Raw genomic sequence first — 115,343 nt, 5'->3', positions numbered from 1 at the left:
CGATGGACCACAAGCGTGACGCTGTGGCGCGGCAAGGACCGGAAAGACGGCCAGGTCGTGTTCAACCTCCTGGTGTTCGCGACCTTCGCCGAGAGCCTCTGGCACACGATGCGCGATGCGGCCGCTGAATTCGGCGTCGCGATCGCGTATTCTGGAGAGCTCGGCTGACGGCCGGTCAGCCGACTTTCGCACGCCCCTCAACGCAGATCATCCGCCACCGGCTTTCGCCGATGGCGGATGATCCGAGGTTGCCACCTTTTATTCCGCAGCCAGCGCCAGCTGCGGCCTTTCGATGCCTTCGATCTGCTCCGGCTCCGGCGCCTGCTCGTCGGTCTTGGCTTTCTTCGGCTCGCGGCCGAAGAACAGGGCGTAGCCCGCCGGCAGCACCAGGATGGTGAGCACGGTGGCGACGAGGATGCCGCCCATCATGGCGTAGGCCAGCGGTCCCCAGAAGACGGCGCGTGAGATCGGGATCAGCGCCAGCACGGCGGTCAGCGCCGTCAGCATGATCGGGCGGAAGCGGCGGACGGCCGCGCCGACGATCGCCTCCGATCGCTCCATGCCCGCCGCGATGTCCTGGTCGATCTGGTCGACGAGGATGATCGAGTTGCGCATGATGATACCGAGCAGCGCGATGACGCCGAGGATGGCGACGAAGCCGAACGGCGCGCCGCTGATCAGAAGTGCTGCCGCGGCGCCGATGATGCCAAGCGGACCGGTGGCCAGCACCAGCATCGACTTGCCGAAATGCTGCAGCTGGACCATCAGCAATATGACGATGATGGCGAGCATGATCGGCGCTTTGGCCGCGATCGAGGCCTGGCTTTCGGCCGAATCCTCCGCGCCGCCCTGGATCTCGATCTTGTAGCCGGGCGCGAGACCGTCGCGCAGTCCCTTCATGTCGTTGTACATCCTGGTGACGACGTCGTTCGACTGCACGCCGTCCGGCAGCGTGGCGCGCACACTGATGGTCGGCAGGCGGTCGCGCCGCCATTCGACGCCCTGCTCCATGACGGGCACGACCTTGGCCACTTGCGACAGCGGCACCGAGCCGCCGAAGTCCGTCGGGATATAGACAGAGTCGACCGAGGACAGCAGGCGGCGGCTCGCCTCCGGCTCGCGGGCGACGATAGACACCGTCTCCTCGCCATCGCGGAAATCGTCGAGCGGCGCGCCGGACATGGTGGCCTGCAGCATCTGGCGGATGCGCTGCGAGGTGACGCCGAGTGCACGGGCGCGATCCTGGTCGATCACCAGCTTCATTGCCGGCACCGGCTCCAGCCAGTCGTCATGCACGGCGCCGAGCAGCGGGTTCGCCTGGAACCTCGCCTTCACCTCGTCGGCGATGCGGCGCACTTCCTGGCGGTCCGGACCCATGACGCGCATCTGCACCGGCCAGCCGGTCGGCGGTCCGAGGAACAGCCGATCGACCTTGCCGCGGATCGAGGGGAAGTCCTTGGCAAGGATCGAGCGCAGCTTGACGATCAGCCGCTCGCGCGCCGGCTCGTCCTTGGCCATGACCAGGAGCTGGGCAAAGTTCGGATTCCTGAGCTGCTGGTCGAGCGGCAGGAAGAAGCGCGGCGCGCCTTCGCCAATGTAAGTGGCGATGAAGCGCTTGTCCTGGTCGTCCATCATCCTGGCTTCCAGCGCCTTGGCCTGGCTCTCGACCTCCTTGATGCTGGTGCCCTCGGGCAGCCAGAGATCAACGAGGATTTCCGGACGCGACGACTGCGGGAAGAAGTTCTGCGGAATGAACTGGAAGGCCCACAGGCTGGTGCCGAAGGTGACCAGCGTCATCACCAGCACGATGATGCGGTGGCGCACGGCCCAGGTGACCGTCGAGCGCAGCCGCCGGTAGAAGCGCGTATCGAAGACGTCGTGATGGGTGCCGGCGTGCTTGCGCTGCTTCAGGATCATGTAGCCCAGCCACGGCGTGAAATAGACCGCCACGAACCACGACACGACCAGCGCGATGCCGACGACATAGAACAGCGTGCGCACATATTCGCCGGCGGTGGAGGCCGCAAAGCCGACCGGGATGAAGCCGGCGGTGGTGATCAGCGTGCCGGTGAGCATCGGGAAGGCGGTCGAGGAATAGGCAAAGCTTGCCGCCTCGATCTTGACCAGCCCCTCCTCCAGCTTTCGCTCCATCATCTCGACGACGATCATGGCGTCATCGACCAAAAGGCCGAGAGCGATGATCAGCGCGCCGAGCGAGATGCGCTGCAGGTCGATGCCGATTTCGTACATGATGGCGAAGGTGGCGGCCAAAACCAGCGGAATGGCGATCGCGATCACCAGGCCCGAGCGCCAGCCGATCGACAGGAACGAGACGACCAGCACGATCAGCAGCGCTTCGCCGAGCGCCTCCATGAACTCGTTCACCGCGTCCTTGACCACCTCGGGCTGATCGGAGATCTGGTCGACCGCAACGCCGTAAGGCAGCCCTTCCTCGAAGCGCTTGTAGGTCGCCTCGACATCCTTGCCGACGTCCCTGACGTTGAAGCCCTTGGCCATGACGACGCCGACCTGGACGCTCTCGTGGCCGTTGAAGCGGTACTTGCGCTGATACGGATCCTCGAGACCCGAGGTGACGGTGGCGATGTCGCCGAGGCGCGTCACCTGGTTGCCGGCGCGCAGCCTCAGCTCGCGGATGTCGGCGGCCCTGGTGACGTCGCCCTCGACAGAGATGCGCACAGAGCGCAGGCCGGTGTCGACCGAGCCCGCCGGATCGACGGCGTTCTGCCCTTTGACGGCGTTCTGCAGGTCGAGGATGGTCAGGCCGCGCTCGGCGAGCGCCTTGGAGGAGACGTCGATATAGATCTTCTCGGGCTGGTCGCCGATGATGACGGCCTTCTCGACGCCGGGCGTCGTCAACAACATGTCGCGCGCCTGGATGGCGAATTTCTTCAGCTCCGGATAGGTGAAGCCGTCGCCGCTGATCGAATGCAGCGTGATGAAGGTGTCGCCGAACTCGTCGTTGAAATAGGGGCCGAGCAGGCCCTGTGGCAGTTCATTGGCGATATCGCCGACCTTCTTGCGCACCTGGTAGAAGGCGTCTTTCACCTGCTCGGCATTGGTGTCGCCCTTGACCTGCAAGGTGATGATGGCGCTGCCGGCGCGGGTGTAGGAGCGGACGAAATCGAGATGCGGCGTTTCCTGCAGCTTGCGCTCGATCTTGTTGACCACCTGGTCTTCCATGTCCTGGATCGAGGCGCCCGGCCAGACAGCCTGCACCACCATGACGCGGAAAGTGAAGTCGGGGTCTTCCTTCTGGCCCATGCGCATCAGGCCGAGCGCGCCGGCCAGGATGATCAGGCCGAACAGGAAGCGCGCGATGCTCGGATGCCCGATCGCCCAGCGCGAGAGATTGAAAGGCCGCTTTTCAGTGCTGCTGTCCGTGGTCATGGCGCAAGTCCAGTCCAATTGGCCGGCAAGGCACGCTTGCCATTACTCATGAATTGCTCGGTGGCTTCCGGGCGGCGAGCACCTCAAGCGGAGAGAGACTCGCAATCGCGCTGGACGCGGCCGTGGTGCGGGGGATACCAACAGCCGGCGTCTCGTCGATCAGGCGCGTTCGCCGCCCGGAACCCATGCCCTCCCCGGCTCGCGGCTCGCGCAGCGAGGACGGGAAAGGCGTTCTTTCGCCTGGCTTCAAGTCTTAGTTTGATGCATGTCGTTCCCCCAAAACCGCTTCGCACTTTTGGGCGACAAGCATCAGCGCAGGCTGCTAGTGGTAGCGACGTTGTCCTCCGCCGAAGCGGATTGCTGGGCGATGTCGCCGGAAAGCTTGACCTTCAGGTTCTCGGTCATGAATTGCGTGCCGGCGGCAACCACCACGTCGCCCTGCTTCAGGCCATCGGCAACGGCGACACCGTCGGCGGTGAAGTTCGCCACCTTGATCGGGCGCGGATGCACCGTGTCGGAGGAGCGGTCGACCGTCCAGACGATGTGCTTGCCGTCCTTCTCGGTCATAGCGGTCAGCGGGATCGACACCAGTTGCGCCTTGCTGCCGACTGTCGCCTCGACATTGGCGGTCATACCGAGCAACACGCGCGGATCGTTGGGGAGCGAGACCCGGACCGCGAAAGTGCGCGACTGCGGATCGGCGCTGCCGGCGACCTCGCGGACCTTGCCGTCCAGGGTGAGCGCGTCGTCGGACCAGAAGCTCGCCTTGACGTCCTTGCCCGGGCGGAAGCCGGCGATGTCCATTTCGGGCACCGCGATCAGCACTTCCTTCTCGCCGTCGACGGCAACCGTCATCACCGGCGTACCGGCGCCGACCACCTGGCCGATATCGGCCGAGATGGCGGTGACGATGCCGGCCTTGCTGGCCTTGAGATCGGTGTAGTGGACCTGGTTCTGCGCCTGGGCCAGCGTCGAACGGGCGGCATCGCGCGTCGCCACCGCCTGATCATAGCTCAGCGCCGCCTGATCGAGCTGCGACTTCGGCGCGAAGTTCTTGGCATAAAGCTGCTCGGCGCGCTTCCTGGTGAGATCGACGGTCTCGACCTGGCGCTCGGCGGCGTCGAGGCTCGCCTCGGCGCTCTTCACCGACAGCTCGTAGTCGGACGGGTCGACGCGTGCGAGCACGTCGCCCTCGTTCACGTGCTGGCCGATGTCGACAAGACGCTCGGTAACCTTGCCGGCGATGCGGAAGCCGAGATTCATCTCGGTGCGGGCGCGCACCGAGCCGGAATAATCGAGCTGGCGGGTGGTCTGCGCCTCGCCGATCTCGACGACCTTCACCGGCCGAACGACTTCCTGGACGACCGCTGCCTTTTCCTGGCTGCAGCCGGCAAGGCCGAGCGCCGCGACAATGATGCCGACGCCTGGGAGGCCGGCGGCCGGCAGCCTGCGGAGGATGGAACTGGACAAAGACACCTTAGCACTCCCGAACTGGAGATGAATGTCGACCGGCACCCGGCGGGCGGCGGCTATTTCAAGGCTCTGATTGCGTAGTCGATGAGGTCGTCGGGCATCGCCCTGTTGGTTTTGGCAAGGCACTGCGCGACCATCTGCGGATGGCACAGGATGACGGTCGAGGCGCCGAAGCAGCGCGAGGCGATGACCGGATCCTGCTTCCTGAACTCGCCGGCCTCTATGCCCTCGCGGATCACGTCCGCCAGCAGGTCGTGGATGCGGTCGACATGCTTGTCGATGACGCCCCAGTCGCGCTCGAGCGCGACGATGACCATCTCATGCACCTTCTGGTCGTCGAGCATGACCTCCAGCGTCATCTTGTACTGCGCCTGCACGTAGCGGCGCAGCCGCTCCTCGGCGCTGATCGGCAGGCGCGAAATCTCGTAAGCCATCGCGTAGCTGGCGCCGAGCATACGACCGCAGACGGCCTGGTGGATTTCGACCTTGGAGGCAAAGAAGCGGTAGATGTTGGCCGGCGACATGCCGAGCTCACGGGCGATGTCGGCAACGTTGGTTTTGCCGTAGCCGTAGTGCCGGAACAGGCGCTCGGCGCAGTCGAGAATGCGCGTCACATTCTCCTGTCTGGCGGGGTCGGCCACTATGTTGGCGGCTTCTGACATGGCGCTTTCGTTTTACGAGTGACGAATTTCAACTTTCGTCACTCGTAAATCGAAAGGAGCGAAGAGTCAACGCGAAATCGATGTACGCGTACAAAATGGTGACAGATGGTGACATTGAGCAGGTGGTGAAGGAGGCAGGAGGGCAACTTTCCGGCGCTGCGTTCCGTCCACTCCCCTCTGACCTGCCGGCCATCTCCCCGCAGGGGGAGATTGGCAGCTTCGTTGGCGGCGCTTTAACCTGCAACGTTGGGCGATTAGCGAAAGCAGGGGCGACATCCGATCTCCCCCCTTGCGGGGGAGATGTCCGGCAGGACAGAGGGGGTGGCCGGGAACTCGACCTAGCCAACTTGAAAGAGCTACACCCCCTTCGCCATCTCCCGCAGCCGGAACTTCTGGATCTTCCCCGTCGAGGTCTTCGGAATCTCGGCGAAGACCACAGCCTTCGGCACCTTGAAGCGAGCAAGCAACCCGCGGCAATGCTCGATGATCTCCGCCTCTGTCGCGGTCTTGCCCGGCTTCAATTCGACATAGGCGACCGGCACCTCGCCCCATTTCTCGTCGGCACGGGCGACGACGCCGCAGGAGGCGACGGAAGGATGCTTGTAGAGCGCGTCCTCGACCTCGATGGACGAAATGTTCTCGCCGCCCGAGATGATGATGTCCTTGGAACGGTCCTTGAGCTGGATGTAGCCGTCGGGATGCATGACGCCGAGATCGCCGGAGTGGAACCAGCCGCCGGCAAAGGCTTCGTCGGTTGCCTTGCGGTTCTTCAGATAGCCCTTCATGACAATGTTGCCGCGGAACATGACCTCGCCGATCGTCTCGCCGTCGGCCGGCGTTTCCGTCATCGTCTCGGGAATCATCACCGTCAGCCCCTCGAGCGCGGCATAGCGCACGCCCTGGCGCGCCTTCTTCGCCGTCCTCGGACCCTTTTCCAGCGCATCCCACTCATTGTGCCATTCGTTGACGACGGCCGGCCCGTAGGTCTCGGTCAGGCCGTAGAGATGGGTGACGGCGAAGCCGGCATCGGCCATGCCGGAAAGCACCGCCTCCGGCGGCGGCGCGGCGGCCGTGTTGAAGGTGACGGTCTGCGGGAACTGGCGCTTGTCCTCGTCCTTCGCGTTTATCAGCACCGACATGACGATCGGCGCGCCGCAGAGATGGGTGACGCCGTGGTCGGCAATCGCGTCATACATCGGCTTGGCCCGCACCCAGCGCAGGCAGACATGGGTGCCGGCCTGCACGGCGAGCGTCCAGGGGAAGCACCAGCCGTTGCAGTGGAACATCGGCAGCGTCCAGAGATAGACCGCATGCTTGGCCATGCCGGCATGGATGGTGTTGGTGTAGGCCATCAGCGCAGCACCCCGATGGTGGTAGACGACGCCCTTCGGATTGCCGGTGGTGCCTGAGGTGTAGTTGAGCGAGATGGCGTCCCACTCATCATCGGGCATAGACCAGGCAAAGGCCTCGTCGCCGCCGGCGACGAAGTCCTCATAGTCGAGCGTTCCGATCCGCTCGCCCTTCGGATAGGGAGCATCACCCGAGTAGTCCGGATCGTCATAATCGATGACCAATGGCTTGGCCTTGGCCAATGCCAGCGCTTCCCTGACGACACCGGAGAACTCGCGGTCGACGATCAGCACTTTGGTGTCGGCATGGTCGAGCTGGAAGGCGATGACGGCGGCGTCGAGACGGGTATTCAGCGAATGCAGCACCGCTTTGGTCATCGGCACGCCGAAATGCGCTTCCAGCATCGGGGGCGTGTTGGACAGCATCACCGTCACCGTGTCGCCCTTGCCGATGCCGCGCCGCGACAGCGCCGAGGCTAGCTTCAGCGAGCGTCGCCAGAAATCGCGATAGGAGATGCGCTGGCTGCCATGGATGATGGCGACGTGGTCGGGATAGGTCTTGGCCGCACGCTCCAGATAGGTGAGCGGCGTCAACGGCTGGTGGTTGGCGGCGTTCCTGTCGAGGTCCTGTTCGTAGGGATTGGCCATCCCATCCTCCCCAAAAGTCTTTTCGTGCTTTCTAACCACTGGTCAGCCATCATGCCATCCCCCCGAACGATCGGGAAATGCTATGATATGAGCGCCCGGTAGAATGGCTGTCTCGATCCGGCCGCGCCGGAAGGCGATTGCACCCAACCACCCAGATTTGACTTTTGTCGAGAGCCGTGACTAATGTCAGCCGAGGAGGCGGCATGGCGATCAGACCGGCAGAACAGCTCATCCATAAGGCCGCCTGGCTTTACTATGCGCATGGCCTTCGCCAGGACGAAGTGGCGAACCAGCTCAAGATTTCGCGCGCATCGGTCGCCATGTATCTGCGCAAGGCGCGCGAGACCGGCATCGTCAACATCTCGACGTCGACGCAGCTTTTCACCGACGACGTCATGGCGCGCCAGCTGGAGGATGCCTTCAAGCTCGACGCCGTCTGGATCGCGCCGGAAAACGCCTATGTGGCCGACGCCTCGACCGACATCGCGGTGCTGGCGGCAAGCGTCTTTCTGGAACTGGTGAAGAAGGGCGACCGCATCGGCGTCGCCTGGGGCCGCACCGTCTACACCATCGCCGACATCATGTCCTATGCCGACCTGCAGGACGTAACCGTGGTGCAGCTGTGCGGCAATCTCGGCGCGCCCTATTCCTACCGGCCCGACCAGTGCACGATGGAGATCGCCCGGCGGCTGAACGCCAAGGGCCTGAATTTCTACGCGCCCCTGGTGCTGTCGACGGAAGGGCTGGCACAAGGCTTGCGCGCCGAACCGGTGATCCGCGACCAGCTTGCCGGCATCGGGGACTGCGATCTCGCGCTCTATTCCGTCGGCGCGGTCGACGCCGACAGCCATCTGGTGAAATGCGGCGCGCTGTCGCCGGCTGAAATGTCGGCACTGCGTGGGCAAGGTGCGGCCGGCGTGATTGCCGGGCAGGTCATCGACGCCGATGGCGAGGTGCTCGACTGCGACTACAACCGACGCGTCATTTCCGCCGAACTCGCCTCGCTGCGCGCCATCGGGAAGCGGCTGATGGTGGTGCAGGAGGACAGCAAGTTCGAGCCGCTGCTGGCGGCAATCGCCGGCGGGCTGTGCACGCATTTGGTGATCGGCGCGCATATGGCCGGGCGTCTTCTCGATCACGCGGGCGCGGCCAGCAAAAAGGCCTCCTAAAAATTATCCTCGCCGCCTCTGTCATCAAGACGTCGCGGCTTCCTGTTCATGAGCAGCAAAAGACGAAATCGGACGGAACGACATGAAGAACCTTTGGAACGACGCCGACGCGGAAAAGATGGTGGCCGACTACGCGAAGAAGGGCGTCGGCCGCGACCTTGCGCTGCGCGTCTACACGACCCGCCTGCTCGGCAGCGAGCCGCGGCTGGTGCTGCATGGCGGCGGCAACACCTCCTGCAAGGCCAGGGCCACCGATCTGGTCGGCGACGAATGGGACGTGCTCTGCGTCAAGGGCAGCGGCTGGGATATGGCCGTCATCGAGCCGCAAGGCCTGCCGGCGGTGAAAATGGGCGCGCTGCTCAAGGCGCGCGCGCTGGACACGCTCTCGGACGAGGACATGGTGGCGCTGCAGCGCTCCAACCTCATCGACCCCGCCTCCCCCAACCCGTCGGTCGAAACCCTGCTGCATGCCTTCTTGCCGCACAAATTCGTCGACCACACGCATTCGACCGCAATTCTCGCGATCGTCGACCAGGAGGACAGCAAGGCGCTGGTGGCAAAGGTGTTCGGCAGCAAAATGGGCTATGTGCCCTATATCAAGCCCGGCTTCGACCTCGCCAAGGCCGCGGCGGACGTTTTTGACGCCGACCCGAGCTTCGAAGGCCTGATCCTCGACAAGCACGGCATCTTCACCTTCGGCGACGACGCCAGGCAGGCCTATGACCGGATGATCCACTATGTGAACGTCGCCGAGGACTATGTTGCCAGGAACGGCAAGCCGCAGGCGGCCAAGGCAGCGCTGCCGGCGAAGCTCGCCAGGCCGGCGGATATCGCGCCGACGCTGCGCGGCGCCGTCGCGGTGGCGCGCGGCGAAGGCCGCTTCGACCGCATGATCAGCGACTTCCGCACCTCGGACGCGATCGTCGATTTCATCAATTCGGCAAAGATCGCCGACCTGGCCGGCCAAGGCGTCTCGACGCCGGACCTGTCGATCCGCATCAAGACCGGGCCGATGGCTGTGCCGGCGCCCGATGCCGACAAGCTCGGCGACTACAAGGCCGTCATCCGCGGCCATGTCGAAGCCTTCGCCAAGGATTACCGCGCCTATTTCGAGACCAACGACGCGCTGGACAACGTCAAGCGCACCATGCTCGACCCGATGCCGCGGCTGACGCTGGTGCCCGGCCTCGGCATGTTCGGCCATGGCCGCACGCTGAAGGATGCAAAGATCGCTTCCGATGTCGGCGAGATGTGGATCGAGGCGGTGCGCGGCGCGGAAGCCATCGGCAGTTTCCAGCCGCTGTCCAAAGCAGATCTCTTCCCGCTCGAATACTGGTCGCTGGAGCAGGCAAAGCTCGCCTCGAACAAGCCGAAGCCGCTGACCGGCCAGGTGGTGCTGATCACCGGCGGCGCCGGCGCGATCGGCGCCGCGACGGCGAAGCTCTTCGCGGCCAATGGCGCGCATGCGGTCATCGTCGACCTCGACCCGGCCAAAGCCGCCGAGGCGGCGAAGGCAGCCGGCAACAACTCGATCGGCGTCGGCGCCGACATCACCAATCCGGCCGAGATGCGCGCCGCCTTCGACAAGGCAGTCGCCGTCTATGGCGGCGTCGACATCCTGGTCTCGAATGCCGGCGCCGCCTGGGAAGGCCGGATCGGCGAACTCGACGATGCCCTTCTGCGCAAAAGTTTCGAGCTCAACTTCTTCGCACACCAATCGGCGGCGCAGAACGCGGTGCGCATCATGCTCGAGCAGGGCACGGGCGGGGTGCTGCTGTTCAACACCTCCAAGCAGGCGGTCAATCCCGGACCGAAATTCGGCGCCTACGGCCTGCCCAAGGCGGCGACGCTCTTCCTGTCCAGGCAATACGCTCTCGACTACGGCGCGCAGGGCATCCGCTCCAACGCGGTCAACGCCGACCGCATCCGCTCCGGCCTTCTGACCGACGCCATGATCGCCAGCCGTTCCGGGGCGCGCGGCGTCTCGGAAAAGGAATACATGTCCGGCAACCTGCTCGGACAGGAAGTGACGGCCGACGACGTGGCGCAGGCCTTCCTGCACCAGGCGCTCGCCGAACGCACCACGGCGGACGTGACGACGGTGGACGGCGGCAACATCGCTGCGGCGCTGCGCTGACGAAGCAAGGGCATCCCGGAGCGGTTCGTCGTTTGATGAAAACGACGAACCGCTCGATCTCGTCTTGACGCAGTTCCGGACGGTTTCACACTTCTGCTGGAAAACTGCTCTAACTGGTCAAAATCCGCTCAAATCCTTCGCTTATTGCTCGAACAGCTTTAAGGGTGCCTTGCGCCTCGTATGCGAGATGCAAGGCTGGAGCCGGTATGCAATCCAGGGAAGTGCCTTATTTCAGCCAGTGGGAATCGCCCAGCATGACTTTGCCGCTCTTGGCGGAGGGACCATCGGTTCTGCATCGCGATCCGTTATGGCGCAATTCCGGCGCCGAGACGGTCGAGGACTATGCGCGCTGGGCCGTCAATGTCTGCGGCATGGCCTGCCTGAAAATGATCCTTGCCGCGCGTGGTGAAATCCATCCGACGCTCGAACTCGCCCGCGCATGCACCGCTTATGGCGGCTATGTCGTCAATGAAGGAGACGGTTCGATCAAGGGGCTGATCTACGAGCCCTTCGTCAGGTTCGTCCGCGAACGTTTCGGCCTCCCCGCCGAGACGATGACGAATGTCGATATGACGATGGTGCCCGGGCTTCTTTCCGGGTGGCGCTATTTCATCGCCTCCGTGCATCCCGGGATTCGTTGGCCCGAGCGCGAGCCGCCATCGAAGGGCGGGCATCTGGTGCTGGTGACGGCAGCCTCGCCCGGGGAAATCCGCTTCCACAACCCGTCCGGCCACGACCGGCAGAGCCAGGCGGACGTCACGCTGCCGCTGGCCAGTTTCGACCGCTTTTTTGCCCGGCGCGGCATCGCGGTCGGTTTCTAATCCTCCAACTTGACCATTCCGGAGATATCGATGGCCGAGAAAAGACTGCGTATTGGCGTGCTCTTCGGCGGACGCTCCGCCGAGCATGAGGTTTCGTTGCTTTCGGCGACCAATGTCATGCTCGCGCTTGATCCCGCGAAATACGATGCCGTTCCGATCTTCGTCACCCGCCAGGGGCAATGGCTGCTGAGCAGCTTCCAGGACGGCGCTTTGACGACACCTTCAAACGGCATGGAGATCTGTCTGGTGCCCGGCGGGCATGGACGAATGCTCGCAGTTCCGGTCGATGGACCGCCACACGAACTGCCCGGCATCGACATCCTGTTCCCCGTCCTGCACGGGCTGCATGGCGAGGATGGCGCCGCGCAGGGCCTGGCGGAAGTGGCGCGCGTGCCGCTTGCAGGCTGCAGCATCCTCGGTTCGGCCACAGCGCTCGACAAGGATATCGCCAAGCGCCTGCTGAAGGCGGCCGGGCTGCCCGTTGCACGGTCCATCACGATCCTGCCCGAGGCGGTGCCCGCCTTCGCGGAGATCGAGCAGGCGCTAGGGCTTCCGGTCTTCATCAAGCCGGCCCGCCAGGGCTCCTCCGTCGGCGTCAGCAAGGTCTCCGACGAAAAGGGTTACGAGACAGCGCTCGCCGAAGGGTTCAGGCACGACGGCAAGCTTCTGGCGGAGGAATTCATTCGCGGCCGCGAGATCGAATGCAGCGTGCTGGAGGACACGGAAGGAGGCCTCTTCGCGTCCCGCCCCGGCGAGATCGTGCCGGCCGAAAGCCACGGCTTCTACAGCTACGACGCCAAATACATCGACAAGGATGGAGCGGCACTTAAGGTGCCCGCCGAACTGCCCGAGAAGATCGAAGGCGATATCCGCGAGACGGCGGCGAAGGCGTTTCGCGCGCTCGGCTGCGACGGAATGGCCCGCGTCGACTTCTTCGTCAGGCCGGACATGACGTTCCTGATCAACGAGCTCAACACCATTCCAGGCTTCACCGACATCAGCATGTACGCCAAGGCGATGGCGGCGAGCGGCGTCAGCTATCCGGAGGTCATCGACCGGCTGGTGGCGCATGGCCTCGCCCGCGCCGCCCGATCGGCCTGAGCGACCGACGCAACAAAAAGAGCGGCCCGAGAGCCGCTCTTTCCTTTGGCGGATGGCCGAACGCTACTTGGCGTTCGGGTTCGGCATCCAGGCGGGCATGGCGACATCGGCATGGGCGAACTGCGGCAGCTTGGCCGACAGGTCCTCCATGTTCTTGATGTCCTTGTCGACGAGCTCCTTCTGGGTGATCAGCGTCGGCGGCACGATGACGTTGTGGCCGGGATCCTCGCCGGCGAGCAGCTGCGCCAGCGCGCGCACCGATACCTGGCCGACGACGGCCGGATTGGTGGCGGCGGTCGCCGCCCAGGCGCTGTCCGCCTCGCGCATCGCGGCGATGTCGGAGGTCGAGATGTCGGCCGAATAGATCTTGATCCCCTTGTTGAGGCCCGCCTCGTCGACGGCGATCTTCACGCCCTTGGCGAACTCGTCATAGGGCGCGAACATGACCTTGATGTCGGGATGCGCCTGCAGCACCGAGCGCGCCTGGTTGGCGACCGAGTTGGCGATCGGATTGTCGAGCGTGCCGAACTGCGCGACCTCGCTGATGCCCGAAAATTTCTTCTTCACGTCGACCCAGGTCTCGTTGCGGCGGTCGAGCGGCGCGATGCCGGCGACATAGACATAGCCGGCCTTCCAGCTCTCGCCATTGTCCTTGACCGCCTGCTCGAGGGCGAGGCGGGCGAGGTCTCGGTCGGACTGCTCGATCTGCGGGATCTTCGGGTTCTCGACATTGACGTCGAAGGCGACGACCTTGATGCCGGCGTCGACCGCGCGCTGGGCGGCGTCCTTCATCGATTCCGTCAGGCCGTGCTGGATGATGATGCCTTGCACGCCGAGCGCGATGGCCTGGTCGACCATGTCGGCCTGGAGGGCCGCGTCCTGGCGGCTGTCCAGCACCCGCAAATCGACGCCAAGCGCCTTGGCCTGCGCCTCGACGCCGGAGAGATAGGCCTGGAAGAAGTCACCTGTCGAAAGGTACCGAACCAGCGCGATCTTGACGCCCGGCTTGTCGAATGGCGCCGGACGGTCAGCTGCCAATGCCGACCCCTGCATCAGCAGCGCCGCGCCCGCGAGGCCGAGTGCGGCCTTCCCCAAAAGTCTTCTTGTGATGCTCACGTCGTTGTCCTCCGTTGTGTTCTCATCAATGCCCCGGTCGAAACTATCTCTTGCCCCTGCCGGAAAGGGCGAAGGTGAAGACAAGGGCGACGACGAGAACCGCGCCCTTGACGAAATCCTGCGTGTAGTAAGGGGCGTTCATCATCGTCAGGCCTTGCAGCAGGACGCCGACGAACACCGCGCCGACGGCGGTGCCGAAGGCGTTGGGCTTGGCGGCGCCGAGCACCGCGTAGCCGATGAGCGCCGCCGCTACTGCGTCGAGCAAGAGATTATTACCCGAGGCGATGTCGCCGCGTCCAAGCCGGGCGGCGAGCAAAATCCCGCCGATCGAGGCAAAAACTCCTGAAATGACGTAGGCCCAGATTTTGTATGCCTTGACAGGCGCACCGGCGAGTTCTGCGGCGCGTTCGTTGCTGCCGACGGCATACATCATGCGGCCGAAGCGGGTGTATTCGAGGAAGAACCAGATCAGCACGGCGAGCACGACCAGCACCACCACCGAGACCGGGATCAGGCTCGGGATGAAGAAGTCGATGCGGTGGCGGCCGAGCGCCAGGAAGGCCTCGCTGAACTTGCCGTTGGCGACCGAGCCGTCGGGCATGGTCATGCCGGTGGCGATCGAACGGCCCTCGGTCGGGATGCGCTGCAGGCCGAGCAGCAGGAACATCATGCCGAGCGTCGCCAGAAGATCGGGCACGCGCATATAGACGATCAGCCAGCCATTGATCAGGCCGACGACGACGCCGATGACCAGGCAGGCGATGACGGCGACGATGGCGTTCTGCTCCAGCACGACCATGGCATAGGACGCCGCCATCATGGCGCTGGTGGCGACCGAGCCGATCGAAAGGTCGAAGCCGCCGACGACGAGCGTTGCTGTGACGCCGAGCGCCAGCACGCCGGTGATGGCCACCGACTGGAAGATGAAGACCGCGCTTTGCGGCGAGACGAACCCGTCGGCGGCGACCGCGAAATAGGCGATCAGCCCGACCAGAAGGACGATGAAGCCATAGCGGATGGCATGGTCACGCAATGTCATCGAACGCTCCCGCGCTGTCGCCCTCTCCGCCAAACTGGAACTCATGCCTGCACTCCAAGTCTCGTCATCCGTGCGATCTCACGCCGCGCTGTGCAGCGGCCCGCCGGCCACTTCAGCCAGCAGCCGATCGAGATCGATGTCATCGTTCCTGTGCTCGCCGACGATCGTCTGCTCCGACATCACCAGGATGCGGTCGGCGGTCTCCAGCGCCTCGTCGATTTCGGTGACGAAGAGCAGTGTGGCGCGGCCGTCGGCACTTGCCCTCAGCTTGGCTGCGATGTCGCGCCTTGCCGAGATATCGACGCCCTGGAACGGCTCGTCGAGGATGAACAGGCGCGAGGCCTGCGACATCCAGCGCGCCACCATCACCTTCTGCTGGTTGCCGCCTGAGAGCGCCGACAGCTCATCTTTCTCGGAGCGGCAGACGATGCCGAACTCGTCGATCTGGCGGCGCGCGGCAGCGCGCTCGACACGCTTCTTCATGACGCCGAAGCCGGACATGCGCTTGAGGAACGGCAGGCTGATGTTGCGCTCGATGTTGAAGCCGCCAACGATGCCGCTCATCGCGCGGTCCTTGGCAACGAGGAAGACGCCGGCAGCGATCGCCTCGCGCGCCGATCCTGGCGCATAGGGCCGGCCGTCCATATGCATGGTGCCGGCCAGCGGCCTGCGCACGCCGAACAGCGTCTCGGCCAGCGCCGTCTTGCCGACGCCGACAAGACCGGTGACCGCCACCACCTCGCCGGCGCCGAGCGTCATCGAGATCGGCTTGGCGCCCTGCGCCAGTTGCAGGCTTTCGGCGGTGAAGACCACGCGCGCCGAGTTTCTGGCGACGACCCGGTCGAGATGGATCTTGCGGCCGAGCATGGCGTTGACGGCGCCCTCATAGTCGAGCGGCTTCCGGTCGAAGGTGCCGGAAATGATGCCGTCGCGCATGGAGACGATGCGGTCGGCAAGCCGCCTGATGTCGGACATGCGGTGCGAGATATAGAGGATGGCGACGCCCTGCCCGCGCAGCCGGTCGATCAGCGAAAACAGCCGGTCGGCCTCGGCGCTCGACAGCGACGAGGTCGGCTCGTCCAGGATCAGCACTTTCGGCTGGTGCGCCATGGCGCGGGCGATCGCCACCATCTGCCGGTCGGCGAGCGAGAGGTCGGCGACACGCGCCCTGAGGTCGATGGCAAGCCCCATACGATCGGCGACGGCCCAGGCTTCGGCGCGGACGTTGGCAGGCTTGAACAGCAACGATGCGCCCTTGCCGCTCAGCCGGTCCAGCGTCAGGTTGGTGGCGACATCGAGATCGGCCACCACGCCGTCATTGATGTTCTGGTGCACGGTGACGACGCCGGCGCGGATGGCTTCCGCCGGCGTGCTGGGATCGAAAGCCTGGCCGGCTAGCCGCATCGTGCCGGCACCGCGCTCGTAGACACCGCTGACGATCTTGACCAAGGTGGATTTGCCGGCGCCGTTGGCGCCCATCAGCACGGTGACCTCGCCCGCAAACAGATCGAGCGAGATGCCGCCAAGCACCTCGTTCTGGCCGAAGGATTTCCTCAGGCCTTCCACACGGAACACGGCATCTGCGCCCATTCGTTCCTCCCTGGTTCGTGACGCTATGGGCTCACTCGGCAATTGTCAACACGATTGACAATTGCCAGAGCGCTCCCTAGCTTGGCCACGCCGCCGTGGCTCCGCTATCGTTGGAGACCACACGCAGGAGGGTGAGGATGACCGGGAAGTTCGAAGCATTGTCGGTGGAGACGCTGCCGAAGCGCCTTGGCGAGACCACGGCGCTGAGCGAGCGTATCGGCAAGGACGCCAGCCGCTGGAAAGTCCGCGAGGTCGGCGACGGCAATTTGAACCTTGTCTTCATCGTCGAGGGCGACAAGGGCGCCGCGGTCGTCAAGCAGGCACTGCCTTATGTGCGGCTGGTCGGCGACAGCTGGCCGCTGCCGTTGAAGCGCTCGTTCTTCGAATATCACGCGCTGACCAGGCAAGAGCGCCGAGCGCCCGGCTCGGTGCCGGCGATCTATCATTTCGACGAGACCCAAGCGCTTATCGTCATGGAGTATCTGGCGCCGCCGCACATCATCCTGCGGCGCGCGCTGATCGACGGCCGCGAGCTGCCGAAGATCGCGCGCGACATCGGCCTGTTCATGGCCCGCACGCTGTTCCGCGGCTCGGACCTGTCGATGGTGACCAGAGAGCGCAAGGCTGATCTTGCTCTGTTTGCCGACAATGTCGAGCTCTGCGACATCACCGAGAACCTGGTGTTCTCCGACCCCTATTTCGACGCCGAAATGAACCGGCACACCAGCCCGCAGCTCGACGGCCTGGTGGCCGAATTGCGCGCCGACCGCGACCTAAAGGTCGAGGCGCAGCGGCTGAAGCACCTCTTCGCCGCCAATGCCGAGACGCTGCTGCATGGCGACCTGCATTCCGGCTCGATCATGGTGACCGACAGCGAGACCCGGATGATCGATCCGGAGTTCGCCTTCTACGGCCCGATCGCCTTCGACGTCGGAATGCTGCTTGCCAATTTCTGGATGGCCTTCTTCTCGCAGCGCGGCCACGAGGAGAAAGGCAGCCGGGACTCGATGCGTGCCTACCTGCTCAAGGTCACGGCCGAGACCTGGGCCGTCTTCCGCGCCGAGTTCTCGCATCTGTGGCGGACCGAACGCACCGGCATGCTCTACCAGAAGAGCCTGTTCGAGAATCAGGACGATCGGCTCGGCGCCGAACAGGCGCTCGACCACATGCTCTCCGGCATCTGGACCGACCTGCTCGGCTTCGCCGGCATCGAGGTGCACCGGCGCATCCTCGGCCTCGCCCACAATGCCGATTTCGAGACCATTGCCGATGCCGACCTGCGCGCCAGATGTGAGGCCAAGGCGTTGCGCTTCGGCAGGCATATCGCCGTCAACCGGCGTCAGATCCACGGTATCGACGAGGTCAACACCCTGGCCGCGCTGATCGAACAGGAGAATAGAATTTGAACGTCGGCGAACGCCACTACCGCACCATCTGGCTAAGTGACGACAAGCGTTCGGTCGAGATCATCGACCAGCGCTGGCTGCCGCACGAGTTCCGCGTCGAGAGGATCGGAACCGTCGCCGGCATCGCCACCGCGATCCGCGACATGTGGGTGCGCGGCGCGCCGTTGATCGGCGTCACCGCCGCCTATGGCGTCGCCATCCAGATGACCGACGATGCGTCGGACGAAGCGCTCGATGCGGTGTGGGAGACGCTGCACAAGACGCGGCCGACGGCGATCAACCTGCGCTGGGCGCTGGACGAGATGCGGCGGTTTCTTAAGCCACTCGCGCCGGGAGAGCGCGCCGAGGCGGCTTACCGGCGCGCCGCCGAGATTGCCGACGAGGATGTGGGGCTCAACCGCGCCATCGGCGAGAACGGGCTTGCCATCATCAGGCAAATCGCGGCGAAGAAGAAGCCGGGCGAGACCGTCAACATCCTCACCCATTGCAACGCCGGATGGCTGGCGACCGTCGACTACGGCACCGCCACGGCACCGATCTACCTGGCGACCGAGGCGGGCATTCCGGTCCATGTCTATGTCGACGAGACCAGGCCGCGCAACCAGGGCGCCCAGCTGACGGCCTGGGAGATGGCCGGCCACGGCGTGCCGCACACGCTGATCGTCGACAATGCCGGCGGCCACCTGATGCAGCACGGCGACATCGACATGGTGATCGTCGGCACAGACCGCACGACCGCCAATGGCGACGTCTGCAACAAGATCGGCACCTATCTCAAGGCGCTTGCCGCAGCCGACAATGACGTGCCCTTCTACGTCGCGCTCCCCTCGCCCACCATCGACTGGACCGTCGCCGACGGGCTTGCCGAGATCCCGATCGAGGAACGCTCCGGCGACGAGGTCTCACTGGTCTGGGGCAAGACGGCAGACGGCAAGGTCGCCCAGGTGCGCGTCTCGCCCGACGCGACGCCGGCGGCGAACCCGGCCTTCGACGTGACGCCAGCGCGGCTGGTCACCGGCCTGATCACCGAGCGCGGTGTGGCCAGGGCCTCGCGCGAGGGGCTGAAGGCGATGTTTCCCGAGCGGGGCTGACCCATTTCAGGCCGCAAGGCAGATCGGACGGATTATTGTTCCAGAGCCGCAGGCAAGCACGCTTGCTGTTGACAGCGCGCCGCCCGCTTCCCATACCTCCACCGTTAAGTTCTCAGGGCGGGGTGAAAGTCCCCACCGGCGGTAAGGGTCTCGACCCGAGCCCGCGAGCGCCTCCCGGAAACGGGAGGGTCAGCAGATCCGGTGTGATTCCGGAGCCGACGGTTACAGTCCGGATGGAAGAGAACGTACGCAAGGCGGCTCGCTCGCGGGGGCCGGATTTTGCGTCGTGCGTCCTGATTCTGGTTCGAAACGGAAGGAAGGACCCATGAATCAGCATTTCCCCAAAGACAAAGAAACCCGCCGTGTTGCCGTCATCCGGGCGCGTTGGCACGCCGATATCGTCGACCAGTGCGTGACGACCTTCGAGGCGGAACTTGCCGCGCTCGGCGGCTTCGCCGTCGAGACCTTCGATGTGCCGGGCGCCTATGAGATCCCGCTGCATGCCAAGACGCTCGCCGAAACCGGCCGCTATGCCGCCATCCTCGGCACCGCCTTCGTCGTCAATGGCGGCATTTACCGGCACGACTTCGTCGCAAGCGCCGTAATCGACGGCATGATGAATGTGCAGCTCGCGACCGGTGTGCCGGTGCTCTCGGCCGTACTGACGCCGCACAACTACCATGAGAGCGCCGAGCACCACCGCTTCTTCCACGAGCACTTTCGGGTGAAGGGCAAGGAGGCGGCGAAGGCCTGCGTCGAGATCCTTGCCGCGCGCGAGCGGATCGCTGCTTAGGCTCAACAGGGCCGGATTTCAGCCCTGCAACAAGAATTGCGGCCGAAAAGGCTGCAAAAGGTTGCGGTAACTGCGAAATCCGGCCAGAAGCAACGGGCCGCCCGACGCTGGGCGGCCCTTTTTTGAACACGGCTCGAAACCAGATACGGGAGACTATTGGGTGGCTCGCATCACACTGAGACAATTGCTCGACCATGCCGCCGAACACGGCTATGGCGTGCCTGCCTTCAACATGAACAATATGGAACAGGGCCTCGCCATCATGGAGGCGGCCGAGGAGACCAAGTCGCCGGTCATCCTGCAGGCGAGCCGCGGCGCGCGCGCCTATGCCAATGACGTGGTGCTGGCCAAGCTGATCGACGCGCTGGTCGAAATCCACCCCGACATCCCGGTCTGCATGCATCTCGACCACGGCAACAATGAAGCGACTTGCGTCACCGCGATCCAGTACGGCTTCACCTCGGTGATGATGGACGGCTCGCTGAAGGAGGACGGCAAATCGCCGGCAGACTACGCCTATAATTCCGGCATCACCCGGCGCGTCGTCGACATGGCGCATTGGGGCGGCGTCTCGGTGGAGGGCGAGATCGGCGTGCTCGGCTCGCTGGAAAGTGGCGGCGGCGAGCAGGAAGACGGACATGGCGTCGAAGGCGCGATCAGCCACGATCAGTTGCTCACCGACCCGGTGCAGGCCGAGCAGTTCGTGCGCGACACTCATGTCGATGCGCTGGCCGTCGCCATGGGAACCAGCCACGGCGCCTACAAGTTCTCGCGCAAGCCGGACGGCGCAGTGCTGGCGATGAACGTGATCGAGGAGATCCACCGCCGCCTGCCCAACATGCATCTCGTCATGCACGGCTCGTCCTCGGTGCCGGAGGAGTTGCAGGAGATCATCAACAAATATGGCGGCCAGATGAAGCCGACCTGGGGCGTGCCGGTGGAAGAGATCCAGCGCGGCATCAAGCACGGCGTGCGCAAGATCAACATCGACACCGACAACCGCATGGCGCTTACCGGCGCGATCCGCAAGGTGCTGACCGAGAACCCGTCGGAGTTCGATCCGCGCAAATATCTGACGCCGGCGATGGCCGCCATGAAGAAGCTCTGCAAGGAGCGCTTCGAGCAGTTCGGCACCGCCGGCAACGCGCCGAAGATCAAGCCGATCCCCTTGTCGGACATGGCCAAGCGCTACAAGTCGGGCAGCCTCGACCCGAAGTTCGGCTAGTTGTTTTGACGCAATTCGGACGGAAAACCGTTTCACACTTTTCCTGGAATTGCTCTAACCCGCCCTGCCCCGCGGCCGGCTGAAAACCCGGTCGCGGGAGCCTACCCGTCCGCCGGCGCGAATCCGGCGGAACCTTCACGCCGGCAAATCGGTTCCTGTCCTGACACCTCCCGTGCCCACCCGCAGGGAAGGAGCAGATCATGAGCGAGGATCGAGACAAGGAACGACCGGTCTTTTCCGGCCGGGACGCCAGGCAGGGCGAGATCATCCTGCACACGCGCGCTCAGCGCATTATCTTCATTGCCGGGCTGGTTGGCGCTGTCGTGCTGGCGCTGGTGCTCAGTCTCGCCATCCGCTGAACCGGGTACAACTGAGCGACGTCGGCCAGGAACCATCCGCAGCGGAGTTTAGTTGAACGTCCAACGCAATCGAGGACAAGGCACCGACCCTGCCCTGACCGAGGATGTTCGAGCCGCTTTGCTGCGACATGCCGCTTCATCCGACCTGGCCGGATCTCGTCTTGCGGCTGTTGCTGACGTTGCTCGCAGGCTTCCTCATCGGCTTGAACCGCGAAGCGCGCGGCCACTCCGCCGGGCTGCGCACGACGATACTGGTCGGCCTGGCGGCCTGCGTCGCCATGGTCCAGGCCAACATGCTGCTCGATGTATCCGGCAAGGGGCCGGACTCCTTCGTGCGCATGGATGTGATGCGCTTCGCGCTCGGCGTGCTCACCGGCGTCGGCTTCATCGGCGGCGGCGCCATCCTGAGGCGCGGCGATCTCGTCACCGGCGTCACCACCGCCGCCACGATGTGGATCATGACGATGATCGGGCTGGCCTTCGGCGGCGGCCAGTTCAGCCTCGGCGCGATTGCGACGGTGCTGACCCTGGTGACGCTGCAGGCTTTGAAATGGGTCGATCTCAAGATCCGGCGCGACCACCACGCCATCATCTCGGTCTCATGGCCGAACGCCTCTCCGCCCGATCTCCTGCAGATGGTGAGCCCGCTCGGCTACGATGCCCGCTTGATCGGTATGGAACACGACACCGGCCGCGACCGCTTCGTGTTCTCCTTCAAGCTCGGATGGAGACAGCCCGATGCAGTCGAGCCCTCCACGGACGTTCTGGCGCTGGTCGGCCGGCACTGCGAGGTCGAGCGGTTCGAGATGATCGACGAGAAGATGTTCTGAACCGTCCCGAATTTCGGTGCCGTGGCCGAGACGCCTCTGGTGGCATGCTTACACCCCGCGCAAGAACTCGATCACCATGGCCGCCGTCCAGGTGAAACGGCCGCCGCCGAGCGGTTCACCGGTCAGGGGATCGTAGTATTCGGCGAAGCCGCTTTCGGTGATCAGGTCGAGACTGGACTGCGTGATGCGCTTGGCAACCTCCGCATGGCCGGCGGCGAGAAGTCCGTCGGCGATCATATAGTTGACGACCAGCCAGACCGGACCGCGCCAGTACCGCTTGGCGTCGAAGCGCGGGTCGTCGGGATCGTGCGAGGGCACGATGTGCCGGGCCTTGCCGGCGAGGCGCTCGACCCTTGCGGCGATCGCCGCGGCACGAGCCTTCGGGATTGACGCGAAGGCCGGCAGGATGCCGCCGACTGAGGCGCTGTCGACTAGCTCTCCGGTGATGCGGTCAAGGCAGAGATACTGGCCATGCGCCTCGCTCCACAGCCGCTCCATCGCCGCCAGGCCTTTTTTGGCGCGGGCGCGATTAGCTTTGGCGATCCCGGTGTCGCCAAGCGTTTCGGCGAGATCGGCAAGGTCGGCCGAAGCGCGGATCAGGATGGCGTTGAAGCCCGGATCGACGATCTGGAATGGCGAGGCGCCATGCAGCCTGGCATTGTCCCATCCTAGCCCGCGAAAATGCTGCACCAGCCATAGATAGCGGTCATATTGCGCCTTGGTCGGTCGGTGCGCCGGGTCGGCGTGCAGGATGTCTCGGCGTGTGTAGGGCTCGACACCTTCGGTCGGCACGCGCTCGAACGCCTCGTCCCAGTCGATCGAATTGTCGCGGCCGGACTCCCAGGGATGGATGATCGCGACAAGGCCTTCGCCCTTCGGATCGCGGTTTTCGTAGAACCAGCGGTGCCAGGCGTCGATCCTGGGCAGCAGCGCGCGCGCCCGCTCCGTGGCAAGCTTCTTGTCGCTTGCCCGATCGAACAGGCGGCGCACGGCAAAGCCGGCGACGGCCGGCTGGGTGATGCCGGAGGTCGCCGTCGGGCGGCCGGTGCGCCAGACCTCAGGTCCAGGAAAATAACCATCGCTCCAGACGTGGAAGACGATGTGCGGCACCATGCCGTCGGGCCATTGATGTGCGAACAAGGTCTCGATCTCGGTCCAGGCACGCACCTCGTCGTAATGGGCGAGGCCAAGCGCGGTCAGGCAGGAATCCCAGTTCCACTGGAAGGGATAGAGACCCTTGGTCGGGATGGTGTAGGCGCCGTGATCGTTCTCCTTCAGCACCTCGACGGCGCGAGCGATGATGTCTTTTGCGGCGGATGCGGTCATGGCGGCTTCAGGTCTTTCAGATGGCATGCGTCGTTTCAGGATCGAACCAGCGGATGCGCTCGGGCTTGGGGGCAAGCCGCAAGCGGTCGCCCACGGCGACGGTGGCGCTGGACTCCAGCACCGCGCGGAACAGGCCGCCCTCGACATCGCAAGTGACCAGCGTGTGCGGCCCGAGCGGTTCGATAACGCGCACGATGGCAGGCAAGCCGGCCTCGCCGGCCTCGACATCTTCGGGCCGGATGGCGAATTCGATCGCCTGCCTATCCGACTTCGGTCCCGGCAGCGTCAGCCCGGCGACGCTCCAGCTTCCGTTCGCGGCCTTCGCCGCGGGTAGGAAATTCATCGGCGGGTTGCCGATGAAGGAGCCGACGAAGCGGGCGGCCGGGTTGCGGTAGACCTCGACCGGCGAAGCCGCCTGGACGATGCGGCCCTGATGCATGACGGCGATGCGGTCGGCGAGGCTCATCGCCTCGACCTGGTCGTGCGTGACATAGATGGTGGTGGTCTTCGAGGCGGCGAGCACGCCCTTGAGCTCGGCCCGCATCTCCAGCCGCAGCAGCGCGTCGAGGTTGGACAGCGGCTCGTCCATCAGGATGACGTCCGGCTCCATGGCGAGCGCGCGGGCGACAGCGACGCGCTGGCGCTGGCCGCCCGAAAGCTGGCCGGAATAGCGCTTGAGCAACTGCTCGATATGCATCAGCTCGGCGGTGCGGTTGACGCGGCGCTCGACCTCTTGCTGCGGCAGCTTTTTCATGCGCAGGCCGAAGGCGATGTTCTCGAACACGGTCAGATGCGGAAAGACGGCATAGTTCTGGAACACCATGGCGATGCCGCGGTCGCGCGGCGGCAGATGGTCGACGCGGCGGCCGCCGATCCACATTTCGCCCTGACTCGGTGTCTCCAGCCCGGCGACGATCCTGAGCAGCGTGGTCTTGCCGCAGCCGGAGGCGCCGAGCAGCACCATGAATTCCTGGTCGGCGATGGTGAGGTCGACCTGATGCAGCGCAGTGAAGCCGCCGAAGCGCTTGGCCACTCCCTTGATCGCGATTTCAGCCATGAGCGTTCTCCCTGCCCTGCGTCATCGGTTGGCGATCCCCCACATCGCGAACAGGTATTTCCTGACGGCGAAGATGAAGATCAGCGCCGGCACGACCAGAGCCGCGCCGCCAGCGAATTTGAGATAGAGCGGCGACTCGCCAAGGCTCTGCAGCAGGAAGGCGGTCAGCGTGCGGTTCTCGATGGTGAGCACGGCGGCGGCGAACACTTCGTTCCAGGAGATAGTGAAGGCGAAGACGGCGGAGGCGGCGATGCCAGGCAGGGCCAGCGGCAGGATCACCTTGCGAAAGGCCTGCCATCGCGTGCAGCCGAGCGTCCAGGCCGCCTCCTCGAGCTCGACCGGGATGCCGGAGAACAGCGAGAAGGTGATCAGCACGGCAAAGGGCAGCGCGAGCGTGGTGTGGACCAGCGCCAGGCCGATCGCGGTGTCGTCGAGTCCGGTGCGGATGAACATCACAGCCAGCGGCAAAGCCAAAAGCGGAAGCGGGAAGGCGCGCGTCATCAGCACCAGGAATCGGAAGGTTTCCTTGCCCGGGAAATCGAAGCGCGACAGCGCGTAGCCGGCCGGAGCGCCGAAGCCGATTGAAAGGATCATCGTCAGCGTGGCGACGAGGACCGAGTTCCACAACGCTCTGGCGACACCGGCGAAATTGATGAAGAAGGTGAGGCTGCCGATATCGAAGGACGGGAAGAAGCGCTTGGGAAAGGCGGTCACCTCTTGGGGCGACGACAGCGCGTTGACGATCAGGAGATAGATCGGCAGCAGCACCCAGACGCAAAGCAGGATAGCGGTGGCGACGAGCAGCCAGTCGCCGGCCTTGCGTGCATCGGCGGTTGCGGCGGCGGCAGGCGCTTCGGCAATGGCGCTCATATGCGTGCCTGTCATATCCGCGCCTCCCGGGGCACGCGCAGAACCCTGAGGAAGAGCAGCGTGAAGCCGATCGAGATGGCGAGGATAAGCAGCGCCGAGGCGGCGGCGACATTGCGGTCCTGCAATGTGAACTGCCAGTTGAAGGTCTCGCCCATCAGCACCGGCAGATTGGTGCCGCCAAGGGCGGCGACCACCGCGAAGACCTCGAAGGCGAGGATGACGCGCAGGATGATCGCCGTCTGCAGCGAGGGGCGAAGCAGCGGAAGCGTGATGCGGACGAAGCGTTTCCACGGGCTCGCGCCGAAGACCTCCGCCGCCTCGTGATACTCCCTAGGGATGAGCCCCATGCCGGCGACGAGGATGACCATCATGATCGCGGTGGCGCGCCAGATCTCCGCCAGCACCACGGCGATGAAGATGGAGAGCTTGCTCTGATAGCCGAGGAACATGATCGGCCGGTCGACGATGCCGAGGTCTGAAAGCAGCGTGTTGAGGAAACCGGACTGGTCGAAGATCGCAAGCCAGATCAGGCCGGCGGCAAGGTCGGAAATACCGAGCGGAATGGCGAAGATGTAGAGTGCAGCACTGCGCCCGGTCTCCAGCCGCGACACGACGCTCGCCATCAAGAGCGCCATGGCGAGTTGGATCGGCACCACGATTGCCGCAAGCAGCAGCGTGTTGCGCACCGTGGCCGGGAACTTCCAGCTGCCCGCCATGGTGCGAAAATTGTCGAGCGTGAAGGCGCCGTCGCGGGTGAACGCCTCGAAGGCGACGAGAGCGAACGGGTAGAGGAAGAAGACGCACAGGAACAAGGTCGCCGGCATCAGCAGCAGATAGGGCAGAGCCTTGCCGTTCATGGTGCTTGTCCTTTGTGCTGTGCTGCGGTCTGGGCGCCCGGAGCGCAACAAGCTCCGGGCGCCCCCTCGGGAGGATCCTCGTTGACGATCTATTCCACCGGGCAAGCGCCTTCAGACGGCTTGTCGGGAGCCCAGCATGGCGCCTTGGCTTGGTCGATGATCGCCTTGAGCGCAGCCGCCTGCTCTTCGAGCACGCCGTGCACGTCCTCGCCGCCGAGCACGATGCGCTCGAAGCTGTCGCTGTAGATCTGGTTGAACTTGCCGCCGAGATCGCCGAGCCCCATCGGCAGCAGCGCCGGCAGCGCATCGGGCGCGCTTGTCATGGCGGCGATCGCCGGGCTGAAGGCTTTCACCGAGGCCGGCATGTCGTCAGGCAGCTTGACGTCGATCACAGGAAAGAAATTGGTCGCCCTCAACGTCGCGATCTGCGTATCCGGCTTCAGCATATAGGCGACCAGCGCCTTGGCCTTGTCCACATCCGGCGACGTCTTCGGGATGGCGACGCCGGCCACTACCGGCATGAAGCCGCGGCCGGCGGGTCCGGCCGGCGCCGGGAAGGCGACGAAGTCGTCGGGCTTCTGGTTGAAGGCATCGGCGAGCCGCGCGACATGGTCGAAGGCGATCCAGACCTCGCCTGTCAGGAGCGGCTCCTGCATGAAGGCGTAGTTGGTCGAGTTGGGGTTAGTGTACTGCCACAGCTCCTTGAACTTGTTCCAGGCCGTCTCGGCTTCGGGCGAGCGGAACTTCGTCACCATCGAACCGGTATAGGACGGGTAGAGGAAGCCCTCGAAGAAGCGGTGTTTCAGCCCCTTGGGGCCGGCCGGGAAGCCGAGCTTAGGCGAGCCGGTCTTTTCGGCGATGTTCTTCGCCCATTCGATCAGCTGATCATAGGTGATTTTATTGAGGTCGACGCCCGCCGGCAGATATTGCAGCGCCTGCTTGTTGGCCGCCATCAGGAAGGTGGCCTGCATCCAGGGCAGGTATTTCTGCCCGCCGGTGCCGAGCATGCCGAGCTTCTTATAGACCTCGTTGACCTTGACCTGGCCGATATCGACAGCGGACAGATCGACAAGGTTGGCGCCGACGGTGGAGAAGTCGCCGTGCAGGCCGCCAAGCACGCCGATCGTGCCGGAGCCGGCCTGCAATTCGGCCTGCAGGCGGGTGAGCCAGGGGCCGTCCTCGGCGACCTGGTAATCGACCGGGCCGTCGAAGCCCTTCAGCACCTGGTCGCGCATCTTCTGCGTTTCCTCGACCGGGCGCGCCTGTGTCGACCAGAACAAAACCTGCTGGGCGTGCACGCTGCCCGCGGCAAGCGACAGCGCCAGCGCGGCGCCGGCCAGTTTCTTCAACGTATTCATCGTGTTCTTCCTCCCTGGGTGGGGCGCCGTCATCGCGGCGTCAGCTTGTTTTCCTTGGTGCGGGTCCATGGCTTGCCCGCGGCACCAGTGTCGGCCGGATCAGCCGCGTCAGCGGCTCGGCGGGCTTGTCGGCGATGACGGTGAGCAGCATGTCGGCGATCTCGCGCGCGCACTGGCGGATCGAGGCATCGAATGTGGTGAGGCCAGGCGGCGCATAGGCCGAGGCGACGATGTTGTCGAAGCCGATGACGGAGAGGTCGCGCGGCACGGTAAGGCCGGCGCGGGCCGCCTCTTCCATAACCGTCAGCGCCAGCTCGTCGAACAGAGCGACGATGGCCGTCGGCCGGTCCGGCCCCTGCAGCATCCGGTTGACGGCCTGAATGCGGGCGCCGCGGTCGAAGCGCGGCGCAGTCGCCACATCGAGTCGCACAGACGGGTCGCCACGGCGACTGATGGCAGCAGCGAGACCGTCCTGCCTGAGATGCCTGAAGGTCATCGGCTCGGAAATCGTGACCAGGCCGAAATGGCGGTGGCCGAGATCGTAGAGCATGTCGAAGGCTTCGCCGAAGGCGTGCGCACCGTCGGTGTCGAGCCAGTTGTAGGCAAAGTCGCTGTCGAGCAGCCGGCCATGGGCGACGAAGGGAAAGCCGCGCCGGCGCAGGTAGGCGAGGCGCTCGTCGACCTCGGCGATGCGCGTGACGACGACGCCGTCGGCACGCCCGGATTCGACGACATGGCGCAGCACGTCAAGTTCTGCCTGGTCCTGCGCCGCGGTGGCGAGGATCAGGTCGGCGCCATGAGACACCAGCCCCTCGCCGAGCCCGGTGACGAACTCGCCGAGGAAGGAATCGACCAGGTTGGGACCGCGGATCGGCAGCACAAGGCCGACGAAGCCGCTGCGGCCGGAAACCAGCGCGCGCGCCGCGGTGTTGGGAACATAGCCGGCCTGGCGCGCTGCCTTGGCGACACGCTCGCGCGTCTTCGGCGCGATCTGCTGATGGCCGGCAAGCGCCCGCGACACCGTCGTGATAGACAGGCCGAGGCTCGCGGCAAGCTCCTTCAGCGTGGTGACACGAGCCGGCAATCGTTCCTCCCGAGCGCAAAGTTGAAACGTTTGTAATCACCTTTTGCAAAATTGCAAACGTTTTAAATTTTTGCGCAAGCGAGCGACTGCGGCGAGCCTCATCACCCGGCTGCCGCGGCGGCGGCAACCGCCAATTGAGCATCGAAAGCGCGCCTGAACGCCGGCCTCGCTTCGCCGCGGGCGACGTAGGCGGCGAGGTTCGGGAATTCGTCCAGCAGCCCTGACCTGTTCAGCCTGCGCAGCACTGCGACCATGATCAGGTCACCGGCGCTGAACGCGCCGTCGAGCCAGTCGGAATCGCCCAGGCAGCGGGAGAGTTCGGCCAGCCGTTTGCGTATGCGATCCTCGACGAGGGGCAGGCACGCAGCGTGCCACGGCGCGTCGCGCTCGAGGATAACGGCGGTCACGAGTTCCAGGATCGGCGGCTCCATTGTGTTGAGGGCAGCGAACATCCAGGTGATGGCGCGCGACCGGGCGTTTGCGTCCTCAGGCAGCAGCCCGGCGTGGCGCTCCGCGATGTGGAACACGATCGATCCCGACTCGAACAGGCAGAGATCGCCTTCCTCATAAGTCGGAATCTGGCCGAACGGATTAACCGCGAGATGCGCGGGTTGCTTCATCGCGCTGAACGAAACAAGACGAACGTCGTAAGGCTGGCCGACTTCCTCGAGCGCCCAGCGCACGCGCATGTCGCGTGCCTGGCCCCTGCCGCCATCGGGCGACCGTTGAAACGCTGTGATGGTGGGGGTCATTGGCGGGCTCCGAGTGATTGCATGATGCCGGCGAGACTGATGTGCATGATTGCAACGATCTCTTCCAGCTATTCAGTTCTTGCGCTTTGCATCCAGAGGACGAACGACCGGCGCGGCTCCCGACAGCTCAGCTCGTTTTCTTTGACCGCAGGCTTCAAACCGTCACCACGACCTTGCCGAACTGCTCGCCGGATTCGAGGAAGCGGTGCGCCTCGACAATCCTGTCGAACGGAAAGGTTCTGGCGATCACCGGCTTCAGCGCGCCCGATGCGAGGCCGTCGAGAACGAAGGCCTTGGCGGCTTCCAGTCGCACCGGATCGCCGGTGATTTCGTGGACGAGATAGCCGCGCAGCGTCAGCGTCTTGGCCAGCACATCGAGGAGCGGGAACGGCGTCGGCTCGGAGCTGAGGCCGCCATATTCGAGGAGGATGCCGCCGCGTGACATTGCCGCCGCCAGCGGCGTGAAGATCGGGCCGCCGACCGCGTCGAGGACGACGCGCACGCCCTCGGGCGCGATCTCCCTCAGCCGTGCTTCGAGATCCTCCTCCTGCGAGGTCACGACATAAGCGGTGCCGGCATCGAGCAGCGCCGTTGTCTTGGCCGATGTCCGCGTCACGGCAATCGGCACGGCGCCGATCATTTTGGCGATCTGGATAGCGGCGAGGCCGACGCTGCTCGACGCGGCGGTGATGACGACAGGCTCGCCGCGGCCGAGACGGGTAATGTCGACCAGCGCCCCATAGGCGGTGAGATACTGCATCCATGTCGCGGCGGCCGCTTCAAAGCCGAGCGACGGCGGATGCTTGACGACGAGCTCGGCCGGGAAGGTGACGAACTCGCCGTAGGCCGGCCAGCGCGCCATCGAGCGCGGCGGGATGATGCTGACGGCATCGCCCAATGCGACTGCGTCGACGCCGTCGCCGACCGACTCGACGATGCCCGCCGCCTCGAGACCGAGGCCCGATGGCAGCGTCGGCGTCTCGATATAGCCGCCCTTGCGCATCGAGGCTTCGGCGCGGTTCAAGCCCAGCGCTTTGACCCGTATCCGCACCTCGCCCGGACCCGGCGGAGGCACCTCGACATCCTCGATGCGCAGCACCTCCGGAGCGCCGTAAGCGTGAAAGCGAACAACCCTTGCCATCCATGCAACTCCAAATCCAATTGACGGAATGGACTATGCAGACGTGCAACAGAGGGATAAATCCGGCTGCAGGCAGAACAGTCGAAACGATTGGTTTTGAATATGGATCGCCTCGAAAGCATGGAAGTGTTCGTCAAGGCGGTCGATCTCGGCTCGTTCGCGGCCGCTGGGGCGGCGCTCGACCTGTCGGGGCCGATGGTCGGCAAGCATGTCCGCTTCCTCGAGGAGCGCCTGGGGGTGCGCCTTCTCAACCGCACGACGCGCCGGCAGAGCCTGACCGATTTCGGGCGTGCCTATTACGAGCGCTGCAGGATCGTGCTGGCGGAGGCCGAAGCCGCGGATGCGCTGGCGGCTGACCAATTGTCCGAGCCGCGCGGAAAACTGCGCGTGACGATGCCGGCGCATTTCGGCAGGCACTGCGTGACGCCGGTCCTCCTCGATCTTGCCCGGCGCCATCCGACGCTGGAGTTGGACCTGTCGCTCAGCGATCGTTTCGCCGACCTCGTCGAGGACGATTTTGACCTCGCGATCCGCACGGGAGCACTGGATGACAGGGCCGGCGTCATCGCGCGCCGTATCGTGCGCCAGCGCATGATCGTTTGCGCTTCGCCCGCCTATATCGAGAGGTTCGGCCGACCGCTTTGGCTCGAAGATATCGCCAGCCATCAGGCGATCATCTACCGCAGGCTCGGCCTGGCGCTGCAGCCATGGCTGTTCCCGCGCGACGACGGCTCTATCACGGAGATCGCCCCGGCCGGCCGGCTGCGGCTCGACGACCTCGACGCCATCGCCGGCGCGGCGACCGAGGGCATGGGTCTCGCCTGGCTCCCGTATTGGCTGGTTCGTCGGCGCGTCGAGGAAGGCGCGCTAGTCCGCCTGCTGCCAGACCAGCCGGACTATCTCTACGACTGCCACGCGCTCTGGCTGCAGACGCCGCATCTGCCGCTGAAAGTGCGGCTGGCGGTCGATGCGCTTGCGGCGGGACTCCCGAAGATGATGTCCTAGCCACCAAGCGCCGCCGCGCGTCAGCGCAGGTCGGCATAGGGGCTGCCGGCGACGCCGGCGATGAAGACCGGGGCCGGTCAGACGAGCGCACGACGGCCAGAGATCTTTTCGATGTTGATGCGGAAAAAGAGATGAGGCGGACTGGCCACCTTGTCCTCTGAGTGAGGCGTCTCGCCGCCAGGTTCCCACCAATTGGGGCGCGCCTTCTGCAACAGCGACCATGCATGGTCGCGCTCATTCTGCCGGAGGCCCGCCTCGGAGAGTTCTTCGTAGCGACCGAAGGCAATGACACTCCACCGACTGCGAGGGCTGCGAATCTCGTCGACTTCGAAGCAAACCTGAGGATGTCCTCGCATCGCCCAGACCTTCCGACCAATCAGGGAGAAGCTGTAGATGTGGCTGTTCTCGTAAACGAAGCTGATTGGCACGACGTACGGCATCCCGTTTCTTACGCAAGCGAGGTGCCCGACCCTGCTCGCGGCCAGGTGCGTCCTGCATTCTTGGGCATTCATCTCACTGATGATCACGGGACTCCCCTGGTGAAAGAGCGAGCTTCACTCTGTGCATCTCGATGCCCGCGTAAACGGACTTCCTGCACTGAAATTCGCGATCGCTCGCGGGGGCTACTGTTCCATGCGCCACGCCGGCAAGGACGGCCAAGGGGTGGGCCGATGCAAGCTTCGCCGGACTCAGGCACCTCCTTGTTTAGCCGGCCGTCTCAAGAAATCGATCAGTGAAGCTAGCGAGTGCGTTCCAGTCAGTGAATTCGTGATCGCGCTCCAGGCTCGGACCGCCGCTCTTCATGACGACGAATTTGACGAACTGCTCCTGAAAGTAATCGTACTTGGTGAAGCGCAAAGCACCCCCGAGGAGGAGCGTCATGCGTGGTTGCCACCCTGTCACGGAGACGAAGCGATCCACGTATTTTTGAGCCTCTGTCTTTTGGTCTTCCAGCGCCGCCGACAGACTGACGGATATGAGGGCCGAAGGTTTGGTGTTCAGCGGTTCGTGATGGGCAAATACGAAGTTCGTGACGGTTTCCTGATGGTGCTCCTGGTGGACCGACGCGGCAATGACGAACGCGTCGAAGTGTCCGAGCTTCAAATCGGATGCGAGCGCTGCGCTATCCAGCAGCTCGACTTGATGCCCGTTCTCGCGAATATGACAGCAATTGGCTGTATTATAGCGCATGGAACGGTCTCCACGAACCGCTTTTCGCTGCGACCTAAAGCGCGTCGCGCTGAAACGGATTCAGTCGACGCGCTTTAAGTCTTTGTTTGATGCATGTCGTTGCCCCAGAACCGCTGCACACTTCTGGGCGACATGCATTAGGTTAGAGCACGAAGAACCCGATCGTGGCCAAGGCCATGATCAGGACCGCGAGCCATCCGACCACGACCATCCACCGCGGCGCGGTGAGCCTTCCCATGACGCGCGGGCTACTGGCCATCATCACCATGATTGCCATCAGCGGGACCGCAAGTATGCCATTGATGACCGCTGTCCAGTAGAGCGCGCGGATTGGATCGAGAGCGGTAAAACTAACTACAACACTGCCGAGGGTCGCTGCGGTAATCGTTGCATAGAACGCCTTGGCCTCACGGGGCTGCCGATCCAGCCCCTCCGGCCAGCGGAACATCTCCGCCACGGCATAGGCAGCCGAGCCGGCAAGAACCGGAACGGCCAGCATGCCGGTACCGATGATGCCGGCGGCGAAAACAGCGAAGGTAACTTCGCCGGCAATCGGCCGGAGCGCCTCTGCCGCCTGCGCTGAAGTCTCGATCTGCGTCGTGCCGCTGGCGTGGAGCGTGGCTGCGGTGGCGATGATGATGAAGAGAGCGATGAGATGGGAGAATGTCATGCCAAAAAGCGTATCCGTTCGAATGCGTGCAAGCTCGGCACCTGCCGTACGCGGATGGGTGCTGAGCCGTACAAGGTGGCGACGATGCAGTTCCTCCACTTCCTCACCGGCTTGCCAGAAGAAGAGGTAGGGGCTGATCGTCGTGCCGAGAACAGCCACCAGGGCCATGGCATGGTCGCGATCCAAGGCGAATTGCGGAATGAGTGCGCCGTGCAGCGCCACTGCCCACGGCACGTCCACGGCCAAAACCACCGCGACATATGCAAACAGCGAGAGGGTTAGCCACTTCAGAATGGTCACATAGCGCTTGTAGGCCACGAAGATCTCAAGACCGGCGCAGAGCAATCCGAAGGCGGCGGCGTAGAGGAACTGAGAACCACCGACGAGAAGCTGCAACGCCGCCCCCATCGCCGCCAGATCGGCGCCGATGTTGATGAAGTTGGCGACGAGCAACAGGAGAACGGCAAAACGCATCACCCACGGCGGATAGTGTCGCCGCAGGTTCTGCGCGATGCCCTGACCGGTCACGGCGCCGATGCCCGCACTGATCCCCTGGATCACGACCAGGAGGGGATAGCTGAAGGGTATTGTCCAGCAGAGGGTATAGCCGAATTGCGCGCCAACCTGGCTGTAGGTGGCGATTCCACTGGGATCGTCGTCCGCCGCGCCGGTGATGAGGCCGGGTCCCAAAGTGCGCAGGAAGCTGGTGCGCCGACGCGGCGAGTCACCGGGCGACATTGATGATTGATGCTCCATCTCAGCTCGCTTTCCCGCCGTAACGCGTCCCGCTCCGGTGTCGTTTCAGCGCGCATTTGGTTTGACGTAACCGGGTCGTTGATTCCGTCCAAACGATGAAAACACCTGGCCATGCACTGATACATTGGAAGTGGGTTCTTATGCACTCCTCATGTCGAATGGCAGGCCAGCTCGGGGCTGGCCTTGCGTATCAGCCACGGCGCCAGATCGAGATGCCCCATCGCGGCGCCTGCCGTCACGCCTATATCCGTCGGCATCAGCATCCGGAATTCATCGAGCAGCACAGCAGGTAGCGCTGCCGAAACAGCGGCGCGAGCCACCAGGTCGTCGTCGCCTGCCGATGATCGAGAAGCCCGGTCTCCGCCGGCCAGCCTACTCGGATGGCGTCTCCGACCGGATCAGGCTCTCCAGCATGTCGAGCAAGTGCTCGTACTGCTCGGCGCCGTAGCGCTTTTCGATCGCGTCGTAGATGGCGGCGCGCTCAGGTGCCAGTTCCTCGATTAGCGCCACACCGGCGAGGCTGATGGCGAGCAGCGCGCGGCGGCCATCGTCCTTGACCTTGTTGCGGATGATGAACTCCCGCTCCTCCATCGCCCTGATGATGCGAGTGAGGCTGGGTGGCAGGATCGAGGCGCGGTTGGCGAGCTCGGTCGCTTCCAGCGGTCCTGTTTCGGCTAACACGCGGAGCACGCGCCATTGCTGCTCAGTGATGTCGTGGCGGGCAAGCATCGGCCGAAAATGCGCCATGATCATTTCTCGGGCACGCAGAAGAGCCATCGGCAAAGAACGGCGGGTGTTGGGCGGTAGCAATTCAGGTCTCCGAAAATCCAACCAATACAACCTGCGGCAAATTTTAACGCTCGGATCGTAGCTGTATCTGCGGTTTTGCCGAGAGCGGCAATTCCACTACCCCCGGAAGCTGCATCCGCATAGAGAACGACGCCTGACATTCGGTCGCAAAGATGTAACTCATATATTAACCGATCAACGATACCGACGCCGCGCCAGTCCGACCCAGCAGCCCCGCCGATCATCGCGCCGTAATAATTCTGTTCGATGATCGCGTTCCGTCGCGCCCCTCAGTCCTGCCGGATATCTCCCCAGACGCCACCTTCACCGCCGGCGGCAAGACACGCTACGGCGCGATCACGGGTAAGGACGTCGTCCGGACGGAAAACCGTTTCGCACTTTTCCTGGAATTGCTTGGAAAAGAAAAAGGCCGGGCTCGAAAGCGGCCCGGCCAAGAATGAAGGTGATAACCTTCAGAGGGGAACATCGTCCGGCGCAATGGGAGGAAAACACCGGACAACACCCGTTATTTGGGCCTTGGCCGGCCGGTTTGCGACGAATAGAATTCCAAAAACTGGCCAAAACGCGAAAAAATATCGCCCGGGCGGCGGCAAAGCTCAGCCAGCCGCCGCTGCCCTTTCCAACAGGTCGGCATAGTGCCGCCGCGCCACGTCGGGATGGGACCTCAGCCGGCTCTTCAGCACATTGGTTCCGACGTTGCGGAACAGCGGATTGTCGGGATCGCTGGCCGGGCCTCGCGCCTCGGCCGCCAGCTCCTCCGGCAAGTCCAGCAGCGGAATCGTCGCGTCGAGGCGGGCGCTGAAGAAGAAGGGAACCGAAATCCGCCCGACGCCGGCCGGAGGCGTGACGACGCGATGCACCGTTGCTCTCAGATAGCCGTCCGAGGCCAATTCCAGCAGCTCGCCGATATTGACCACCAGCGTTCGCGGGATCGGATCCACATCCACCCAGCTACCGTCATATTCGACCTGCAGCCCCTTGTTCTCGTCCTGCAGCAGCAGGGTCAGGAAACCGCCATCCTTGTGCGCGCCGACGCCCTGGTCGTCGCCGGTTGCGTCACGGCCGGGATAGCGCACGATCTTCATGCGGTGGTTGGGCTCGCCGCGATAGATCGGATCGAAGGCGTCTTCGGGCTGGTCGAGCGACAGGGCGAAAGCCTTGAGCAGGCGGATCGCCACATCGGTCACCTTGGCCTGCCAGGCAAGCAGCGCCGGCTTCAATTCAGGCAGCGCCGCCGGCCATTGGTTCGGTCCCTGCAGCCGCGTCCAGGCCGGCACGCCCGGTCCTTGCGAAATGGTCGCACGCTCGACGCCGATGTCGAGCTGCTCGCGCCAGTCGGCCTTGCCCCTGGTGAGTTCCCCGCCGGCGCGCGTATAGCCGCGGAACTGCGGCGACTTCACCATCTCAATGCCAAGCTTGTCGGATTCCGGCAAGGCAAAGAAGTGTCGCGCGGCATTGAGCACCGCGTCGGTGTCCGGCTGGGTTATGCCGTGGCCGCTGAGATAGAAGAAGCCGACATCGCGGGCGGCCGTTCGCAGATCAAACAGGAAAGTCCGACGTTCCGACGCGCCCTGTTCCAAGCGATCGAGATCGAGCACCGGAATTATTCTGGCCATGGACTGGCTCCTCTTGCGGCAATTGGCGCCCCGTCGCACGATGACATGCGCGGCATTGCGGGTAAAGAAACGCACCAACCAATCTCATTGCGAACGGAGCAAGCCGGCGCTCAATTCACGGGCTTTGCGGCAAATAACGTTCGATGCGACCACCGCTTGCTGCGCGTCGCTCATCCGCGATGATCCAGCCGCGCCACCAGCCGGTCGCCGATCCACTGGATGCCGCAGACCAGCACGATCAGGACAATGACCACGGCGATCATGACGCTGGTCTCAAAACGCTGGTAGCCATAGCGGATGGCGAGATCGCCAAGTCCGCCTGCGCCGATGGCGCCGGCCATCGCGGAGGCGCCGACCAGCGTCACCAGCGTCACCGTGAAGCCGGCGACGATGCCGGGCAGCGCCTCCGGCACCAGCACCTCGCGGACGATCGTCCAACGGTTGCCGCCCATCGCACGCGCCGCTTCGATCAGGCCGTGATCCACCTCGCGCAGCGACACTTCGGCGATGCGGGCATAGTAGGGCGTGGCCGCGATCGACAGCGGCACGATCGCCGCCCAGGTGCCGATCGAGGTGCCGACGATCAGCCGCGTCACCGGGATCAGCGCCACCAACAGGATGATGAAGGGGACCGAACGGAAGCCGTTGATGACAGCGCCGAGGATGCGGTTCACCCAGAGGTTTTCGGCGATGCCGCCGCGATCAGTGGCGACCAGCGCCAGCCCAAGCGGCAAGCCGAAGACCAGCGAGATGAGGCCGGAAGCGCCGGTCATCAGCACGGTCTCCCAGATCGAGCGGAGCAGGAGTTCAAACAGGACGGGCGACATTGCCAAGGACCTCCACCCGCGCGCCGCGGTCTTTCAGTAATGCGATTGTCTGTGCGAGGAGCGCGGCGTCGGCGCCGGAGACGGCGAGGAACAGCGTTCCGATGGGCTGTCCCTGGACATGATCGACACCGCCATGCACGAGGCGGAACGGCGCAGGCACGCCGGCGCTCAGGTCAGAGAGCAGCGGACCGCGCGCCGCCTCACCGGCCACATCGACCTTGAGGATCGTTTCCGCGCCCTCGCCCGCAGCAAGCCGGCTGGCGATCTCGGGGGGCAGTTGCGGCCGGATCGCGCCGAGCAGGCTGCGGGTGATCTCGGATTTCGGATTGGCGAAGACCTGCCAGACGGCGCCCTCCTCGACGATCCGCCCGGCATCAATCACCGCCACGCGGTCGGCGATCGAGCGGATCACCTCCATTTCGTGAGTGATGAGCAGGATGGTGAGGCCGAGCCTGGAATTGATGTCCTTGAGCAGCGCCAGGATCGAGCGCGTCGTCTCCGGATCGAGCGCCGACGTCGCCTCGTCGGAAAGCAGCAGCGCCGGTCGCGCGGCGAGCGCCCTGGCAATGCCGACGCGCTGCTTCTGCCCGCCCGACAGCGATGCCGGATAGGCCTTGGCTTTCTCCGAGAGGCCGACAAGCTGCAGCAGCTCAGCCGCGCGCGCCAGGCGCTCGGCACGCGGCCGGCCTTCGATCTTGAGTGGCAGCGCGACGTTTTCCTCGACGGTCTTCGCCGACAAAAGGTTGAAGTGCTGGAAGACCATGCCGATGCGGCGGCGCAGCGGCTGCAAGTCGCGTTCGCTCAAACCGCTGATTTCACGGCCCTCGATGAAGACCTCGCCGGAATCGGGCCGCTCAAGGCCGTTCAGGCAGCGGATCAGCGTCGACTTGCCGGCCCCGCTGCGGCCGATGATGCCGAGGACCTCGCCCTTCCGCAACGTGAGCGAGACGCCGTCTAGCGCCGCCGTCGCGCCGAAGCGGCGCTTCAGATCGACGAGGCGGACAACATCTTCCAACCCCTTGGGTTGGATGTGGACCGGATCAGCGATATCGGCCGTGACGTGCTGGTTCATCTCTACTTCCGTTTCTGCGTCGCGCAAACGCGACGGCGGTCCGCTCAGGAGCGGACCGCCAGTTCCCGCCAGCCACGCGCCGATCAATAGGCGCTGATCCCGGTGCCCTTGTAGACCTTGTCGAACTCGGCCTTCACCGTCTCGTTCTGGTAGGAGGCGACCAGGGTCTTCACCCAGGGCTCGTTCTCGCTGCCGGCCTTGACGGCGATGAAGTTGCGGTAGGGATTGTCGGCCACCGGCTCCTGCGCGATGCGGTTTTCCGGCGAAAGCCCGCTCTTCAGCGCCCAGTCGGTGTTGACAACAGCGGCGTCGAGATCGTCGACCGAGCGGCCGACGATACCGGCGTCGAGCTCCTTGATCTCGAGCTTCTTCGGGTTCTCGGCAATGTCGGCGGTCGTCGCCAGGATGCCGGTGCCGTCCTTCAGCTTGATCAGGCCTTCATGCTCCAACACATGCAGCGCGCGGCCTTCGTTGGAGGGATCGCTGGGCAGGCCGATGACGGCGCCTTCCGGCAGGTCGGCGACCTTGGAGTGCTTCTTCGAATAGAGGCCGATCGGCCAGACACCGGTATAGCCGACCGGGACGATATGATAGCCTTGAGTCTTGATCTGGTTGTCGAGATAGGGCTTGTGCTGGAAGGCATTGGCGTCGATCTCGCCACGCTCCAGCGCCTCGTTGGGCTGGGTGTAGTCGTTGAATACGACGGCCTCGATCGTCAGTCCTTTCTTGGCCGCTTCGGCGGTGACGACCCGCCAGACGTCCTCATCCTCGCCGCTGATGATGCCGACCTTGATCGCCTTCTTGTCGTCGGCGAAGGACGGAGAGGGCGCAGTGAGGCCGATGACGGCGAATGTCGCGGCGAGAAGCGCGGCAAGTCCGGCGCGCCTGGTGATTGACGTAACGAGAGATTTTGAAGCGTTGCCGAGGTCGGACATGATGCGTTCCTTGCGATCCTGAATTCATTTCGGCCTGGCGGAGTGCGAAGCCTTGATGCCAGCATCACCAATGCTGCCCGGCTGGGCAAAGAAGCTCATTTCCTATCGAACGGGAGGCGGAAAATATTCTCTCAAAGATTTTATGACTTGGAGAACGCCGGCCGCCGTCGGGCAGACATTCGGCGTGGCGAAAGGTCGAAGCTGCGGCGCCTATGAAGCCCGCTGCGCAGCGGGCCAGGGCAATCCATCGTGTTCCCGCAGCGGCGACATGGTCGACAGGCCTCCGGCTTCCTGCGTCCCAAAGCCCAATCGCGTCAGACAAGCCCGCGCCAAAGCCGCATTGCTGTCGATGACGATCAATCCGTTCGTGTCATTGAGACCGGCGGCCACCACCGACAGTTCGGTGCAGCCGAGCAGGGCGGCGTCGGCGCCGGCCAATTGCGCGAGATGAAGCGCGCGCTCGGTCTCGGCAGCTGCTTCCGCGATCGACCCGGCCTTGAGAGCGATCGCGCTGTCGACGCGCTCCTGAAACTCGCTGCTTGCACGAAGGCAGGGCTCATATCCCGCCGCCGATATCCTGTTCTGATAGCCGAATTGGTGCGAGCCAACTACGGCCCTTAGTCGAAGGCGCCAGGAAGAACGATTTTCTATTCATCTATCCGAGTTTCCGAAGGTGCGATGCGAACGCCTCCACGAACACACTGACTCTGCGAGGGATAAAGCGGTTTGACGAATAAATGGCATGAACGGTCTGCGGCTCATAATGCCATTCAGGGAGAACACTTGGCGCCGTCAGAATGTCTCGACCCATGGCCTGAGCTCGACCTCGAAGCTCCAGGCGCTGCGATGCTGGCGATGGATCGCGAGGTCGGTTTCGGCGATCGCGTCGGGCGAAAGGCGACGATCAGGACGGTCGGGGTCGGCTGCCTGTGCGGGCGGCTCGATCTGGCCGTCAATGATGAAATGCGCGACGTGGATGTTCTTCGGGCTAAGCTCACGCGCCATCGACTGCGCCAGCCCGCGGAGCCCGAATTTCGGCATGGCGAAACCGGCCGAGCCCGAGAACCCCTTGAGGCTTGCGGTCGCGCCGGTGAACAGGATCGAGCCGGAACCGCGTGCAAGAAGCCGGCGCGCCGCCTGCTGGCCGACGAGGAAGCCACCATAGGCGCCGACGAGCAGGGCCTGCTTGACCGCCTCCGGATCGAGCTCGGCGATCGGGCCACGCGTGCGGCCACTGGCATTGAAGACGGCAATTTCGAGCGGGCCGGCCTTGTCGGCGACCTCGAACAGCCGTGCGACGGAAGCGGCATCCGACACGTCCGTCTCCACCGCCTGCGCGCCGGTCTCCTGAACCAGCGCGGCGAGCTTGTCGATGTTGCGGGCGGCAAGGACGACGCGAAAACCTTCCTTGCCGAGGAGCCGCGCCAGCGAGGCGCTGAGGCCCTGCCCTGCACCTGCGATCACTGCGACATTGGCTGCCATCTCGTTCCTCCTTGTGTCCTTCGATGTTCGGCCGATGCCGATGGTCGCACAGGCTCGCGCCTTCGGCGGCAAGAGGCAAGAACGACGTTGCTCCAATTTCGGCGTCCGACGCAAAAAGCTGGCGGTATAGGGTGAGAGGTCCTGGCACCCGCTAAAGACTTGCCTGTCGGGCCGATCCGTCCGACACGTGAACCAACGGCGATTCGAGGAGCGACCATGGAACCAATCTGGGCCGTCGGCCTGATGACCGGCACGGTGCTTGACGGCAACATCGACGTGGCGCTGATCAAGACCGACGGCGAGCGCATCGCCGACTTCGGCACCTATACTCTGGCCCCCTACCCGCAATCGATCCGCACGCTTCTGGAAGAGACGCTGCGCCAGGCGCGTGCCTGGAATTTTGATGGGCCGGAACCAGCGATCTTCCGTGAGGCCGAGGAAACGTTGACGCGCGCGCAGTCGGCCGCGGTCAAGCATCTTGTCGAAAGCTATGGGCTGACCATGGCCGATATCGGCGTCGTCGGCTTCCACGGCCAGACGGTGCTGCACCGCGCCCCGCAGCCGGGACGGATCGGCAGGACCCGCCAGCTCGGCGACGGCGAGTTGATGGCGGCCCTTCTCGGCACCAAGGTCGCCTATGATTTCCGCTCGGCCGACGTGGCAGCCGGCGGGCAAGGCGCGCCTTTGGCCGCCGCCTACCACGCGGCGCTGCTCAAGGAGGCGGACTCCAGCGGCGACACCGCCGTGCTCAACCTCGGCGGCGTCGGCAACATCACCTGGTGGGACGGCAAGGACAATATCGTTGCCTTCGACACCGGACCGGCCAATGCGCCGGTCAACGATTTCATCAAGTCGAAGAGTCTCGGCGAGATGGACCGAGACGGCAAGCTGGCGGCTGCGGGCACCGTCGACGAGGCAAGGCTCGAGCGGCTGCTGCGGCATCCTTATCTGACAAAACCTTATCCGAAGTCGCTCGACCGCTTCGACTTCACGGCGGCGATGGCCGATGGGCTTGGCGTGGAGGACGGAGCGGCGACGTTGACGGCTTTCACGGTCTCGGCGGTCGGCAAGGCGCTCGACCTGTTGCCGCGCCGGCCGAAGCGGCTGGCGGTGAGCGGCGGCGGCCGCCGCAACCCGACGATGATGGCGATGCTCGGCCGCCGCGCCGGCGTCGAAGTGGTGCAGGCCGAGACGCTCGGATGGAAGGGCGACGCGGTGGAAGCGGAGTGCTTCGCCTTCCTGGCGGTCCGCGTGCTGCGCGGGCTGCCGATCAGCTTTCCGAGCACCACCGGGGTGCCGCGGCCGATGCGCGGCGGAAAGCTCGCGGGTTAAGGCAACTTCTTCTGCAGGAAGATGCGGCTGCGGCCGACTGGGAAGTCGGGAAGCGTGCCGAACGGCTGGTAGCCTTGGCGCTGATAGACCTTGGCCGCGGTCGGATTGAAAGTGTCGATCCAGGCGGCTTGGCAGCCGCGCGCCAGAGCTTCCCGTTCGGCGGCGTCCAGCATGCTGGCGGCGATGCGCCGGCCGCGCAGCTTTTCGTCGACCCAGAGCCATTGCACGTAGAGCCAGCCCCAGGCGGTGTAGCCGGAAATGCCGGCGACGATCGCGCCGGCATCGTCGCGAACGAAAACGGCCAGCGACTTGCGGCCTGAGGCTCCGACATCGTGGTCGTTGAAAGCGGTCAAGCCCTCGCCGACACGGGCGAGGTCCTGCGGTAGGGGCTCGTCGGTGATCTCGAGCGTCGTCTTCATCGTGGCTCCGTGCGGTTCGGAGGCCAGCCTTAGCGAAGGAGCGAACGCAGACGCAAGCCTATTGCACGGCACTAGCTTGCCGCCATGCCGCGGCCGATGCCGCCACCAGCATCAGCAAGGCGGCGATCAGGGCGCAATTGGCGAAGCCGAGGCTTGTGTAGAGCGGGCCGAAGCCCGCGGTGCCGACGGTCACGGCGAGATAGGTGACCGCGCTGTTCAGGCCCATGATGGTGCCGCGCCGCGCGGGGTCGAGCGCGGTCAGCCTCATGACCAGGACATTCAGCCCGAAATGGTTGGCCAGGCCCCAGATGGCGATGGTCGCCATCAGCGGACCGAAGCCGCCGCTTGCCAGGGCCATGGCGACATAGACGGCAGCCACCAGGAGATAGGCGAACGGCATGACCCACCGCGCGCCGAGGCGGTCGATGACGCCGTCGAGCAGTGCTGCCGCGCCGAAGCCGAGGCCATAGGCGACCGCCGCAAGGCCGTTGGCGCTGACCGGCTCGCCGAGGCCCTGGTGAAGGTGATCGCCTAGATAGCCGTAGACGCCGTAGAAGGCGGTCATGAAGGCGCCGCAGGCGACCAGCAGCGGCAGGATGCCGGGCACGGCGAGCGCGCCAAGCGGCGAAGGCGCAGGGCCGTTTTTCGTCATGTCGCGCAGCGAACTGACAGCCAACCCGGCGACGGCTGCCGCAGCCAGAAGTGCAACGGCGGCGAAGACGGCGCGCCAGTGGATGAGGTCGGCAAGCACCGCCGACAGCGAGACGCCGGCCACCATGGAGAGCGTCCAGCCGGTCAGCACGACGCCGATGGTGCCACTCTCGCGGCCAGGCGGCGCGATCGCCGCGGAGCTCGCATAGATCGCCGGCATGGCGATGCCGGCGGCAATGCCGGCGACGAGCTGGGCCGCGACCAGCGCCGTCACCGTCGGCGCCAGCGCGCTGGCGACCAGCGCTATTGCCAGCAGCAGCAGCGCGCCCTGCAGCATGCGGCGCGCGCCGATCCGGTCGATGTAGCGGGCAAGGAAAAGCGCGCTTGCCGAGGTGCCGAGGCCGAAGGCGGCGGACGCCGTCATGACCGCCGGCACGCTCGCCCCGAACGATGCCGCGACGGCCGGCGCAATCGGCCCGAGAACCAGCGAGTTCGAGCCGATGACGGCGATGCACGCAGTCAGGAGATAGGCGAGCGCCGGGATCGGCGGCCGGGGCGCCGCCACCAGAATTGCTGATTGATCGCTGTTCGACATATGATCACAATGGCCGTATTTCATTCGGCATCAATGAGGAATTCCGATATGGATGAAGAAACAGATGGCATTCAGCGGAACAGGCAACCCGCCCGCGATATCGACCCTATCGACCGAAAGATATTAGGCATCCTGGTCGACGACGCGACCATCAGCTACGCCGAGCTCGGCGATCGCGTCGGCCTGTCGCCGCCGGCGGCGCATGAGCGGGTGAAGCGCCTCAAGCGCAGCGGAGCCATCCGCGCCACGGCGGCGATCATCGATCCCAGGGCGGTGAAGAAGCCGCTGCTCGCCTTCGTGCATATCGACACCAGGGGCTGGGGCAAGACGCCGGAACTGATGGCGGTTTCCGAGTACCCCGAAGTCGAGGAGATCCATACTGTGGCCGGCGACACCTGCATGCTGCTCAAGGTGCGCACCGAGGATACGCGGGCGCTCGAAGGCCTGCTGGCGCGCCTTTACGAGACGCCCGGCGTCACCTCGACGCGCAGCTATGTGGTGCTGTCGACCTATCTCGAGCGGCCGGTGCAGCCCGGCATCACCGCCGAATGGCCGGCGCCCCGGCATATGGCAACGCCTGTCTACTAGGCGCCGCCCCCCGGAACAAGCTGCACATGCATCTGGACAAAATTTACGCATGCAATAATTTCTCATAACGCGTTGAAACTTGAAAACTTGTCTGTAAACTTTCACCTTGCAGTTGCGCGCCGGCGCGCTCTATGTAGGTGCCGGGACAGCCGCATGGGACCAAGGGTTTGGATGTCCATGCCGCGAGGGTTCGAATGGCGATGACGCATAAGACGATGGAGGATTTCGCCCGTTCCTGCGGCGTATCCAGACCAACGCTTTCGAAATATTTTGACGATCCAACCAGCGTCAAGCCGGCGACCAGAAAGCGCATCGAGGAGGCGCTGCGTTCGTCCGACTACCAGCCCAACCTGTTTGCCCGCAACCTCAACCGCAAGCGCACCCGCAGCATCGGCATCGTCGTGCCGACCGTGACCGACCCGTTCTATTCGGAAATGGTCAGCCGCATCGAGCTTCGGCTGCGCGACGAAGGCTACTGGCCGATCGTCATCTCCTCGCACGGCTCGACCGAGCTCGAAGTCGAGGCGACGCGCACCATCCTGTCGCTGAAGGTCTCGGGCGCGCTCGTCGCGCCGCTCGGGCGGCGCTCCGATCACCGCACGCTGGAGAAGCTGACGCAGGCCATCCCGATCGTCTATTTCGACACCTATCTCGAAGGCGGCACGCCCTTTGTCGGCAACAACAACACGCAGAGCGTCGCGACGATCGTCGAGTACCTCTGCCGCTCCGGCGACGCGCCGGTCTATTTCGATATCCCGCATGTCAACCACAACTCGCCCGAACGGCTGGCCAGCTATGTCGCCTCGATGAAGCGGCTCGGGCATGAGCCCGTCGTCATCGGCAACACCAAGGACTACACGTGGGATTTCGAGCGGATCGGCTACGAACAGACCGAGAGGATGCTCGGCAATGGCGGCCTGCCGGGCAAGACCATCCTGTGCAACAACGACCGTCTTGCCTTCGGCGTGATGGCGGCCGCCTTCTCCCGGGGGATCAAGGTCGGCCGCAAGGCGGATTGCGACCTGCGTGTCGCGGCACATGACGACCATCCGCTGAGCCGCTACACTTGTCCTGGTCTCACCACCATGGCGCAGGATTTTGCCGCTATGGCCGGCCGCAGCGTCGAGACGCTGCTCACCCTGCTCAACGAGGACGGCACGGCGGTCGCGCCCAAGGTCAATCTCGACGCGACGCTGGTGATGCGTCAGTCGGCTTGATCTTTCGCGAAAGCGCGATCGAATTTACGCCATGCGGCAACCGCCGCCTCGACCGCCTGCCGCGATGCCGGGCCGTGGCGGCCTATCGAGACGAAGCCGTGGATCTGGCCCGGCCAGTGCTTGAGCACGACCCGCACGCCGTCGTCCTGGAGCCGCCCGAGATAGGCTTCTCCCTCGTCGGCGAGGATGTCGTGGCCGGCGATGGCGATGAAGGCCGGAGCAACACCAGCAAGGCTTTCCGCCTTCAGCGGCGAGGCGCGCCAATCACCGATGTCGGCGGCGTCGCGGATATAGTGATCGCGAAACCAGGCCATGGTCGTGGCGGTCAGCCCGAAACCCTCGGCGAAGCGGCGGTAGCTGTCCGCCGTCTGGGCGGCATCGGTGTTGGGATAGAACAGGAGCTGCGCGGCGAGCGGGATATGGTCGTCCCTCGCGAGCAGGCTGAGCACGGTGGCAAGGTTGCCGCCGGCGCTATCGCCAGCGACGGCGATGCGTTTCGCGTCGATGCCAAGATCGGCGGCGTGATCCTGCACGAAGGACAGCACGGCGCGGCAGTCTTTGACCGCAGCCGGGAATTTGTGCTCAGGCGCCAGCCGGTAATCGGGCGCGACCACGACGCACGCCGCGATGTTGGCGAACCAGCGGCAGATCTCGTCATGCGATTCGAGATTGCCGATCACCCAGCCACCGCCATGCAGATAGAGCAGCGCCGGGGCACCTGCATCAGGGGCGCCCTGCCCGCGATAAGTCCTGAGCGTCAGTGGGCCTCTGGGTCCGGCGATTGTGCGCTCATTGATCGAGCCGACCGGCTCGCGCTCGCCCTGCAGGTTTGGAAGACCCTCTTCATAGGCACGGCGTGCCTGTTCCGGCGTTGCAGCCTCGAACGGCGGGGCGCCGGCTTGCCGACCGAGGTTGAGAACCAGCCGCGCCTGCGGATCGAGCGCGAACAGGGCCGGTGTTGCAGTCAGCGGCGATGTCGTCATGGACGAACCTCTCGATCAGGCCAGCAGGCTTGCCGCTTCGTCCTCGCTGAGAAGCGGCGGCTGGTCGACGGTGCCATTGACGGCAACGGACCCGCGGCTTTCGCCCGAGGCAAGGATCGCTTCCATGATTTCCAGAACATGCAGCGCCAGATCGCCGGAGGCTCGGGGCTTCCTGCCTTCCGACAGCGACCGTGCCAGGTCGGCGACGCCGAGCATGCGGTAGTTGGCACGGTCGGGCGCGGCATAGGGCCAGTTGCGCGCGCCATAGAGCTCGCCCTCGCTCTCAAGATCCTTCCAGTCGGCGCCGCGCGCCGAGAGCGAGACGGTGCCGCCGAACGTGTCGGGATCGGGCAGCCTGAGCGAGCCTTCCGTGCCGTGCAGCTCGATCGGATGGTTGGAGTGTTTGAACACATCCCAGGAGGCGCCGAAGGTGACGGTGGCGCCAGAGCGGAATTCGAGCAGGGACAGGATGTTGGTCGGCGTGCCGACCTTGAAGCTGGTGTTCTTGAAAGGACCGTCGGCGGTGATCAGCCGCTCCTCCTGGCCGCGCGTCGCCATCGCCATGACGCGGGCGACGGGGCCGAGCAGGTTGACCAGCATGGTCAGGTAGTAAGGGCCCATGTCGAAGACCGGGCCGCCGCCGGGCTGATAGTAGAATTGCGGGTTGGGATGCCAGTGCTCCATGCCGCGTCCCATCATGAAGGCGGTGCCGGTCACGGCGCGACCGATCGCGCCCTCGTCCATCAGGCGGCGCGCCCGCCGTCCGGCGGCGCCAAGGAACGTGTCGGGAGCCGAGCCGAGCAGAACATTGCGCGCCCTCGCCTCGGCGACCAGCCGGCGGCCATCGGCGGCGGACGTCGCCAGAGGCTTTTCGGTGAAGACGTGCTTGCCGGCCGACAGCGCCGAAAACGAAATGTCGAAATGCGCCGCCGGTATCGTCAAATTGAGGACAAGGTCGATGTCCGGGTCGGCCAGCAGCGCGTCGACGCCGAGCGCGCGGATGCCATATTCCTTGGCACGGAGCGCGGCCATGTCGGCTGAAATGTCGGCACAGGCGCGCAACTCGACCCCGCCGAACAGAGCCGCGTTGCGCAGATAGGTCATCGAGATGTTGCCGCATCCGATGACGCCGATGCCGAGCTTTGTCTTTGATTTTCCGTGCATTTTCGATCGTACCTCCCAACGCGGTCATGGCCTGGCTGCACCCTTGTGCCAGCAACGGAGCACAGTCGAAAGCCGCTATACAACATTTTAATTCTTGACGCGCGTAAAATTTTTATAGAGCATGTGAAAACGCTGACGCAGCCGGATTTTGAAATCAAACGATTGGGGAATTTTGAACTCATGAGCCTAGGAACCAAGGTGCGGCTTGCGCGCCTCTTCTCACATCCATCGGGGAACCTTTTTGGCGGCGCGGTCGACCACTTCGTCGGCTATGGCGACGTGCGCAAAGGCGGCCTAGCCGACCTGCCGGGCGCGCTCGCACGCGTCATGGCGGGCAAACCTGACTACGTCAGCATCCAGCCTGGCACAGCGCGCCATCTGTGGCCGCAATATGCAGGCAAGGCTTCCCTGGTGATTCAGGCGGGCTGCTTCACTCCGGACGATCGCATCAGCGAGTTGATCGCGACGCCCGAGGATGCGGTGCGCGCGGGGGCCGATGCGTTGGCGGTGGCCATTCCCGTGCGCGGCGCGACCGAGGGCAAATACATTCGCTGGCTGACCGATTCGGTGAATGCGGCGGCCCGCTACGGCATGCCTGTGGTGGCGCATATCTACCCTCGCGATTTCACCGACGGCGCAAAAATCGTCTTCACCCCCGATGAGATCGCCTATGCGGCGCGCATCGGCTACGAGTCCGGCGTCGACGTGATCAAGATCGGCTACACAGGCGATTTCGAGTCGTTCCGAGATACCGTCCGGACCTGCCCGGTGCCGGTTGTGATCGCGGGTGGTCCGAAGACCGATACGCTGGTCGGCGCGCTTCAGCAGACGGCGGACGCCATCCGTGCCGGCGCACGTGGTGCCGTGGTCGGCCGCAATCTCTGGGGGCATGGCGATCCGCAGAAGGCAGCGCTTGCCTTTCGCGGCGTCATCCATGACGGCCTTTCGGCGCAAGACGCTCTGGCGAAGGCGGGTGCCTGAACGATGCCCACCGTCCCCTCGATCCTCGGCTTCGGCGCTATTGCGATAGACGACATCGTCTATGTCGATCAGCCGTTGTCGGCGGGCAAGGGGAAGGTCCTGCAAAGTGCCCGCGCTTTCGGGGGAAATGTCGCGACGGCGCTGGCCGCCGTCGTGCGGCTCGGCGGAACCGCCGGGTTCGTCGGATGGCTGGCCAGTGCCGCTGACGACGCCGTGCTGTGCGATCTCGTTGCGAGTGGTGTTGAAACCGCATTCGCGCCGCGCCACCCGGATGCGCGCCCGGTGCGCTCTCGGATCACCGTCGGCTCGGATGGCGAACGGTTCATCGCGTATGACGACGATGCGATGCTGGGCACTGCTCCGGACTTTCCGGACGATATCCTCAGCCGCGCGACCGTCCTGATCGTCGATAGCTACGCGATCCGGTCGCTGGATGTCGTGGCCCGGGCTCGCGATCTCGGCCTTGCGATCCTCGGCGATATCGAATGGAGCAGTGGCCCAGCCACTGAGCGGCTGATCGCGCTCTGCGACCATCTCATTCTGCCACTCGGCTTTGCGCGGACTGCCACGGGGTGCCGGTCGCCCGCCGAAATGCTCGACGCATTGTGGTTGCCGTCGCGGTCCGCCGTGGTTCTGACCGATGGTGGCAGGGGCGTGTACTACCGGGGGCGTGAAGAGACAGGTCTCTGGCACCTGCCCCCGCACCGGGTTGTGGTCGTCGATTCGACCGGCGCGGGTGACTGCTTTCATGGCGCCTATGCCCATGCGTTGACGCGCGGAGCCGGCACCGCAGGCCGGGTGGCATTCGCGGCCGCGGCGGCGGCCCTTTCGATAACGGGGCGCGGCGGGCGCGAGGCGCTTCCGACCGACGACCAGGTCACCGAACTCCTGGCATCGTCGAACGCGCTATCGGCAGTCGAACTGAAAAAGGCGCAGCTCGATACCGGAACATAGCTTGAAACGATCCGAGGGAACATTTCGCAGGTGAACATAAGCCGAGGAAAGCCATAAAAATCATTGGCTTACACTTGTGGAGGGAGGAATATGGCAGAAGTCATTCTTGAGAATATCTGCAAAACCTACGGGAACAATTTTCGCGCAATCGACCAATTGAACCTGTCGGTCGAGGACGGCGAGTTCTTGATTCTCGTCGGGCCGTCCGGATGCGGCAAATCCACCGCGTTGCGAATGATCGCGGGATTGGAGGACATCACCAGCGGCAGCCTTCGGATCGGCGGAGTCGACGTCGTCGACATGCCGCCCAAGGACCGCGACATCGCGATGGTCTTCCAGAGCTACGCGCTCTACCCGCATATGACGGTGTTCGAAAACATCGCCTTTTCGATGCGCCTGGCAGGCAAGCCGAAGGCCGAGCGCAAGAAGCGCGTGGACGAGATCGCCAAAACCCTTCAGCTGACGTCTTTGCTGGACAGCAAACCCGCGAACCTTTCAGGCGGACAGCGCCAACGGGTTGCCATGGGCCGCGCTATGGTGCGCGAGCCCGCCGCCTTTCTAATGGACGAGCCCCTTTCCAACCTGGACGCAAAACTGCGTGTTCAAATGCGCGCCGAAATCACCAGCCTGCAAAAGCAGCTCGGCGTCACGACCATATACGTGACCCACGACCAAATCGAAGCGATGACGATGGGCGACAGGGTCGCGGTTTTGAAGGGCGGCGTGCTGCAGCAGGTCGACACACCCAAGAGACTGTACGAGGCGCCGGTGAATGCCTTCGTCGCCGGCTTCATCGGTTCTCCGTCGATGAACCTCTTCGAAGCGACCCTGAAGGGCGGCGAGCTCGTTTTTCGCGACTTCGCGATCCGGCTGCAGGATGCAGCTTTCGTCGGCAGGCCGGCCCTGAGGTCCTATGAGGGGCGCAAGATCGTGTTCGGCATACGGCCGGAGGATCTTTACGACAGCAGCCTCGAATCCGGCCGCAAGTATCAGACGATACCGGCAAAGGTGACTTCGATCGAAGAGCTCGGCTCTGAACATATCGTCCACCTGAACATCGATGCGGTCCGGGTGGACTCCGGCGATCCGGACGCGGTGGAGGATTTTGGCCTGGCATCGAACGCGGTGGCGAGATTCGAGCCGGCCAGCGCCATCCACTCCGGATCGGAAATCCGGTTGGCCGTGGATGATGGCAAGTTCCATTTCTTCGATCCCGAGACGCATCTGGCGATCTGAAGATCTGCAGCAGACCGCAGGCGAGAGCGAGGCGCCTGCGAGAGATACTCGCAAGAAGGCTTCTGAATAACCAGGCGATCGTCCGCATTGTGCGGTCGATCTTAAGAAGGAGGAGAAAATGATGTTTCGGATACAACCCGCGATGCTGAAAATAGCCGCGGCCGCATGGTTGCTCGGTGCAACCAGCGCCATGGCGGATACGACGCTGGAATTCACCCAATGGTGGGAGCCCGAATTGCCGGCCGGCTCGCTCAGGGCAATCATGAATGACTTCGAGGCTGCAAACCCCGGAATCAAGGTGACGCTGGTCAGCGGCCCTTATGCGACCACGCGAGACCAGATCTCGGTTGGTGCCGCAACTGGAACGCTTAGCGACGTCGTCGGTCTCGACGGCGCCTGGGTGAACAATCTGAACGCGCAGAATGCGCTGGCCGACATGAACCCGATGATGGATGCGAGCGGGTTCGACAAGACCCAGGTCGCGGATATCATCAAGGTGGACGGCAAGGCGGTGATGTTTCCCGTGGCTTCGTTCGTCTATCCGGTCTTCGTGAATTTGGACCTCGCCGCCCAGGCGGGCGTCACCAAGCTGCCGTCGACCCGCGCGGAGTTTCTCGAAGCCGCCAAGAAGATGACCCAGGCCGACAAGAACCAGTATGGCTGGGTGCTACCCCTGTCGCTGCAAACGCCGTCCGGCGTCCAGAACGACATGATGTCGTGGGTCTGGGCCTCGGGTCAATCGATGATGGCTGACGGCAAGCCGGCCCTCGAGGGCAAGCCGGTGGTGGACATGCTCACCTTCCTCAAATCGCTCAACGACGCGGGCACCATCTCGCCCGGCATCGCCACCAAGACCGAACAGGAAAAGGTCGAGGAATTCGTCAACGACCGGGTCGGGATGATGATCGACTCGCTCGCGCATGTGAACCTCATCCGCAAACGCAATCCCAAGCTGAACTTCGACCTCATCCCGGTCCCGGTCGTGGAGAACTACAACGGCAAGCGCGGCCTTCCCTATGCCTCCTGGGGCATCGGCATCTCCGCGGGCTCGAAACATCAGGAGGAAGCCTGGAAGCTCGTCCAATATCTGATGAGTGAAAAGGTGAACGCCAAGCTCGTGTCGCTGGCCAACGCCTTCCCGGGCAACGTCAACGCCAAGCCCGATTTCGTGACCTCCGACAAGGCTTTCGGCAAGGCTTTCGAGATCTTCAAGACCGGTTATCTTGCCAATGAGTTCACGGGCCTGCCGGTGGCGGAAGACCTGATGACCCAGTTCGACGTGGAAGCCCAGAAGATGCTCACCGGCGAGCAGTCTCCGGAACAGGCCGCGGCCAACGCTCAAAAGGGCTGGATGGCGAAATTCTGATCGGCCTGTTTCCTCGTTTTCGATCTTCGACCGGGGGGCCTGACTTCGGGCCTCCCGGTAACAACGGATCGGCAATGTGAGACGGACCTGTTTCCGAAGCCCCTTCTCTTGAAGGCGTATCCCAAGGTTGGCATATGACCCGGCAGAAGCGCTCCCGCCATAGACTGAAACGAGCGGTCGCACCCTATCTCTACCTGTCGCCCTCGCTCCTCATAATCGGCCTGCTGATGCTGCTGCCGATGGTGACGGTGATTGGCTATTCGTTCCAGAACAGCGCAGTGCTGCGTCGGGACCCGTCCTTTGCCGGACTGAAACACTACCAGGCGATCTTCAACGATCCCGTGTTCTGGGCTTCGCTGTGGCACACACTCTACTTCACATGCATGAGTGTGGTTTTCCACATGACCATCGGCATGGTCTTCGCGCTCATGCTGAACAGCGACCGCATCAATCCGACGCTGCGCAATGTCCTGCGCGTGCTCTACATTCTGCCCTGGCTGTTCACCGCGGTGATCATCGCGGTGATCTGGCGCCTGCTGCTCGAGCCGAACGGTGTCGTCAACAGCGTGCTCATGCAGATGGGCATCATCGGTTCCAAGGTCGAGTGGTTCTCCTCGCCCGAGACCGCGCTGCACGCCGTCACATTCGCCAATATCTGGGCGGGCTACCCGCTTTTCATGGTCAGCCTGCTCGCAGGCTTGCAGGGCATTCCCAAGGATTTCTACGAAGCCGCCGATATCGACGGGGCGAAGGCCTACCAAAAGCTGATCTTCATCACCATCCCGCAGCTGATGCCGATCATCATCAGCATCTCGCTGCTGGATTTCATCTGGACGATGCAGGTCTTTCCGTTGATCTGGATAACGACGGGCGGCGGTCCGATCTACTCGACCGAGGTCCTCAGCACCTACACGTATAAGCTGGCGTTTTCGAGCTACAACCTTTCGCAGGCATCGGCGAGCGCCGTGGTCATCCTGCTGATCTCTCTCGGCCTGACGCTGTTCTACATCCGCTATCAGAAGGCTCGGTAGTCACCATGAGGAAAAGGCACACGCCGAAAGACAGGCTGATCACCGTCGCGCTCCATGTCGCGCTTGCCGCGGGGCTGTTTTTCGCGGCCTTCCCGATCTACTGGATGCTGAGCAGCTCGTTCAAGTCGAATACCGAAATCTTTGCCCTGCCGCCAACCGTCCTGCCGAAGGCCTTCACGCTGGAAGCCTATGCGGCCATCCTTGGCGACCCGGTAAAGCTGCGCTTCTTCTTCAACAGCTACTTCGTGGCCGGAGCGGTGACCGTGCTGACGGTGCTGATCGCCTTGCTGGCCGCCTATGGGTTCAGCCGTTTCAATTTCCGCGGCAAGGGCAGTCTCAACACACTCATCATCAGCACACAGACGATCCCGCCGATCACGCTTTTGATCCCCTTCTTCGGGCTTGTCGTCTCGTATGGCATCTTCGACACCTACGTCGCACTGATCCTGACTTACCTGGTGTTCACGCTGCCCTACGCGATCCTGCTGATGACGGGATATCTGAACACCTTGCCCCGCGATCTCGATGAAGCGGTGGCTGTCGACGGTGGCAGCAGCTGGACCGCACTCTGGCGGGTGATCGTCCCGATTTCACTGCCTGGTATCGTGGCGACGTCGGTCTACACCTTCCTGTTGTGCTGGAACGAATTTCTCTTTGCCCTGACGCTGACGAAGTCAACGTCCATGCGCACCGTCCCGATCGGCATCCAGCTGTTGATGGGGCAGCACGCCTTCGAATGGAACCAGATGATGGCGATGAGCGTGCTCGGCTCGCTACCGCTCCTGCTCATCTACCTCGTCGCCCAGAGGTTCTTCCTCGCCGGCATGACCGCGGGCTCGGTCAAGTAGGATGTCCGTCCCACGGAGAACTGATGGTTTAGGCCGCGGATCGAAATCGATGGATTGGACCTTCTCTGCTGGCAGGGCCTACGCAGATGGAATCAAGGAATGAAAGGATGAACGTGAAAGACCTCAAAGTCGGCTGCCAGACCTTCACCTGGGAAATGCTCGGAGACCGTTTTGCCGGCGGCCCCGACGACCTGCTCAAAGCGATCGCCGATGGCGGCTACGCCGGCATCGAGATCACCGACACGATGATCGGCCGCTATGCCGGCAAGCCGGCGGAGTTTGCTACCGCGCTGAAGGCATCCGGCCTGACGCTGGTCTCCTTCGCCTTTGGTTCGAACAGCGGCTTCACGCTCAAGGACAAGATCGGCGCCGACCTGGCGACCGCCAGGCGCTGGATCGACTTCGCCGCCGCCTTCCCCGGTGCGCTGGTGTCGATGGGCTCGGCGACCGTCGTGTCGGACGGTCCGCGCGACGACAAGTTCGCCATTGCCGCCGAGGTCTACAACAAGGCCGGCGAGATCGGTCGCGAGGCCGGCGTCCAGGTCGCGGTGCATCCGAGCTCGCACCACAACACGCTGCTCTACGACCGCGCCGACTACGACCGGATCTTTGGGCTGCTCGATGCTTCGCTGGTCGGCTGGGTGCCGGACACCGGCCACATCCTGCGCGGCCACAAGGACATGGCCGACACGCTCACCACCTACCGCGACCGCATCCGCTACGTGCACCTAAAGGACGTCGATGCGAACGGCACCTGGGCGATGCTCGGCAAGGGTGTCTGCGACACGGCGAAGGTGATCGAGATCGCCAGTGCCGCGCCCAACTTCAACGGCTGGCTGGTGCTGGAGGAGGAGTCCGAGACCGCCGCCGCCGATCCGGCCAGCGCGGTCAAGACCAACCGCCAGACCATGCGCGGCTACGGAGCCTGAGACGATGATCCGCAAGAAAGACGGTCGCCTTCGTGTCGGTGTGCTCGGCTGCGGGCCGATCGCGCAGTTCGCGCATCTGGAATCCTGCGTGAAGGCGAGCAACGCCGACCTCTATGCGATCTGCGACGCCGCGCCCGATCTGCTGGCACGCATGGGCGCGACCTACGAGCCGCAGAAGATGTATGGCGACTTTGATGCGATGCTCGCCGACCCTGAACTCGAGGCGGTGATCGTCGCCACGTCGGATGCCTATCACGTGCCGATGTCGATCAAGGCACTGGAAGCCGGCAAGCATGTGCTGTGCGAAAAGCCGATCGGCGTCTCGGTCGAGGAAGGCCAGAAGCTCGCCGATGCGGTCAAGCGCTCCGGCAAAGTGCTGCAGGTCGGGCACATGAAGCGCTTCGATCCGGCGCTGGAAGCAGCGCGCGATTTCGTCCGCGACGAGATGGGCGAGATCCTGGCGCTAAAAGCCTGGTATTGCGATTCCACCCACCGCTACACCAACACCGATGCCGTGCAGCCGCTGCCTATTACCAGCAAGCTGGCGCGGAAGCCGTCCGGCAATCCGAAGGCGGACCTCAGGCAATATTTCATGCTGGCGCATGGCTCGCATCTGGTCGACACGGCGCGTTTCCTTTGTGGGGAGATCACCGCTGTGCGCGCACGGCTTAACGAACGCTTCGGCGCCTATTGCTGGTTCGTCGAGGCCGAATTCGCCAACGGCGCGCTCGGCCATCTCGACCTCACCGTCGCCGTGCGCATGGACTGGCACGAGGGTTTTCAGCTCTATGGCGAGAACGGCTCGGTGATCGCGAAGACCTTCAATCCCTGGTACTTCCGCGCGAGCGAGGTCGACATCTTCCACGAGAAGGACGCGACCTCGCGCAAGCCGCTCGGCGCCGATGGTCATTTCTTCCGCCGCCAGCTCGAAGGCCTTGCCGAGACCGTCCTCGACGGCAAGCCGATGCGCGGCGCCAATGTCGAGGACGGGCTAGCCTCGATCCGAGCCATGGTGGCGATCGCGCGTTCAGTCGAGAGCGGCGAGCGCGTCGAGATCGCTAGCGTGACGGGAGCGGTCTGATGCAGGTCGGGGTGTTCGCCAAGACCTTTCCGGGCAGCGACCCGGCCGGCGTTTTAGCCGCCGTGCGCGATGCGGGCTTTGCGGTCACCCAGTTCAACCTAGCCTGCGCCGGCCTGCCGTCGATGCCCGACGCGGTTCCGGATGCTGCGATCGACGCCATCGATGCCGCCGCCAAGACTTCAGGCATAGGTCTCGTTGCGCTGTCGGGCACCTACAACATGGCGCATCCGGACAGCCGGGTGCGCGACGATGGACTTCGGCGGCTCGCGATCATCATCGAGACAGCGGCCAAGCTTTCGATCCCGCTCGTCACGCTCTGTGCCGGAACGCGCAATCCTGACGACCAGTGGGCGCACCACCCCGACAATGCCGATCCTTCGGCCTGGGCCGACATGGCGCGCGAGATGGAAAAGGCGCTTCAGCTCGCCGAGCGCCACGGTGTCGATCTCGGCATCGAGCCGGAGCAGGCCAATATCGTCACCTCGGCCGACGACGCGATGCGGCTGATCGCCGAGATGGGCTCTAAGCGGCTGCGCATCGTGCTCGATCCCGCCAATCTATTCGAGCGGGCCGATCCGGAAGCAGCGCGCGCCATCGTTGCCGAGGCGGTCGAGCGCACGGCAGGTCATGTCACGCTTGCGCACGCGAAGGATCGTTTCGCCGATGGTCGCTTTGCCACAGCCGGACAGGGCGTGGTGAACTTCGCCGACTTCATTGGCCGATTGAAGGCCGTCGGCTTCGATGGGCCGCTGGTGACGCACGGGCTCTCCGCCGAGGAAGCGCCCGGAGTTGCCCGTTTCCTCGGGGAGCTGGTGTGATGTCGGGCCGGATTGCGCTTCCTCGCGACGGCGCGACGCTGTTGGCCACCGACACGGGCGAAGGCCCGGCAGTTGTGTTCCAGCACGGGCTGGGCGGCGGCGAGACGCAGGGCGCGCAGACTTTTCCTCCCGGCTTCCGCCGCATCACGCTGGAATGCCGCGGCCATGGTGGCTCCGGGCTTGGCGAGCGGCGGCCGTTCTCATTCGAGATGTTCACCGATGACGTTCTGGCCGCTGCCGACCAGGCCGGCCTCGACCGCTTCTTCGCCGGTGGCGTCTCGATGGGCGCGGCGATAGCGCTACGCCTCGCCTGCCGCCATCCGCGGCGCGTCGCCGGCCTGATCCTGGTGCGGCCGGCATGGATGTTTTCCGCCGCGCCGCAAAACATGGAGCCAATTGCCGAGGTCGCCGAGCTCATCCTCGAACACGGGACCGACAAGGGGCGGACGATCTTCGCGCAATCCGAGACCGCGTCGCGTCTCTATCACGAGGCGCCCGACAATCTTTCCTCGCTGCTCGGCTATTTCGACCGGCCCGACGCCAAATCGTTCGCGCGAGTGCTGGCCGACATCGCCAGCGACGGACCCGACGTTTCCGAACGCGACGCGGCCGCGCTCGACATTCCGGCACTTGTCATCGGCAACGAAATCGATGCCGTGCACCCGCTGTCGACCGCCTACACGCTTGCGGCCGCGATACCCGACGCGGTCTTCGCCGAGATCACGCCCAAAGCGCACGACAGCGCGAAGCATTTCGGCGAGTTGCATACGCAGATCAGTTCCTTCCTCCAGTCCCATTCGAATGCCCGGAGCCTCATTCCGTCATGACCGCCAAACCCCTCTCCGGCCCCGCGGCAATCGCCGCACTGCCGCGCAACCGGCTTATCGGCGAGTTCTCGCTGTGGTCGGCGGATCTCGTCAATATGGAGCGCGACCTGAAGCGCATCGAAGCCCATGCCGACCTGCATCACATCGACGTTGCGGATGCCCGCTTCACCCCCGGCTTCCTGTTTTTCCCCGACCTGGTGGCGCGCATCGCCAAGCTGACGGCGAAGCCGATCCATGTGCACCTGATGGTCGAGGCCGAAATCGTCGAGGTGCAGACGCGCCAGTTCATCGAGGCCGGCGCCGACCTCGTGACTGTCCACGCCGAGAACGGCGAAGCGGCCTTGAACGCCGTAAAGCTGGCGCATGAGCTCGGCGCCGAGGCCGGCGTGGTGCTGCGGCTGGAGACGCCGGTTTCCGCCATCGTGCCCTTCCTGCCGCACGTGGCCTTCGCGACGCTGCTCGGCACCTCGATCGGCGTCAAGGGTCAGAGCCTGTCCGAAAAAGCCTGCCCGCGCCTGATCGAGGCGCGCGCGCTGATGCGGAAGGCCGGCCGCGAGGCCGACATCCTGCTCGCCGCCGACGGCGGCATCCGCCACGAGACCGTGCCGCTGCTGCGCGCCGCCGGTGCCGACACGGTGGTGCTGGGTTCGCTCGCTTTTGGCGACCCCGACCTCACGCAGCGCATGGCGTGGCTGCATGGATTGAAGGCCGCCGCCTGATGAGCACGATCGCCCTTGCCTTCGACCTCGGCGGCACGGAGCTGCGCGGCGCGCTGGTCGAGCGCAGCGGCGACGTGATCGCGCGCGTCTCGGCGCCGACGCTTGCCGGCGCCGGATCGGAGGCGGTGATCGGCCAGATCATCGCGCTGGCGGACAAGCTGCTCAAGGAGCACCCGCAGGCAAAGGTCAGCGGCATCGGCATGTGCGCGCCGGGGCCGCTCGACCCGAAAGCCGGGATCGTCATCGGGCCGCCGACGCTCGCCGGCTGGCACAATGTGCCGCTGATCGACATCCTCAGCCGGCAGTTCGGCTTGCCGGTGCGGCTGGAGAACGACGCCAATGCCGCGGCGCTCGGCGAATGGCGCTTCGGCGCCGGCCGCGGCGCCGGATCGCTGGTCTTCGTCACCGTGTCGACCGGCATCGGCGGAGGCGTGGTCGCCGACGGCCACATCTACCATGGGAGACGCGGGCTCGCCGCCGAGATCGGCCATATGACGATCACCGGCGAAGGCGACCGCTGCTTCTGCGGCGCCATCGGCTGCTTCGAAGCGGTGGCTTCCGGCACGGCGCTCGGGCGCCGGGCGACGCGACTCACCAAGCCCGGCGACGGCTCGCTGCTCAGGCGCCTTTCGAATAACGGCGACGTTTCGGCCCGCCATGTCGTCGAAGCCGCGCGCGCCGGCGACGCCGGCGCGCGCGAGCTTGTCGAAGCGGAAGCGCGATGGCTCGGCGTCGGCTTCACCAACCTTTTGCATCTCTATTCGCCGGAGGTGATCGTCATGGGCGGCGGGCTCGCCAACGGCTTCGACCTGCTGGCGCCGGGAATCAGGGCGACGATCGATGAGCGCGCCATGCAAGCCTATCGCGACGTGCCGATCGTGCCGGCGGAGCTCGGCGACCGCGCCGGGCTGGTCGGCGCGGCAAGCCTGATCCTTTGGGAGGGCGAGCCGGGCACGGCGCTGGCGATGGTGCAGAACGACGAGACGAAGAACGGCGCCGGCGAAAAACCCGGCTCCAGGGAGGCAAGCCATGGCTGAGCTCAAGCTGCGCGGCGTTCGCAAATCCTATGGATCGGCCGAGATCATCAAAGGCATCGACCTCGACGTCGCGGATCGCGAATTCGTCGTCTTCGTCGGACCGTCCGGCTGCGGAAAGTCGACCTTGCTGCGCATGATCGCCGGGCTGGAGAAGATCACCGCCGGCGACCTCACCATCGATGGCGGGCGCGCCAACGATATCGACCCGTCCGAGCGCGGGCTGGCCATGGTGTTCCAGTCCTACGCGCTCTACCCGCATATGAGCGTGGCGGAGAACATGGGCTTCGCGCTGAAGATCGCCGGCGTGCCCGCGCAGGAGCGCGAACGCAAGGTGAAGGAAGCGGCCGACGTGCTGCAGCTTGCGCATCTGCTCGACCGGCGGCCGAAGGCGCTTTCCGGCGGCCAGCGCCAGCGCGTCGCCATCGGGCGCGCCATCGTGCGCAACCCGAAGGTCTTCCTGTTCGACGAGCCGCTCTCCAACCTCGATGCAGCGCTGCGCGTCAGCATGCGGCTGGAGCTGATGCGGCTTCATGAGCAGCTCCAGGCGACGATGATCTATGTCACGCACGACCAGATCGAGGCCATGACCATGGCCGACAAGATCGTCGTGCTCAACGCGGGCAACATCGAGCAGGTCGGCTCGCCGCTCGACCTCTACAACCGGCCGGCCAACATTTTCGTCGCCGGCTTCATCGGCTCGCCGAAGATGAGCCTGATCAAGGTGAAGGTGGCGTCAACCGGGGGCGAAGGCATCGGCGTCTTCCTGCCGGGCGGCAGGACGCTGACCGTGCCCGCCGAGGCGGGCGGCGCGAAGGCCGGCGACGAGCTGCTGCTCGGAATGCGGCCGGAGCATCTGAAGATCGCGAACGACGGACCGTTCAAGGGACAGGCTGCGCTCGCGGAGCGGCTCGGCAGCCTGACCATCTTCCATGTCGAGATCGCGCCCGACGTGTCGCTGGTGGTGCAGGCCGAGGGCGGCGACGCAACGCCGCTGCATACGCCGATCGTGCTCGATATCGCGGCGGCGGCCTGCCATCTGTTCCGGACGGATGGGCCGGCTCTGACGCCGCTGCAGCGGGCTTGATGGCCGAGATCATCGAACGGATGAACGGGAGCGAAGAGAGCTGAGGCCGCCTGCTTGCCGATCGCCGGAGGCCGGCACGATCTTGGGCTGAGGGCGCGCCAGCAGATAGAAGGCGGCGACGTGCGTGATCATCAGCAGAGGCACATAGACGATCGGGATCGCGTAGGCGGCGCCCAGTTGCCCCGCCAGGTCCGGAAGGTCGAGCACGGTGCCGTGGTAATAATCGACGACAAGGTCGACTATGCCCACTAGGTTGAAGGCGACCACGAGCGGCCAGAAGATCGAAGGCCGCCTCGCGCCAAGCAACGCCAGCATGGCCAGAAGTCCGGTCACGAAATCGCCATAGGCGGCGAAGACGACGAAGCCGGCGGGCAGGTTCGGACCGACGACGCCCGGAAGCAGGAAGACGAGCCCGAAGAAGCGGAAGCTGTGCAGCGTGGCTATTGCGCGCTGCGCCTCGGTGCGGTCCATGAACTTGAGCCTTGGCCAGATATAGGCGCCGAAGCAAAGCAGCCAGGGCACGTAGCCCAGAACGAGATGGATGTTGAAGATCGTCGCCGGCGACATTTTTGTCTCCTCTCAGCTCTTGTTTGGAACGGCCTCGAACACGGCGCTCAAGACACCCAGCCGGCCTTCCATGAGATTGCGCCCGAGATTGGCGGCGAAATCCGCGAAACCCGGCCCCATGACGACGCCGAGATTCAGTGAAGGCGGCGGCCCGGACGCCCGCAGCGCAGCGAACCACGTCTTCGCCTCGGCGGTATCGTCCTGCTGGACAAGCATGCGGAACCCGGCGGCCTCGATCGCCTCGCAGGTCGCGGCGGCGGATAGCAGGAAGCTTTCCGCCGGCGTCTTCGCCCAGGGAACCGGATAGTGCGGGTCGCCGCCGTTCAGCACGACGTCGAAGGTCGCGAACTTTCCGCCCGACTTCAGAACGCGCCTGATCTCGCGATAAAGTCGCGGCCGGTCCGCTATGTTCATCGCCACATGCTGCAGCAACACGACGTCGAAACCGCCGTCATCGAGGGGAAGCGCCAGCGCGCTGCCAGCCTTGAACGATACTTGTGCGCCCTGCCCCGTCCGCGCGGTCAGATACTGCGCGGCTTCGACAAAGGGCTCGCTGAGATCGACGCCCGTCACCTCGCAGCCATAGGTCGCGGCGAGAAAACGGGCCGGCCCGCCCACCCCGGATCCGACGTCGAGCACCGACATGTCGGCCGTGATGCCGGCCAATTTCGCAAGCTCGGCGGTCGCGGCGAGCCCGCGGGTGTGGAACTGGTCGAGGCTAGCCAGTTGTTCGGGCTTCAGCCGCTGCTCCTCTGGCCCCAAGGCCACCAGCACCGTCTTCAATCGCTCGGCCAGGCCGGTCGCGCGGTAGTGATCGCGCACGCGATCCAACTCGTCTGTCATTTGCCATTTCCCTTCAGGCTTCCGATCCGCGACACAGATACGACCGCTTTGTGCCGGCAACTATCCGCGATAATGTCGATGGGTCATGAAGCAGAACTTCACAGTCAGGCATGGCGCGCTCGACGGCGTCGAGGCGTTCCTGAGCGTCGCCAAGCATCGCAACTTCCGCAAGGCGGCTGCGGAGCTTAGCGTCACGCCATCGGCGATCAGCCAGGCGGTGCGGACGCTGGAAGCGCGTGTTGGCGCCGCGCTCTTCACGCGCACGACACGCAGCGTCGGGCTGACCGAAGCGGGCGAGCGCTTCTTCGCGCACGCCCGGCCGGCGTTCGAGGAATTGATCGCCGCCAGCGAGATCGCGCGCGGGATAGGACAGCGGCCGGCGGGACTTTTGCGCCTCTCGGTGCCGCCGGCGGTGGTGCCGACCCTGCTGGAGCCGATGATCGCGTCCTTCTGCCAGGCCTATCCCGAGATCGAGCTGGAGATCGTCGCAAGCGGCGAGCTTGCCGACCTCGCAGCCGAGGGATTCGACGCCGGCATCCGACTCGGCGATCTGATTGCGGCCGACATGGTCGCGGTTCGGCTGACGCCGCCCTTCCCGATGGTGGTTGTCGGCAGCCCCGACTATCTACGCCACCGAACGATGCCGGAACGCATCGAGGATCTGCGCCACCACGCCTGCCTGCGCCTGCGCCGCTCGAACGGTTCAGTCGCGCCGTGGCGCTTTGCCAAAGGCAACAAGGCGATCGAGGCAATCGTCACCGGACCACTCATCGCGCACGACTACCCCACGCTTCTCGGAGCCGCGATCCAGGGCGCCGGGCTTGCCCAGGTACCCAGCCCGATCGCCAGCCCGGCAATCGCGGACGGGCGCCTCGAAACGCTGCTTTCGGCATTCGCCGCCACATCGCCGGGTGTCTTTCTCTACTACCCGGAAAGGCATCAGGTGCTGCCCAAGCTGCGCGCGTTCATCGATCATATCCGCTCGCAAGGCGGCGCCGATGCTTCCCAAAAACGGGCACGGGCTCAGGCCTGATCTATCAGCCGGAGCGGGAAGCGATCAGCGATTGGATGCGTTCGGCGTCCGAACCGTTCACGGGGTTGTAGACCACCATGCCGAGTTCGGGGCGGCCGTCGACCGCGAAAACCGAGAATTCCAGCTCGATCAGCCCAATCTCGGGGTGCCGGAGACGCTTCACGCCTTCGCCGTGAGCGGCGACGAGGTCGTTGTCCCGCCACAGCGCTTCGAATTCCGGACTGGTCCGTGAAAGTTCCTCGACCAGTTCGGCGATCTCCGCGCCGGCGCCGGCGCGAGCGGCATCGGCCCGGAATGACCCGACCACGAAGCGGGCGACGCCTTGCCAGTCATCCTGCGCGGCGCGCACGCGCGGGTTGCCGAACATGAGGCGCAGGATGTTGCGCTGCTCGCGGGGAAGCTTCGAATAGTCGGTCAGCAGCGCGGCGGCGGCGCGGTTCCATGCAACGACGTCCCACGTCGCGGTCTTGATGATTGCCGGACTGGTCTCGAGGGCGTCCAGCACGCGCTGCAGGCGCGGCGTCACGCTGTCCACGCTCTTGTAGCGGACCTCCGGCGGACGCCCGAGGCCCAGCATGAACAGATGCTCCCGTTCGGGCTCGGTCAGCATGAGGCCGGTGGCGATGCGGTTGAGCACATCCGCGGACGGAGCCCCTCCCCGCCCCTGCTCCAGCCACGTGTACCAGGTCGGGCTGATATTGGCGCGCTGCGCCACCTCTTCGCGGCGCAGGCCCTGCGTGCGCCGGCGCCCCGTGGTGAAGCCGAAGGCAACCGGATCGAGACGCATGCGGCGGTCCCGAAGAAAGTTGCCAAGCTTGCTGGTCGCCTCGGCAGGCATTGCGATCCTGTTGACTATTATACCATGATAAGATCACTACTTTAACAGAATGAGCTATGGCGCGACAAGGGCCTCCGAACAACAGAGGAGCCCCTCCCATGCGTGTATTCCTTACCGGCGCGACCGGTTTCATCGGTTCCAGAATAGTTCCGGAACTCCTTGCCGCCGGGCATCAAGTGCTCGGCCTGACGCGATCCGACGCAGGCGCGCGCGCCCTTGCAGCCGCCGGCGCCGAGGCCCATCGCGGCGACCTCGAAGACCTCGACAGCCTCCGCGAGGGCGCGGCGCGCTCCGATGCCGTGATCCACACCGCCTTCGATCACGATTTTTCGAATTTCGTGGCGAACTGCGAGAAGGACAAGCGGGTGATCGAAGTGCTGGGCGGCGCGCTGGCCGGTTCGGACCGGCTGCTGCTCATCACCTCCGGCGTCGGCATGGGCAGTGCAGGGCCCGGACAAGCGGCGAAGGAAGATGCCTTCAACACCGAGCATCCCAATCCGCGCATCCTGTCAGAGCTTACCGGCGCGGCGATGGCTGAGAAGGGCGTCAAGGTATCGGTAGTGCGGCTGCCGCAGGTGCATGACACGGTGAAGCAGGGCCTGATCACGCCGCTCATCGAGGTGACGCGCGCCAAGGGCGTGTCAGCCTATCTTGGCGAAGGCCGCAACCGGTGGTCGGCGGCGCATGTGCTGGACGTCGCGAAGCTCTACCAGTTGGCGCTGGACAAGCAGGAAGCCGGCGTTCGCTACAACGCTGTCGCCGAAGAAGGCATTGCGATGCGCGAGATCGCGGAGACGATCGGTGGCGGCCTCAATGTGCCGGTGGTCTCGCTGTCGACGGAAGAGGCCGCGGACCATTTCGGATGGTTAGCCATGTTCGCCGGTCTCGACATGCCGGCCTCCAGCGCGTGGACGCGGGAGCATCTCGGCTGGCAGCCGACCGGACCGGGGCTCATCGCCGACCTCGAGCGGATGGATTATTCGCAGGCAGCCGCGGCCTGACGAGCGGGCGCCCGAGATTCTACGGCTCGGCTTTCCAAAGCCGAGCCACCTGACTTATGCGCGCAGCAAATCCGCCAGGCTGTCGGACTTCTCCACCTTGTCGGTGAGGTCCAGCCCCGAAAGCAGATCGACCAGGTGGCTGTTCATCAGGGCCGCGGCGTCGGCGCTGTCGCCGGCTTCGATCGCGTCGACCAGAGCGTGATGGGCGTGCTTCTCGCAGGTCGCGTCGCGGCGCTTCCAGTAGAGCGCGATGATCAGCGAGGAGTGCGAGACGAGGTCGCGCACGAAATTGGTGAACACCGAATGCGCGGCGATCTCGGCGATGCCGACATGGAAGCGCGCCGAAAGCATGATGGCGTCGCTGTCGCGGCCATCATGCAGCGCCTCATGCTCCTTCTCCAGATGTGCCCGCAATTGCGCGATGTCCGACGGCATCGCCGCCCTGGCGGCAAGTGCGGCCACCTTGGGCTCGATCAGCGCCCTCGCCTCGAACACCTCTCGCGCCTCGATCTTCGACGGCTGCGCGACGAACGCGCCGCGATTGGGCTCCAGCCGCGCCAGCCGGTCATGGGCAAGGGCCTGCAGGGCGGCGCGGACGACGGTGCGGCTCACCGAATAGATCGACGCCAGCTCGTCTTCCGGCAGCTTGGTGCCCGGAGCGAGACGATGGCTGACGATGGCGTCCCTCAGCCCATAGTAGATCGGCGACCAGCGCGCTGCCGGCTTGTCGTCGCGATCTTCTTCCTTGAGTACCGTCAACATGCTTTCAATGCGCAGGCCCGACGCGGCCCGTTCTGCCCCCAAATCGCCAGCGGCCAATCCAATCCTAATGTCGCTCGCGCCCCGGTCAATCCCGAGGGATCCGATCTCCCAGGGCCGCTAGCCGGGCGAACCGGCGCCTGCCGGCGACGCCGAAGCAAAGATGCCGGCGAAGCGCTTGCCGCGCGGCGCGGCATAGCCGCCGACCTTCGACGTCTTCAGACCAACCTTGAGCAGGCTCTCGGCCAGCGTCACCGCGCAGACGACGCCGTCGAGGACGGGAACGCCATGCTCCTCCGAAAGCTCGTGGGCGAGGTCGGCCATGCCGGCGCAGCCAAGCACGATCGCCTCGGCGTGGTCCTCGCGGATGGCGCGCGCGATCTCGTCCGATATCCTGTGCCTGGCATTCGAGCCTGGCTGTTCGAGGTCGAGCACGGCGACTTCGGACGAGCGCACTTTGGCGCAGCGCGAGGCGAGCCCGTATTTCGCCAGATTGTGCTCGATGGCGGGAACCGAGCGGGCAAGCGTGGTGACGACGCTGAACCTGCCGGCGACGAGGCTGGCGAGATGGAAGGCCGCCTCGCCGATGCCGATGACGGGAGCTTCGGTCGCGCAGCGCGCGGCATCGAGCCCGGTGTCGTCGAAGCAGGCGATCACATAGGCATCCGCCGCCGGCGCCTTGCCCATCTCGGCGATGATGCCCGGCACGGCGAAGACCTCGTCGAAATAGCCCTCGATGCTCGGCGGACCATCGGCCGGATTGACGGCGATGATCTCGGTTCCCGTGGACGCAACGCTTGCCGCCGCCTTGCCGATCTTGGCGGTCATCGACGCGGTGGTGTTGGGATTGATGACGAGTATGCGCATTAAAATCAGCCTCAGATCTCGCCGCCGAGATAAAGACGCTTGACCCGGTCGTCGGTCAGCAATTCGGCGGAGTTGCCGCTCAGCGCGACGCTTCCGGTGGTCAGCGCATAGGCGCGCTGCGAGATGCGGAGCGCCATGCGCGAATTCTGCTCGACCAGCAAAACGCTGACCTTCTCGTCGCGGTTGATGGCGACGATCGAGCGGGCGATGTCCTGGACGAGTTTGGGCGCCACGCCGAGCGACGGCTCGTCGAGCAGCAAAAGCCTCGGCTTCGCCATCAGCGCGCGGCCGATGACCAGCATCTGCTGCTCGCCGCCGCTCATCGTGCCGGCGGCCTGCGAGAAGCGCTCCTTAAGCCTGGGGAAGCGCCCCAGCACCATCTCCATCGATGCAGCGATTTCGGCCTTGCTGGAGCGCGTGAAGGCGCCCATCAGCAGGTTGTCCCTGACCGTCATATAGGGGAAGACGCGGCGCCCCTCCGGCACCATGGCGATGCCCATCTTGACGATCTCGTCCGGGGCGGCGCCGTCGATGCGCTTGCCGCTGTAGTGGATCTGGCCCGACCTGATCTTGCGCAGGCCGGTGATGGCGCGAAGGATCGACGACTTGCCGGCGCCATTGGCGCCGATCAGCGCGACGGTCTCGCCTTCATTGACCTCGAGCGAGACGCCCTTCAGCGCGTAGACGTGATCGTAATAGAGCTCGACGCCGGCGAATTTCAGGATCTGGTTCATAGGCCGATCGCCTCGTCTTCGCTGCCGAGATAGGCTTCGATGACCTTCTCGTTGGCCTGGATTTCCGACGGCGTTCCCTCGGCGATCTTCTGCCCGAAATTGAGGACCACGATGCGGTCCGAGATCTTCATCACGGCCGGCATGTCATGCTCGACCAGCAGGATGGTGAGGCCGAGATCGCGCAGGCGCCGCACCATCGCCACCATGCGCATCGTCTCGTCGTGGTTCATGCCGGCGAAAGGCTCGTCCAGCAGCAGGATCGAAGGGTTCGTGGCGAGGCCGATGGCGATGCCAAGCGCCCGCAAATGGCCGTGCGGTAGGTTGTGGGCGGTCTCGCCGGCAAGCGAGGCCAGGCCGAGCAGCGCCAGGATCTCGTCGGCCGATTGGCCGAAGGCTGCCTCGTCGGCCTTGGCCGTGCCCGTGCCGAGGAAGAAGCCGAACAGATTCGCCCTTGAGCGCAAATGGTGAGCGATAATGACGTTGTCGCGCACGCTCATATTCTTGAAGATCGTCGTTTCCTGAAAGGTTCGCACGACGCCCTTGCGGGCGGCGATGTGCGGCGCGAGGTTCGAGATACGCTCACCCTTCAGGCGCACTTCGCCGGATGTCGGCCTGAGGAACGACGAGATCAGCTTGAACAGCGTCGATTTGCCGGCACCGTTGGGGCCGATGACCGAGAGGATTTCCTTCTCGCGCACCGAGAAGGAAACGTTGTTGACGGCGACAAGACCGCCGAAGCGTTTCGTCAGGCCTGAAACTTCGAGCATGTCAGCCATGGCTCAACTCTTCCGGCTCGGGAGGGCGAGGCTGAGCAGCCCATTGGGTAAGACAAGCATCAGCACGATCATCAGGCCCGAGTAGATCAGGAGCTGGAACTGGCCGGTCTGGAAGAGCAGGTCCCAGCCGAAATAGAGCACCAGCGTGCCGAGCATTGGCCCGAACACGTAGCCAAGACCGCCGAGGAAACAGTTCAGCATGAAGTTGACGGAATCGGTGACGGTGAAACTCGACGGATAGATCGATTGCGAAATGGCAGCGAAGATCGCGCCGGCGACACCGCCGAAAAAGGACGAAACGGCGTAGGCGATGACGCGCAGATAGGCGATGTTGACGCCGATGGACGAGGCCAGTTCCTCGTTTTGCTGTAGCGACTGACAGAGCTTGCCGATACGCGAGTGAACCAGCCGGTACATCACCGCGAAGCAGACCACCATGAGCGTGACCGCCAGCAGGTAGAAGGCCAGGCGGGAATTCTGCAACGTGGCGAAATCGGGAATGATGGTGAGGCCGAAGACCGAGAGCGCGCCGGGAAGCGGGATGCTGACGATGCCCTTGGCGCCGTTGGTGATCGGCAGCGCCAGCGCCAGCAGCCGAGCGACCTCGGTCAGCGTCAGCGTCACCATGGCGAAGTAGACCCCGCGCAAGCGCAGTATCGGCAGGCCGATGAGCACGCTTGCTGCCGCGCAGAACAGGCCTGCGACCGGCAGCGTCGGCCAGAACGACCAGCCGTGGTTCATCACCAGGATGGCCGACACATAGCCGCCCATCAGCGCATAGGCGCCCTGGCCGATATTGATCCGGCCGATATAGAAGGTGAACCACACGCCGGCGCTGGCGATGCTGAGCAGTGCCACGGAGGTAAGCGTGTAATAGAGGTCGGTGCGGCCGCTCGCCGCGATCAGAACCGGCACGGCGATAAAGACGATCGCCAGGAAGGCAGCTACCGAGGCGATTTTCACGCTGAGCATCATGGCAGGATGCGTCATGGCACGATCAACCCCACGGCTTGCCCATCAACCCGTTGGGGCGGATCGACAGGAACACCATCAGCGCAGCAAAGATGGCGAGGTATGTGACGTCACCGTACTGACGCAGCACGGTAAGGCCGATCGACTCCATCATGCCGAGAATGAAGCCACCGGCGATCGCACCGCCCACGACGCCGGCGCCCCCGATCATCACCATCAGGAAGGCCTTGATCGAGATCGGCCCGCCGATGCCGGAATTGACGCCGGTAATTGTGACCAGAAGGCCGCCGACGATGCCGGCCAGCATAGCGCCCATGGCAAAGCCGATCATCGAATAGCGATCGACCTTGACGCCCATCAATTGCGCGGCGACGCGATCCTGGGCCAGCGCCCGCATGGCGCGCCCGACCCGGCTATACTGCATGTAGAGGACGAAGGCCGCGATGAAGATCAAAGCGAGGGCGCCGACGACCAGACGGTCGTAAGGCATGATGATGCCGCCCTCGTTGAAAACGCCTTTGACGATCTTGGGAACGCCGCGCTGCTTCTCACCGAACAACAGCAGGATGACCGCGTCGAAAAAGAAGGCTGTCGCCGCGGCGAGCAGCATCGTGCTTTCCTCGCGCAGGCTGCGCCTGATGACGGTGCGAAAGAGGAATTTCTCCATCAGGGCGCCGATGATGGCGAGCGTGATGCCGGACGCCAGCAGCGCCATCACGAAGGGCAGGCCGAGCTGGCCGTAGACGGTGTAAGTGATGAACCCGCCCAAAACGTACATCTGCCCGTGGGCAAAGTTCAGCACGTTCATCAGGGCGAAGATCAGGGTGAGGCCCAGCGCGATCAGCGCATATTGGGCACCGAGATACAACCCGTTGGCGATGACCTGTTCCATGGACACCTTCTGTCTTCCGCGGGGTCCGGACCATCGCCCGGACCCCCGGCATGCGGGAGGAAGCAACCTTAGGAACCTAACCCTAGTCGACGGAGCCGACGAACAGGGTCTGGAAAGCGCCGTCCTTATACTCGTTGACCACCATCGGCACGGCGAGCTGGCGCTTCTGGCCGAACGAGGTTGCGCCGACATAGCTCAGCTTGGCGTCGCCCTTCAGGAAGGGATTGGGCGCCGAGAAGGTGTCCATGGTCTTCTTGAATTCGTCGACGTTGTTGATGGCGGCCGGATTGGCCTTAAGCGTGTCGATGATGTATTCCAGCGCGTAGACCTTGGTGTTGGACTCGTCGTTGTACTCGCCAAACATCTTGGTGTAGCGGGCGACGAACTCCTTCATTTCATCCGAAGCAATCTCCGGCGTGGAGGCGCCGCCGACGGAGATGAAGCCGTTGGCATATTCGCCGGCGCCCTCCTCCAGAACCTTGGCGTCCTGCGCCGTTTCGGTCGAGATCAGGCCTTCGAAGCCGAGTTCACGGGCGGCGCGGATGAGCAGCGGCGCGTTGGCCGGCGCCACGCCCGACAGCACCAGCAGATCGGGCTTCAGCGCGACGATCGGCGTCAGCACCGGCGTGAAGTCACGGGTATCGTTCTGATAGGTGTCGTTCTGCGCCACGACATCGAGCCCGAGCGCCTTGGCCGCCTCGACGCCGCTGTCACGCTGGCTGAGCGGATCGGATTCGTTCGCGGCGACAAAGGCGATCGTCTTCACGCCCTTGTTTTCCTTTAGATATTTATAGATCGCCGGACCCGACTGGTAGTTGGCGATCATGCCGAGCACGGCATTCGAGGCTGGCTTCTGGTAAAGCGCCTTCGGGAAGGCATAGGGGAAATAGATGATGCCGTTTGCCTCGGCGACAGGGCGCACCGCGGCCGCGCCGTCATCGACATTCGGTCCGACCACATAGTGGATACCTTCCTGCGCCATCTTTTCCATGCCGGCGATGGCACGCTTGGGATCTTTCTGGTCGTCGAAGGTGACGATGTTGATGTTGTAGGTGTCGTCGCCGATCTTGACGCCGCCTTTTTCGTTGAGCCAGGCGGCGCGCGTCTGCATCGAGCGCACATTGGACGTGCCCCAGGCGGCGGCTGGGCCGCTGGTGACGCCAACGAAGCCGATTTTCAGTTCCTTGTTCTCAGCCTGTGCGGACGGAATGCCAACAGCGGCAATCGCCAGGGTCGAGACGGCGCCAAGCACCATCGATTTCAGAGTCGAGCGTCGGTTGATCATCTGCAGTTCCCCTTCTGGTTATCGCGCTTTGTTTTGCTCGTAGGCTTGCGCGGATGGCTTAAGGGAAACCCACTGCGACAGATTGTCAACATCTTTCTTGATTATTGTATACAATCGTTGGAAAGAATGTGTGCGATGGCCGATTTGCCTGCGGCAGGGCAGTGCTCAAAGGAGGTTACCGCCCGAGCAGCAGCCATCGTGGGCGAACCCGATCAGCGTTCGCAGGAAGAGTGAACAGAAACGGTTGTGGCTTGCCGACGGCCGTGCGCGCAGGTTCAACGCGCGCCGCGGGCGGCAGCTATTTTCCGCAATGATGATCGTTGATCTTGTTCAGTGCGTTCGCGTCCGGCCCCGTCCGGTGGTAGGAGCAGGCGCCCGCCGCCGTGGTGACCAGCATGGCGTCATAATAGCGTGGACCGCCGAACAGGATGTCGATGAGGTCGCCTTCGGCCGGAACATAGCGCTCCTGCTCGACCAGGCGCTTATGGTGCCGATCCCCGGCGAATGCCGGGCCAGATGCGCTAATGGCCGTAGCCAGAACGAGAGCGGAGATTGCAAGGCTTTTCGTCGTCATCGTCAGCAACCCTTCTGGCCATCCAGTACCCAAAAACATATAGCCAAAATCGCCAGCGGAACAAAGGTTCCGTCGGCGGCCTTGTGCTTCACCAGGCGCGGTTTCTAATGCAGGTGCCTCAGCTTGTCGGGGTTGCGCATCACATAGATCGCCGTGATCTTGCCGTCCTCGATGTCCAGCGCGGTCGTCTGGAGCTCGCCATCGGCTTCGAGCGTGACGAAGCCGGGCAATCCGTTGATGAAGCCAAAGCGGACAAGCTGCGAGCGGTTGTCCTTAAGCCAGGCGACAACGGTCGCGTATTGCTTCATCACGGCATCGTAGCCGAAGACCGGCGCAATAGCCGCCGGGCGCTTGCCGCCGCCATCGGCGTGGGCGCTGACTTCGGCGCTCAACATGGCGCCCAGCGCCGCCGCTGCGCGAGGCGTTGAAGAAGGCTTCGGCAAGCTCCAGGCCGCGCTCTTTCTCGACCTTGAAACGCGGCCGCGCCTCGCGGACATGGTTGCGGGCACGGGCGGCGAGCTGGCGGCACGCGGCTGGGTCGCGCTCGATCTCCGCCGCGACCTCCTCGAACTGCAGCCCGAAGACGTCGTGCAGCAGGAAGGCCGCCCGCTCGAGTGGCGACAGGCGCTCCAGCGCCAGCATCAACGGCAAGGCGACGTCGTCCGGTTCGTCTTCTTCGACGACAGGATCGGGAAGCCAGGAGCCGACATAGGTCTCGCGCCGGTGGCGGGCGGATTTGAGCTGGTCGAGGCAGAGGCGCGTGACCGTGCGGCGCAAAAAAGCCTCAGGCTCGCGCACCTCGGCGCGGTCGGCCCTCATCCAGCGGATGAAGGCCTCCTGCATCATGTCCTCGGCGTCGGCCAACGAACCCAGCATCCGGTAGGCGACCCGCATGAGCTTCGGGCGCAGCGGCTCGAAAGCCGCCGCCGCGCCCTCGGATGTTGACTCCGTCATCAAGCCGCGGCCGCCTTGTTGGAGGCCTTGGCATTGGCAGCCTTCAGGGCCGCCGGATCGACGAAGCCGCCGAAGCCGACCGCGATGCGGTTCCAGCCGTTGATGATATTGATCATCAAGGTGATCTTCACCCGCTCCTCCTCGGTGAAATGGTCCTTCAGCACTTCATACGCGGCCTCATGCGTATGGCCTTCGCTGATCCGCGTCAGCGCCTCGGTCCAGCCAAGCGCCGCGCGTTCACGATCGGTATAGCACGGCGCCTCGCGCCAGGCCGCCAGCAGGTAGACGCGCTGCTCGGTCTCTCCGCGTTCACGGGCATAGGTCGTGTGCATGTTGATGCAGTTGGCGCAGCCGTTGATCTGCGAGGCGCGTATCTCGATGAGCTCGGCAAGAGCCGGATCGAGGCTGGAAGCGATGGCGAGCGAGGCGCGGTGCCACTCCTTCATCAGCGACGGAGCGGCGGCGAGGGGGTCAAGTCTGGCAGTCATGGTCGGTTCCTTTCGTTGGTTCCGACCTCAAGACGAGTGGGGACCCGCCCAATGTGACATGGCGCCGATTTTTTTGCGCCCCGAAGCCCCGCTACGCGGCCCCACTACTCGAAAGAGTAGGTGAAGCCTTCCTTGGACGCGCCGACGGTGACCTTCGTCATCTTCGCGCCGTCCAGCGAGCGGTTGAGCACGCCGCGGCTGAGCTCCGGCAGCAGCGTGTTGGTGAGGATGGCGTCGATCATGCGGCCGCCGGATTCGATCTCGGTGCAGCGCGCCTTGACCAAGTCCATGACGCCGTCGCCGATCACCAGTTCCGCATCGTTGGTCGCCTTAAGTCGCCGTGCGATCTTGGCGAACTGGTGCCGGGCGATCGCCTCGATCATCGCATCCGACAGCGGATAATAGGGTATGGTGACCACCCGGCCGAGGAAGGCGGCCGGGAATACTTTCAGCAGCGGCGCGCGCAGGGCCGCGTCGAGATCGTCGATGCCGGTCCGCACGGTGCCGTTTTTCGTGCGGCCCATGATGACGTCGGAGCCGACATTCGAGGTGAGCAGGATCAGCGTGTTCTTGAAGTCGATGCGCCGGCCCTCGCTGTCGTCCATCATTCCCTTGTCGAAGACCTGGAAGAAGATCTCGTGCACGTCGGGATGCGCCTTCTCGACCTCGTCGAGCAGGATCACCGAATAGGGCTTTCGGCGCACCGCCTCGGTCAGGATGCCGCCCTTGCCGTAGCCGACATAGCCGGGTGGCGCGCCCTTCAGCGTCGAGACCGTGTGCGCCTCCTGGAACTCGGACATGTTGATCGAGATCAGGTTCTGCTCGCCGCCATAGAGCGTCTCGGCGAGCGCCAGCGCGGTCTCGGTCTTGCCGACGCCGGAGGGGCCGCAGAGCAGAAACACACCTACCGGCTTTTCCGGAGCGCCGAGCCCGGCGCGGCTGGTCTGCACGCGCCTGGCGATCATCTCCATCGCATGATCCTGGCCGACCACCCGCTCGGACAAGGTCGCGGCGAGCCTGAGGGCCTTTTCGGTCTGGCTGGACAGCATGCGTCCGGTCGGGATGCCGGTCCAGTCCTGCACAACCGCGGCGACCGCATTGCGGTCGACCGACGGCAGGATCAGCGGCGTCTCGCCCTGCGCCTCGGCTAGTTCCGCCATCAGTTCGCGCAACCGCGCGAGATCGGCGGCGGCTTCATCCGCCGGCTCAGCGGAAGCTGCTTCGGCCTTTGCAGCCTTGGCCCCCTTGGCTTTCGAGGCCTTGGCTTTCTTGGTCTCGGCAGCCTTGCTCTCGTCGGGCTTTTGCTCAGGCGCCTTTGCCGCACCCTCCGCGCTCTCTGTTTCCTCGCCGGCCTCGTCGGCTGCCGCCGCGTCGAGCGGCACGCCCTCGCCGCGCAGTTTGGCGCGCAGGTCGAGGATTTCGGCCACCAGCGCCTTTTCGCGATCCCAGCGCGCCTGGGCGGCGGCCAGGGTAGTCTCGGTTTCCGCCAGCCCGGCGTCGACGCGGGCTTGCCGGTCAGCGACCTCGATGCCGATCGCCGCCTCGCGGCCGATGATGCCGCGCTCGACCTCCAGCGCCTGGCGGCGGCGCAGAATGTCCTCGACCTCGGCGGGCGTGGCATGCTGCGAGATAGCGACGCGGGCGCAGGCGGTATCGAGCAAGCTGACTGCCTTGTCCGGCAGCTGCCGCGCCGGGATGTAACGATGCGAAAGGGCAACCGCAGCCTCGATCGCCTCGTCGAGGATCTGCACCTTGTGGTGCTGCTCCAGAACGCCGGCAACGCCGCGCAGCATCAGCACGGCCACCGCTTCCGACGGCTCGTCGATCTTGACCACTTGGAAGCGGCGCGTCAGCGCCGGATCCTTCTCGATGTGCTGCTTGTATTCGGCCCAGGTCGTGGCGGCGACGGTGCGCAGCTCGCCCCGCGCCAGCGCCGGCTTCAGGAGATTGGCGGCGTCGCCGGTGCCTGCAGCACCCCCGGCGCCGATCAGCGTATGCGCCTCGTCAATGAACAGGATGATCGGCATCTCGGATGCCTGGACCTCGTCGATCACCGCCTTCAGCCGCTTCTCGAACTCGCCCTTGACGCTGGCGCCTGCCTGCATCAACCCGACATCGAGCATCCGCACGCTGACATTCTGCAACGTCGGCGGCACGTCGCCCTGAGCGATACGGAGCGCAAATCCCTCGACCACCGCCGTTTTGCCGACGCCGGCTTCGCCGGTCAGGATCGGGTTGTTTTGCCGGCGTCGCATCAGGATGTCTACGATCTGCCGGATCTCCGGATCGCGGCCGACCACCGGATCGATCTTGCCGTCGCGGGCGCGCTGGGTGAGATCGGTGGCATATTTCGCCAGCGCAGAATCCCCGCCCGGACCGCGCTTCATCGGCGTCTCGGCAGCGGCTGCGGCGGGAGCTGAGCCGGCTTCGAGCGAGCCTTCGGTGACATCGGCGAAGCGGGAAATGACGCCGTCGGCATCGATCTTGTCGAATTCGGCGCTGATCTTCGATACCAGGCCTTCCAGCACCGGCGTCTTCAGGCAGACAAGCAGGATGTGGGCGCTGCGCACCTCCTCCACGCCGAATTCCAGCGTCGCCAGGTTCCAGCCTTCCTGGATGGCGTGGAAGATGTGGTCGGAGAATTCCTCAACCGAGGTCGCGCCGTAGGGCAGCTTGTCGATGGCCCGGGTCATGTCGGCCGTCAGCCGGCTGACGTCCAGCCCGGCATCGGCGATGATCATCTGCACGTCCGAGCGCTCGGACAGCACGAGTTGCTGGATGAAGTGGACGAGCTCGACATAGGGATTGCCGCGCAGCTTGGCCGTGTCGGCCGCGGCCTTGAAGGCGCGCACCCCCGTGGCGTTGAGCTTAGCGACCAGTTCCTTACGCTTGAAGCTCTGCGATGACCGGCGCTGTTCCATCGAACCTGCTCCCGCAATCTGCCGACTGTACCCTGCCATATAAGCGGCTGCTTGACAAAGCCGTGTGACGGATAAGGCGTTTGGATCTATCCGACCGGCACCGCCCGGTTACACAAGCTCTGCAATGTCGTGCAACAAACACCGGATCGCGGTCCGGGCTATGCGAGCCATTTCACATACCCGGCCCGGCAATCGCGCAATGGGTTTCGCCGAAAGAAGACGGTCGCGTTTAGCTTCCGTTAGTTTTTGAGCAGCTGCTCAATTGTGGTACAGTGAGACCGTGTGATAACGTCGCGTCACATAGGGGTCTCAGGGCCGCTGGCTGGGGGTTTGTGTGATTGATCTCGCACTCTGGCTGAATCCTCTGAACGGTGAGAATCCGTCGGGAGAGGACTTGCGCAACGACCCGGCCTTTCATGAGCTGGAGCGCCTGACCGAACCGCAGCTCAAGGTTGTCCACGACGGCAACAACAAGCCTGCCTCGCAATCCTCCCCGGTCGACTGGGCGGCTGTCCTCGACAAGGCGGAAGAGCTTCGCTCCCGCGGCCGGGATTTGCGCCTTTTGGTCATCGTCGCGCGCGCTCTGGCCAACGAAGAAAGGCTGGCCGGCCTCGCCCAGGGCCTGACGCTGATCGCCCGGACCATCGACCAGTACTGGGACACGATGCATCCGGCATTGCGGCCGAACGCGACGCCGCGCGACGCCGCCTTGCGCCGCATCAACGCGCTCCTCGATCTCCAGAATGGCCAGGAAGGCCTGTTGGCGAACCTGCGCGAGACGATCTTCTTTTCGCCCCGCCAGGTCGGGCCGATCAGCGGACGCGACCTGGAACAAGGCGCGCTCGACGAGCGCGTCATGCTGCAGGAAGCAGCTTCGGGGCTGGGCGCTTCCGAAAAGGCGGCGCTGGCGACTGCTCACAGCCAGCTCCTGAACCGGGTGCGCAGCGGTTGCGCGGCACAGATCGACCAGGCCGGCGACACGATGACCTCGCTGCTCGCCGACGTCCGCGCGGTGATCGCCGCCCTTGACGAGGTCGATGCCGCTCTCAACAAGCGCATCGAAGGCAATGGCCCCACCATCCCGGAATTGAAACGGTTCTTGCAGCGTTTGCTGACGACGCTGGAGCGGAATTCGGCTGCCGTCACTGCTGCGAACGGGGCCGCAAAGCCGGCCCAGCAGCCGGCGGAACCGGCAACGCAAGCCCGAAACGGTCATCGACCGGAAGGGATGGGGGCCGAAGCGATGGGAGCCGAAACGATGGCAAGCGGCTATGCGGAACCGAGTGTCGGGCTGCCCGACCGGATCACGTCGCGCGACGACGTCGTCAAATGCCTCGACCTCGTCGTCGCCTTCTACGACCGCACCGAGCCATCGAGCCCGATACCGCACCTCGCCCGCCGCGTGCGCCGCATGGTGCACATGGATTTCGTGGAACTGATGGAAGATCTCGCCCCGTCGGGGCTGAAGGAATTCCGGCTGCTTGCCGGTGTCCCCGATCCCAAGAAGCCGGCCCAGAAGGATGAAAGGTAACAAGCATGCCAGCAGAGAGCAAAGCGAAGGTCATCGAAAGAAACCGCGCGCCGCGCGTGCAGATCGCCTACGACGTTGAGACCTACGGCAGCCCGACGACGATCGAACTGCCGTTCGTCATGGCCGTGATGGCCGATCTTTCAGGGGCTTCACAGACCAAGGAAGCGATGAAATCGGTTCTGGACCGCACCTTGGTCGAAACCGACGCCAACCGCTTCCCCAAATTCATGGAAGCCATGGGACCGCGGGTGAAGGCGCGGGTTAAGAACACGCTGCCGCAAGCCGAGGGCGCCGAACGCGACGAAGAGCTCGCGGTCGATCTCACCTTCTCGAAGATGGGCGATTTCGCGCCCGACAAGATCGCCGAACAGGTCCCGCAACTGGCCGAGATCCTCAAGATGCGCCGTCAGCTCGAGGAGCTGCTCGGCTTCATGGACGGCCGCGTCGACGCCGAAAAGCGCATCGCGCAGCTTCTCAACAACGAGCCGCTGCTGAGCAAGATCGCCAGCCAGGCGATGGATGACGGCAAGGGCGAGGAGTAAGTCATGGCTGAACAGCAAAAAACCGCAGCCGCCACCGCCGAGGCGGAAGCGATAGACCTCGGCGAATTCAGCGGACTCCTGGAAAAGGATTTCAAGGTCAAGAAGGACGACAGCGAAAAGCTGCAGCAGTTGGTGCGCAACCTGGCGCTGGCAGCGCAGTCGCGCTCCGAGACCACCACCATCTCTTCCAACGCGATCAAGTCGATCAAGTCGCTGATCGCCGGCATCGACAAGATGCTGACGACGCAGGTCAACGAGATCCTGCATGCGCCGGAAGTGCGGGAAATGGAAGGCACCTGGCGCGGCCTCTGGTATCTCGTCAACAACACCGAGACGGATACCAAGCTCAAGATCCGGGTGATGAACATCTCCAAAGAACAGCTGGCCGACACGCTCGAAGACTATGAAGGCCAGATGTGGGACCAGAGCCCAATCTTCAAGAAGGTCTACACGGACGAGTATTCGATGCTGGGCGGCGAGCCGATCGGCTGCATCATCGGCGCCTACGAATTCTCGAACCATCCGCGCGACGTCGGCCTGCTGCGCAACATTTCGGGCGTCTGCGCCTCGGCGCACACGCCCTTCATCGCCGCCGCCTCGCCGCGCCTGTTCCGCATGGACAGCTGGCAGGAACTGCCGAACCCGCAGGACCTGCAGATGATCGTCAACAACCCCGCCTATGCCTCCTGGCAGTCGCTGCGTGAGAGCGAGGACGCCCGCTATATCGGCCTCACCATGCCGCGTGTGCTGGCACGGCTGCCCTACGGCCCGGAGACCGTTCCGGTGAAGGGCTTCACCTTCGAGGAGGAGGTGGGCGGCGACCACAACAAATATGTCTGGATGAACGCCGCCTTCCCGATGGGCGTGAACATCAACCGCAGCCACAAGCTCTATGGCTGGGGCACGCAGATCCGCGGCGTCGAAAACGGCGGCACGGTGCTCAACCTGCCGGTGCATGCCTTCCCGACCGACGACGGATCGATCGCGATGAAATGCCCGACCGAGGTCGCCATCGACGACCGGCGCGAGGCGGAGCTCGCCAAGCTCGGCCTGATGCCGATCCTGCACCGGAAGAACACCGACCTTGCCGCCTTTATCGGCGCCCATTCATTGCAGGACGACGAGACGCGCGCCGGCCGTCTGGTCGATCCCGACGCGCAGTCGAACGAGCGGCTCTCCGCCAACCTGCCCTATCTTTTCCCGGTCTCGCGTTTCGCGCACTACTTGAAGGCGATCGCGCGCGACAAGATCGGCTCGTTCAAGGAACGCACCGACATGCAGATCTGGTTGACCGAATGGATCAACCGGTACGTGCTGGCCAATCCAGCCTTTGCCGACGATAAGGCGCGCGCCAAGCGCCCGCTTGCCGCGGCCGAGGTCCAGGTCGACAGCGTCGAAGGCCGGCCCGGTTACTACAATGCCCGTTTCTATCTGCGTCCGCACTACCAACTGGAAGGCATCAATGCCTCGCTCCGGCTGGTGTCGGAACTGCCGTCAGTGAAGGGCTGAAATCATAAGCAAAGTCATCTTGTTTCGTTTGAAAGCGGTGGAGAAAGACAATGCCGACAACAGTGAGAAGCGACGGACCTACCACGAAGATCGACGGCTTTTTGAAAGTTCCTGACATCAAGGGCCCGAGCAAGCGCGATGGCCACGAAGACGAGATCGAGATCCATGGCGTCGACTACAAGATGATCGCGCCCTACGACCCCAATTCGCTGTCGCGGCGCGGTCGCGTGTCGATGGGGATGATCAAATTCACCAAGCACTACGACAAGTCTTCCCCCTACCTGAAGAAGGCGCTGTTCGAGAACAAGGCGCTCGACGAAGTGGTGTTTTCGGCCCGCCGCACTATCGACGGCGAGACCAGCGACTATCTGGTCGTGACGCTCACCGACGCCTCGATCATGGAATACGACATGCGGCAGGCCGCCGACGAGGCCGACCTCATCGAGGAAGAAGTCAGCTTCGCCTACAAGAAGATCAAATTCGTCTATGACAAGGACGACGAGATCGAAATGGATGTCTATGTCGGCAAGTGAGGCCAAGCGGCCCGGCGCGAAAGCGCAGCTTGCCGGCAGTTCCCGGGCAAAGCGCGAGGCGGTCCAGCCCTCCCTGTGGGACCGCCTGATCAACGATTTGCCCGGCCTGACCTCGGAGATCGACGGGCTGCGTCGGCTGCTGGAAGAAGAGCTCGGTGCCGAGCGCGTCGAGGCTCTTCTTGCCGGCAGCGCGCGCGCCATCGATGCCGATGCGGAACTCACGCCCGATCAGAAGCGGCGCCTGCACCGTCTGGTCTTCCAGACAGAGCACCGCGCCGAGATCGAAAGCCGCGGCGTGGTGGTGTCGGCGCGGGTGCTCAGGGAAGCCGTCCGGCGCGACATCGAGGCCTTGTTCAACACCGAGCGCTTCGAGTCCGTGCCGCTGCTTTCCGACGCCGAGCAGGAACAGCCCCTGGACGAACTGCCGCCGCTCGCCGACTTTCCGGAGGTGCGCCGCAGCGTGGTCAACTACGGCGTGCCGTCCTTTTCCGGACGCTCGTCGCGGGACTTCGACCGCGATACCTTGGCGCGCGAGATCCGCGCGGTGCTCGCCACTTTCGAGCCGCGTCTGAAGGAGAGCGCCACGACGGTCAATGTCACCCTCGGCGACAAGAGCGTCGGTCTGAAGATAGAGATCGACGCCGTGCTGATCATGACGCCGACGCCGGAACGCATGCGGCTGCGCACCACGATCAATCTCGACAACGGCCTGGCGCGAACCGAATTCAGGGAGACCTGAGATGGATCGGGTCTTCGTGGAATATTACGAAGAGGAACTGACCCATATCCGCGCGCTGGCCGCGGAATTCGCCGACATGCATCCGGCGGTCGCCCGCAATCTCTCCCTCGACACGGTGCCGTGTCCCGACCCCTATGTCGAACGGCTGCTCGACGGCGTGGCCTTCCTTGCCGCGCGCACGCGGCTGAAGGTCGATGCGGAGCGCTCGCGCTTCTCGCGCGCCGTGCTCGATGTGCTTTATCCCGACCTGGTCACGCCGGCGCCGGCAACGGCGATGGCGGTGCTGAAGCCCGGCCAGCAGGTGCAGTCGATGATCGGAGGCCATGCCGTGGCTCGCGGCACGCGACTGGTCTCCAGCCTGCATCCGGGGCTCTCGACGCGCTCAACCTTCACCACCGCGCAAGAGATCACGTTGTGGCCGATCGCGATCACCTCGGTCAGCTATTTCCAGGACCGCAGCGGCCTTGCTGCCGCGGGCATCGGCCCGATCGGCAGCGTGCGCGGCGAAGCAGCGCTGCGCATCGCGCTTGCGCGGACCGGAAAGGGCAAGCTCAGCGAACTGTCGCTCGGCCGGCTCGACCTCTATTTCGCCGGGCGCACCAAGGCGCCGCTCCTTTTCGACGCGATCTTCGGCGCCTGCTCGGCCGTCGGCGCACGGGCGGAAGGCAAGACCAATCAGCTCACGGCCCTGCCCGAGCCCGAGATGGTCGGCATCCGCGACGACGAGGCGCTGATGCCGCGGACCCGCCCGACCTTCGAGGGCTACCGGCTGCTGCGTGAATATTTCATGATCCCGGAGCGCTTCCACTACGTGCGGGTCGCCGGCCTGCAGCCGGTGGTGCGCAAGTGCGAGGGGGGAATAGAGATCATCTTCCTGTTCCGGCGCCCGGTGCCCGAGCTTGCCGACGTGACGCCGGCCGATTTCGAGCTCTTCGTGACGCCCCTCATCAATCTCTTCGAGCGCGAATGCAACGTCGTCGAGATCGATCCGCGCAAGACGCGGCAGGTGCTGCATGCCGACCGCACCCGGGCGCGGGATTTCGAGATTTTTCGTGTCACCCGGGTGGAAGACGCCGATGCGGAAGGCAGCGAGGCCGAGATCCCCGAGCTTTTCAGCCTGGGGCAGAATCGCGGCAGCGGCTGGGTCTATTCGACCGAGCGGCGCCCTCGCCGGGCGACGGAAGACGAGCGCCGCGACGGCCTGACCCGCACTTCCTATACGGGCGACGACGTGTTCCTGGCGGTCTCGCGCCCGGCGGGCAGCCCGGCGAACCGGCCGCTCAAGCGTCTCGACATCACGGCGCTCTGCACCAATCGCGACCTGCCGATCCTGGACGACACGCCGACGCTGACGCTGGAGACGGCCGACCCGGTAGAAACGGTCCGGCTGCTCGGCGCGTTGCGGCCGCCGCAGCCGGCGATCCCTGCCTCGCTGCCGGCCGGCGCCGAAGGCGAATCCCGCGCCGACAATCTCGCCTGGCGGCTGGTGGCGCAGCTCTCGCTCAACTTCTTGAGCCTGGCGAAGGAAGGTCGCGGCGTCGATCCGCTGCATGCGCTGCTCGATCTCTATGCCGATCGCGGCGATCCGAGCCTTGCCCGCAACGTGCATTCGATCACCCGCATCGACTCGCGCCCGGTGATCGAGCGGCTCAAGATCGACGGTCCGATGTGCTTCGGGCGGGGCACGGAAGTGACGCTGCATGTCGACCAGTCGGTGCTGGCGGGGCAAAGCACGCTTTTGCTTTCGGCCCTGCTTTCGCGGCTGTTTGCCCGCCACGCCGGAATAAACGGCTTCGTGCGGACGCGCACGCGGCTGCTGCAGAAGCAGGAGGATGTGCCATGGCCGATGACGCCCGGCAATCGCTACCTGATCTAGCGAAGCCTGCTCCGAGCGAAGCCGACACGCTGTCGGAAAGCTTCGACTTCTTCGAGCTGCTGCGCCGGCTGGAGCAGAGAGGCGGGCTGTTCGGCTATTCCGGCCAGGCCAATCGCGAACCGGCGCGGCTCGGCCAGCATGTGCGGCTGAGCTTTTCGGCCAGGGACGTGGTCAAGTTCCAGGATGCGGGCGAAAAGGGCCCTGCGCGGGTTACCGTCGCCAATCTGGGGCTGCTGGGACCCGAAGGGCCGATGCCGCTGCATCTGACGCGCTGGGTGCTCGACCGGCTGTCGCAGCGCTGGTTCACCGGCGCCGACGCGGAGCAGACCAGCGACACGACCTTCGTCGACTTCGTCAACATCCTGCAACATCGCATGATCGCGCTCTACTATCGTGCTTGGGCGGACGCGCATCCGGCGGTCCAGGTCGAGCGCTCGATCGGCGGGCGCGTCCGCGCCATGCTGGAAGCAATGTCCGGGATCGGCCTTCCCGGCACCCAGGATCCCGAGCTCGACGCGGTGCGGCTGCGCCAGGCCGGATCGCTGGCCAATCAGGTCGACGGCGCGGAGCGGCTGACGCTGTTGCTTGCCACGGCCTTCAAGGTGCCGGTTGAGATCAAGGAGTTCGTCGCTTCCTGGATCACCATACCGGCGGCGCTGCAGAGCCGCGTCGGCAAGGCCTATGCGGCGCTTGGGCGCGGGGCCACGATCGGGCCGCGAGTCTTCAGCCGCCAGAGCCGGATCGAATTGCGCGTCGGCCCGCTCGGCCTCGACGACTTCAAGTCGTTCCTGCCCGGCCAACGGCGCCTCGCCCTTTTCAAGAAAGCAGTGCGCGATATGATCGGTGAAGCGCTCGATGTCGATTTGCGCATCGTGCTTGCGCGCGACGCCGTGCCGCCGCCGAAGATCGGAACCGTCCAGCTCGGCCGAACCTCCTGGCTTGCGCGCCCCGCCGCGAAGGGAGACGCCGACGATCTCAAGCTGCGCACCATTGTCGGCTGGCGGCCGGAAATGGCGGAGGCGGCCTGATGAGCCTGCTGCTGACGCTCGAACAAGGTCCGCGCTCCCAGGTGGTCAGGCAGACCCGGCTGGACGAGGGCGAGCTGGTGATCGGGCGCAGCGCCGATGCCGGCTGGCAGATCGACGATCCGGACATGTTCGTCTCGCGCGCGCATTGCAAGATCAGCGGCGGCCGCGACGGCTACTTCGTCACCGACACGTCGAGCAGCGGGCTGTTCATCGACGATTCCGACAGCCCGCTCGGCGCCGGCAGGTCGACACGGCTGCAAAGCGGCATGCGACTGAGGCTGGGCGACTACGTCCTTTATGTCGAGGTTCAGCCAAGCGCGAGCCAGACGTCGGTCGGCCAGGCCGCCAACCATTCCGCCCCCGCATGGTCGCCGCCTCAGCCGCGCACTCCACCCAGCATCGGCGGCGACGACTTCTTTTCGGCCAAGGTCGAGGAAGAACCGCGGCGGCCACGGCCGGCCGACCTGCCGGACCCGTTCGAGCAGCCTGTGCCCGGCGCATATGACCGCGCCTCGAACCAGCGCAGTTCGCCAGCCTTCGACGACCCGTTCAGCCTCGACCCGGTTGCGACACCTCAGTCGAACGACGATGTCGTGGCTGGCCGGTCGGATCCGTTCGGCTTCGGCGACATGCCGTCGCGCGGCGATACGGCGGAGCCCGCGCCGAAACCTGCCGGCTTCGATGGTGATTTCAGCTTTGGACCGGCTGCGGCGCCCGGCTCCGCCAACGGCGCCCAACCGGCCGGTCATGGCGAACAGCCGGCCGAAAAGCCGCATGTCGCTCATACGTGGGATATGCCGGCGCGCGCGGCCGAGCCCTCTCCTCCGCCGCGCCCCGCTTCCGCGCCCAAGCCGTCCCGCGCAGTTCAGCCTGCACCGGGCGACATGGCGCTGCGTGCCGCCTTCCTGCGCGGCATGGGTGTCGAGGAGGCCGATTTCCCCGGGCGCGATCCGATTGCCGAGATGGAAAAATTCGGGCGCGAGTACCGGCTGATGCTGGACGGCCTGATGCAGCTCCTGCGCAAGCGCGCCGAGGAAAAGGGCAGCGCGCGCGTCGCCCAGACGATGGTCGGAGCCTCCGAGGTCAATCCGCTGAAATTCCTGCCGACGGTCGAGGATGTCATCGTCACCATCATCTCGGAACGCAGCCCGGGTTTTCTCTCCGGCGAAGCGGCGATCGGCGATGCGGTGAAGGATCTCGCGCAACACCATGTGCGCGCCTGGCGCGGCGTTCAGGCGGCGCTGCGGCGCATGATCGACCGCTTCGATCCGGCGGCGATCGAGGAAGAGCTCAAATCCAATTCCGCGATCGGGAACCTGCTTTCAGGCGGGCGCAACGCCAAGCTCTGGGAGCTTTACCAGAAACGCCATCGCGACATCGCCCAAAGCGCGGAATCGAGCTTCCTGGGCGAGATCGGCGCGGACTTCAGGGATGCTTACGAAGAGGAGTAGGACATGATCGATCGACGCGAATTCATCGTTGCCCTCGGCGCGACGGGGCTGCTTGCGGCTTGCCAAAGCGGCCCGCCGAAACCATCGGTCATCTCGGTCAACGTGACCGGTGGCGCCGGCATGAATCCGGGACCGGGCGGCGGCGACAGGCCGGTGACCGTGCTGGTGATGCGGCTTGCCAGCACCGGCAAGTTCAATTCGGCAGACTATTTCGCGCTGCAGGGCGATGCGGGCTCGGCGCTCGGCGCCGATCTCATCGGATCCGACTCGATCTCCGTCGCGCCTGGCAAGATGGCGGCCAAGACCATCACGGTCGAGCCGAACGCGACGGCGCTCGGCTTCGTCGCGCTGATCCGCGAACCTGGCGGCAGGAACTGGCGCACGACCAAGTCTGTGTCGCCGGGATCGAAATTCACCATCAACGTCAGCCTCGGCAAGGGCGGTATTTCCGCCTGACGGCGCGACAACAGTTGGCAGTGCAGAGAGTGGCAGCATGAGCGACGCAAACAGGGTGCTGTGGTCCGAGGGTCTCTTCTTGAGGACCCAGCACTTTCAGCAGCAGGACCGGTTCTTCGAGGCGATGGTGCGCGGCGCGTTGCAGGCCGGCCAGCTCCACACGTTCGGTTTCCAGCAGCTGACGCTCGACCAGTCGCTGCTCGACGCCGGCCAGGTCTCGATCGTGTCGGCGCGTGGCATCTTCCCGGACGGCACGCCCTTCTCCATCCCGGAAATGATGGACGCGCCGAAACCATTGCCGGTCACGGCCGACACAGGTGCCGGCCCGGTGTTGGTCGCGCTGCCGCTCGAGCCGCCCGGCGGCGTCGGTTTCGACCCGGCGCATGCCGCGTCGACCGGCGCGCGCTATCACGGCAAGATCGTCTCGGTGCGCGATGCCGTGCAGGGCGGCTCGGACCCGGAAGAGATCGAGATCGCCCGGCCGCAGGCGGTGCTGCTTGCGCCCGGCAAATCGGTCGGCGGCTACACCGCGCTGCCGGTCGCCGACATCAAGGGAGTTCGCGCCGACGGCGGCGTCTCGCTCGACGAGACCTTCCTGCCGCCGACCCTGATCACAGGCGCCGTCGCCTGGTACCGGCAGTTGCTGCAGGAGGTCGTCACCGGCCTCGACCAGATCGCCGAGGCGCACGGCAAGATGGTGATGGGCGGCCCTGGCCGCAGCGTCGAGGACCTGTTGATGCTTCACCTCGCCAACGCGGCGCGGCCGCGGCTCGCGCATATGCTGGCGCAGGACGTCTTCCATCCGGCCGAGCTTTACCTCGAGCTTGCCGGCCTTGCCGGCGAAATGGCGACCTACGGTTCCAGCTCGCGCAGGCTCGGCGAGCTGCCGGCCTATGACCACATGGCGCCCGGCCCGGCCTATATGGCGCTTGCCGACGCCTTGCGCTCGCTGATCCTCAGCCTGCGCTATATCGAGCCGAAATCGCGTGCGCTGCCGGTCATGCGGCACGCGACCAATGTCTGGAAGGTTCGCATCGACAATCCGAAGCTTTTGGTCGCCAGCCGCATCGTCATCCGCGTCGGCTCCGAGCTGTCGGAAGACGCGTTGCGCAAGATTTTCGTCAACCAGGCGACCGTCGGCTCGGCGGACCAGTTCGAGGGCCTGTGGAAGTCGCGCCTGCCCGGCATCCCGCTGAAGCCGCTGCATTCGCAACCGCGCGAGATTCCTTATGACGGCGACCGGTTGTGCTTGGAGCTGGACCAGAAGAGCGAGCATTGGGCCTCGCTGCTCGACGCCCCCGGTTTCGTCATCGGCGTTTCTGGTGTCCTGCCGAGCGAGCCGCAGGTCGACTGCTATTCGGTGAACAGGTGAGGCCATGAGCCGGGATGATCCTTTCGGACTGTCGGAGGATCGCGAACGCACGCGCATCAGGCTGACGGGTGCCGCGCCGCGGCCGATTGCGCCGCTGGCGCCGGGCGCGCCGGTGAAGCGGGCGCGCGCGCATCCCAACACGCTGATCAACACCTTCGCGCCGCTGCTCGAATTCGCGCCGGAGCTCGAAAGCGCCCTCGCCCCGGAGAACCCTGAAGTGCTGCGCACGCGCCTGCTCGACGAGTTGGTCCGGGCGCGCGATGCGGCAATTGGCGCGGGCTCCTCGCTGGAGCGGGCCGACCAGGCCGCCTGGGCGGTGGCGGCCTTGCTCGACGACCTCGCGCTCAACACGCCCTGGGGCGGCGCCAGCGCCTGGCCACGCCAGCCGCTGGTGGTCATGCTGCGCGGCGACGTCGATGCCGGCACGCAGTTCTTCTCGCGTCTCGACGAGCTTGAGCGGCACCCGAACCGCGACCGCGAAATGCTCGAGCTGCAATATTACTGCCTGGCGCTCGGCTTCCGCGGCAAGTATCGCGTGCCCGGCCGCGCAGGCGACCGCTCGCTCAACGCGGTTCGCGTGGCGGCAGCCCGCTTCCTGCGCAATGCCGACGCCGAAGACGCGCCGCTGTCGCCGAACTGGAAAGGCGTGATCGCCTCCGACGAGCCGCAGCGCTTCATCGTGCCGATCTGGGTGATGGCGCTGGCGGCCGTGGTCATCGCAGCCGCCGCTTATGTCGGTCTGTCGATGGGTCTGAGCAGCCAGGCGGTCGAGCTCTCCGCGCTGGTCCGCACCCTGCCGCCACCCGCGCGTGGCGACGTCACGCGCGCCGCGCCCAAACCGGATGCTCCCGAACCCGAACCGCCACAGCCGGTCGATTTCGCGCTGCTGCCGGAATTCAAGGCAGAGGCGCCGGACAACCTCAAGGGCGCGCTGAGCGGCACCGAGAGCGTGTCGCTGGCCAAGCTCATCATCCAGTCGTCCAACCCCGAACTGTTCCAGTCGTCGCGCGCGACGCTTACCCCGGGCTACGAGCCGCTGGTCGAGTCGATCGCCAAGGTGATCCTCGCCAATCAGGAGCTGATCGGAAACATCACCGTCGTCGGCCATACCGACAATGTGCGTCTGCAAAAATCGAACCCGCTTTCGTCCAACCAGCGGCTGTCGGAGGCGCGCGCCGAGACCATAGCCAACCTTCTGGTGCAGGCCGGGGTGCCGCATGAGCGCATCCATTCCGAAGGCCGCGCCGAGACCGACCCGGCGGCCGACAACTCCACGCGCGAGGGCCGCGCGCTCAACCGCCGCGTCGAGGTCCTGGTCGAGAAGAGGCTCTGATGTTCATCCTGCGCTTCCTCTGGGCCGTTCTGACCTCGCGCTTCCTTTGGACGCTGATCGGCATCGCGCTAATTTCGCTGCTGATCTGGGTGTTCGGCCCGATCGTCCAGGTCGGACCCTATGCGCCGTTCGATTCCGACAATGTGCGCATCGCCATCATCGCCGGGCTGATCATCCTGTGGCTGATCTGGCTGATCATTGCGCAGCGCCGCGCGATCCGCGCCAACCGCATGTTCGTGGCCGAGATTGCCGCGCCGGTCCAGGAAAAGCAGCTTACGCCAGGCGAAGAAAGCGTCGCGGCCGTCGGCGCCAAGTTCGGCGAGGTGATGGCGGAGCTCAAGCGGCGCAAGCTCGGCGGCCGCAAGTTCCTGCGCGAGATGCCGTGGTATGTCATCGTCGGGCCGCCGGCCACCGGCAAGACGACGGCGCTGCGGCAATCCGGTCTCAACTTCCCGATCGACCTCACCGACGACCTGCAGGGCGTCGGCGGCACGCGCAACTGCGACTGGTTCTTCTCGGAGAACGCGGTGCTGATCGACACCGCCGGCCGCTACGTCCAACAGGAGAGCCAGCCGGATGTCGACGCGGTGGAATGGCTTGGCTTCCTCGATCTTCTGAAGAAGCATCGGGGTCGCCGGGCGCTGAACGGCGTCATCGTCGCGCTGTCGATCGATGCGCTTTCGGAAGGCGACGAGGCGATCAAGGCGCATGGCCGCAAGATCCGCCGCCGTCTGGCGGAGCTGAACGATCGTCTCGAAATCCGCCTCCCCGTCTATCTGATGCTGACCAAGGCCGACCTGATCAAGGGTTTTGAGGCTTTCTTCGGCGGCCTGTCGACGACGGCACGCGAGCAGGTGTGGGGCACGACTTTCGCGCTCGACGCCCGTGTCGACGCCAAGACCATAGAGAAGGAAATCGCAACCCTCGCGGCGGAGCTCGAACGCCGGCTGGTGCCGCGGCTGGAGGACGAGGACAAACTCGGCACGCGCGCGGAAATCTTCCGTTTCCCGGCCCAGCTCGCCAGCCTCTCCGAGCCGATCCAGGTGCTGATCGAGGCGATGTTCGGCGAGAGCCGCTATGAGGAGGCGGCCTGGCTACGCGGCCTCTATCTGACGTCGGCGACGCAGGAAGGCGCGCCCATCGACCGGCTGACGGCGGCGCTGTCCTCCTCCTTCGGGCTGCCGCCGCGCCGTGCGATGCTTACGCCGCGCGTCGAGAAGCGCAGTTTCTTCCTGCGGAATCTCTTGACCGAGGTCATCTTCAAGGAAGCGGGTCTCGGCACGTTCGATCCGCTGGCGCAGCGCCGCCGCGCCTGGATATGGCGCGGCGCGGCTGCAGCATGCGTGCTTGCCGCCGTGCTCGCCGGCGGACTGTTCACCTGGTCCTATCTCGACAACCGCAATGCGATCACCGAGCAGGCCGGCCAGTTCGAGGCGCTGCAGGCGCCGCTGACCGACGTTTCCGCCGCACCGGCATCGGTGGAGCAGCCGACGATGGATGGTGCGCTGGCCGCGATGGACGCGGTGGCGACGGCCCGCACCGCGCCGCCGGATGCTGTCCACAATTTGATCGGCCCGACGGCTTCTGCGGAACTCGTGCGGGCGCAGACCGATACCTACGACCACGCGCTGCGCAACGTGCTCGAGCCGCATATGGTGGCGCTGCTCGAAGCGACGATGTGGCGGCAGATCCGCGATCCGGATTTCATGCTCGGCGCGCTGAAGACCTATCGCATGATGACGGGCCTGTCGCAGATGGACACCGACTTCGTGCAGAACTGGTGGGTGAACAGCCTGCCGGAATTCGCGCCCGCCCCGCCCTTCCCGACCGCCGACGCCGAAGAGCATCAGCTCGCCGCGATCCGCCGCATGGCGGTCGACGACAGCTACATCGCCCCGGACAAGGAGCTGGTGGCCGAGGCGCTGAAGACGGTGTGCACGATCTCGCTGCCGGAGCGCGCCTATAAGCAGCTTCTGGCCGATCCCGAAGTGGCGGCAGTCAAGGAATGGGTGCCCGCCAATTTCGCCGGCCCGAACGGCGCCAAGGTGTTCGCGCGCCGCTCCGACAAAACGCTGCGCGTCGGCGTTCCCGGCGCCTATACCTATGCCGGCTTCCACGACGCCGTTCTCGATCGCGTCGAGGATGTGGCGGCGCAGGCGGCGCTCGATCGCGCGGTATTCGCCGGCGGCTGCTCGGAGAACTCCGAGACCTCGGTGTCGGCGCTATCCGAAGACATCCTGAAGCTCTATTACGACGACTACATTTCGCAGTGGGACAGCTTCCTGCGCGACATGCGGCTGGCACCGCTGAGCGACCTCAACGTCGCCAGCGAAAACCTCAAGGACCTTTCGAGCGCCGATTCCGCGCTGAAGCGGCTTCTCACCGCGGTGGTGCAGGAGACGGACCTGACCCGGTCCGACGAGGCGCCGGCCGACGACAAGAACGGCGGCGCCGCCAAGACCGGCTCGAAGCTGCTCTCCAAGCTCGGCAAGCTGGGCAAGGTGGTGAAAACGGGAGCGAAATTACTGCCCCGCGCGGGCTCGGCCGATCAGGTCGACATGACCGGCAGCCTGGTGGCCGAGCACTTCAAGCCGCTGAAAGGCACGATCGCGGAGGTCGACGGCCAGCCGCCGGCGCTGGACGCCGCCGTGGTGGCGCTGACGGCGCTGTCCAACGTGCTCCAGACGGTGACGGCCAACCCCGACCCGCAGGATGCCATCAAGAAGCAGGGCGGCCTCGCCGAGCTGACGGGCGCGGTGGCCCGGCAGGCGCAGATCCTGCCCTCGCCGATCAACGACTGGCTGGGCGGCATTGCCGGCGACACCAGCGGCCTTTCGCAGAAGGCCGTTACCAACGAGCTCAATGCCATCTGGCGCGCCGACATCCTGCCCTTCTGCCAGGCGGCGCTCAACAACCGCTATCCGTTCAGCCCCGACAGCGCGGTGGACGTCAATGTGCGCGACTTCCAGCGCCTGTTCGGGCCGGCCGGCCTGATCGACGCCTTCATCAACGACCATCTGATCAACTATGTCGACACCGCCAGCGAGCCCTGGAAATGGCGCGCTGACTTCGGCCTCGATCCCGCGGCGCTGCCGGCCTTCGAGCAGGCAAGGCACATCCGCGACGACCTTTTCCCGGGCGGCACCGGCCCGGTGATGAACTTCACGCTGGAGCCCAAGGACATGTCGCCCAACGTGGCGCGGGTGACGCTCAACCTCGATGGCCAGAACCTGGTCTATTACAACAACGCGACTCGGCCGCAGCCGATGACATGGCCCGGCAAAGACGGAACCGGCGTGATCTCGCTCGCTTTCCAGCCGGTCGACGGCTCGCCAGAGGTGATGCTCAACGAGACCGGCAGCTGGGCGTGGCTGAGGATGCTGCGCGGCGGAAAATTCGCCGGAACCAAGCTCACCGACGTCTACAGCCTGCGGCTCGGCACGAAAGGCATGTATGCCGATTTCGAGCTGAAGGCGGCCAGCGTCGAGAACCCCTACACGCTCGAAATGTTCAAGAAGTTCACATGTCCGACGCAGATCTGAACATCGGCTTTTTTGGCAAGATTCCGGCGACCGGAGATTTCGTTGCCTGGAACCTGCCACGGACCTTCATCGATCGCTGGGACCGGTGGATGTCGATGGAATTGCGCGCACGGCCGGACGAGGGCGAACTTGACCCGCGAGCGTGGCGCTTTGTTCTGCGGGCCGGGATTTTTGGTGACCAACCCTGCGCCGGTGTCTGGCGCATGAGCGAGGACCGCGTTGGCCGCCGCTATCCCTTCGCGATCATCGGGATTGGGGCCACACCGACGCCTGACCATCCATGGTTCGACGGCGTTGCGTCAATCGTTGATGAAGCGGTCGAATTGCAGAGGACGCAGTCCTGGATCGCCGAAAGCTTGGCCAACCTTGCCGCGCCCAGCGACAGCCATGGCGATCCGAACCGGATAGGCTTCTGGCTCGACGACTGGTCGGTGCATGAGTTCGCGTTCTCGGATATTCACGACCTAGCAGCCAACGCCCTGCCGAAAATGCGCGCCCCGCGCCCTGAGACGGAACATCTCTGATGGGCAGCACCGTCTTTGCAGAAGGCATGGGCTTCTTCCATAAGGGAAGCGGCGGCAAGGGCGTGGCGCCAGGAGATGTGTGCCTGAGCCCGCCTTCCCCGCCGGCAGGCCCGGTTCCGGTTCCATATGTCAACATGCTGTCTTCAAGCGATCTCACCAAAGGCAGCACGAGCGTCAAGATCGAAGGCAATCCGACCGCGCTCGAAAGCTCGTCGGAGGTTGCGACCAGTACCGGCAACGAGCCGGCCACCCAAGGCCTCGGCGCGGGGGTCGTAACGCACAAGATCAAGGGCAAGGGGGTGTTCAAGCTCTGGTCGTTCGTCGTCAAGGTGGAGGGCAAGGGTGTCTGCCGTCATGGCGACACCATGGAGCAGAATACCGCAAGTCCACTCCCGAACACCATCGATACCGCCGCCTTGGTCAACTTCCGCACCGCCCTTCTGGTGAAAGAGAAGAAGAAATGCACGACCGATTATTGCTACGACGATCATTACACCCCACCAACAGGCCCACAGAAGGCCAAAGTCCAGAACCGGCCATGCTGGGAGTGCAAACGAAACCTTGACAGGTTGATGAAACGCAAGACCGGCAAGAACAAAACCGCAATCAAACGACTGCAGGCCAAAATCAACCGGCAAATCTCGGGAAAGGAGCTGCCGATTATCGCCGATCACCAGCCCACCCAGAAGGCTGCGTGGTATGCTGGGGGATGCAACATAGCGACCCCTCCGCAAGGGTTCAAGGATGCGATGAAAGCGCTCTATGTCAGGCCGCATTGCGATGCCCATAGTAGAAGCCAGCCCGGCCGACAGTCGAAGGTAGACAGCAAGGCGGTCACGGACTTCATGAAGGCTCGGGGGATCTAGGTTATGAGCGCAGCAGGCTTCGCCGGTCTCGACGCTGACTATACGGCGATAATCGACGCGTGGACGGGCGAACTCCACGCCGTCATGCCCGCCATCGAGGAATGGTGGAACGCGCTTGTGCGGCGGCTGAATGCCAACGGCGAGAACGTGGCCAATCTACACTGGCCCGCCGGCCTCGTCGCCCATCCTCGAATTCTTGCCATCTATCGCAAGTACTATTTCAAGGTTCACGACCTGAACCTTGAACGGTACGCCCAGCAGACCGAGGGGGACGACGAGGACGATGAATCGAACTGGGGTGAGGATGGCAACGAAGAGGGCGCAAGCGGCCCGGTGCCGCCCAATTTGCTCCTGGTCGAAATGATGTCCGAGTATGACGCCGAACTGTTCAAGCACTTCAAGTACTTCGTCTATGTCCCGATCGGCGAGGATCCATCTCTCGAAATGTGCTGAGGCGAAAGAAGATGGCACTCCGGATTGCCCATAGTGTTGAACTCGGCCTGAGCCGGCTTCTCAATGCACCCCAGGACGTTGTCGGTCCCGATCATGGAATTCGCCTTTCGCGCCGCGAGGCGCCTGCTGCATATAAGCCCCTGTTCAAGGCCTACCTCGCCGACTTGGAGGAGACGTTCGATGTGGCCTCTGAAACCTGGGAAGCTAGCCTCGACGAACTGGTCGACGGCGGCCTGACCGTCAATCAGGCGATCACGGCCCAACTGGATGACGCAGCGGCCGGCCCCGCGAATCATCCGGCGGTGGTGTGGCTCGTGCGGGAATACTGGCTGCGATGCGTTGCGGTGGGAGAAACGCTGCCCGCGGCCGACCGCATCGCGCCTGAAGTGTTCCTACTGCAATGGGTCGCCGATGAAGGCCACAAGGAATATGTAGAACTACTGACGGCCATGCCCTATTGGCCGATCGGGCTTGATGAAAACGGCCGGTGGTGCTGAACGATGGCCTTCGATGTCTGGCTGGAAAACAGGACACCATTCGCCGCCGCGACCCATGTCCAATTGAATGCCGACGGCCAAGAAACTCTGGTTGTGATGCTATCGGCAAGTTTCGCGGCATGTGAGGAGGAGGAATTCCAGCCAGCGGCCGAACAGATGCCAGTGATCTTTGGCGATGAGCCTTTTGGCAATCCGTCCCTTTCATCGATCCGCTACGAAGCGGATATCGCGCCCGTCAAGCCTGGCGCCGAGGTGATCGTGAATGGCGCCGCGCACGCGCCGAATGGCAAGCCGGTACGCGAGATGCAGGTCGGCCTGCGTGTCGGCAGCGCTATCCGCAAGGTTTTGCAGGTGGTCGGGGACCGGATCTACGACTCCGGCGGCTACAGCGCGCCAGCGCCTTTCCGGACCATGCCGATCGTCTATGAGCGCGCCTATGGCGGCACTTTGGAGGACTTGCGCACGGACCAGCGCAACCCGGTCGGCGTGGGGTTCCATAACGCCCGGTCGGCAGATCCTGCGGTCAGAACCGAGGCGCCCAACGTCATGTATCCGGGCGAAGCGCAGGCCGGACCTGGGGAATCCCTGAGGCCGGCGGGATTCGGGACGATTGGTCGGGGCTGGCAACCGCGCCTGGCTTTCGCCGGAACCTATGACAAGGCTTGGCTCGAAACCCAATGGCCGCTCGCTCCCAAAGACTTCGACACGCGGCATTATATGTGCGGCCCAGCCGACCAGCAGCTGGCGGGCATCGGTGGCGGCGAGGATATCACGGTGATCGGTATGACGGCTTCGGGCAGATGGGATTTCCGCCTGCCGCACATTACGGCCCCGCTGCGGCTCATTTATGACGATCGTGTAGAGGAAAACGCGTTCAAGCCTGACACCGTGCTCATCGAGCCTGACCTGAAGCGCGTGACCCTCAAGGCTCGCCTGGCAGTGGTGATCCGGCGCAATGTGCCGGCGCTGCGGGAAATCGCCTTCGGCCACATTTCTCCCGTTTGGATCAATGCGCGCCGCAAGCGAAAACTCTATCTCAATCTTCTCGGCGGTGACGGGACCCTGCGCGATCGCCCGGCGTGGCAGCCGTGAAGCGGCCGCTCTACATCTCGGTCGGTGGCGCCGTCACGCCTGCTGGATTGAACGCGCGGCAGACCATCTCAGCCATTCGCGCCAACCTGTCTGCATTTCAGGAGGTGCCTCTTTCAGAGCCGTTTCCCACCACACAAATCGTCGCACGCATTCCAGCCAAGCCGGGCCTGCGACGCAATGACGGGGTATGGCTCGCCAGTATGGGCGCCCGCGCACTCAAGGAGGCGATGCTTGACGACAAGGCAACGCCAGACCAGACCGCTGTCCTGCTCGCGCTGCCGGAGAGTTTCCGCGACCATCCGGCGTATGAAGATGTCGATCGGGGGCGCCTTTTGAATGCCATTTTCGAGCGATGCGGCCTGCGCTTCAATGCCGGCTCGCGCGTATTTGACGGCGGTGCCGCAGCCAGCGCCGGACTGCTCGACTATGCCAGCGACATGCTGGAATCCGGGACCGCCGCGCAGGTGCTACTCGGCGGTGTGGACAGCCTCGTCAACGAGACCGATATTGCGCGCTTGATGCGAGCCAATCGTCTGAAATCCGAAAGCAATGCTCAAGGGACAGTCCCTGGTGAGGGCGCTGTCTTCGTGCGCCTGACGCGAGCGCCGGGGAGCGGGCCGGCTGCAATGATTTGCGGCGCGGGCCTGGCTCAAGAGATCGACAGCGTTCTTTCCGAACGCCAGAGTCAGGGCCGTGCGATGGTGGCTTCGCTGCTTGCTGCCTTCAGCGGATCCGGGCCAAAGGAACCCGATATCGAGTTCCTCGTCAGCAATGGAAACGGGGAACGGTACAGCGGGCTCGAACAACTAGTCGGTCGCTCGCGCTTCTACCGCACGCACCGCGAGATATTCCCGACAGCCTACCCCGCGATGACGGTCGGCGACATTGGAGCCGCTAGTGCGGCACTTGTTCTGATGCTGGCGGCCGACAGTTTCATAAGCGGTTACGCGCCGGGCCGCGTCGCGGCCTGCGAGCTCGCATCCGAGGGTGGCAACCGGTCGGCGATCGCGCTTACCAGTCTCCGCCAACGTTGAACAGAAGGGACAAGGCCCCCTTCGGCGAAAGCGATCACATCCAGGCCGGGAACTTGCGTGTCATGCGCCAGTCTGCCAGCGGCGCCTCGGGCGTGGCAATTGCCGCGCGCAACGCATCCAGCCTGAGCCTGCGCATCGAATGGAAAGGCGTGTGGTTGCGCCGCCCGCCCCGTCCCTCGTCCCACCATCTGGCAACGCGATCGGCGATAGGCAATGGGCTGTCGGTCAGAGATTCAAACGCCTTCCCCAAATCGGCCGGGTCGATCGTGAACAGGTCGGTGTCGTTGAAGTCCACATCGAACAGATCGCGCATCGCCAGCCCGGCGGCAAAGACAAGTTCCGGCTCTCGCATCTTCTGGATCAGCCAGGGCATTACCGACGGATCGCTAAACAGGCCGATCGACGCCGTTGCCGCCACGCGCAGCAGGGGCTGGCCGAGGCGCGTCTGCAGCCAGGCTTTCGCGGCCTTCAGCGGGGTCGTCAGCAGGCGTATCTCGATCGCCGCCTCCGCCTGGTCCGTCTCCGTCAGCACGATCTTGTCGATCACTGGGTGCGCGGACCGCGCCTCGCCAAGCAGGCAAGCGGCGAAGGCGGCCGCAAGACGTTCTTTCGCCGTCTCGCCATCAAGACCGGCCAGGACTGCCGGAAGCAGGTCGCGCCGCCCGAGCCCACCGGCGAGCCGAGTGGCGCGCCGGCGCACGTTCGCGTCGGAATAGCTGGCCAGATCATGCAGGCGCGGTCCCGGATCGACGCGATGATGCCAGAGCGCAGACAGCCCAAGGCAGCGCAGCCGCGCATCGCTTGTGTCCAGCCATTTCGCCACGAGCGGTCGCAGATTTTCGCGCGGCGTGCGCGCGATCGCGGCGGAAAGGCTCGACAGACCAGTCTCGCCCAGGCTCGCCGCAGCGTTGATCGCGACCTCTGTCAGGTCGGCGTCGCCCCAACGCAATGCCAATACGCCAAGCACGAAAAGTTCACCCGGCTCGGCGTAGTCCGCGAACCTGGCCTGAGCAGCTTCCCAGCCAGCTTTGCCGGCAGCCATGAGCCCTTCGAGATTAGCTTCGAGACGCTGATCGATACGGCCGATACCCGTCTCATCGAGGACGGGACCATCGATCTCCCGGCGACGGCGAAGCCAGAGGAAAGCCGCATCCTCGGCGTGCTGATCCACGATGGCAGCGATGGTTGCAACGCGATGCACGACAGCGCCTCAGTTGAGATGCACGGCCCCGCCGCGGATACGGTTGGTCCCACTCGCCTGGCTGGTCAGCTGGCTACCACGAATTGTCACACGGCCATCCTTCTCCAGAATGATTGATGCCAGGCCGCAACGCAGTTCTATACGCTCTTTGCCCGTGATGACGACACGATCGCCTTCGCGGACCACTTGCAGCTCCCTGTTCTTGTGAGCCGGATCGACGATGCGCCCAACGACCAGCGGTCGTGTCGGGTCACCCTCCTCGAACAGCAGGGCCAGTTCCGAGCCGATCGCGGAAACGTCCAGTTCCGTCAGGCTGCGCGCCGCAATAGCCGTCTCGCGCGGATTGCCGACGAAGACCACCAGCGGCGCTCCACCTTCGAAACCAATCAGCAAGCCGATGACGACGCCGTCGATGCGATCCAGCACTTCCATGATGACGCCCTCAATTGTTGTTGATGGTGCTTCCCTTCACGATCACCTCGCCGTCGGCCTTGACGGTGATCTTGCCGCTGCCCTTGAGTGTAATATCCTTCCCGTCAGCGACAATGGTGCCGTCCTTTTTCATCGTGATCGACGCTGAGCCGCATTTGAGCGTGATCGAGTCGCCAGCTTCGATCATCAGATTCTTGCCAACCTTGATTGAACTGTCTTGGGCAATGTCGATACCGCTGCTCTTCCCGACCTTGAGAGCATGCGCCCCGCCGACATCGGTTCCGTCATCCGCCCCGATCTTGGCTGTTCGTGCCTTGCCAACCTGTGTCGATTGCGCCCCGCCGATATCGACGCTCTGGTCGGCGCCGATCTGTATGCTTTGGCTGGCGCCTACCGACCAGCTGTCCGCTGCGCCGATATCATGACTTTGATTGGTGCCGACGCTGACAGATCGTGTGACGCCAATTGTATTTGTCTGCGAGGCGCCCACGGTCCTTGCTTCAGCCGCCCCAACCGTATCGACCCGGGCAGCACCCACCGTGACCGTCTGGACCAGGCCAACCGTCTGCGAGTGGTTGGCGTCGATGTTTTCGGTGGAATTGGCAACGACATGGATCGTCTCGTTGGCACCGACTGTCAGCGAGCGGTTCGCGCCCACCGTCTCGGTGTCGTTGCTGCCGATGTTGGTGGTCTGGTCGACGCCGACCTTCACCGTCTTGTTGTTGCCGACGTCCTCGTCGAGGTTGTGGCCGACGGAGTGCTTGGCGTCATGGTCGATGCGGTCGGACTGGTCGTGCTGCACCGTCTTGTTGCGGTCGTGCTTGATCAGCAGATGGTGGTCCTTCTGCGCCTGGAAGTTGACGAGCTCGGATCCGGCCTTGTCCTCGAACATCAGCTCGTTGTAACCGCCGCCGCCCTTGGAGGAATTCGACTTCCAGCCGGATTGCGTGGCGTTGCCCGGCAGTCCGTAGGGCGGCATCTCAGCGGCATTGTAAACGCGGCCGGTGATGATCGGCAGGTCGGGGTCGCCCTCGATGAAATCGACGATCACCTCCTGGCCGATGCGCGGAATCTGGATGAAGCCCCAGCCGCTGCCGGCCCAGGTCTGCGACACGCGCACGAAGCAGGAAGAGTTCTGGTCTTTCTTGCCGAGACGATCCCAATGGAACTGCACCTTCACGCGGGCATATTTGTCGGTGAAGATTTCTTCGCCGGACGGACCGACCACCGTCGCCGTCTGCGGTCCGCGCATGATCGGCCGCGGCGTGATGCGCGGCGGCCGGTAGGGCAATTTGGCAGGCGCGACGCCCAGCACGACCTTGAAATTTTCGGCATGGGCCTCGTTCTGGGTCCGGTAGCCGGGATCGAACAGCCGGTATTCGGCGCTGATCACCAGATAGTCCCGGTTCTGGTCGTCGCGCGGAAAGCTTTCCAGCTTGAACTTGCAGCCGGAAAAGAGGCCCCGCACCGTGCCCACGGCCGTGCTGCGCTGGTGCACCGCCTGAAGCTCCTCGCGGCGGATCCCGGCGATCGTGTCGCCGCGCCCGACATCGAGATGCGCTCCAGGCTGGCGGTAGTTTTCGCCCGCGGCCTCCTTGTGGCTGAACGGCTGGGCGGACTTCGCCATCAAGTCGGCGCCAGGCTTCTCGAAGTCATAGTCGGTGTGGGCGTAGGCGCCCGGCCGCACCGCGCTGCCCGGAATCCATTCGGTGATGTATTCGACGTCGCGCCGCGAGGCCTGCCCCTCGAAATTATAGAGCACCTTGTCGTAGCCCGGAGCGGTCTTCAGCTTGCTCATCGCATCGCAGAGGATGAGCGTGTGCTTGCCCTCGTCATGCTCGAAGAAATAGAAGATGCCCTCGTGCTCGAGCAGCCGCTGCACGAAGTCCAGATCGCTCTCGTCATACTGCACGCAATATTCGCGCTGGGGATAAGACCCCTGCAGCCGCTTCTCGAATTTCGCGATGCCGTATTTCGAGAAGATCTTCTCGACGATCTCGACCGCCGTCATGTTTTGGAAGATGCGGCAATCGGTGGTGTTGCCGAGGAACCAGAGCCACGGCCTGACCACCGCCTCATAAAAGGCCAGCCGGTCCTCGATGCGGGTGAGCTTGAATTCCGACACCAGGCCGCTGAACCAGCGTTTCGGATCGGATTCACCCTCGACCGAAACGACGCCGCCCAGCATCTTCAGCGGATCGACATCGTGGCTCTTCGAGACGAAACCGACCGTATAGGCGAAACAACGGCTGATCTCGTCACGCCCGACGAGATGGGTGAAGGTCAGCACATCGCCGCCAACGGGCGTCTGCACAACCGTGGCACGTTCGTTCGGCATGGGTCGTGCCCCTCCTGGACGCGGCCGCAAGTGTGATGGATCGAAGCCCCCGCTCTGTAAACTGCATCACGTTCGGGAAGTTTTCGAATTCACCGCACCGGACCGGTCCAGCCTAGCACATGTTTGGTCCCGGCCAAATAATAGCGATGGCTAAACCGCGCCGATGCGCCGGTGTGAAACGCTCCTCTCCCCCTGCTCTCGCAAGCTGCTAGAATGCTGGAGCAATTCGAGGAAAAGCGCGTACCGGTTCTTCGCCCGGAATTGCGTGAGACAAGTATCTGTTTACCAAGTTCGGCGACACTTGCGGATGTTCATCTCTCTCCAGATCAGCAATGTCGACAGGCTGCCCGCCGGCGGCGCGACGAGCTACGCCGCGCACGACCGCAGCTTCGAGATCGGCCGCGAGAATTGCGACTGGACGCTCGCCGATCCGCAAAAGTTCATCTCGGGACGGCACTGCGAGGTCCGCTACCAGGCGGGCGCTTTCTGGCTCTACGACGTCTCGCGCAACGGGACCTTCGTCAACGGCTCCAGCCAGCGCATGGCCGGTCCGCACCGGCTGGCGCAGGGCGACCGGGTGCTGATCGGCCGCTATGTCATCGCGGTGTCGATCGACGAAGAACGACCAGCGGCCGGCCATCCGCAAAGCCGGGCCGGGTCGACGCAACGCGAGCTGCCGCCGTCGACCGGCGGGCCGCTGGAGTTGGGCAACGAGCCGTTCAGTCGGGCGGAGCAGCGGCACGGACAGGGAGCGGCATCGACGTCTTCGGCGTTGCAGCCGCCGGTCCCGGCCGCGTCGGTTGGCCAAGACGCGGACGCCGATAGGCTGTTGCGGGACATCGCGAAGGCGGCCGGCATCGCGCCCGACCTGCTTCAGTCGCGCGATCCGCATGACGTGGCCGCCGAGATCGGCATTGTGCTCAGAACCACGGTCGAGCAATTGTCGCTGCTGCTCAAGGCGCGCGCTGCGGCCAAGGTGCTGGCCAAAAACGCGAACCGCACGATGATCGGCGCCGAAAACAACAACCCGCTGAAATTCGTTCCGGGCACCGACGACATATTGGAGATCATGTTCGCGAAACGCAGGGCCGGCTATCTCGACGCCGCGCACAGCGTCGAGGACGCCTTCCGGGATCTCAAGACGCACGAATTGGCCACGTACGCCGCCATGCAGACCGCGCTCTCCAAGCTGCTCGACGACCTGTCGCCAGAGGCCATCGCCAGGAAACTTCCGCCGGCCTCCTTCTCATCCAAGAAGAGCCAGGCGTGGGACGCCCTCGTCGCTACCTGGCGGACGATGGAGGAGAAGCACGAAAACGGCATGCTCGACGTCTTCCTGGCCTATTTCAGCGAAGCCTACGCCAAGGCCAGCAAGCAGAAATAGCCAACCAGGCCAGCCGAGCAAGGCGCTGTGTGACGGGTCTCACAGAAGAACCCGTCACGTTGATCATCCTGCTTTCCGATTTCAATCAGCTGCCGATTTTATTTATGTGCTTGGGCGGTTAGGATGACGCACGGAAGCTTGCCTGGCGGGCAAAGCGGCGTGGCTTGGGGCGTGTGCAGCAATGTCATGTTTCGGCAAGATGAGCCTTTCCACCCGGCCCGCCGCCAGATCTTGGCATGAAAAGCGCGAAGCCGGCCTCTTTGCTTGCCAAGGAAATGGTCGCTGCACCTCGACGGTGGACCGCCGATGAGCTCGAAGGACGATCCCTCGGTGCCGGCGGACAAGACCGTCATCCGGGCGCCGCGGCCGAGACAACGCTCGCCCACGGCTCCTGAGAGCGCCTCTCCAGGTGGCGTTGCGCCGGCAGCCCGGGAATCGACGGTGTTCGACGCCGGCATCGGCCGGCAGATGCCGACCGGCTGGTCGACCGGGACCGTGGTCGTTCAAGGCGTGGCTCCTGCCGCCGCTTCGACGCCCGCGTTGCAACAGGAAATCCTGCTCCACGCCACGGACGGCGTGAAATACGCGGCGGCAAATCCAATTCTCGCGGCCGCGGCGCCCCTGCTGATGCTGTTCGGTCAGTTGCGGCTGATGCCGGTCGAGCGACAGGCGGCGCCCCTGGCAGAGCATATCGCAGAAGCGATCGAGACGTTCGACCGGGAGATGGCGAAAGCCGGCATCGCCGAGGAGGACGGCAGAATCGCGAAATTCGCCCTTTGCGAGACCGCCGACGATCTGGTCGGCAACCTGCCCTGGCCGAAGGACGACGGCTGGAGCGGGCACAGCCTGGCGGCGCGGTTCTTCCACACCAAGCCCACCGGCGCCGGTTTCTACGAGGCGCTGAACAAGATCCTGGGCCGCCCGGAGGGTCATCACGACCTGCTCGAACTGATGCATGCCTGCCTGTCGCTCGGGTTCGAGGGCCAGTATCGCGGGCGGGCCGGGGAGCGAGACGCTCTCGAGCGCGTCCGCCGCGACGTCTACGACACCATCCGCTATTTCAGACCGCGCCCCGAGGACGACATCTCGCCCCATTGGCAAGGCATGGCGGCGACGCTGTCAAAGCCCCGCGCGCGGTTGCCGCTATGGGCGGTCGCGGCCGCCGCCGCGACGCTGGTGACGGCGGCCTTCTTCGGGCTACGGGTCCTGATCACCGACGAGGGCGACGCGACCGCCGGCGAATTGCTGGCGCTCAACCCGTCGACACCGGTCACCATCGAGCGCGCCAGCGTGGCCCCACTCGCCGAGCCCGCGGAAGCCGTCCCGCCGTCACCGGTCGTTCCCACCGCCACCCAGATAGACCGCATCCGCGCAGCTTTGGCCAAGGAGATCGCCGGCGGCGGGCTGACGGTCGGCACCAAGGGCAACTTCATCGTGGTGGAGGTCAACAATCAGCTCTTGTTCGCGCCCGGGCAGGCGGAGCTGAAACCGGAATTCCAGCCGGTAGCGGCAGACATCGCCACGGCTCTGAATACTGAGCCCGGGCCGATCCGGATCGTTGGCCACACCGACAATGTGAAGCCGAAGAAGTCGAGCCAGTTCAAATCCAACTTCGATCTTTCCGTCGCGCGCGCCAAAGCCGTCCAGGCAATGATGGCCAAGCAATTGAAAGACCCGTCACGGACAACGGTCGACGGCAAGGGCGAGGACGAACCGATCGCCGACAATGCGACGGCGGACGGCCGCGCGAAGAACCGCCGCGTCGACGTATTGATCCCGAAGGAGGAGACGTTGTGAGCGGGCGCGGCAGGGAGCGGCACTGATGCGCTGGGTGCTCAGGATATTCAGCCTGCTGGCGCTCGCCGGTTTCTCGGCAGCGGTCTGGTATGCCGGGCCGCTGATCCGCTTCGCCGATACAAGGCCCCTCGGGCCTGCCTGGCTCAGGGCGACGATCATCGGCGTCACCGTCGCGCTGCTCGCGCTGTTCTACGGCATCCACTTCTGGCAAGCGCGCAAGGCGCAGAAGATGCTCGAGAAGGCGATCGCGCGCAGCGACGACCGCAACGACGATTCACAGGTGCTCGAAGCGCGAATGGGCGAGGCCATCGCGACTCTGAAGCAGTCGAGCGGCAGGCGCAACTTCCTCTATGAGATCCCCTGGTACATCATCATCGGCCCACCAGGAGCCGGCAAGACGACGGCGCTGGTCAATTCAGGGCTGAAGTTTCCGCTTGCGGGGTCCGGCAACGCTCAGCCGGTGGCAGGCGTCGGCGGCACGCGGTTCTGCGACTGGTGGTTCACCGACGATGCGGTGCTGATCGATACGGCCGGCCGCTACACGACGCAGGATTCAGATGCCCAGCGCGACAAGACGAGTTGGCTCGCCTTCCTCGGACTGCTCAAGAAATACCGCTCCAGGCAGCCGATCAACGGCGTGATCCTCGCCATCAGCCTCGTCGATCTCATCGGCTTCGACGATCGGCAGCTCGACGCGCATGTCGCCGAAATAAGAAGCCGGCTGCGGGAACTGCACGAGACGCTGAAGATCCAGTTCCCTGTCTACCTGCTCTTTACCAAGGCCGACCTCGTCGCCGGCTTCATGGACTATTTCGGCGATTTCGACGAAGCCCGACGGCGTAAGGTGTGGGGGGCGACGTTCCAGACCACCGACCGCAACAGGAATATGGTCGGCGAGGCCCCGGCCGAGTTCGACGCGCTGGCCAGGCAACTGGCGGACGAGATCGCCGACCGCCTGCAGGACGAGACCGACCCGGTGGCGCGCATCGCGATCTTCGGCTTTCCGGCGCAGTTCGGCGCGCTGCGGACCCGCGTCGTGCGGTTCGTCAGCAGCCTGTTCGATGCCTCGCGAGCGCAAGTGAACGTCAGCCTGCGCGGGCTCTATTTTTCCTCGGGCACACAGGAAGGAACACCGATCGACCAGGTGCTGGGCGCAATCGGCCGCAGTTTCGGCGGCGCTTCCCAGGCGCATCTTTCCGGCACCGGCAAGAGCTTCTTCCTGCACGATCTTCTGGCGAGGGTGATCTTCCCCGAGGCAGGCTGGGTCTCGTTCGACAGAGCCGCAGAGCGGCGCGACAGGCTCGCCAGGTTCGGCGGCCTCGCCGCGATCGCGCTGGCGGCTCTAGCGGCGCTCGGCGTGCTGGGCCTCAGCTTCTTCGCCAACAAGTCGCTGATCGCCTCGACGAGGCAGGCGATGGCGCAGTATCGCGATAGCGCGGATTCGCTGCTAAAGAGCACGACGGTGACCGATGTCGACCTCGAGAACGTCATCGGCTCGCTCGACCAGCTGCGCAACCTGCCCGCGGGATATGAAACCGCCGCCCAAACGAAGCCGATCGAGGAAAGTTTCGGGCTCAGCCAACGGGAGAGACTTCTGTCGGCCTCCAAAACGGCCTACCGACAGGCGCTGGAGCGAAACTTCCGCTCCCGTCTCCTGGTTCAGGCGGAGCGGACGATCCAGGCCAAGATGGCCGATCCGATCGCGCTCTACGAACCGTTGAAGATCTATCTGATGTTGGGCGGCAAGGCGCCGAAGGTCGACGACGAGCTGATCGTTTCCTGGATGAAGCAGGACTGGGAAGAAAACCGCTATCCAGGCGAGAACAACCGCGAAGGCCGCGCGCAGCTCGAAAAGCATCTGCGCGCCATGCTCACGCTCGACGATGCCTATGACCCGGTGTTCGAGCTCAACCAGCCGCTGGTCGAGGCGGCGCAGCGCTCGCTCGGACGCATGAGCCTTGCCGACCGCGCATCGGCGCTGATCAGGTCGGCGGTCTACGCTGCAAGGCTGCAGGACTTTTCCGTTGCCGCGAAAGCCGGTCCGGAAGCGCAGCTCCTGTTCGAACGCATGGACGGCAGTGAGCTCGCCGACCTTCGCGTTCCCGGCCTCTACACCAAAGCGGGTTTCAACGGCTTCTACCTGCCGCAGCTCTCACGCATCGCGCAGATGCTGGTCGACGACCAATGGGTCCTCGGTGGCGGCGGCGAGCAGGGCAGCATCGACCAGGACCTTCCCAGGCTCGGCCCCGAGCTCATCGACCGCTACGGCAAGGAATTCGCTTCCGCCTGGAACGGCGCGCTCGATCAGTTGAAATTCAAGGCGATGCTGAAGGACAAGCCGCAATACATCGCGCTCTCCGCCGCCGCCTCGCAGGACTCGCCGCTGGACCGGCTGTTCACGGCGATCGCCGATGAAACCGCGTTGACGAAGGAAAGCACCGCCTCCGCAGGCGAGACCGGCGGGACGCAGCAGGATCCTGCGAGCATGGCCAAGGGCCTGGCCCGCATCGGCCTGCAGGTCGCCGGCGGCAAGTCGCAAAGCCGCGCCGGGGCAAGCTCGTCCGCCGCGCAGAACGCCGGCGCCACGGTGGAAGCACAGTTCAGGCCGTTCCAGGCGCTGGTGAGCGGCTCCAGCGGCCGTCGGCCGCTCGATGCGCTGACGCAGAACTTCCACGACATCTACCAGAGCGTGAAGCTGGCAGCGGACGTCCCCGCGCAGACGGACCGCGTCAACGCGAACCTGAAGCTGCAGATTTCGACGATGCGCGCCAATGCCTCGCGCCTGCCGAAGCAGCTGGCGCGAATGGTCGACGCGGCAGCGGACGAGTTCGAGGGCAATGTCGCCGCAACCTCGATGGCCAACCTCAACCAGACGCTCGACGAGACGGTCACGCGCCCCTGCGAGGAAGCCGTCAACGGCCACTATCCCTTCGCCAGCGATAGCACCGAGGACATCTCTTTTGCCGATTTCGCCAGGCTGTTCGCGCCCGGCGGTCTGATGGACCGATTCTTCGCGCAGAACCTTGCGCCGCTGATCGACATGACGGGGCAGGACTGGACCTGGAAGCCGGATGCCCGCTCCGGCCGCGACCTCGCCAAGTCGACCTTGAAGGCGTTCCAGTCGGCGGCGGAAATCCGCAGCGCCTTCTTCCCGTCCGGCGGTTCGGCGCCATCGGTCGCGATCACCTTCACGCCCACCTCGCTGAACAGCGAGGCCGACAGCGCGGTGCTCAACGTCGACGGGCAGACGGTGCAGAGCGCACAGGCCGGCAACACGCCGAGCACGGTAACATGGCCGAGCGGCGCCGCTTCCGGATCCGCCAGCCTCAGCCTGACGCCGGAAATGCCGGGCCGCGAATCCGTCCTCAAATTCGAAGGGCCGTGGGCCTTGAAGCGCCTGCTGGACAAGGCGAGCGTCACCAGCAATGGCGGTGACGCCGAAGCGCGTTTCGTGATCGGCGGACGCGACGTCGCCTACAAGATGGAGACCGGCTCGGCCGCCAATCCCTTGCTCCTCCCGGCGCTGTCCGGGTTCAGCTGTCCGAAGGCGTTCTGACATGGCAGCGCTCCAGAGCATCGCCGGCGCCAGCCTTCATTTCGGTACTCTAATGTATGCGCTTGTGGCAAAGTGGCCTGGGCACGCGGCCCATGGTTCGTCACAGAGGACGCTCGCGAAGCGCTTGGTGGCAAATTGAGCACTGTCGCCCTTCCCATCGAGAGCTTCGGCGTGAGCCACAAGGGTTGTGTGCGCGACCACAACGAGGACAACTATCTCGTCGAGCCACGGACCGGCCTTTGGGTCGTGGCCGACGGAATGGGCGGCCATGAGGCCGGAGAAGTGGCTTCGGCCAGCATCGTCGATCATCTGGCGACGATCGGCATCGCCAGCTCGGCGCCGGACCTTCGCGCGCGTTTCGAGGACCGGCTGAGCCGCGCCAATGCCGAGATCCGCAACATATCGCGATCGCGCGGCATCACCATCGGCTCCACCTTCGCAGCCCTGCTGGCGATGGACGGGCGGTTCGCAGGGCTGTGGGCCGGCGACAGCCGCATCTATCTGGTACGGGGCGGCGCGATCTCGCAGATTTCCAGGGACCATACCGAAGTCCAGGAGCTGCTCGACCGCGGCATGATCAGCGCGGATGAAGCGCTCACCTGGCCGCGCCGCAATGTGATCACCCATGCCGTCGGGGTCAGCGACGAGCTGGAGATCGATTTCCAGCAAGGCGAGCTTATGCCCGGCGATGTTTTCGTCTTGAGCACCGACGGGCTGACGGCGCATGTCAGCGACGCCGAGATCGAAGCTGCGGTCAAATCAGGGCCGCCGCAGGTGGCATGCGAGAAGCTGCTGGAGACGGTGCTGGCGCGCGGCGGAACGGACAATGTCACCATCGTGATGGTGAGCGTCGGCGACGGGCGCAACGGACCGCTCCAATCGGCTCAGTCCGGAACGAGGGCTGTGTGAGATGGGCGACGACGACAAGACGCGGATTTCGCCGAACCTCGCATACACCGGCGTCGGCACGCAGCTCAGCGGCATTTACGAACTCGACGAGCGGATCGCATCCGGCGGCATGGGCGAGGTCTATCGCGGCCACAATATCCAGACCGGCGATCATGTGGCGATCAAGATCGTGCTGCCCGAATTCGCCCGCGACCAGACGATCCTGTCACTGTTCCGCAAGGAGGCGTCGATCCTCAACCATTTGTCGCATGACGCGGTGGTGCGATACCACGTCTTCACCATCGATCCGGGCATCGGCCGTCCTTACCTGGCGATGGAGTTCGTGGACGGCCAGTCGCTGTTCGACGTCATGCGGCGCGGCCCCATGTCGCCGCCGGACGTGCGCAGGCTTTGCCATCGCCTCACCTCCGGCTTGAGTGCCGTGCATCAGGCCGGGGCGGTCCACCGTGACCTCTCGCCCGACAACATCATCCTGCCAGGCGGCCGGGTCGAGCGCGCCAAGATCATCGACTTCGGCATCGCGCGCTCGGCTACCGTCGGCGGCGAGACGCTGATCGGCGGAAAGTTCGCCGGCAAATACAACTACGTCTCTCCCGAACAGCTCGGCCTCTATGGCGGCGAGGTCAGCGAGCAATCCGATATCTACAGTCTCGGACTGGTGCTGGCCGCGGCCCTGCGCGGGAAGCCGCTCGACATGAGCGGCTCGCAATATGAGGTTATCGAGAAGCGTCGGACCGTGCCGGACCTGTCGGACATCGACCCCGATTTCCGCTCTCTCATCGAAGCGATGCTGCAGCCGGATCCTCAAGACCGGCCGGCAAGCATGGCCGAGATCGCCAGGGCAACGCGCGACGACGATCTCGACGCGACCTTGCCGCCGCCCGGATCGTTTGCTCCGCGCGAGCGCTCGGGCCTGCCGCGCGCCGGCTGGACCGCGCTGCCGAACTCCAGCCCGCCTTCGACCGTTCCCGGCGAACCGCGTTTCGTCCCGCATGTGCGGCCAGCGCACCTGTCGGAGCCGCGGCCTTCGCCGGCGGCCGCCCCGCCACGAGCCGCGACGCCTGCGTCTTCCGCGAAGCCCAGGCGCTCTCGGTTCCCGGCGATCGCGAGCGGCGCGGTGGCGCTGGCCGTGGTGACGGGCGCCGGCCTCTATTTCAGCGGCGTCATGGCGCCTCCGCCTGCCGTGGAGAAACCCGAGCCTCTCACCCCAAAACCGGCGGCAAAACCCGCAGTGGAAACGCCTAAGCCTGTCGCGGATGCTTCGAAACCCCAGCCAGCGGCACCAAAACCTGACAACTCTGCCACCGTTGAGCCGGCCAAGCCTACCGCTCCTGCTCTGCCGCAAGCCGAGGACAAGACACAACCGCTCCAAAAGCAGGCGGAAGCCGACACCGAGCAGAAATCGGAGCCGACACGGCCTGCCGAAATTCCCGTGCCGACCCCCAAGCTCGAGGCGCCGCCACCAACGAAGATCCAAGAGCCCGCTGAGAAGACGTCGCCTGCCGCCCAGCCCGAGAGCCCGGCCCACGACAATCAGGCGCAAGCCTCGCAGCCAATCGAGACCCAGCCTCCACAGCCGCCGATCGAGAAGTCGCCCGCTCCTACGCCGAAGGCGACGGAAAATCAGAAGCCGGCAGCCAACGAGGCGCCAACGGCCAAGGGGTCGGGACCGAGCCAGACAGAAGCGGGAAACACGCCGCCGCCGGAAGCAAAACCGCCGGCCACCAAGCCCAGCGCATCGGACCTCATCGAGGCTCTGTCCAAGTTGTCGAAGTCGACAACGCCCGCGCCTACGGAAACCCAGGCGCCGGCTTCGCCTCCCATCCAGCCGAAAGCGCCTGAAACCCCGGCTAGCCAGCCGTCAACGCCGGGCGCGTCGTCACAACCGGCACCGCTGCCGCAGCCACAGCCTGCGACCAAGCCTCAGAATACGGACGTCGCCATCAACCTGCCCAAGCCGCAGGTTTCGCCGCCGGCAAAAGAGCTCGACGAACTGACGCGGCGTGCCTCCTGGGTGCGCGACTTCAGCGGCGGCGAGTGTTTCTATGCGACGCTGACGTCGGCGACGGACAGCGCCGCGGCGATCGAAGGCTTCGGCACCGCCGTGCAGCCGTTCGAGCGGATGCTCAACGATTTCCAGTCGAGGTTCCATCTCGAGCCGGACATCAGCGTTCGCCTCATTGACCAGCCGCAGTGCGAGGTGACCAGCTTCCTGCGCTTTCTCGACCGGAGTGGAGCCGAAAGGCCGCAACTCGTTCTCGACCGGACGTCAGTGCCGGACGGCTCGCCGATCCGCGGCACGCTGGTAACGCGCGGCGGGCTCATTTCCAATGTGATGCTGATCGACCACAAGGGCATCGCGTTCAACCTCGACGACCGCATGGTGGCGCAACCGGACAAGGCGACTTTCAACATCCCGATCGGCCTCGCCGCCGCCGACAAGGCGGCCGGCAAGGCCGTGCCGCAGATCATGCTGGTGATCACCGGACCCCGGGATATCCAGGCCGCGATGTTCTCGAGGCCGACACCGGCCTCGGAGCTGTTGCCCAGGATCCTCGAGGAGATCGAGGCCGATGGTTCCCAATTCTCCGCCACGGCCAAGTATTTCCGGCTTGGCGGATAGACATGGACGCCGATGGAACTCCGCTACCCGCGTTCTTCCTCTTCGTCACCGCCATGCAAGAAGCGGGGCCGGGTTCGAATTTGGGCTAACCCGACCAGCCGGATGAAGCTTACCGCACTGCTTGGCGGGGTGCTGCTCTCGATCCTCACCGCCGGCAAGGCCCATGCCGAATTCACCGTCTGCAACCAGACGCTCGACGTCGTCAACCTCGCTGTCGGACAGAAGGTCGACGACGCCGACCAGACCGACGGCTGGTGGACCATCGGCGCCAACCAATGCGTCAACGTCATCCGCGAGGAGCTGACCAACCGGTACATCTACATCTACGCCACGGACGTCTTCGGCCACGCGATCCTGAACGGATCGACCGAGATGTGCGTCGACCGCCGCCGCTTCTCGATCCGCGGCATCGATGAATGCTGGCAGCGCGGCCATATCGCCGCGCGCTTCGTCGAGGTCGACACGCAGGAGCAGGTGCGCTGGACCTATTTCCTGACCGGGAACAGCCCGTGACGCACAGCATCGACACGAGCTTCAAATTGAAGAAGCAGGCGCGCCTGGCCGAGCGCCGGCGCAAGCTCTGGCGCTGGATTCTTTCCAGCGTTGCCGCGCTCGCCGTCGTTTCAATCGCGGCGGGCTTCTACCTGACCAAGGACTACTGGTCGTTCGGCGACGAGGACGAGGAACTGCATCCGGTCGAGGGCATGGAGGACGTGCCGCCCGACGCCTCGGTCTATGTGCCGGCCATCATCGACCTTGCCGGCGATCCGATGTGGATCACGCTGGCGCCCGATGCCGACAACGCAACGAAGGGCCGCACCGTCGCACGCCCAGCCGAACTCGACAGTTCCGGCGCCTCGCCGCAGATCGAAATCCTCTCCGACGTGATGTTGAGCGCCAGCGAGAAATTCATGACCACGATCCCGTCGACGCAGGAGGATTTCGCCTTCTTCCAGGCGCAGCGGCAGACGGCGCCAAAAGCCCCGGCGGCGGCACCCGATCAGCAAGCTGCCCCGCCGGCCCCGGCTGCAGCCGACGATCAGCAAGGCGATCTGGAGAACGACCTCCAGCCGGCGCCGGACGAGAGCGAAGCGCCTGAGGGTTCTGCGCCCAAGGCGGATGCGGACGACCCTGAGGCCGGCTGGGGCGAGACCGTCGACCAGGGCGAAGCCGCCCTTCCCGCCTTCAAGAAGACCGAGATCGAGAACAACACGACCGTCGCCTCCGTCACCAGCGAGTACCAGCGCTTCGAGGCCACAGGGGACACGTTCGTAAAAATCCTCAACGACCGCAGCCTGGACAGCGTCGTCACCGATGCGCACTTCTCGGCCGACGACGCGAAACTGGCGGGCGAAGCGCTGAAGGCGCTGTTCAATCGCGATGGCCTGGCATCGGGCTTTGTCGTGGCCATGCGCGGGTTCAGGCCGAACCGCGAGACGACGACCATGTCGCTCATGCAGGTCTCGATCTATGCCAGGAACGTCTATGTCGGCACGCTGACGCGCAATGCGGCCGGCGCCTTCGTCTCGGGCGTCGATCCCTGGGTCCGCGAGGACCTGTTCAACTATTCAGGCGCATCCGACGAGGGCGGGCCCAAGCGGCAGTATCGCCTGCTCGACGCGATCTATTCGACGGCAGCGCGCAACAAGGTTCCGACCAGCGTGATCGGCGAAGCAATCATGTATCTGTCGCGAGGACAGGATCTCGACGCCTTCGCCAGCGAAGACCAGCGGCTGGTGCTGATCTATTCGCAGACGCCACGCGGCCAGGGCGAGATCTCCGGACGGGTCCTCTATGTCGGCGTCCAGGGCACGGAGAAGACCCTCGACTGTTTCGTCTTCCAACAGAGCGACGGGCAGTACGCATGCGTCACGGGCAATGACGAGGTTCGTTCGCTGACCGTGACCAACGGCATGGTCACGCCGGTCGCCGGGGTGATGACCTCGACCTTCGGCCCGCGCAAGCACCCGATCCTCGGTACGGTTCGCATCCATAAAGGCGTCGACTGGGCTGCTCCGGTCGGCACGCCGATCATGGCCGCGTTCGATGGCGAAATCACCTTCCAGGGCGATGGCGGCAGCTATGGCAATCTGGTGAAGATCACGCATGCCAACGAGCGCGAGACGCGCTATGCGCATATGCAAAAATTCGCCATCGCGAGCGGCGTCGGCACCAAAGTGAAGGCCGGCGACGTCATCGGCTATATCGGCACCACCGGCCTTTCGACCGGCCCGCATCTGCATTTCGAGCTCTACCAGAACGGCGAGGCGATCGATCCGCTGGGCATGGTCACCACGGTTGCCGCCTATGCATCTGGCGATTCCGGCGGTTCCGGCGATGCCGCCGTCGAGACGCTGACCGAGCGCATCGTCCATGTCGAAAGCGGCGGCAGCGCGCGGGCCAAGAACCCGCTGTCCTCGGCGACCGGTGCCGGCCAGTTCATCACCAAGACCTGGATCCGGATGATGAACACCTATCGGCCCGATCTCGCCCGCTCGCTGTCGACCGCCGACCTACTCGCGCTTCGCTACGACGCCACTCTGTCGCGCGAGATGGTGCGCAACCTGGCGCGCGAGGGCGAAGCCTATCTTCGCGCCCGCGGCCACCAGATCACCGCCGGGCGGCTCTATCTCTGCCATTTCCTGGGCATGGAAGGCGCGTCCCAGGTGCTGGCGGCGCCGGGCGCGGCGCAATTGAGCGTGGTCCTTGGGTCGGCCGTGATCCAGGCCAATCCGTTCCTCACAGGCAAGACCACCAGCTACGTCATCGACTGGGCCGAGCGAAAGATGGGGCAGAAGGTGACCCGCGTGGCGTCCGATCAGAACCAGCAGACGATCACGACCCAGATCCGGCAGACATCGCCGGAATTCGAGAAATACAAGCAGGCCGTCACGGCCCTCATAGGCTCGATCCAGGCGACGCTTTGAAAGCTGGGGCCGACGTCAGGCCATTGGTGTCGCTGCCGCCTGATGTTGTCATAACTCACTTTTTCGGGCTCTTTGTGAACCAAGACTGTGGTCGGGATCACATACGCCCAAGAGCCAGTTTTGGCAGAAGCGAAATTTAGCATGCGCAGACACCGATAGCGCGCCCCGAAGGGGCGGAGGGCCGGTCCATGAAAACGTTCGCCGTCCTTGTGAGTGGATTTATCCTGTTTGTCCTTGCCGCGTTCGGCGCCGAGGCCGCCACGCCAGACGCCGCCGAGCGCGTCGCGCTGGTCATCGGCAACAGCAAATATGTCAACGCCGTGCCGTTGCCCAACCCGGCCAACGACGCACACCTCATCGCATCGACGCTGCGCAATGCCGGCTTCGAGGTGATCGAAGGCGTCGACCAGGACAATCAAGGCATGCACAGCCTGATCAGCCGGTTCACGGAAGAATCCTATAACGCCGATCTCGCCGTCATCTTCTATGCTGGCCACGGCATGCAGGTCGACGGCAAGAACTATCTCATTCCGGTGGATGCGGAGCTGACGTCGCCGGCCTATCTCAAGACCCGCACCGTGCAGATCGACGAGTTCATGGCGGCGCTGCCGCCCGACCCGGCGGTCGGCGTCATCATCCTCGACGCCTGCCGCGACAATCCGCTGGCAAGGACGCTGGCCGCCTCGCTGCCGAAGAGCCGCTCGCTCGGCGCCGGCCTGGCGCCGGTCGAAGCGAAAGCGGACGGCGTCGGCACGGGCGGCGTGCTTATCGCCTATGCAACGGACCCCGGCGCGATCGCCTTCGACGGCAACGGCGTCGACAGCCCCTACTCGTTAGCTCTCGCCAAGCACCTGACCGAACCCGGCGTCGAGATCCAGAGCGCCTTGACACGGGTGCGCGGCGAGGTGACGGAAGCCACGCAAGGCCGTCAGCGGCCATGGCACAATGCATCGCTGGGACGCGAGGTTTTCCTCGGCAAGCAGGAAGCCGCGACGGGCGCGGCGCCCGTGGCCGACGCAGCCAAAACAACAGCGGCGCCCGCCCCCGCTCCCGTGGTCAGCGAGCCGCCGTCCTGGGAGGTCGAGCAGCGCCTTTGGGACGAGGCTTCGAAGAAGAACGCCATTCCGTATTACGAGGCCTATCTCGAACAGTTCCCGAACGGCCGCTTCGCCACCGTGGCCAAGCTCAACATCGATCAGTTGAAGGATCCGAAGGCCGACAAGCAGGTCGCGACTCTCGACACGGACACAGCAAACGCCAATTCAGGCTCGGCTGTTCGAACCTCGGTCGGCATCACCGACGAGATGAAGCGGACGCCAGGCACGGAACAGACGGAAGGCGCGATCGGCCTCGATCGCAACGGCCGCATCGACCTGCAGCTGCGCATCGAGGCGCTGGGCAACGAGCT

Annotated in this window: 102 protein-coding genes, 1 pseudogene and 1 riboswitch (1 of these 104 running past the window's edge); of the genes and pseudogenes, 56 read left to right on the top strand and 47 right to left on the bottom strand. The window is 64.7% G+C overall.

Going from position 1 to position 115,343, the window contains the following annotated elements; genetic code table 11:
- The first annotated feature begins 15 nt into the window (after positions 1-15).
- A complete protein-coding gene (locus AU465_RS26170; protein ID WP_485020587.1) occupies positions 16-168 on the top strand; it encodes a hypothetical protein in 153 nt (50 codons plus the stop codon).
- Between the two features lie 90 nt (positions 169-258).
- Here the strand turns inward: AU465_RS26170 and AU465_RS26165 are convergent, their stop codons facing one another.
- From AU465_RS26165 to AU465_RS26150, 4 genes are all read right to left on the bottom strand, one after another.
- Entirely contained in the window at positions 259-3,408 is a 3,150-nt protein-coding gene (locus tag AU465_RS26165; protein WP_192254648.1) for an efflux RND transporter permease subunit, read from the bottom strand.
- A gap of 309 nt (positions 3,409-3,717) precedes the next feature.
- Complete coding sequence (locus tag AU465_RS26160) at positions 3,718-4,884, bottom strand: efflux RND transporter periplasmic adaptor subunit (protein ID WP_192254646.1); 1,167 nt, start codon at positions 4,882-4,884, stop codon at positions 3,718-3,720.
- 53 nt (positions 4,885-4,937) lie between these two features.
- Positions 4,938-5,543 (bottom strand): TetR/AcrR family transcriptional regulator, encoded by a 606-nt coding sequence (locus AU465_RS26155; protein WP_192254644.1) that lies wholly within the window; start codon positions 5,541-5,543, stop codon positions 4,938-4,940.
- A gap of 356 nt (positions 5,544-5,899) precedes the next feature.
- The gene (locus AU465_RS26150; RefSeq protein WP_192254642.1) at positions 5,900-7,540 is read right to left on the bottom strand and encodes an acyl-CoA synthetase; all 1,641 of its coding nucleotides are present in this window, start codon (positions 7,538-7,540) and stop codon (positions 5,900-5,902) included.
- A gap of 203 nt (positions 7,541-7,743) precedes the next feature.
- On the opposite strand from AU465_RS26150, the gene AU465_RS26145 reads away from it, so the two are divergent.
- The 4 genes from AU465_RS26145 (at position 7,744) to AU465_RS26130 (ending at position 12,768) form a co-directional block, all read left to right on the top strand.
- Complete coding sequence (locus AU465_RS26145) at positions 7,744-8,709, top strand: sugar-binding transcriptional regulator (RefSeq protein WP_192254640.1); 966 nt, start codon at positions 7,744-7,746, stop codon at positions 8,707-8,709.
- 82 nt (positions 8,710-8,791) lie between these two features.
- Positions 8,792-10,846, top strand: coding sequence for a bifunctional aldolase/short-chain dehydrogenase (locus AU465_RS26140; RefSeq protein WP_192254638.1), 2,055 nt, complete (start codon positions 8,792-8,794; stop codon positions 10,844-10,846).
- 206 nt (positions 10,847-11,052) lie between these two features.
- On the top strand, positions 11,053-11,667 hold the full coding sequence (locus AU465_RS26135) for a hypothetical protein (RefSeq protein WP_192254636.1): 615 nt from the start codon (positions 11,053-11,055) through the stop codon (positions 11,665-11,667).
- 30 nt (positions 11,668-11,697) lie between these two features.
- On the top strand, positions 11,698-12,768 hold the full coding sequence (locus tag AU465_RS26130) for a D-alanine--D-alanine ligase family protein (RefSeq protein WP_210325249.1): 1,071 nt from the start codon (positions 11,698-11,700) through the stop codon (positions 12,766-12,768).
- Between the two features lie 63 nt (positions 12,769-12,831).
- Here AU465_RS26130 and AU465_RS26125 read toward each other — a convergent pair whose 3' ends face one another.
- From AU465_RS26125 to AU465_RS26115, 3 genes are all read right to left on the bottom strand, one after another.
- A complete protein-coding gene (locus AU465_RS26125) occupies positions 12,832-13,884 on the bottom strand; it encodes a substrate-binding domain-containing protein (protein ID WP_192254634.1) in 1,053 nt (350 codons plus the stop codon).
- Between the two features lie 43 nt (positions 13,885-13,927).
- Positions 13,928-14,923 (bottom strand): ABC transporter permease, encoded by a 996-nt coding sequence (locus tag AU465_RS26120; RefSeq protein WP_192254632.1) that lies wholly within the window; start codon positions 14,921-14,923, stop codon positions 13,928-13,930.
- A 78-nt stretch (positions 14,924-15,001) separates the two neighbouring features.
- On the bottom strand, positions 15,002-16,513 hold the full coding sequence (locus AU465_RS26115) for a sugar ABC transporter ATP-binding protein (protein ID WP_192254630.1): 1,512 nt from the start codon (positions 16,511-16,513) through the stop codon (positions 15,002-15,004).
- Positions 16,514-16,650: 137 nt separating this feature from the next.
- Here AU465_RS26115 and mtnK point away from each other — a divergent pair, with 137 nt between their 5' ends.
- From mtnK to AU465_RS26085, 6 genes are all read left to right on the top strand, one after another.
- Positions 16,651-17,919: an S-methyl-5-thioribose kinase gene (gene mtnK, locus AU465_RS26110; protein ID WP_192254628.1), complete on the top strand. Its 1,269-nt coding sequence runs from the start codon at positions 16,651-16,653 to the stop codon at positions 17,917-17,919.
- Positions 17,916-19,010 (top strand): S-methyl-5-thioribose-1-phosphate isomerase, encoded by a 1,095-nt coding sequence (gene mtnA / locus AU465_RS26105; protein WP_192254626.1) that lies wholly within the window; start codon positions 17,916-17,918, stop codon positions 19,008-19,010. The genes mtnK and mtnA overlap by 4 nt, the downstream gene beginning before the upstream one ends.
- A gap of 104 nt (positions 19,011-19,114) precedes the next feature.
- A riboswitch (FMN riboswitch) is annotated at positions 19,115-19,259 on the top strand.
- A gap of 76 nt (positions 19,260-19,335) precedes the next feature.
- Entirely contained in the window at positions 19,336-19,803 is a 468-nt protein-coding gene (locus AU465_RS26100; protein WP_192254624.1) for a 6,7-dimethyl-8-ribityllumazine synthase, read from the top strand.
- 160 nt (positions 19,804-19,963) lie between these two features.
- Complete coding sequence (fba, locus tag AU465_RS26095) at positions 19,964-21,028, top strand: class II fructose-bisphosphate aldolase (protein WP_059185845.1); 1,065 nt, start codon at positions 19,964-19,966, stop codon at positions 21,026-21,028.
- A gap of 200 nt (positions 21,029-21,228) precedes the next feature.
- On the top strand, positions 21,229-21,387 hold the full coding sequence (locus AU465_RS26090; protein WP_192254623.1) for a peptide ABC transporter permease: 159 nt from the start codon (positions 21,229-21,231) through the stop codon (positions 21,385-21,387).
- Between the two features lie 128 nt (positions 21,388-21,515).
- Positions 21,516-22,217 carry an MgtC/SapB family protein gene (locus AU465_RS26085; RefSeq protein ID WP_246506404.1) on the top strand — a complete coding sequence of 234 codons (702 nt, stop codon included), beginning with the start codon at positions 21,516-21,518 and terminating at the stop codon, positions 22,215-22,217.
- 48 nt (positions 22,218-22,265) lie between these two features.
- On the opposite strand, the gene AU465_RS26080 is transcribed toward AU465_RS26085, so the two are convergent.
- From AU465_RS26080 to AU465_RS26045, 8 genes are all read right to left on the bottom strand, one after another.
- A complete protein-coding gene (locus AU465_RS26080) occupies positions 22,266-23,543 on the bottom strand; it encodes an amylo-alpha-1,6-glucosidase (RefSeq protein WP_192254619.1) in 1,278 nt (425 codons plus the stop codon).
- A gap of 16 nt (positions 23,544-23,559) precedes the next feature.
- Entirely contained in the window at positions 23,560-24,600 is a 1,041-nt protein-coding gene (locus AU465_RS26075; protein WP_192254617.1) for an ABC transporter ATP-binding protein, read from the bottom strand.
- Between the two features lie 21 nt (positions 24,601-24,621).
- On the bottom strand, positions 24,622-25,485 hold the full coding sequence (locus tag AU465_RS26070; RefSeq protein ID WP_246506403.1) for a carbohydrate ABC transporter permease: 864 nt from the start codon (positions 25,483-25,485) through the stop codon (positions 24,622-24,624).
- Positions 25,482-26,327, bottom strand: coding sequence for a carbohydrate ABC transporter permease (locus AU465_RS26065; RefSeq protein ID WP_192254615.1), 846 nt, complete (start codon positions 26,325-26,327; stop codon positions 25,482-25,484). Before AU465_RS26065 ends, AU465_RS26070 begins: the two co-directional genes overlap by 4 nt.
- A gap of 89 nt (positions 26,328-26,416) precedes the next feature.
- Positions 26,417-27,685 carry an ABC transporter substrate-binding protein gene (locus tag AU465_RS26060; RefSeq protein ID WP_192254613.1) on the bottom strand — a complete coding sequence of 423 codons (1,269 nt, stop codon included), beginning with the start codon at positions 27,683-27,685 and terminating at the stop codon, positions 26,417-26,419.
- Between the two features lie 40 nt (positions 27,686-27,725).
- The gene (locus tag AU465_RS26055) at positions 27,726-28,769 is read right to left on the bottom strand and encodes a LacI family DNA-binding transcriptional regulator (protein WP_192254609.1); all 1,044 of its coding nucleotides are present in this window, start codon (positions 28,767-28,769) and stop codon (positions 27,726-27,728) included.
- Positions 28,770-28,870: 101 nt separating this feature from the next.
- Positions 28,871-29,521 carry a glutathione S-transferase family protein gene (locus AU465_RS26050; RefSeq protein ID WP_192254607.1) on the bottom strand — a complete coding sequence of 217 codons (651 nt, stop codon included), beginning with the start codon at positions 29,519-29,521 and terminating at the stop codon, positions 28,871-28,873.
- Positions 29,522-29,675: 154 nt separating this feature from the next.
- Positions 29,676-30,662, bottom strand: coding sequence for a zinc-dependent alcohol dehydrogenase family protein (locus AU465_RS26045; protein WP_192254605.1), 987 nt, complete (start codon positions 30,660-30,662; stop codon positions 29,676-29,678).
- 102 nt (positions 30,663-30,764) lie between these two features.
- Here AU465_RS26045 and AU465_RS26040 point away from each other — a divergent pair, with 102 nt between their 5' ends.
- Positions 30,765-31,667 carry a LysR family transcriptional regulator gene (locus tag AU465_RS26040; RefSeq protein WP_192254603.1) on the top strand — a complete coding sequence of 301 codons (903 nt, stop codon included), beginning with the start codon at positions 30,765-30,767 and terminating at the stop codon, positions 31,665-31,667.
- 77 nt (positions 31,668-31,744) lie between these two features.
- Here AU465_RS26040 and AU465_RS26035 read toward each other — a convergent pair whose 3' ends face one another.
- The 11 genes from AU465_RS26035 to AU465_RS25985 all read right to left on the bottom strand — a co-directional run bounded on the left by AU465_RS26035 (position 31,745) and on the right by AU465_RS25985 (position 41,026).
- A complete protein-coding gene (locus AU465_RS26035; RefSeq protein ID WP_246506416.1) occupies positions 31,745-32,179 on the bottom strand; it encodes a pyridoxamine 5'-phosphate oxidase family protein in 435 nt (144 codons plus the stop codon).
- 193 nt (positions 32,180-32,372) lie between these two features.
- A complete protein-coding gene (locus AU465_RS26030) occupies positions 32,373-32,858 on the bottom strand; it encodes a flavodoxin domain-containing protein (protein WP_246506402.1) in 486 nt (161 codons plus the stop codon).
- A gap of 142 nt (positions 32,859-33,000) precedes the next feature.
- The gene (locus AU465_RS26025; RefSeq protein ID WP_192254599.1) at positions 33,001-34,266 is read right to left on the bottom strand and encodes an Nramp family divalent metal transporter; all 1,266 of its coding nucleotides are present in this window, start codon (positions 34,264-34,266) and stop codon (positions 33,001-33,003) included.
- A gap of 167 nt (positions 34,267-34,433) precedes the next feature.
- On the bottom strand, positions 34,434-34,604 hold the full coding sequence (locus AU465_RS26020) for a type 1 glutamine amidotransferase family protein (RefSeq protein ID WP_246506401.1): 171 nt from the start codon (positions 34,602-34,604) through the stop codon (positions 34,434-34,436).
- A 52-nt stretch (positions 34,605-34,656) separates the two neighbouring features.
- Positions 34,657-35,061 (bottom strand): homoprotocatechuate degradation operon regulator HpaR, encoded by a 405-nt coding sequence (gene hpaR, locus AU465_RS26015; RefSeq protein WP_192254701.1) that lies wholly within the window; start codon positions 35,059-35,061, stop codon positions 34,657-34,659.
- Between the two features lie 629 nt (positions 35,062-35,690).
- Positions 35,691-36,710 (bottom strand): isopenicillin N synthase family dioxygenase, encoded by a 1,020-nt coding sequence (locus AU465_RS26010; RefSeq protein WP_192254597.1) that lies wholly within the window; start codon positions 36,708-36,710, stop codon positions 35,691-35,693.
- 170 nt (positions 36,711-36,880) lie between these two features.
- Complete coding sequence (locus tag AU465_RS26005; protein ID WP_192254595.1) at positions 36,881-37,537, bottom strand: methionine ABC transporter permease; 657 nt, start codon at positions 37,535-37,537, stop codon at positions 36,881-36,883.
- The gene (locus tag AU465_RS26000; RefSeq protein WP_192254593.1) at positions 37,518-38,609 is read right to left on the bottom strand and encodes a methionine ABC transporter ATP-binding protein; all 1,092 of its coding nucleotides are present in this window, start codon (positions 38,607-38,609) and stop codon (positions 37,518-37,520) included. The genes AU465_RS26005 and AU465_RS26000 overlap by 20 nt, the downstream gene beginning before the upstream one ends.
- An 83-nt stretch (positions 38,610-38,692) precedes the next feature.
- Complete coding sequence (locus AU465_RS25995) at positions 38,693-39,544, bottom strand: MetQ/NlpA family lipoprotein (protein WP_192254591.1); 852 nt, start codon at positions 39,542-39,544, stop codon at positions 38,693-38,695.
- A gap of 210 nt (positions 39,545-39,754) precedes the next feature.
- Entirely contained in the window at positions 39,755-40,120 is a 366-nt protein-coding gene (locus AU465_RS25990) for an aspartate/glutamate racemase family protein (RefSeq protein WP_312891314.1), read from the bottom strand.
- A gap of 216 nt (positions 40,121-40,336) precedes the next feature.
- Positions 40,337-41,026: an SDR family NAD(P)-dependent oxidoreductase gene (locus AU465_RS25985; protein WP_192254589.1), complete on the bottom strand. Its 690-nt coding sequence runs from the start codon at positions 41,024-41,026 to the stop codon at positions 40,337-40,339.
- 216 nt (positions 41,027-41,242) lie between these two features.
- On the opposite strand from AU465_RS25985, the gene AU465_RS25980 reads away from it, so the two are divergent.
- Entirely contained in the window at positions 41,243-42,358 is a 1,116-nt protein-coding gene (locus tag AU465_RS25980) for an anhydro-N-acetylmuramic acid kinase (protein WP_192254587.1), read from the top strand.
- On the opposite strand, the gene AU465_RS25975 is transcribed toward AU465_RS25980, so the two are convergent.
- A complete protein-coding gene (locus AU465_RS25975; protein ID WP_192254585.1) occupies positions 42,355-42,777 on the bottom strand; it encodes a GNAT family N-acetyltransferase in 423 nt (140 codons plus the stop codon). The genes AU465_RS25980 and AU465_RS25975 overlap by 4 nt on opposite strands.
- Positions 42,778-42,835: 58 nt before the next feature.
- Entirely contained in the window at positions 42,836-44,023 is a 1,188-nt protein-coding gene (locus AU465_RS25970) for an MFS transporter (protein ID WP_192254583.1), read from the bottom strand.
- Between the two features lie 48 nt (positions 44,024-44,071).
- On the opposite strand from AU465_RS25970, the gene AU465_RS25965 reads away from it, so the two are divergent.
- The gene (locus AU465_RS25965; RefSeq protein ID WP_192254581.1) at positions 44,072-44,611 is read left to right on the top strand and encodes an Lrp/AsnC family transcriptional regulator; all 540 of its coding nucleotides are present in this window, start codon (positions 44,072-44,074) and stop codon (positions 44,609-44,611) included.
- A gap of 194 nt (positions 44,612-44,805) precedes the next feature.
- Entirely contained in the window at positions 44,806-45,828 is a 1,023-nt protein-coding gene (locus AU465_RS25960) for a LacI family DNA-binding transcriptional regulator (RefSeq protein WP_192254579.1), read from the top strand.
- On the opposite strand, the gene AU465_RS25955 is transcribed toward AU465_RS25960, so the two are convergent.
- The gene (locus AU465_RS25955) at positions 45,816-46,811 is read right to left on the bottom strand and encodes an alpha/beta hydrolase (RefSeq protein WP_192254577.1); all 996 of its coding nucleotides are present in this window, start codon (positions 46,809-46,811) and stop codon (positions 45,816-45,818) included. The genes AU465_RS25960 and AU465_RS25955 overlap by 13 nt on opposite strands.
- Positions 46,812-46,826: 15 nt before the next feature.
- The gene (locus AU465_RS25950) at positions 46,827-47,975 is read right to left on the bottom strand and encodes a Gfo/Idh/MocA family protein (RefSeq protein WP_192254575.1); all 1,149 of its coding nucleotides are present in this window, start codon (positions 47,973-47,975) and stop codon (positions 46,827-46,829) included.
- Positions 47,976-48,155: 180 nt separating this feature from the next.
- On the opposite strand from AU465_RS25950, the gene AU465_RS25945 reads away from it, so the two are divergent.
- From AU465_RS25945 to AU465_RS25885, 13 genes are all read left to right on the top strand, one after another.
- Positions 48,156-48,956, top strand: coding sequence for a class I fructose-bisphosphate aldolase (locus AU465_RS25945; protein WP_192254696.1), 801 nt, complete (start codon positions 48,156-48,158; stop codon positions 48,954-48,956).
- A gap of 3 nt (positions 48,957-48,959) precedes the next feature.
- Complete coding sequence (locus tag AU465_RS25940) at positions 48,960-49,910, top strand: PfkB family carbohydrate kinase (RefSeq protein ID WP_192254573.1); 951 nt, start codon at positions 48,960-48,962, stop codon at positions 49,908-49,910.
- Between the two features lie 90 nt (positions 49,911-50,000).
- Complete coding sequence (locus AU465_RS25935; protein ID WP_192254571.1) at positions 50,001-51,146, top strand: ABC transporter ATP-binding protein; 1,146 nt, start codon at positions 50,001-50,003, stop codon at positions 51,144-51,146.
- Between the two features lie 118 nt (positions 51,147-51,264).
- Complete coding sequence (locus tag AU465_RS25930) at positions 51,265-52,512, top strand: ABC transporter substrate-binding protein (protein ID WP_192254569.1); 1,248 nt, start codon at positions 51,265-51,267, stop codon at positions 52,510-52,512.
- A 134-nt stretch (positions 52,513-52,646) separates the two neighbouring features.
- On the top strand, positions 52,647-53,543 hold the full coding sequence (locus AU465_RS25925) for a carbohydrate ABC transporter permease (RefSeq protein WP_192254567.1): 897 nt from the start codon (positions 52,647-52,649) through the stop codon (positions 53,541-53,543).
- 5 nt (positions 53,544-53,548) lie between these two features.
- On the top strand, positions 53,549-54,391 hold the full coding sequence (locus tag AU465_RS25920) for a carbohydrate ABC transporter permease (protein ID WP_192254565.1): 843 nt from the start codon (positions 53,549-53,551) through the stop codon (positions 54,389-54,391).
- A 107-nt stretch (positions 54,392-54,498) separates the two neighbouring features.
- The gene (locus tag AU465_RS25915) at positions 54,499-55,320 is read left to right on the top strand and encodes a sugar phosphate isomerase/epimerase family protein (protein ID WP_192254563.1); all 822 of its coding nucleotides are present in this window, start codon (positions 54,499-54,501) and stop codon (positions 55,318-55,320) included.
- A 4-nt stretch (positions 55,321-55,324) separates the two neighbouring features.
- Positions 55,325-56,401 (top strand): Gfo/Idh/MocA family protein, encoded by a 1,077-nt coding sequence (locus AU465_RS25910; protein ID WP_192254561.1) that lies wholly within the window; start codon positions 55,325-55,327, stop codon positions 56,399-56,401.
- Complete coding sequence (locus AU465_RS25905; protein ID WP_192254559.1) at positions 56,401-57,219, top strand: sugar phosphate isomerase/epimerase family protein; 819 nt, start codon at positions 56,401-56,403, stop codon at positions 57,217-57,219. The genes AU465_RS25910 and AU465_RS25905 overlap by 1 nt, the downstream gene beginning before the upstream one ends.
- Complete coding sequence (locus AU465_RS25900; RefSeq protein WP_192254557.1) at positions 57,219-58,046, top strand: alpha/beta fold hydrolase; 828 nt, start codon at positions 57,219-57,221, stop codon at positions 58,044-58,046. The genes AU465_RS25905 and AU465_RS25900 overlap by 1 nt, the downstream gene beginning before the upstream one ends.
- A complete protein-coding gene (locus tag AU465_RS25895) occupies positions 58,043-58,765 on the top strand; it encodes a ribulose-phosphate 3-epimerase (RefSeq protein ID WP_192254555.1) in 723 nt (240 codons plus the stop codon). Before AU465_RS25900 ends, AU465_RS25895 begins: the two co-directional genes overlap by 4 nt.
- Positions 58,765-59,802 carry an ROK family protein gene (locus tag AU465_RS25890; protein WP_192254553.1) on the top strand — a complete coding sequence of 346 codons (1,038 nt, stop codon included), beginning with the start codon at positions 58,765-58,767 and terminating at the stop codon, positions 59,800-59,802. The genes AU465_RS25895 and AU465_RS25890 overlap by 1 nt, the downstream gene beginning before the upstream one ends.
- Positions 59,795-60,886: an ABC transporter ATP-binding protein gene (locus tag AU465_RS25885; RefSeq protein WP_192254551.1), complete on the top strand. Its 1,092-nt coding sequence runs from the start codon at positions 59,795-59,797 to the stop codon at positions 60,884-60,886. Before AU465_RS25890 ends, AU465_RS25885 begins: the two co-directional genes overlap by 8 nt.
- 9 nt (positions 60,887-60,895) lie before the next feature.
- Here the strand turns inward: AU465_RS25885 and AU465_RS25880 are convergent, their stop codons facing one another.
- Both AU465_RS25880 and AU465_RS25875 read right to left on the bottom strand, forming a co-directional pair.
- Complete coding sequence (locus AU465_RS25880; RefSeq protein WP_192254549.1) at positions 60,896-61,453, bottom strand: DUF8737 domain-containing protein; 558 nt, start codon at positions 61,451-61,453, stop codon at positions 60,896-60,898.
- A 12-nt stretch (positions 61,454-61,465) separates the two neighbouring features.
- The gene (locus AU465_RS25875; RefSeq protein WP_192254547.1) at positions 61,466-62,296 is read right to left on the bottom strand and encodes a class I SAM-dependent methyltransferase; all 831 of its coding nucleotides are present in this window, start codon (positions 62,294-62,296) and stop codon (positions 61,466-61,468) included.
- 85 nt (positions 62,297-62,381) lie between these two features.
- Here AU465_RS25875 and AU465_RS25870 point away from each other — a divergent pair, with 85 nt between their 5' ends.
- Complete coding sequence (locus AU465_RS25870) at positions 62,382-63,329, top strand: LysR family transcriptional regulator (protein WP_192254546.1); 948 nt, start codon at positions 62,382-62,384, stop codon at positions 63,327-63,329.
- 4 nt (positions 63,330-63,333) lie between these two features.
- Here AU465_RS25870 and AU465_RS25865 read toward each other — a convergent pair whose 3' ends face one another.
- Entirely contained in the window at positions 63,334-64,167 is an 834-nt protein-coding gene (locus AU465_RS25865; RefSeq protein ID WP_192254544.1) for a helix-turn-helix transcriptional regulator, read from the bottom strand.
- Positions 64,168-64,265: 98 nt separating this feature from the next.
- Here AU465_RS25865 and AU465_RS25860 point away from each other — a divergent pair, with 98 nt between their 5' ends.
- Entirely contained in the window at positions 64,266-65,168 is a 903-nt protein-coding gene (locus tag AU465_RS25860) for an SDR family oxidoreductase (protein ID WP_192254542.1), read from the top strand.
- A gap of 54 nt (positions 65,169-65,222) precedes the next feature.
- On the opposite strand, the gene AU465_RS25855 is transcribed toward AU465_RS25860, so the two are convergent.
- The 11 genes and pseudogenes from AU465_RS25855 to tssH all read right to left on the bottom strand — a co-directional run bounded on the left by AU465_RS25855 (position 65,223) and on the right by tssH (position 76,390).
- Positions 65,223-65,930 (bottom strand): GntR family transcriptional regulator, encoded by a 708-nt coding sequence (locus tag AU465_RS25855; RefSeq protein ID WP_192254540.1) that lies wholly within the window; start codon positions 65,928-65,930, stop codon positions 65,223-65,225.
- A gap of 117 nt (positions 65,931-66,047) precedes the next feature.
- Entirely contained in the window at positions 66,048-66,794 is a 747-nt protein-coding gene (locus AU465_RS25850; RefSeq protein WP_192254538.1) for an aspartate/glutamate racemase family protein, read from the bottom strand.
- Positions 66,795-66,805: 11 nt separating this feature from the next.
- Entirely contained in the window at positions 66,806-67,528 is a 723-nt protein-coding gene (locus AU465_RS25845; RefSeq protein ID WP_192254536.1) for an ABC transporter ATP-binding protein, read from the bottom strand.
- On the bottom strand, positions 67,525-68,304 hold the full coding sequence (locus AU465_RS25840) for an ABC transporter ATP-binding protein (protein WP_192254534.1): 780 nt from the start codon (positions 68,302-68,304) through the stop codon (positions 67,525-67,527). The genes AU465_RS25845 and AU465_RS25840 overlap by 4 nt, the downstream gene beginning before the upstream one ends.
- Positions 68,305-68,307: 3 nt before the next feature.
- Complete coding sequence (locus AU465_RS25835) at positions 68,308-69,294, bottom strand: branched-chain amino acid ABC transporter permease (RefSeq protein WP_246506399.1); 987 nt, start codon at positions 69,292-69,294, stop codon at positions 68,308-68,310.
- A 7-nt stretch (positions 69,295-69,301) separates the two neighbouring features.
- Complete coding sequence (locus AU465_RS25830; protein WP_192254532.1) at positions 69,302-70,168, bottom strand: branched-chain amino acid ABC transporter permease; 867 nt, start codon at positions 70,166-70,168, stop codon at positions 69,302-69,304.
- Between the two features lie 82 nt (positions 70,169-70,250).
- On the bottom strand, positions 70,251-71,453 hold the full coding sequence (locus AU465_RS25825; protein WP_192254530.1) for an ABC transporter substrate-binding protein: 1,203 nt from the start codon (positions 71,451-71,453) through the stop codon (positions 70,251-70,253).
- Positions 71,454-71,751: 298 nt separating this feature from the next.
- Positions 71,752-72,027 (bottom strand): hypothetical protein, encoded by a 276-nt coding sequence (locus AU465_RS25820; protein ID WP_192254692.1) that lies wholly within the window; start codon positions 72,025-72,027, stop codon positions 71,752-71,754.
- 104 nt (positions 72,028-72,131) lie between these two features.
- Positions 72,132-72,981 (bottom strand): annotated as a pseudogene (locus AU465_RS25815) (sigma-70 family RNA polymerase sigma factor).
- Positions 72,981-73,469, bottom strand: coding sequence for a carboxymuconolactone decarboxylase family protein (locus tag AU465_RS25810; RefSeq protein ID WP_192254528.1), 489 nt, complete (start codon positions 73,467-73,469; stop codon positions 72,981-72,983). The pseudogene AU465_RS25815 and the gene AU465_RS25810 overlap by 1 nt, the downstream one beginning before the upstream one ends.
- A gap of 104 nt (positions 73,470-73,573) precedes the next feature.
- On the bottom strand, positions 73,574-76,390 hold the full coding sequence (tssH, locus tag AU465_RS25805; RefSeq protein WP_192254526.1) for a type VI secretion system ATPase TssH: 2,817 nt from the start codon (positions 76,388-76,390) through the stop codon (positions 73,574-73,576).
- A gap of 334 nt (positions 76,391-76,724) precedes the next feature.
- On the opposite strand from tssH, the gene tssA reads away from it, so the two are divergent.
- The 18 genes from tssA to AU465_RS25715 are packed head-to-tail and all read left to right on the top strand — an operon-like array spanning position 76,725 to position 96,768.
- Positions 76,725-77,921 (top strand): type VI secretion system protein TssA, encoded by a 1,197-nt coding sequence (gene tssA, locus AU465_RS25800; RefSeq protein WP_192254524.1) that lies wholly within the window; start codon positions 76,725-76,727, stop codon positions 77,919-77,921.
- Positions 77,922-77,926: 5 nt separating this feature from the next.
- A complete protein-coding gene (tssB, locus tag AU465_RS25795) occupies positions 77,927-78,463 on the top strand; it encodes a type VI secretion system contractile sheath small subunit (RefSeq protein WP_126101673.1) in 537 nt (178 codons plus the stop codon).
- Positions 78,464-78,466: 3 nt separating this feature from the next.
- Positions 78,467-79,972, top strand: coding sequence for a type VI secretion system contractile sheath large subunit (gene tssC / locus AU465_RS25790; RefSeq protein WP_192254522.1), 1,506 nt, complete (start codon positions 78,467-78,469; stop codon positions 79,970-79,972).
- Positions 79,973-80,022: 50 nt separating this feature from the next.
- Positions 80,023-80,505 (top strand): Hcp family type VI secretion system effector, encoded by a 483-nt coding sequence (locus tag AU465_RS25785; protein ID WP_192254520.1) that lies wholly within the window; start codon positions 80,023-80,025, stop codon positions 80,503-80,505.
- Positions 80,492-81,244, top strand: coding sequence for a type VI secretion system baseplate subunit TssE (tssE, locus tag AU465_RS25780; RefSeq protein ID WP_192254690.1), 753 nt, complete (start codon positions 80,492-80,494; stop codon positions 81,242-81,244). Before AU465_RS25785 ends, tssE begins: the two co-directional genes overlap by 14 nt.
- A gap of 1 nt (position 81,245) precedes the next feature.
- Positions 81,246-83,120, top strand: a complete 1,875-nt coding sequence (gene tssF / locus AU465_RS25775; RefSeq protein ID WP_192254518.1) for a type VI secretion system baseplate subunit TssF — start codon at positions 81,246-81,248, stop codon at positions 83,118-83,120.
- Complete coding sequence (tssG, locus tag AU465_RS25770; protein WP_192254516.1) at positions 83,084-84,148, top strand: type VI secretion system baseplate subunit TssG; 1,065 nt, start codon at positions 83,084-83,086, stop codon at positions 84,146-84,148. The genes tssF and tssG overlap by 37 nt, the downstream gene beginning before the upstream one ends.
- Positions 84,148-85,599, top strand: coding sequence for a type VI secretion system-associated FHA domain protein TagH (tagH, locus tag AU465_RS25765; protein ID WP_192254514.1), 1,452 nt, complete (start codon positions 84,148-84,150; stop codon positions 85,597-85,599). Before tssG ends, tagH (AU465_RS25765) begins: the two co-directional genes overlap by 1 nt.
- A 3-nt stretch (positions 85,600-85,602) precedes the next feature.
- On the top strand, positions 85,603-86,055 hold the full coding sequence (gene tssJ / locus AU465_RS25760) for a type VI secretion system lipoprotein TssJ (RefSeq protein ID WP_192254512.1): 453 nt from the start codon (positions 85,603-85,605) through the stop codon (positions 86,053-86,055).
- 37 nt (positions 86,056-86,092) lie between these two features.
- Positions 86,093-87,427: a type VI secretion system baseplate subunit TssK gene (gene tssK, locus AU465_RS25755; protein WP_192254510.1), complete on the top strand. Its 1,335-nt coding sequence runs from the start codon at positions 86,093-86,095 to the stop codon at positions 87,425-87,427.
- 4 nt (positions 87,428-87,431) lie between these two features.
- On the top strand, positions 87,432-88,760 hold the full coding sequence (gene tssL, locus AU465_RS25750) for a type VI secretion system protein TssL, long form (RefSeq protein WP_192254508.1): 1,329 nt from the start codon (positions 87,432-87,434) through the stop codon (positions 88,758-88,760).
- Entirely contained in the window at positions 88,760-92,302 is a 3,543-nt protein-coding gene (gene tssM, locus AU465_RS25745) for a type VI secretion system membrane subunit TssM (protein ID WP_192254506.1), read from the top strand. Before tssL (AU465_RS25750) ends, tssM (AU465_RS25745) begins: the two co-directional genes overlap by 1 nt.
- A complete protein-coding gene (gene tagF / locus AU465_RS25740; protein ID WP_192254504.1) occupies positions 92,284-92,826 on the top strand; it encodes a type VI secretion system-associated protein TagF in 543 nt (180 codons plus the stop codon). Before tssM (AU465_RS25745) ends, tagF begins: the two co-directional genes overlap by 19 nt.
- On the top strand, positions 92,826-93,692 hold the full coding sequence (locus AU465_RS25735) for a DUF4150 domain-containing protein (protein WP_192254502.1): 867 nt from the start codon (positions 92,826-92,828) through the stop codon (positions 93,690-93,692). The genes tagF and AU465_RS25735 overlap by 1 nt, the downstream gene beginning before the upstream one ends.
- Before the next feature lie 3 nt (positions 93,693-93,695).
- Positions 93,696-94,145: a hypothetical protein gene (locus AU465_RS25730; protein WP_192254500.1), complete on the top strand. Its 450-nt coding sequence runs from the start codon at positions 93,696-93,698 to the stop codon at positions 94,143-94,145.
- Between the two features lie 11 nt (positions 94,146-94,156).
- Positions 94,157-94,642: a hypothetical protein gene (locus tag AU465_RS25725; RefSeq protein WP_192254498.1), complete on the top strand. Its 486-nt coding sequence runs from the start codon at positions 94,157-94,159 to the stop codon at positions 94,640-94,642.
- Between the two features lie 3 nt (positions 94,643-94,645).
- Positions 94,646-95,734, top strand: coding sequence for a DUF2169 family type VI secretion system accessory protein (locus AU465_RS25720; RefSeq protein WP_192254496.1), 1,089 nt, complete (start codon positions 94,646-94,648; stop codon positions 95,732-95,734).
- The gene (locus AU465_RS25715) at positions 95,722-96,768 is read left to right on the top strand and encodes a beta-ketoacyl synthase N-terminal-like domain-containing protein (protein ID WP_192254494.1); all 1,047 of its coding nucleotides are present in this window, start codon (positions 95,722-95,724) and stop codon (positions 96,766-96,768) included. Before AU465_RS25720 ends, AU465_RS25715 begins: the two co-directional genes overlap by 13 nt.
- A 34-nt stretch (positions 96,769-96,802) precedes the next feature.
- On the opposite strand, the gene AU465_RS25710 is transcribed toward AU465_RS25715, so the two are convergent.
- From AU465_RS25710 to AU465_RS25700, 3 genes are read right to left on the bottom strand one after another with little or no spacing between them, the layout of a single operon-like run.
- On the bottom strand, positions 96,803-97,969 hold the full coding sequence (locus AU465_RS25710) for a hypothetical protein (protein WP_192254492.1): 1,167 nt from the start codon (positions 97,967-97,969) through the stop codon (positions 96,803-96,805).
- Between the two features lie 9 nt (positions 97,970-97,978).
- Complete coding sequence (locus AU465_RS25705) at positions 97,979-98,401, bottom strand: DUF6484 domain-containing protein (RefSeq protein ID WP_210325248.1); 423 nt, start codon at positions 98,399-98,401, stop codon at positions 97,979-97,981.
- 10 nt (positions 98,402-98,411) lie between these two features.
- On the bottom strand, positions 98,412-100,739 hold the full coding sequence (locus AU465_RS25700) for a type VI secretion system Vgr family protein (RefSeq protein WP_192254490.1): 2,328 nt from the start codon (positions 100,737-100,739) through the stop codon (positions 98,412-98,414).
- Between the two features lie 307 nt (positions 100,740-101,046).
- Here AU465_RS25700 and tagH (AU465_RS25695) point away from each other — a divergent pair, with 307 nt between their 5' ends.
- The 8 genes from tagH (AU465_RS25695) to AU465_RS25660 form a co-directional block, all read left to right on the top strand.
- Positions 101,047-102,123: a type VI secretion system-associated FHA domain protein TagH gene (gene tagH, locus AU465_RS25695; RefSeq protein WP_192254488.1), complete on the top strand. Its 1,077-nt coding sequence runs from the start codon at positions 101,047-101,049 to the stop codon at positions 102,121-102,123.
- A gap of 306 nt (positions 102,124-102,429) precedes the next feature.
- Positions 102,430-103,920, top strand: a complete 1,491-nt coding sequence (gene tssL / locus AU465_RS25690; protein WP_192254486.1) for a type VI secretion system protein TssL, long form — start codon at positions 102,430-102,432, stop codon at positions 103,918-103,920.
- A 25-nt stretch (positions 103,921-103,945) separates the two neighbouring features.
- Complete coding sequence (gene tssM / locus AU465_RS25685) at positions 103,946-107,476, top strand: type VI secretion system membrane subunit TssM (RefSeq protein ID WP_192254484.1); 3,531 nt, start codon at positions 103,946-103,948, stop codon at positions 107,474-107,476.
- 135 nt (positions 107,477-107,611) lie between these two features.
- Positions 107,612-108,385 carry a PP2C family protein-serine/threonine phosphatase gene (locus AU465_RS25680; protein ID WP_192254482.1) on the top strand — a complete coding sequence of 258 codons (774 nt, stop codon included), beginning with the start codon at positions 107,612-107,614 and terminating at the stop codon, positions 108,383-108,385.
- 1 nt (position 108,386) lies between these two features.
- Complete coding sequence (locus tag AU465_RS25675) at positions 108,387-111,008, top strand: serine/threonine-protein kinase (protein ID WP_192254480.1); 2,622 nt, start codon at positions 108,387-108,389, stop codon at positions 111,006-111,008.
- 102 nt (positions 111,009-111,110) lie between these two features.
- On the top strand, positions 111,111-111,521 hold the full coding sequence (locus AU465_RS25670; RefSeq protein ID WP_246506396.1) for a DUF1036 domain-containing protein: 411 nt from the start codon (positions 111,111-111,113) through the stop codon (positions 111,519-111,521).
- Positions 111,518-113,935 (top strand): M23 family metallopeptidase, encoded by a 2,418-nt coding sequence (locus AU465_RS25665; RefSeq protein ID WP_192254476.1) that lies wholly within the window; start codon positions 111,518-111,520, stop codon positions 113,933-113,935. Before AU465_RS25670 ends, AU465_RS25665 begins: the two co-directional genes overlap by 4 nt.
- Before the next feature lie 188 nt (positions 113,936-114,123).
- Positions 114,124-115,343, top strand: partial view of a caspase family protein gene (locus AU465_RS25660; protein ID WP_192254474.1) — the 5' portion only. 397 nt of this gene lie beyond the right edge of the window; 1,220 of the gene's 1,617 nt are visible here — the first part of the coding sequence; the start codon lies at positions 114,124-114,126; the stop codon falls past the right edge of the window.

This window comes from Mesorhizobium silamurunense, assembly GCF_014843905.1.
GTDB lineage: Bacteria > Pseudomonadota > Alphaproteobacteria > Rhizobiales > Rhizobiaceae > Mesorhizobium > Mesorhizobium silamurunense.
Note: the sequence above shows the minus strand (reverse complement) of the source record. Positions and strands in the feature narration are given on the sequence as shown.

Coding starts and splice junctions, on each gene's coding strand:
- AU465_RS25735 (WP_192254502.1), top strand. CDS start 92,826: ATGGGCAGCACCGTCTTTGCAGAAGGCATGGGCTTCTTCCATAAGGGA.
- AU465_RS25940 (WP_192254573.1), top strand. CDS start 48,960: ATGCCCACCGTCCCCTCGATCCTCGGCTTCGGCGCTATTGCGATAGAC.
- AU465_RS26000 (WP_192254593.1), bottom strand. CDS start 38,609: ATGAACCAGCACGTCACGGCCGATATCGCTGATCCGGTCCACATCCAA.
- tssB (WP_126101673.1), top strand. CDS start 77,927: ATGCCAGCAGAGAGCAAAGCGAAGGTCATCGAAAGAAACCGCGCGCCG.
- tssC (WP_192254522.1), top strand. CDS start 78,467: ATGGCTGAACAGCAAAAAACCGCAGCCGCCACCGCCGAGGCGGAAGCG.
- mtnK (WP_192254628.1), top strand. CDS start 16,651: ATGACCGGGAAGTTCGAAGCATTGTCGGTGGAGACGCTGCCGAAGCGC.
- tssK (WP_192254510.1), top strand. CDS start 86,093: ATGAGCGACGCAAACAGGGTGCTGTGGTCCGAGGGTCTCTTCTTGAGG.
- AU465_RS25945 (WP_192254696.1), top strand. CDS start 48,156: ATGAGCCTAGGAACCAAGGTGCGGCTTGCGCGCCTCTTCTCACATCCA.
- AU465_RS25840 (WP_192254534.1), bottom strand. CDS start 68,304: ATGGCTGACATGCTCGAAGTTTCAGGCCTGACGAAACGCTTCGGCGGT.
- AU465_RS25825 (WP_192254530.1), bottom strand. CDS start 71,453: ATGATCAACCGACGCTCGACTCTGAAATCGATGGTGCTTGGCGCCGTC.
- AU465_RS25960 (WP_192254579.1), top strand. CDS start 44,806: ATGGCGATGACGCATAAGACGATGGAGGATTTCGCCCGTTCCTGCGGC.
- tssH (WP_192254526.1), bottom strand. CDS start 76,390: ATGGAACAGCGCCGGTCATCGCAGAGCTTCAAGCGTAAGGAACTGGTC.
- AU465_RS25905 (WP_192254559.1), top strand. CDS start 56,401: ATGCAGGTCGGGGTGTTCGCCAAGACCTTTCCGGGCAGCGACCCGGCC.
- AU465_RS25970 (WP_192254583.1), bottom strand. CDS start 44,023: ATGTCGAACAGCGATCAATCAGCAATTCTGGTGGCGGCGCCCCGGCCG.
- AU465_RS25920 (WP_192254565.1), top strand. CDS start 53,549: ATGAGGAAAAGGCACACGCCGAAAGACAGGCTGATCACCGTCGCGCTC.
- tssL (WP_192254486.1), top strand. CDS start 102,430: ATGAGCTCGAAGGACGATCCCTCGGTGCCGGCGGACAAGACCGTCATC.
- AU465_RS25880 (WP_192254549.1), bottom strand. CDS start 61,453: ATGTCGCCGGCGACGATCTTCAACATCCATCTCGTTCTGGGCTACGTG.
- AU465_RS25915 (WP_192254563.1), top strand. CDS start 54,499: ATGAACGTGAAAGACCTCAAAGTCGGCTGCCAGACCTTCACCTGGGAA.
- AU465_RS25895 (WP_192254555.1), top strand. CDS start 58,043: ATGACCGCCAAACCCCTCTCCGGCCCCGCGGCAATCGCCGCACTGCCG.
- AU465_RS25670 (WP_246506396.1), top strand. CDS start 111,111: ATGAAGCTTACCGCACTGCTTGGCGGGGTGCTGCTCTCGATCCTCACC.
- AU465_RS26090 (WP_192254623.1), top strand. CDS start 21,229: ATGAGCGAGGATCGAGACAAGGAACGACCGGTCTTTTCCGGCCGGGAC.
- AU465_RS25705 (WP_210325248.1), bottom strand. CDS start 98,401: ATGGAAGTGCTGGATCGCATCGACGGCGTCGTCATCGGCTTGCTGATT.
- AU465_RS26045 (WP_192254605.1), bottom strand. CDS start 30,662: ATGGCAAGGGTTGTTCGCTTTCACGCTTACGGCGCTCCGGAGGTGCTG.
- AU465_RS25955 (WP_192254577.1), bottom strand. CDS start 46,811: ATGACGACATCGCCGCTGACTGCAACACCGGCCCTGTTCGCGCTCGAT.
- AU465_RS25980 (WP_192254587.1), top strand. CDS start 41,243: ATGGAACCAATCTGGGCCGTCGGCCTGATGACCGGCACGGTGCTTGAC.
- tagH (WP_192254514.1), top strand. CDS start 84,148: ATGAGCCTGCTGCTGACGCTCGAACAAGGTCCGCGCTCCCAGGTGGTC.
- AU465_RS26050 (WP_192254607.1), bottom strand. CDS start 29,521: ATGACCCCCACCATCACAGCGTTTCAACGGTCGCCCGATGGCGGCAGG.
- AU465_RS26080 (WP_192254619.1), bottom strand. CDS start 23,543: ATGACCGCATCCGCCGCAAAAGACATCATCGCTCGCGCCGTCGAGGTG.
- AU465_RS25910 (WP_192254561.1), top strand. CDS start 55,325: ATGATCCGCAAGAAAGACGGTCGCCTTCGTGTCGGTGTGCTCGGCTGC.
- AU465_RS26165 (WP_192254648.1), bottom strand. CDS start 3,408: ATGACCACGGACAGCAGCACTGAAAAGCGGCCTTTCAATCTCTCGCGC.
- AU465_RS25965 (WP_192254581.1), top strand. CDS start 44,072: ATGGATGAAGAAACAGATGGCATTCAGCGGAACAGGCAACCCGCCCGC.
- AU465_RS26030 (WP_246506402.1), bottom strand. CDS start 32,858: ATGCGCTATAATACAGCCAATTGCTGTCATATTCGCGAGAACGGGCAT.
- AU465_RS26025 (WP_192254599.1), bottom strand. CDS start 34,266: ATGTCGCCCGGTGACTCGCCGCGTCGGCGCACCAGCTTCCTGCGCACT.
- AU465_RS25720 (WP_192254496.1), top strand. CDS start 94,646: ATGGCCTTCGATGTCTGGCTGGAAAACAGGACACCATTCGCCGCCGCG.
- tssM (WP_192254506.1), top strand. CDS start 88,760: ATGTTCATCCTGCGCTTCCTCTGGGCCGTTCTGACCTCGCGCTTCCTT.
- AU465_RS25725 (WP_192254498.1), top strand. CDS start 94,157: ATGGCACTCCGGATTGCCCATAGTGTTGAACTCGGCCTGAGCCGGCTT.
- AU465_RS25930 (WP_192254569.1), top strand. CDS start 51,265: ATGATGTTTCGGATACAACCCGCGATGCTGAAAATAGCCGCGGCCGCA.
- AU465_RS26150 (WP_192254642.1), bottom strand. CDS start 7,540: ATGGCCAATCCCTACGAACAGGACCTCGACAGGAACGCCGCCAACCAC.
- AU465_RS26040 (WP_192254603.1), top strand. CDS start 30,765: ATGGATCGCCTCGAAAGCATGGAAGTGTTCGTCAAGGCGGTCGATCTC.
- tagH (WP_192254488.1), top strand. CDS start 101,047: ATGTTCATCTCTCTCCAGATCAGCAATGTCGACAGGCTGCCCGCCGGC.
- AU465_RS25835 (WP_246506399.1), bottom strand. CDS start 69,294: ATGACGCATCCTGCCATGATGCTCAGCGTGAAAATCGCCTCGGTAGCT.
- AU465_RS26135 (WP_192254636.1), top strand. CDS start 11,053: ATGCAATCCAGGGAAGTGCCTTATTTCAGCCAGTGGGAATCGCCCAGC.
- AU465_RS25810 (WP_192254528.1), bottom strand. CDS start 73,469: ATGACTGCCAGACTTGACCCCCTCGCCGCCGCTCCGTCGCTGATGAAG.
- AU465_RS25850 (WP_192254538.1), bottom strand. CDS start 66,794: ATGCGCATACTCGTCATCAATCCCAACACCACCGCGTCGATGACCGCC.
- AU465_RS25925 (WP_192254567.1), top strand. CDS start 52,647: ATGACCCGGCAGAAGCGCTCCCGCCATAGACTGAAACGAGCGGTCGCA.
- AU465_RS25865 (WP_192254544.1), bottom strand. CDS start 64,167: ATGCCTGCCGAGGCGACCAGCAAGCTTGGCAACTTTCTTCGGGACCGC.
- AU465_RS25995 (WP_192254591.1), bottom strand. CDS start 39,544: ATGTCCGACCTCGGCAACGCTTCAAAATCTCTCGTTACGTCAATCACC.
- AU465_RS25700 (WP_192254490.1), bottom strand. CDS start 100,739: ATGCCGAACGAACGTGCCACGGTTGTGCAGACGCCCGTTGGCGGCGAT.
- AU465_RS26120 (WP_192254632.1), bottom strand. CDS start 14,923: ATGACATTGCGTGACCATGCCATCCGCTATGGCTTCATCGTCCTTCTG.
- AU465_RS25985 (WP_192254589.1), bottom strand. CDS start 41,026: ATGGCAGCCAATGTCGCAGTGATCGCAGGTGCAGGGCAGGGCCTCAGC.
- tssE (WP_192254690.1), top strand. CDS start 80,492: ATGTCGGCAAGTGAGGCCAAGCGGCCCGGCGCGAAAGCGCAGCTTGCC.
- tssJ (WP_192254512.1), top strand. CDS start 85,603: ATGATCGATCGACGCGAATTCATCGTTGCCCTCGGCGCGACGGGGCTG.
- AU465_RS25830 (WP_192254532.1), bottom strand. CDS start 70,168: ATGGAACAGGTCATCGCCAACGGGTTGTATCTCGGTGCCCAATATGCG.
- AU465_RS26100 (WP_192254624.1), top strand. CDS start 19,336: ATGAATCAGCATTTCCCCAAAGACAAAGAAACCCGCCGTGTTGCCGTC.
- AU465_RS25845 (WP_192254536.1), bottom strand. CDS start 67,528: ATGAACCAGATCCTGAAATTCGCCGGCGTCGAGCTCTATTACGATCAC.
- AU465_RS26140 (WP_192254638.1), top strand. CDS start 8,792: ATGAAGAACCTTTGGAACGACGCCGACGCGGAAAAGATGGTGGCCGAC.
- AU465_RS25860 (WP_192254542.1), top strand. CDS start 64,266: ATGCGTGTATTCCTTACCGGCGCGACCGGTTTCATCGGTTCCAGAATA.
- hpaR (WP_192254701.1), bottom strand. CDS start 35,061: ATGGCTCTTCTGCGTGCCCGAGAAATGATCATGGCGCATTTTCGGCCG.
- tssF (WP_192254518.1), top strand. CDS start 81,246: ATGGATCGGGTCTTCGTGGAATATTACGAAGAGGAACTGACCCATATC.
- AU465_RS26010 (WP_192254597.1), bottom strand. CDS start 36,710: ATGGCCAGAATAATTCCGGTGCTCGATCTCGATCGCTTGGAACAGGGC.
- AU465_RS25935 (WP_192254571.1), top strand. CDS start 50,001: ATGGCAGAAGTCATTCTTGAGAATATCTGCAAAACCTACGGGAACAAT.
- AU465_RS26130 (WP_210325249.1), top strand. CDS start 11,698: ATGGCCGAGAAAAGACTGCGTATTGGCGTGCTCTTCGGCGGACGCTCC.
- AU465_RS26005 (WP_192254595.1), bottom strand. CDS start 37,537: ATGTCGCCCGTCCTGTTTGAACTCCTGCTCCGCTCGATCTGGGAGACC.
- AU465_RS25885 (WP_192254551.1), top strand. CDS start 59,795: ATGGCTGAGCTCAAGCTGCGCGGCGTTCGCAAATCCTATGGATCGGCC.
- tssM (WP_192254484.1), top strand. CDS start 103,946: ATGCGCTGGGTGCTCAGGATATTCAGCCTGCTGGCGCTCGCCGGTTTC.
- AU465_RS25950 (WP_192254575.1), bottom strand. CDS start 47,975: ATGCACGGAAAATCAAAGACAAAGCTCGGCATCGGCGTCATCGGATGC.
- AU465_RS26155 (WP_192254644.1), bottom strand. CDS start 5,543: ATGTCAGAAGCCGCCAACATAGTGGCCGACCCCGCCAGACAGGAGAAT.
- AU465_RS26035 (WP_246506416.1), bottom strand. CDS start 32,179: ATGAATGCCCAAGAATGCAGGACGCACCTGGCCGCGAGCAGGGTCGGG.
- AU465_RS25975 (WP_192254585.1), bottom strand. CDS start 42,777: ATGAAGACGACGCTCGAGATCACCGACGAGCCCCTACCGCAGGACCTC.
- AU465_RS26060 (WP_192254613.1), bottom strand. CDS start 27,685: ATGAATACGTTGAAGAAACTGGCCGGCGCCGCGCTGGCGCTGTCGCTT.
- AU465_RS25820 (WP_192254692.1), bottom strand. CDS start 72,027: ATGACGACGAAAAGCCTTGCAATCTCCGCTCTCGTTCTGGCTACGGCC.
- AU465_RS26075 (WP_192254617.1), bottom strand. CDS start 24,600: ATGGCTGAAATCGCGATCAAGGGAGTGGCCAAGCGCTTCGGCGGCTTC.
- tssG (WP_192254516.1), top strand. CDS start 83,084: ATGGCCGATGACGCCCGGCAATCGCTACCTGATCTAGCGAAGCCTGCT.
- AU465_RS26085 (WP_246506404.1), top strand. CDS start 21,516: ATGCCGCTTCATCCGACCTGGCCGGATCTCGTCTTGCGGCTGTTGCTG.
- AU465_RS25875 (WP_192254547.1), bottom strand. CDS start 62,296: ATGACAGACGAGTTGGATCGCGTGCGCGATCACTACCGCGCGACCGGC.
- AU465_RS26115 (WP_192254630.1), bottom strand. CDS start 16,513: ATGGGCGCAGATGCCGTGTTCCGTGTGGAAGGCCTGAGGAAATCCTTC.
- AU465_RS26070 (WP_246506403.1), bottom strand. CDS start 25,485: ATGACAGGCACGCATATGAGCGCCATTGCCGAAGCGCCTGCCGCCGCC.
- AU465_RS25675 (WP_192254480.1), top strand. CDS start 108,387: ATGGGCGACGACGACAAGACGCGGATTTCGCCGAACCTCGCATACACC.
- AU465_RS26145 (WP_192254640.1), top strand. CDS start 7,744: ATGGCGATCAGACCGGCAGAACAGCTCATCCATAAGGCCGCCTGGCTT.
- AU465_RS25855 (WP_192254540.1), bottom strand. CDS start 65,930: ATGTTGACGGTACTCAAGGAAGAAGATCGCGACGACAAGCCGGCAGCG.
- AU465_RS25785 (WP_192254520.1), top strand. CDS start 80,023: ATGCCGACAACAGTGAGAAGCGACGGACCTACCACGAAGATCGACGGC.
- AU465_RS25890 (WP_192254553.1), top strand. CDS start 58,765: ATGAGCACGATCGCCCTTGCCTTCGACCTCGGCGGCACGGAGCTGCGC.
- AU465_RS25730 (WP_192254500.1), top strand. CDS start 93,696: ATGAGCGCAGCAGGCTTCGCCGGTCTCGACGCTGACTATACGGCGATA.
- tssL (WP_192254508.1), top strand. CDS start 87,432: ATGAGCCGGGATGATCCTTTCGGACTGTCGGAGGATCGCGAACGCACG.
- AU465_RS25870 (WP_192254546.1), top strand. CDS start 62,382: ATGAAGCAGAACTTCACAGTCAGGCATGGCGCGCTCGACGGCGTCGAG.
- AU465_RS26065 (WP_192254615.1), bottom strand. CDS start 26,327: ATGAACGGCAAGGCTCTGCCCTATCTGCTGCTGATGCCGGCGACCTTG.
- AU465_RS25900 (WP_192254557.1), top strand. CDS start 57,219: ATGTCGGGCCGGATTGCGCTTCCTCGCGACGGCGCGACGCTGTTGGCC.
- tagF (WP_192254504.1), top strand. CDS start 92,284: ATGTCCGACGCAGATCTGAACATCGGCTTTTTTGGCAAGATTCCGGCG.